This window comes from Streptomyces sp. F001 (assembly GCF_004187715.1).
Lineage (GTDB): Bacteria > Actinomycetota > Actinomycetes > Streptomycetales > Streptomycetaceae > Streptomyces > Streptomyces flavusporus.
This window is the reverse complement of sequence record NZ_QZWF01000003.1, coordinates 168,153-283,495: the sequence shown is the minus strand read 5'-3', so window position 1 is coordinate 283,495 and position 115,343 is coordinate 168,153. Positions and strand designations below refer to the sequence as shown.

Genomic DNA, 115,343 nt, shown 5'->3' with positions numbered 1-115,343 from the left:
ACCCGCATGCCCGCCGGCGTCATGGTGATCCTGGTCGTCTACTGCCTGCGCGACCTGCCGTTGCCGGAGCCGCGCGCCGTCGCCCCACCGGCTGCCCTGGCCGTCACCGTCGGGCTGCACCTGTGGCGCCGCAACGCCCTCCTGAGCATCCTCGGCGGCACGGCCGTACACGTGCTCCTGGCGAACACGGCCTTCGCGCACTGAGCCCGAACGACCAGGGCGGGGCCTACGCGGGCATGACACCGTGAATGCGGGAGAGGGTGAAGACGCGGTCGTCGTCGCGCAGGTGGCACCAGGCATACAGGTAGGGCGCGTCGAGTTCGAGCTCGCTGAGGGTGCGCACGGTGCGGCTGCCCGAGGCGGCGACGTACTCGATGGTCACCTCCCGGCCCTCGTCGATGGCGTGGGCCAGCTGACGGACATCGGCGAGGGACAGCAGGCGCGCGCACCCGGCGACGATTTCCTCGGTGTCGCTGTCGAAGGGGACTCCGTTGCCCGGATCGGGCTGCGGGGTGCTCGGTGGGGCGGCCCGCAGCCTGGTGGCCAGGGCGCCCAGGTCGACGGTCGCCGGGACCTGCGGTGTGCGGGCGCTCGCGTTCCGCCTGCCCGCCGTGCCGCCCGGCAGGCGTGGCGGCGGGACCGGGCCGGCGGCGCGGGGGCTCCGGTTCTGCTCCACCCGTACGGTTCCGTCAGCGGTCTCGGCGACGGGGGCGTAGCCCGCGGCCCGGAGCGCGGCCAGGGTCTTCTCGAGCGGGGTCCGGCTGACCAGCACCGTGGGTGCCAGCTGCCGCAGGCCGAGGCGGGTGAGCTTCCGGTGGGCGGCGAGTTCGGCGAGGAGGGCGGGTTCTTCGCCGTGGATCACGCAGGCCGCGGAGGTCACGCGCATCCGGCCGTGGCTGCGCGCGGTGTCGTGGATCAGGTACGACAGCGGCTGGGGGAGGGCGCCGACGGCAACGGCGGCCAGGTCGGCCGCGAGGGAGTCGGGAGTCCGGCCGGCGTCCAGGGCGCGGCGGACGGTGCTCGGGCTGAAGCGCCACACGGATGCCGTGCCGCCGGCTTCCCTGTCGGCGACGGCATCCAGCAGCGCGGCGAGGTGGGCGGACGGTGTGCCGGTGACGACGGCGGTGAGGTCGGTGCCGAAGCGGGCTGTCCTGGTGGCCGTCGGCAGCAGCCGCTGACAGGCCACGGCGAGTGCTTCGGCGTCGTCGGCCTCGAGGGCGGCACCGATACGGGACAGGGCACCCCGCGCGATGATGCCGAGCAGTTCCGCTTCGCGGACCAGGGTGGCGAAGGGCGTGGTGTCCTCGGGGAGTTGATCGGCGAGCGGGCGGTACCAGGCGACCAGCGGCCCCAGTTCCGCGGCGTTCTTCGCTCCCTGGCCCGCAGGAAGGTGCGTTGCGGCGGTGAGGAGCCCGTGCCGGGCCTGTACACAGCCGGTGCAGGGCGGTGCTCCGGCGAGTGCGGGCAGCGCCTTGCCGTCTTCGTCGCGGGCCCCGGTCGGGGTGAGCGGCAGTGTCCGCCAGGCCTGGAGAAGTACGGTGAGCTGCTCGGCAGGTTCTCGTTCCGCCCAGGCGTCGTAGCCTTCCGTCGCCGCGACCTGGTCGCCGTCCCGGGCCAGCAGCCCGGCGGCGTACGCCGTTTCCAGAACGAGACGTACCACGATGTCGTCGCACTGCGCTGCCCTGCCGGTCCGGGACAGCTCACGTGCCCCGACCCCGCCGGACTTCAGCCGCTTCGGCGGAACGGCGGCGCACGCCGCCAGCACCGAGGCGGCATGCGCGGCGAACGCCGTGGCCGCGGCTGCCGCCTCCCGGTCCACTTCTGCCGAGCCGACGGGCACCGTATGCACAACGGGCGGGACGGGTTCGAACGGGGCGCGCCAGTCGGCTCCCCGCAGTGCGAGCGCCACCTCGGCCGGCATACGGACGGCTCCGTACCGGTGACGGTCCTGGACCAGCAGTCCCCGCTCCAGCGCCCAGCGCACACCCGGCCCCGAGTCGGCCTGCGGGGCCCCGAAGACGGTGAACTCCGGCCGGTCCGGCGCGTAACTCGCCCGCCGCTCAAGCAGGTTCCGGGCGGCCACGGGTGCCTGTGCCACCAGTGCGGCGATCCGTTCCGGGTCGCTGTGGTGATCCACCAGAGCCGCCAGCCGTTGCTGCTTGGTGCCACCGGGCCGTTCGCCCGACGCCACCAGCATGGAGCGCAGTTCCTCGGAGGTCATGTCCGCCAGCAGCCGGGTCAGGGGTGCGTCCAGCCCCAGTGGTGCGTCCCACGCCTGCCGCAGCGGGGCCGCCATGTGCAGCAGGCCCTTGTCGTCCGGCCAGACCAGTGCGTGATCGGCCAGCACGTCCAGCGCCGCGTCCAGCCCGCAGGCGCTCTCCTCGTCCGTGGCTCCCAGCAACCGCGCCAGGCCGGCGCGCGGCACGGACGCCACGGCTGCCAGCGCCTCGGCCGTCTGCAGATGCGGCAGCGCGAGCCGGGGCAGCACCAGCGCCACCGACGCCGGGCGCTGCAGACGGTCCGCCAGTTCGCCGACCGATCGCGGCTCCGGCGGGGACACGGCGTCCGCACGAGCCGCGAGGACCCGCTCCAGCCGTGGAGTGTCAAGACCGCGCAGCCATGCGGCCAGAGTCGATCCGCTGCGCATACTGATGCGAACACCTCACTGTGACAGAACACCATGTGCCTTCCGGGCCGGCGACGGCCCTGGCAGGGCACAAGGATGGCGCATCGAAGGACGGCGCGCGCCACACGGCAGCAGGATTCGACCGGAAGGGCAACCGAAGGACGGCGAGGGATTCTTCCCTTACCACGCCCAGTCGTGGATCAGTTGCACGGACAACCCATCGTTCTTTAATTCTCGGAGAACTCTTCTACAACCTTCCGTCGCATGCGCCTGTCTGGCTAACGCAGGGATGTGCAGGGGCTCATGAGAGGAGCTCAGAACGTGACCGTGCGTTCCTTTGCCCGGCGGATGCGACCGCGAGTCGAGCGGAAGGCCGCCGAGAGGGTGTGGCAGCTGCGTACCATGCGGCGGCGCCGCAGGGCAGCGGTCACGGACCCGGTGCTGCGCCCGGTGGCGGTGCGCGGCCAGCAGCTCTACGGACGGGTCGTGACCCGGTTCAGCGCTGCCGATGCGGCCGCCGCCAACCTCGGCCTGGTCGTCGCCGCGCTGGAGCAGGAGGGCATCCCCTACTTCCTCGTACCGGCCTCCCGTACGCGCCACACGGTCGGCGTGAACGCCGTCGACCGGGAGCGCTTCCTCACCGCCCTCGAGGCGCAGAACGCGGGGAAGGCGGTGTTCATCGGCAGACCGCTGCCCGGCGGAAAGCTCAAGAATCCCGCACTGTTCATGGACGGTGTACTGCCGGCCCCGCTGCGTACGGCCCCCACGCTGCGGATCGGGGAGAACCACCTCGGGCCCTCCGGCCAGCTGCTCGCCGGGCCGGAGCTCGCCTGCGACGTCGAGTTCTGGGAGGACGGGGCACAGCTCCTCGCCTCCGACGACGGGCCCCGACGGCTGGCCAGGGTGCAGCCGCAGGCCTCCGAGGACGTCTTCGCCGAGTCCCTCATCGCGCCGCGGAACAACGGCATCACCGACGTACTGCCGGTATCCGAGCAGAAGCCGGCCGCGGTGCGGGTCGGTGACCGGGAGCTGCCGAGCTTCGTCCCGCTCACCCTGCCGACCGTGAACGACGTGACCTTCCCCGTCGACATCGTCTACACGTGGGTGGACGGCGAGGAGCCTCAGATGCGGGCCAAGCGGGCCCGGTACCAGGAGCACGGCATCGCCGAGATCCTGGACAAGGAGACCAACGCCTCCCGCTACACCAGCCATGACGAGCTGAAGTACTCGCTGCGCTCGCTCGCGATGTACGCCGACTTCGTCCGGCACATCTACCTGGTGACCGACGGCCAGAAGCCGCACTGGCTCGACGACCGGGCCCCGGGGATCACGGTCGTCGACCACCGCGACATCTTCCCGCAGGGCGTCCTGCCGGTGTTCAACTCCCACGCGATCGAGACCCGGCTGCACCACATCCCGGGCCTGTCGGAGCACTACCTGTACTTCAACGACGACGTGTTCGTCGGCCGCCGGGTCACCGCGGAGCACTTCTTCCACGGCAGTGGTCTGATGAAGATCCCGGTGTCCCCGCTCAAGATCGGCGTCGGCAAGCCGCACGCCGAGGAGACGGCCACCAACTCCGCAAGCAAGAACGTCCGTCGGCTGCTGCTGGAGAAGTTCGGGCGGATGACGACGAACAACTTCATGCACACCCCGCTGCCGCAGCAGCGAGGCACGCTGCAGGCGCTCGAGGAGCTGTTCGAGGAGGACGTCCGCCGCACCACGGCGTCCCGCTTCCGCTCGCCGCAGGACATCGCCATGACGGCCCCGCTGCTCTACCAGTACGCGCTGATGACCGGCCGCGGCGTGCCGGGGAAGTACAGCTTCCGGTATGTGAACATCAGCCGCCCGGACGCCGAAGCGCGTCTGCGCGATCTGCGCCGCAACCGCCGCTTCGACTTCTTCTGCCTCAACGACGTCGACGTACCGCCCGAGGAGCGGGAGCAGGTCGGCGTCCGGATGAGTGAGTTCCTGGAGGACTACTTCCCCTTCGCGAGCCCCTTCGAGAAGCGGAAGTAACGGGGGCTGGGGGCATGGACATGGGGGGCATGGACATCCGTCACCGCTTCGGAACGCTTGGGGGCATGCGGGCCGCGCGGGACTTTCCGGTGCGTCTGAGGCGCTGGCTGTCGGCCCGGCTCTGGGCGCTGCGTGCGGCCCGGGCCCGACGGCGCCTGCGGGCCGCCGTCCCCGGACTGCGCCGGGTCACCTTCGGACCGATGCGGCTGTACGGCCGTACGGTCGTCGGCTACACCGCCGCGGACGCCGTCGAAGCCGATCTCGAGCGGGTGTGCAGCCTGCTGGAGGGGCTCGGCGTCCCGTACTTCCTGGTCCCCGCCGACCCCGGGTACGGTGCGTCGCGGCAGGTCATCGGCATCGAGGAGACGTACCGCGGCGCGGTCCTCGCCCGGGCCGCCCAGCGCTTCGCCGGCACCGTCGGGTATGTCGGCGCCGCCGGACCGGACGGCGCCGTGACGAACGCGGCACTGTGGGCCGACGGGAGGCTGCCGCGGGCGCTGAGGCGGGCCGCGGTGCTCCGCACCGGCGTGGTGCGCCTCGGCCCGAAAGGGCAGGTCCTCACCGGCCTCGAAACGGGCTGCGACATCGAGTTCTGGCGGCACGGCCGGGACCTCGCCACCGCTGCCCCGGGCACGGATCCCTCCTGGCTCACCGTGCCCGGCAGCCGGTTGCCGGACGTCTTCGGCCCGGCGCTCGTCGCCCCGCGCCGCAACCCGGTCTCGGAGGTGCTCCCGGTGGCGGCGCAGCAGCCGGCCGCGGTGGTGTGCCGCCGCCGCAGCGTGCCGACGTTCGCCCCGTTCGCCGAACCGGGCATCGACGAGGTGCGCTTCCCCGTCGACGCCGTGTACACCTGGGTCGACGGGGACGACCCGGCGATGGCCGCGAAGCGCCGTGCCCATCAGGACCTCTCCGACAACGTCATCGCCCCGCGCGAGACCGGCGCCTCCCGCTACACCAGCCACGACGAACTGAGGTACGCACTGCGCTCGCTGGAGATGTACGCCGGGTTCGTCCGGCACGTCTACCTGGTGACCGACTCACAGGTCCCCGCCTGGCTGGACCCGGACGCGGAGGGCCTGACCGTGGTCGACCACCGGGACATCCTCCCGGCCGACGCGCTCCCCGTCTTCAACTCGCACGCGATAGAGAGCCGACTGCACCACATCCCTGGCCTGTCGGAGCACTACCTCTACTTCAACGACGACGTCTTCATCAACCGCCCGGTACGCGCCGAGCACTTCTTCCACGGCAACGGCATCGCCCGCATCCCCCTGTCCCCGCTGAAACTCGGCGTCGGCGCCCCGCACCCACTCGAACCGGCCCCGAACTCCGCCGGCAAGAACGCCCGCGAGGTCATCAGACGCTTCCACGGCAGACACATCACGCACAAATCGCTGCACACCCCGCACCCCCAACTGCTGTCGGTCATGCGGGAGATGGAGAGCCTCGGAATCGAGGAACTCGAGCGGACCTCCTACTCGCGCTTCCGCTCCACCACCGACGTAGCCCCGGCGTCCACACTCCACCACCACTGGGCGATCGCAACCGGCCGAGCCGTCCCCGCCGACTACCGCTTCCGCTACGTCCAACTGGGCACACCGGACATGCGCCGGCGCCTGGCCCGCCTCGCCACCGGGGAGGACATCGACTTCTTCTGCCTCAACGACGTGGACACCGCCCCGACGGCCAGGGCGGCTGCCCAGACCGCCATCCGCACCTTCCTGGAGCGCAAGTACCCGTTCCCGAGCCGCTTCGAAGGGGTGCCTCAGACCACCTCGCACCCGATCGCGCCGCTCACGGCGAGCATCCCGCCGCAGCCGACGCGAGAGGAAGCACAGCTCCGCGATTGACGCTGCCCGTGTCGCAGCCCGTCCGCGCAGCGGGGCGTTGCCTGACCGCAGTCGCCGCCGGGGCCTTTCATCTGCCCTGGCGGGCGGCTGCGGAGGATACGAGATTCGAACTCGTGAGGGGTTGCCCCCAACACGCTTTCCAAATGTTCGTCTGGGGGTTCGGTGAGGGCCGTGAACGTTCTGACCTGCGGTGAAGCGGGTGGTGGTGGGCCTTCCGAATGATGATGGACGGGGGTGAATGAGACCAAAACTGAGACCAGAGAGCCCCTGGCCTCCGTTGGTGGGCGGAGCATAGTGGGCTGTGTCTACGGATGCGGGCGTGCGGATCTTGCAAGCAGCGCCAGCCACCTTGGCTGGAAAACGTCGTGGAACGTGCTGGCGCGGTAGAGAGTCTTGGTGATCCAGGGTGCTGAGCGACCTTGGTCGCCCTATCCTGATGGGAGGTCAGACGGGTGGGGGCGATGGCAGCACCTGCCTGCTGGCGGCCGTGCTGCGACGGGCACGACAGTGCGCGTCAGGCTTAAGACGAATCCCTACGACATTCAGGGGCTCCTCCGCAGAACCAGCGGTGATCGGGTCGGCCAGTTGATTCGCCGACTGGTCCTGGAGAACGCTGTCCCGATCCGCATTTGGGAGCCCGATGCGACGCAGCCTGAGACCATTCCACCCTTCGCACTGGCCACGGGAGCACCCGAGGAAGTCTTCGATCGCCTCTACCCACCCTTGACCGACAGTTGGCGTGCTGGGCAAGAGAAGCAACGCCTCCAACTGCGTGACGCCTTTGTTGAACGAGCAACAGAACTGGTGGACGGATCCGGACGGCGCATTGGACTGGCCACGCTCTGGACGGACTTGAACTACCAAGGGCAAGGCAACTTCAGTGGGGTTGTCCCAGTGAACGGCTTCCTGGCTGACCAAACAATGGCCTTCGCCGGATACCTTGCCGGTCAGCCCAGCCGGGCTTCGAGGGACAAGGCGAGTCTGGTGGCAGGTCAGGCTCAGGTTCGCCAGTGGTTGCGCACCCAGGAACAACAGCTTCGCGACATCGGGCACTTCGGCAACTCGGTCCAACTGGAACTGGCCAGCACGCTGCACAGTGCGTTCAACTGCCTCTCGGACGACATCGCTTTTTCCCTTACGGCGCAGGGCCTGCTCCGTCCGGCCGATGTCGCGGCATGGGCCGCGCAGCGGACAGAAGTCTTCCTGGCCTCAGGGCCAAATGTCGCTGCCCGGGCCCGGCCACCGCAGGTCTATCACTACCTGTCGGGACAGAACGTGGAACTCCCCGACAACTGGGTCGTCTTCTTCCTGAGAGCGCCTCTTCCTCCTTTCGCAGGCGTTTTCCCGGATATTCTGAACCGCGATGCTGAGTATGAGTTCGCGCGCAACCACCCCACTCTCACCTGGGAGAAGGTCTGGTGGCGGATGCCCGGCGGCCTTTACGGGCTCTTCTTGCGTGCCCTGTGCGAGGCTTGGCTGTGCACCATTGAAGATCTGCTTGCTCCGCTCGAACAGCGTCACTGGTCCGACTCCCTGGCCTTGGACGACGAGGTAATGGACCCTGTCTGGGGCTATCTATTGCAGCGTCCAGATAACCCCAGCTGAAGGCAGCTGATCTCTCCGTGGCGGCTGCCGTTCCGGACTCGGTACGCCCCTTCACTCCTGGCTGTAGAGCGCAGCCAGGTCGATGAGACGGACATCAGTGTTGGCTTCCGCTGCGGCATGGGCTTTGTCGTTGAATCCTGCTCCGCTGAAGCAGATGAGCCGAGTGTCGGTGGTGTCATAACGTCCGGCCTGGCTGACAAGGCTGCGGATATGCCGGAGGCGGTCGACGTGGGCCATGCCCATGGTGTCGTTCCACTTGGCCTCCCCGATGGCCAGGAGCGGAGGTTTGTCGGCGTCGGCGATGCCGATCACCGCCACGTCGACCTCATGGCCGATGCGGGCCTTGGAGTCGTGGACTACGCCATGCCCGACGCGGGCGGGCAGACCGCCCAGAAGGTCGGGATCGGCGTGATGGAGAGCCCAGTCGCGGCAAACCTGTTCGAAATGAGGCCCCAGGACATTGCTTGCGAAGCGTCGGCGGCTGGCTTGCCAGACCCGTGTCGCACTGCCCGGGCGTTCGAGCTGGTCCCACACCGGGCGCATGATCGCGTGGTAGAAGCCGATCAGCGGTTCGGCGATGCGATACGTGGGCCGGTTGTCGCGGAATGCGTCCGCGTCGCGGTGGAGCAGTCCCGCGTCTTCCAGAACGTTGATGGGGTGCGCGATGTCGGTGGCTTTGCGTTCCAGATAGCTGGCCATGCCGCCTCGGGTGGCGTTGCCGTCGGCGACGGCGGCCAGTACGGACAGGTACAGGGCGGTGTCGCGAAGGTCGGGCTCTTCGGCCAACAGGTAGCGGGCCTCGCGGAAGAGGGGGGTCTCGGGATTGAGGACGGTGCGGACAACCCAGTCGTCGAAGTCGTCCGGCCCCTTGGGAGTGTCGCCGCGCGCGAACTCGCGTCGATAGGCCGGCGTGCCGCCGACGATCGCGTTGACCTTCATGGCCAGGTGGGGGTCGGTGATGTCCCAGAAGTCCGCGGCGAGGCGGTGGTCGAGGGGGCGGACGACCAGCTCCAGGCCCGCCCGTCCACGCAGCGGGGCGTTACCCGACAGCAGCCGACCCATGAAGGACAGCGCCGAGCCGCACAGCAGCAGCCGAGTGCGCGAGCGGGTGCGCTGATCACGCAGGGGCCGCAGAGCCTCCTGGATGATCGAGGGCAGTTCCGGATTGGCCTTGGCCAGGTACGGAAACTCGTCGATCACCACAGGGACGGGGCGTTCGGAGCCGATGGCGAGAAGCGCGTCGACCGCCTCTGACCAGTTGGCGAAGTGGAACGGGCTGGCGGGCCGGACGTGATCGGTCAGCGCGGTGCTGATCCTCCGCAGCGACTCGGCGTCCGTAGCTTCGGTCGCACCGAAATAGAAACCTCCGGCGGCGCGGCACGCGGCGTCCAGCAGGAAGGTCTTGCCTTGGCGGCGACGTCCGGAGACCACGCCGAGAGTCGCGCCCGGCTGTGGGTCGGTGATGAATCGCCTCAGCGCCGACCACTCGTAGTCTCGGTCGAACATCTCGGCCGGCTTGTCCATGCCTCTCCCAGATATAGAAGTACGCCTCCATAAAACATACCCCTGCATATGAGAGAGGCGCGCACATGCGCGGATGACGCTCGGTGATTGCCTCGCCGCATCCGTGAGTGTCCCTTGAATGGGCCAAGGCTCGCGGGAGCAGCGAGCCGCACAGGCGAGAAGAATGCCTTGAATGTCGGAAGTAAATGAGCCCAAAACTGAGACGGAGCACGTCGAAGGGCCCCACCGCGAACGGTGGGGCCCTTCGGCATCGTGCCCGGTGAGGCAGGCGGAGGATACGAGATTCGAACTCGTGAGGGGTTGCCCCCAACACGCTTTCCAAATGTTCGTCCTGGGGTACAGGGGTGTGCGGGAGCGTTCTGACCTGCGGTGCGGCTGTGGCGGGTGGGGCTCCTGAACGGTGCTGTACGGAGGTGAATGCAACCAGAACTGCAACCATCGCCCGTCTATTTGCCGCTCTCCGGGCCGTACCACTGGAGAGCCTGGCCGGTCACCGCCGCGATGCAGGCGAAGTCGTGGTCGCGGTGCAGGAGGGTGAGCCCTTGCAGCTCGGCCGTCGCGGCGACGACGAGGTCCACCGCACCAGCACTGCGGTGCTTTCCCTGTTTGGTGAGAGCTTCCTGGACCTGCCAGGCGCGGTCGTAGGCGCGGTCGTCGACGGGAACCCAACCGAAGATCAGTCGCATGTCCTCGACGCCGCGCGCCCTGTCGGCGGCCGACCGGGCGCTGTAGAAGAACTCGAGCTCGGTGATCGGGCACGTGGCGATGAGCCCGGCGGCTGCCGCCTGGTCCCATCCGTACTGCTCCGCTTCCTCGTGCATGAACCGGGCGAGCGCGCTGGTGTCGATCAGGAACTGGGCCGCGTTCACCGGCGGTAGTTCCCCTTGTTCTCGAACAGCTCCAGCTCGAATGCGCCGTCCCCGGCCGCGGCCCGCAGCCGGGCGAGAGCCAGGGCACGACGCCGACTCTCCAGCACCTCGCGAAGAGCGGTGTTGACCGTCTCCTTCTTGGTGCTCGTCCCGAGCGCTTTGGCCACGTCCGCGACCAGGTCGTCGTCCAGGTCGATAACCGTCCGACTCACGAGTGCCTCCTCGATATCAAGTATGGAGTCAAGTATATCTCGCAAAATGCCCACGGGGTGGCGCACCCGGGCACCCGGCCCTGGCCGCCGAGTCCCGCGCGGGCATCACGCCGTGGATGCGCGAGAGGGTGAAGACGCGCTCGGGGTCCGCAGATGGCACCAGGCTTCGGGACAGGGCGGGTCGAGCACGAGGCGGCTGAGGGTGCGTACGGTCCGGTTGCCAGAGGTGGCGATGTACTCGACCGTGACGGCCGGACCGGCGTCGAGGACGTGTGTCAGCCGACGGGGTAGCCCTGGGCAAGGGCGGATTTGCGGAAGGCGGGGAGCTTGTCGAGGGGGACGGCGAGGTGTCGTTCGCCGAGACGGGTGCAGTGGGTACGGGTGCGGCGGTCGGTGGCGAGGAGGGCCGCGACGGCCGCGTCCGCGCACTCGACGAGGTGCACCGGCCCGGTGTCGCGGACCTGGCCGACGCGGCGGGCGGCGTCGTCCAGCAGGGTGGTGACCGTCTGCGGGAGCGGACCGGCGGTGGCCTCCAGATGGCGGCGGAGTTCGGCGAGATCGCGGCCCGTGTCCGCGGCGGCGAGCAGCGAGGCGGAGGTCAGGGCCCACACGCGGTCGCCAGTGCGTTCGGCGAAGGCGTCGAGGAGGAGGGTCTCGGCGGGGGCGAGTCCGTCGAGGGCCACCACGTCGTGGTTGGGGAGCACCTTCAGACCGCCAGAACTCTTCGGGACGGTGTCGGCCGGTGCGGGGGTGGGGAGGTAGGCGGCGGCCTGCCCGGTGGCGTAGGCGCCGAGCGGGTTGAGGCGGAGGCCGAGGAGGCCGTCGTAGCGGCTGATGCAGTCGGTCCAGTCGGCGCCCCAGTTGTCGCGGTAGTCGTCGCGGGCGCCCACCGGCGGCCGGTAGTCCACATCGATCAGGCCGAGGACGGCGGCGTACTCGAAGAGCACGGCGAGGGTGTAGCAGCCCTGGAGGAGTTCCCAGTTGCGGAACCCGTCGTAGCCGAGGCTGCCGTACTCGGGGTCCTCCAGGTAGAGCTTCCACAGGGCGCGCTCGGTGCGGGCGATCCCGGGATCGTGACCGGCCTTGCGCATGGTGCGGAAGAGTGTGTCGACATCGGTCCACTCACCGGATGTGCAGGCGGCCAGGGGCGCGCCGACCTGGGCCCGGCGCGGCTTGACGGCGGTGAGGACGTTCGCCGCGCGTTGGCCCTTGATCGCCTCGACGCGGGAGAACTCGTCGATCACACCGTGGCTGAGCCAGCGCCGCCACAGCAGGGCGAGCGTGTCGTGTGCCGGTTTGGTCAGCGCCGCCCTGCCGCGTGCGGTCAGCGTGAGTTTTCCGGCGGTGAGTTGGGCGAGCCCGCCGGCCTGGAGCAGCAGCGGCCAGGCGAAGGAGGCGATCGGCTCCTCGGCGTAGAAAGTCGCCGCCGTCGAGTGCGTCCGCGACCGTCTTGACCGTCGCCGCGGACGGGCGGAGTGTCTTCTCACTGCAGCGCAGTCGGCCTGCCGCGCACAGCTGGAGCACCGCCTTCAGGTTGGCCTGTGCCTCGTGCTCGGTCGTGCGTACCCGATGCTCGTCGTGGTCGCCGGTCACAGAGGCCCCGTTCCCAGAAGGTAGTCGTAGTTGCCCGCGCCGCAGGTGTGCTCCAGCGTGCGTACGATCTTCCGGGCGTCGTCGCGTGGGCCGTTGATGTAGAACGGCTTGCCCTGGCGACCGAAGCCGACCTGCGGGGCCGCCGGGCCGGGCCCACCGAGGTGTACGGAGACCTGCGCGAAGTCCGGCGCGGGCTCGAAGCCGAGGGTGCGGGCGTAGGCCACACCACCGTGCACGATGCTCTGCGCCTGCTCCAGGCCGATCCGCAGCGGAGGTCGGTCGAACGCCCGGTAGTAGTCGCGTACGTAGGCGTCCAGTGATCCTCCGCCCATCGCCTGCGGGCCGACGCTGTCCTTGACGCCGAGGCAGTAGACGTCTACGAGGAACCCGCAGACGGTGACCCGGCTGGCACGCTCCTGTCGGGCGATCAGGACCTGGGCGAAACCGGCGGCCTCGGGACCCCGGCGACCTCGGCGTCGGCGCGTGCCCAGTCGGGGGCCTCGGACAGTTCCAGGTCGGTGCTCCAGCCGGCGTTCACCCAGCAGCCCACCACCGGGCGCGCGACCGGCTCGGCCGTGCTCTGCTGTTCGTGGGCCACCTGGCGCACCAGCGCGCTCGCCCGGGCTGGTTTCAGCCCGAGGGCCCGCGCGATCTGCTTCGGTCCGCTGCCCTTCTCCCGCAGCGACCTTACCTGGGACACCAGTTGAGCGTCGTCGTCGTTCACGGGGCCATTGTTCCGCAGCGCCGGGGCGTCAGGTGCGGGGGTGGCTGTTCCCGCAGTCCCCGGGTGGGGAACATGCACGGGCACGCGGGCCCGAACCGGGTGCTTCCCGGCCGCAGTCCACGCCGGGGAAGGCGTTCCCGTACGGGTGAGACGGCCACCCGCGGTCCCGCCACTCCGTAGAGTCGGGGTGAGGCGGCACGGCCGTGGGAACAGGAAGGGCGGAGCGATGGCCAAGAGCGCGAGGGAGCGGCTGGGCGTGCTGCTCGGCAGCTCGAGGGCGGCGGAGTTCAGCGCCCGGCTCGACGCACCGGCGGACGGCGTCCGCCTTGAGGTGGCCGGGGTCGGACCGGTGCGTCTGCCGCTGCGCGCGCCGCAGGTGAGGAAGCTCATCGCGGTGGCACGTCCGGCACTGTTCGGCCGGGGGAAGGACACCCTGAGCGACAGCAGTGTGCGCGACACGTGGCAGATCCCGCCGGACCAGGTCACGCTGGGCGGCCCGGCCTGGCCGGCGCTGCTCGACGGCGCGCTGGAGTACTTCCGGGACGAACTCGGGCTGCCCGCGTCGACCCGGCTCAGGGCCGAGCCGCACGCCCTCCTCGTGTACGGCAAGGGGCAGTTCTTCCTCCCCCACCAGGACTCGGAGAAGGACGACGCCATGGTGGGCACGCTGGTGCTGTCGCTGCCCTCGGCATACACCGGCGGCGAGCTGGTCATCGGGCACGCCGGGCAGAGCCGGACCTACCGTGCGTCGAAGACGGAGCTGAGCCTGGTGGCCTTCTACGCCGACTGCCCGCACGAGGTGACGCCGGTCAGGAGCGGCTACCGGGTGACCCTCACGTTCAACCTGCTGGCCGAGCGAGGGACCCCGGAGCGGGAGTCCGGCCCGCTCGACGACATGGCGCACTGCCTGGAGCAGCATTTCGACACACCGGCCAGGCCGCGCTACGGCCGCCCGTACCCCGATCCGCCCCGTCGTCTCGTCTACCTGCTCGATCACGAGTACACCCAGCGGGGTCTCGGCTGGGACCGGCTCAAGGGCGCCGACGCGGAGCGTGCCGCGCTGTTGCGCGCCGCGGCGGCCCAGGCGGGATGCGAGACGGTACTCGCCCTTGCCGAGGTGAAGGAGACCTGGGACGCCACTCCGCCCGGGTATGACCCCTGGGACGACTACGGCTACGACGAGGAGGACGAAGAGGGCGAGGGCGAGGAAGCAGCCGCGGTCGATGGTGCGGGTGCCGACGAGGACTACGAGCTGGGCGAGCTGATCGACGACGAGATCACCCTCGGCTGGTGGACCGGTCCGGACGGTGTCGGCGGCGAGGAGATCTCGCTGTACGTCCGCGACTACGAGAGCTGTGCCAGTACCCCGAGCGCGGACCTGAAGCCCTATGACTCCCAGTACGAGGGCTACATGGGCAACTACGGCAACACACTGGACCGCTGGTACCGGCGGGCCGCGGTCGTGGTGTGGCCACGAGAGCGGGCTTTCGCGGCACGCGGCGAGGCCGGATCGCGGTGGGCACTCGAGGAACTGCGGGCTCGTATCGCCACGGGTGACAGGGACGGCGCACGCGCCGCGGCCGAGTCCCTCGCACCGTTCTGGAAGGGCAGTGGTGTACAGCCCGGGCAGTTGGGGAGCGCGCTGCGGGTGGCCGAGGGCCTTGAGGCACCCGGGACCGCTGCGATGCTCCTTGAGCCGTTCCGGATCGACGCGCTCACTCCCGAACACGCGGACGACCTGGCCGCGGTGGCGCAGCGGTACGGCGTCCCGTGGCTGGACCAGGTCACCGAGGACTGGTTCGGCGGCGCGCGGAACCGCTTCGAGGAACACCGGTACGACTGGACCGAGCGGCTTCCCCAGCTGTGCGCGGCCCTGTGCTCCGCCCGAAGTCCGGCGGTGGCCCAGCTGCTGTTGACCGGAGCCTGGACCCAGGTGAACGGTGAACTGCGGCTGTGGGCCCAAACCGGGCCGGCCGAGATCCGCCGCGCGCGGTTGGAGCGGCTGAGCCTGCCGCTGCTGCGCATCCTGGAAGCGGTCGATGAGCAGCTGCTCGGCCGGATCATGGCAGCGTTGCGTTCCTGCCCGGACACGGTCCTGGAGTGTCTGCTGCCGATGCTGCGCCACGCGGCGCGGGAACACACGGAGGGCGAGCCCCCGGCGGCGGAGCTCGCGGGGGTGGCACAGGAGTGCGGGGGCCGGCTCGGCGCGCTTGCGCGACGGGCGCCGCGCGCCGAGGACGACTGGTCGGTGGCGTGGACCGGGTGCGGCTGCGAGCTGTGCGCAACCCTGGGTGAGTTCCTCGACTCCAGGTCGCGGCGGACGTTGGAGTGGCCGCTGGCGAAGGACGGGCGGCGGCACGTGCACAGCAGGATCGACACGGCCGAGCTGCCCGTAAGCCATGTGACCAGGAGGCAGGGACGCCCGTACACGCTGGTGCTGACGAAGACCGAGGAGTTGTTCTCGCGCGAGCGGGCGACCCGCCGTCAGGCCGGAGCCGACCTGGCCTGGTTGGCCTCGACATGGAACCCTTCCGGCGAGGTCGGAGTTGACACGAGGCCGTGACGCGGGGCGCGGGGCGCGGGCGCGACGCCGGCGAAGGCCGCAAGGAACTCCACGCCCAGGGTGGCGCCGGTGCCGGGGACGCTCTGGACTGTCAGCGAGTCCGTGTTCGCGAAACTGGCCTTCGACGAGTTCGTCCACTCGGCGATCTGCTCGTTGAGGGCCATCACGTCCCTGACTGGGGCCGGCGACCGCCGCGTCGCCTGCCCTGTCGAGGATCGTCAGTTGATCGTGCGGGTCCTGAGCGTCGGCAATCACCGGGACGTCCACCGCCAACTTCCATAGGACCTCTACAGTGCAAGCTGGCGCCGACCGCCCGCCGGGAGTCGCGGGACGTGCGCCTGCCTGTCGGTCGGTATGCTCTGAATGTCGCCTGTAAACGCAACCAAAACTGCAACCAGCGCAGACCGAAGAGCCGAGCCGCAATTGCGGCTCGGCTCTTCGTTTCGCCTGGTCAGGCGGCTGCGGAGGATACGAGATTCGAACTCGTGAGGGGTTGCCCCCAACACGCTTTCCAAGCGTGCGCCCTAGGCCTCTAGGCGAATCCTCCGCCGGAAACATTACATGACCGAGAGGAGTGCTCGCGAACTCGTTCCCGCACCTCAGCATCAGGTAGGCTTGGCGAAGCCCCTCACGCGGCGCTATCTGACTGAACTCCCCCAGGGCCGGAAGGCAGCAAGGGTAGGTTGGCTCTGGCGGGTGCGTGGGGGCGCTTGCGTTGCCGGGCGGGGGCTCGCGGTTTCCTGGGCGGGGCCTGTTGTCAGTGGGCGCCTATAACCTCGTATGCGTGTCGTCTCTCGCGCTGTACCGCCGCTATCGCCCGGAGTCGTTCGCCGAGGTCATTGGGCAGGAGCATGTCACTGACCCGCTGCAGCAGGCGCTGCGGAACAACCGGGTCAATCACGCGTACCTGTTCAGCGGTCCGCGTGGGTGCGGCAAGACGACGAGCGCACGGATCCTGGCGCGGTGTCTGAACTGTGAGCAAGGTCCTACGCCGACCCCCTGCGGGGAGTGCCAGTCGTGCCGGGATCTCGCGCGGACCGGGCCGGGATCCATCGACGTCATCGAGATCGACGCCGCCTCGCACGGTGGTGTCGATGATGCCCGTGAGCTGCGGGAAAAGGCCTTCTTCGGACCCGCGAGCAGCCGGTACAAGATCTACATCATCGACGAGGCCCACATGGTCACGTCGGCCGGCTTCAACGCGCTGCTCAAGGTCGTCGAGGAGCCGCCGGAGCATCTGAAGTTCATCTTTGCGACCACCGAACCCGAGAAGGTCATCGGCACGATTCGGTCGCGGACCCATCACTATCCGTTCCGGCTCGTGCCCCCCGGCACCCTTCGGGACTACCTCGCCGAGGTGTGTCAGAAGGAGAGCATCCCCGTCGAGGACGGAGTGCTGCCGTTGGTGGTGCGTGCCGGTGCCGGGTCCGTACGTGACTCCATGTCCGTCATGGACCAGCTGCTCGCGGGCGCCGGGGCGGACGGTGTGACGTATGCCATGGCCACCTCGCTGCTGGGCTACACGGACGGGTCACTGCTCGACTCCGTCGTCGAGTCCTTCGCCACCGGGGACGGGGCCGCCGCCTTCGAGGTCGTGGACCGGATCATCGAGGGAGGCAACGATCCGCGGCGGTTCGTCGCCGACCTGCTGGAGCGGCTGCGGGACCTGGTGATCATCGCCGCCGTGCCGGACGCGGTGGACAAGGGGCTCATCGACGCTCCGGCCGACGTGCTGGAGCGGATGCAGGCCCAGGCAGGCACCTTCGGCCCCGCCGAGCTGAGCCGAGCAGCCGACATCGTCAACGAGGGGCTGACCGAGATGCGGGGAGCGACCTCCCCGCGCCTCCAGCTCGAGCTGATCTGCGCGCGCGTGCTGCTGCCGGCCGCGTACGGGGACGAGCGGTCCGTGATGGCCCGTCTTGACCGGCTGGAGCGGGGGGTGAACTTCTCGACGGGTGCCGGGGCGCCCGCCATGGAGTACGTGCCCGGGCCCGAGGCGCACGGGGGAGCGGCTGCGGGTGCGGCGATTCCGCCGGGCGGTGGCGTGGCTGCGGCTCGGGCTGCCGTACGGGGGGCCGGCGGCGGCCCTGGCACGCCGGGTACCTCGGATACGGCGGCCGGTCCCCCGCCCGGTGGTCCCCAGCAGGACGGAGCGCCGGGAGGCCCGGGCGGGCCCGGGGAACGGCGTGTGGCCGCCGCTCAGGGTGCGCCGGGTGGTCAGGACCTTCCCGCCGGGCCCGCTCCTGCCGTGGGCGAGCCTGCCCAGCCTCCGGCTCCCGCACCAGCAGCCTCCGCACCCGGAGCCTGGCCCACCGCGACCGCCGCGGGCAGTGGCCGACGACCCGGAGGCTGGCCCACCGCGGCCCCCGCGGGCGGCGGCGGCCGACCCGCGACGCCGCCCGGCGCCTCCCCGTCCGCGCCCGCCACGCCTGCCGCGCCCGCCGTCCCGCCGGCTGCCTCACCGGCCCCGAGCGGCGGCCTCGACCCGCGCGCGCTCTGGCCCAACATCCTGGAGGCGGTCAAGAACCGCCGCCGCTTCACCTGGATCCTGCTCAGCCAGAACGCCCAGGTCGTCGGCTTCGACGGCACCACCCTCCAGCTCGGTTTCGTCAACGTCGGCGCCCGGGACAACTTCGCGAGCAGCGGCAGCGAGGATGTGCTGCGCCAGGCGCTGGGCGAGCAGTTCAACGTCAACTGGAAGATCGAGGCGATCGTCGACCCGTCGGGCGGTTCAGGCACGCCGCCGACCGGGGGCTTCAACGCCGGTGGTGGCTACGGCGGCGGTGCCACGGGCGGTCACAACGGTGCCGGTGCCGCCGGTGGCTACGGCAGCGGCGCTGCCACCGGTGCGTACGGCAGCGGTACGGCGGCCGCTCCGCAGCGCCCCGCACCCGCACAGGCCGCCACGTCCCCTGCACCGGCCCCGGCGACCCCGGCACCGGCTCCCGCCCCCTCGCCGCCCTCCGCCCCGGAGCCGCCGCCCTCCGCCCCCGTCGCCCCCGAGGACGACATCCCCGAGGACGACGACCCCGATCTCGACGAGTCGGCCCTCTCCGGCCAGGAACTGATCGTGCGGGAACTGGGCGCGACGGTGGTGGAGGAGCTCTCGAACGAGTAGCGCAGGCCCCTCCCAGCAGAACCTCGTTCGAGCACGCCTTCCTTCGAGCCGGCCTTCCTTCGAGCCGACTTTCCTTCGAGCAGGCACAAGGCCTCCTTGGAGGAACCCACAAACCGCCTCCCCCCACCCCTTCGGAAGCCCGCACAAGGACACCCCGCCGCCTGCCGATAGGCTGACCCCGTGAAGGTCCTCGTCATCGGCAGCGGCGCCCGCGAACACGCCCTGTGCCGCTCCCTGTCCCTCGACCCCGCCGTCACCGCGCTGCACTGCGCCCCCGGCAACGCCGGCATCGCCGAGGTCGCCGAGCTGCACCCGGTCGACGCCCTGGACGGCGCGGCCGTATCGGCGCTGGCCGCACAGCTCGACGTCGGGCTGGTGGTCGTAGGCCCGGAGGCCCCGCTTGTCGCGGGGGTCGCCGACGCCGTGCGCGAGGCGGGTATCCCGGTGTTCGGCCCGTCCAGGAAGGCCGCGCAGCTGGAGGGGTCCAAGGCCTTCGCCAAGGACGTGATGGCCGCGGCCGGGGTTCCCACCGCCCGCTCGTATGTCTGCACGACGGAGGCGGAGGTCGACGAGGCACTCGACGCGTTCGGCCCGCCGTACGTGGTCAAGGACGACGGTCTGGCCGCCGGCAAGGGCGTCGTCGTGACCGGTGACCTCGACGCGGCGAAGGCGCACGCGAACGCCTGTGAGCGTGTCGTCATCGAGGAGTTCCTCGACGGCCCGGAGGTCTCCCTCTTCGCGGTCACCGACGGCGAGTCGGTCGTCCCCCTCCAGCCCGCCCAGGACTTCAAGCGCGCGCTGGACAACGACGAGGGCCCGAACACCGGCGGCATGGGCGCGTACTCCCCGCTGCCGTGGGCGGACCCGAAGCTGGTCGACGAGGTCATGGAGACCGTCCTGCAGCCGACGGTCGACGAGATGCGGCGTCGCGGCACCCCGTTCTCCGGCCTCCTCTACGCCGGGCTGGCGATCACTTCCCGCGGTGTCCGAGTGATCGAGTTCAACGCCCGTTTCGGTGACCCCGAGACCCAGGTGGTGCTGGCCCGTCTGCAGACCCCCCTGGCCGGCGTCCTGCTGGCCGCGGCGAACGGCACCCTTGCCGACCTGGAACCCCTGCGCTGGAGCGACGACGCGGCCGTCACGGTCGTCGTCGCCTCGCACAACTACCCCGGCACGCCGCGCACCGGCGACCCGATCACCGGTCTCGACGAGGTGGCCGCGCACGACGCCCCGCACGCCTACGTCCTGCACGCGGGTACCAAGCGCGACGGCGATTCCGTCGTCAGCGCGGGTGGTCGTGTCCTGTCCGTCACCGCGACGGGCGGTGACCTCACGGAAGCGCGGGAGCGGGCCTACCGGGCGGTCTCCCGCATCCGTCTGGACGGCTCCCAGCACCGTACGGACATCGCGGCGAAGGCGGCGGGCGCATAGCCCCACTACCCGTACGATCCACCGCCTGACCAGGCACTTCGCAGGCCCCGGATGCCTCCCGCAGCCGGGGCCTGATCCTTGCCTTCCGTCATCCACCTCTCCCCAGAGCCATTCCATCGAGTGACCGATGTCCTATCCGGCTGACGAGGGACGAGGCCCCAACTAGGGTGCGGCGCAAGCGTTCCGGCACTTGGCCCATCGGCATTGCGATGTCAGTGGTGGGTGCCACAGTGGGGGAGTGAGCAACGCCAGGACAGCCAGGACGGGAGGGGGTGAGATCCGGTCGTGACCGGTATGGGTGTGGAGACGGGGGCGCAGGCCGCGCGCTCCCGGGCGCTGGCCGTGCTGCGGATCCGCAGCCGGGCGCTGGCCGTCGCCGTGCTGCCCGGGGCGGTCGCCGTGGTCCTGCTCGCGGGCGGTTCCACCGGCCATCTCGTCGGCCTCGGCTGGGACGTCGCCCGCTGGGCGGTGAGCGCGCTCGCGCTCCTCGTCCTGCTGGCCGCGGGCGGTTTCGCGCTGCTCGTCGCCCGGGCGCGGCCCGCGGTGAGTCCGACGGTGCCGATCGCCGAGGAGGCGGCCCCCGATCTGTACCGGTTGGTGCGCGACCTCGCCGACCGTCTCGACGTCCCCGCCCCCTCCGCGATAGCGCTCACGCCGGACTGCGACAGCTGGCTGGAGGACCGCACCCATCCGGCCCACGGTCCCCCGCACGCGCTCGGGGGCGCCGACGGGACCTCGGGCACCGAACGGCACGCCGCCCAACGCCGTACGGACGCCGCCCCCGTCCTCGTCATCGGCTCCCCCTTCCTGTGGTGGATGCGCGTCGGGGAGCTGCGCGCGGTCCTGGCCCCGGTCGTCGCCGGTACGGGGCCTTCCGCACACCCCGACATAGCCGCGGCCCGGCGCTTCGTCCGGGGCCTGGACGCGGCGGCGGCCGTCGTCTCGACGCCGGGCCGTGGTCCCGTGGTCCGCACGGTGTGCGCGGGCCTCGGCTGGGTGGCCCGCCTGCTGCTGCGCGGCTGCCAGGAGCACACGGCCCAGATGGAGCGCGGGGTCGCCGCCGCTGCCGCCGAGCGTGCACAGGCTGTGGATTACGGGCTGCGGATCGTCGCGCAGGAACAGGTCGGGCTGGCGTACGCCGGTTGGGACCGTCTGCTCACCCGGGTCGCGCTGCCCGCCTGGCGGATGGGCCGCTGGCCCTCCCGGCTGGACGCGGGCGTTGTCGCGGCCCTCACCGAACTGTCCCGACGCGACCGCCTGGCCGAGGGCTTCGCCTCCCGACTGGGTGAGCGTCCCGCCTGCGACCTGCTCGAAGAGCCCGGCGCGATCGACGAGGCCGCTTCGCTGCTCGCCGCCCGCCTCTTCCACGGCGGACCGGCCGAATCCGGTCCCGCCTGGTCGCCGGTGGACTGGCAGGAGTACCCGGACGAGGTCGTCGACCGCAAGTGGCGCACGGACGCGGCCCGCCTCCACCGCGTCCTGGACACCCTCGGAGTCCGCCGAGTCGCCCGCGGTGCGGACAGCGGCCCAACCCTGGCCCGCGTCCTCGACCACCTCACAAACCCACCCCCCGCACAGGACCCCCCACCGGACCCAACGACACCGGAACCCCTGATGCGGGCCTCGGACCGATCAACCGGGACATCGGGCGTGCCGACGGGCACATCGGATCCGCCGACCGGGACATCGGATGCGCCAACCGGAATATCGGACCTGCCGACGGGGGCCTCGGGCAGGTCGGCCGAGGCGTCGGGTGAGTCGACCGAGGGATCGGTCCCCTCGGCCGGGCAACCGCGTCAGCAGATCGAGGGGCCGGTCTCCCCGACCGGGACATCGGATGCGCCAATCGGTATATCGGACCCGCCGACGGGAACCTCTGCCCGCCCGACCGACGCATCGGACCAGCCAACGGGCATATCAGACCAGCCAATTGGAACGTCGGGCCAGTCGACCGAGAGCTCGGACCGCCCGACCGACGCATCAGACCAACGGACCCGGACACCGGCGGCCCACCAGGCCCACCGCACCCCCTCAGGCGCCGGGCGCCCCCACCAGCAGCCCGCCAACTCCCAACCCTCCACCCGCCACCCACGAGCGCCCCGGAGCCCCTGCTCATAGCCGACCCCCACCCCAACTCCCGCTGCGCCGCCCTGGCCGCCGGGCTCAGTGCGGAGCTGGCGCGGGAGGAGGCCTCTGGTCTCGCCCCCAGGCAGGCCCACCGGCCGCCGCCTCGCATCCCCTCTGGGACGGCGGAACGCTCCCCCTCTTCCCGCTCCAACCCCCACGCACCCCCCGCGAACTGCTCGCCGACCACGTCACCGCGATGGTGTGCTGCGCCGCGATGGACACCGCCGGCGCAATCCCCGGGCTCGACTGGCTCGACGGCCCGTCCCTCCTGGTCAACGGCGAGCGCGCAGCCGATCTGACCCCCAAGGTGCTGAGCCTCATAGAGGACGGCGACCCGGCACCCCTGCGGTCCTGGCTGGCCGAGGTCGGGATACGCCCGGAGAAGCCGGTACGGCTCGTCTGAGCCCCGACATGGAGCTCCCGACGCGGAGCCCCTGCTTCCGTTTTCGGTCAATTCAAAACGAATCGTGACGGACTCGGTGCGGAATGTGATGTGCTGGGTACTGAACGCGCACATGGCAAGAGCGCTCGACATAGGACGAGCACCGCAAGACGAGCACGCAGGGCACGCACCACGCACCGCAGGACCCGCACTACAAGACAAGCACCGCAAGACGAGCACACACCCACAGCCGACACAGCACGACACAACAAAACGGGGCCCGAGGGAGGGAGGCGACCATGGGGTCGGAGCAGATCCGCCGCTGGGAGTCGGGAGCACTGGCACACGCCGTGACGGATCCCTTCGGCCAGGGCCCGGTCCCCTGGCTGCGCGGCAGCGAGACGTACTTCGACGACACCGGCCAGGTCGTCCCCTGGTACGTGACCCGGCCCGGCCGACAGACCCGCCCACCGCAACCGGCACCCCCGCGTCCCCGCCCCTCGCTCCGCGACGGCCCCCGCTCCGCGGACGACGTCCACCGCCAGATCAAGGGCTTCACGTCCACCGGAGCGGTCGCCCCCGGCGAGGCAGTCGACTTCCACATCACCGTCGACCCGCCCCAGGAGTTCGCCGTAGACATCTACCGCATCGGCCACTACGGCGGTGACGGCGCAGCCAAGATCACCACCAGCCCCCGGCTGTCAGGCATCGTGCAGCCCCCGCCGCTCACCGCAGACCGCACGGTCTCCTGCCACCACTGGTGGCTGTCCTGGCGGCTCCAGATCCCGTCGTACTGGAGCGTCGGCGCCTACGTCGCCGTCCTCACCACCGCCGACGGCTACCGCTCCCACGTCCCCTTCACGGTCCGCCACCCCCACCCGGCCGACCTGCTCCTGCTGCTCCCGGACATCACCTGGCAGGCGTACAACCTCTACCCGGAGGACGGCCGCACGGGCGCGAGCCTCTACCACGCCTGGGACGAGCACGGCCGGCTGCTCGGCGAGGCCGACGCAGCGACCACCGTCTCCTTCGACCGGCCGTACGCGGGCGCGGGCCTGCCCCTCCATGTGGGCCACGCCTACGACTTCATCCGCTGGGCCGAGCGCTACGGCTACGACCTCGCGTACGCCGACGCCCGCGATCTGCACGCCGGCCGTGTCGACCCCACCCGCTACCGAGGCCTGGTCTTCCCGGGCCACGACGAGTACTGGTCGACGAGCATGCGCCGCACCGTGGAACTCGCCCGGGAGTACGGCACATCCCTGGTCTTCCTCTCCTCCAACACCATGTACTGGCAGGTGGAGCTCGGCCCGGCACCGTCCGGCACCCCGGACCGTCTCCTCACCTGCCGCAAGCGCAAGGGCCCGGGCAGGCCGGTGCTGTGGCGTGAAGTCGACCGCCCGGAACAGCAGTTGATCGGCATCCAGTACGCGGGCCGCGTCCCCGAGCCGCACCCCCTGATCGTGCGCAACGCCGACCACTGGCTGTGGGAGGCGACCGGCGCGCACGAGGGCGACGAGATCGAGGGCCTGGTCGCGGGGGAGGCCGACCGCTACTTCCCGCGCGCCCCGCTCCCCGACCACGACGAGCGTGTCCTGCTCGCCCACTCCCCCTACACCGACAGCGAGGGTGTGCTCCGCCACCAGGAGACGTCCCTGTACCGCGCCCCCTCCGGGGCCCTCGTCTTCGCGGCCGGGACGTTCGCCTGGTCCCCCGCCCTGGACCGCCCCGGCCACGTGGACGCCCGTGTCCAACGGGCCACGGCCAACCTCCTGGACCGCATCTGCAAACGTGACTGACCTGACCCGCTGTCCACGCTCATCCCGGCATACGGGAGAATCGACCCATTGGACAGAACCACGGGGAGGAACCGTGTCCGGATTCGTAGAAAAGCCCGAGCCGATCCAGGTTCCGGGCCTGGTGCATCTGCACACCGGCAAGGTGCGCGAGCTGTACCAGAACGAGGCGGGCGACCTCGTGATGGTCGCCAGCGACCGTATCTCCGCCTACGACTGGGTGCTGCCGACCGAGATCCCCGACAAGGGCCGCGTCCTCACCCAGCTCTCCCTGTGGTGGTTCGACCAGCTCGCCGACCTGGTCCCGAACCACGTCCTGAGCACCGAGCTGCCGCCGGGCGCCCCCGCCGACTGGGCCGGCCGCACCCTGGTCTGCAAGTCGCTGCAGATGATCCCGGTGGAGTGCGTGGCCCGCGGCTACCTCACCGGCTCCGGCCTCGTGGAGTACCGGGAGTCCCGTACCGTCTGCGGCCTCGCCCTCCCCGAAGGCCTCGTCGACGGCTCCGAACTCCCCGCCCCGATCTTCACGCCCGCCACCAAGGCCGAGGTCGGCGAGCACGACGAGAACGTCTCCTACGAGGAGGTCGCCCGCCAGGTCGGCGCCGACACCGCCGCCCAGCTGCGCCAGGCCACCCTCGCCGTCTACTCCCGCGCCCGCGACATCGCCCGCGACCGCGGGATCATCCTGGCCGACACCAAGTTCGAGTTCGGCTTCGAGAACAAGAACCTGGTCCTCGCCGACGAGGTCCTCACTCCGGACTCCTCCCGCTTCTGGCCGGCTGACCAGTGGCAGCCGGGCCGTGCGCAGCCGTCGTACGACAAGCAGTACGTCCGCGACTGGCTGACCTCCGCCGAGTCGGGCTGGGACCGCACGAGCGAGCAGCCGCCGCCCCCGCTGCCGCAGCAGGTCGTGGACGCGACGCGGGCCAAGTACGTGGAGGCGTACGAGCGACTGACAGGCACCACCTGGAGCTGAGCCACGAAAAAGACCCCGGTCGCGATGACCGGGGTCTTTGTCCAGAGCGGACGACGAGGCTCGAACTCGCGACCTCAACCTTGGCAAGGTTGCGCTCTACCAACTGAGCTACGTCCGCAGTGCGCCGTGGCGCGAGTGCAACTATACCCAACCCCGCTCGCGGGCGAGCCGTACCGCCGTATGACGGTTCTCCGCCCCGAGTTTCGACACGGCCGACGACAGATAGTTCCGTACGGTCCCCTGTGACAGCGCGGCCCGCTGGGCGATCTCCGCGACGGGCGCCCCGTCTGCGGCCAGCTCCAGCACCTCGGCCTCGCGTGCGGTCAGTGGCGAGTCCCCGGCGGAGATCGCGTCGGCGGCCAACTCGGGGTCCACGAACCGGTTTCCTGCATGCACCGTGCGGATGATCTCAGCGAGCCGCTGCGCACTGACCGTCTTCGGGACGAACCCGCGCACACCCGCCGCGAGCGCCCGCTTCAGATGCCCGGGCCGCCCGTGGCTGGTCACGATCAGCACCTGACAGCCGGGCAGTTCGGCCCGCAGGGATGTGGCCACCTTCACACCGTCCGCCCCGGGCATCTGAAGGTCGAGCACGGCCACATCCGGCTCGTGCGCCATCGCCATCGCCAGCGCCTCCGGCCCGCTGGCCGCCTCGGCGACGACCACGAGGTCGTCCTCCAGGGAGAGCAGCGCGGCGAGCGCACCCCGGATCAGATGCTCGTCGTCGGCGAGCAGTAGGCGCACGGTCACGAGGCGACCTCGCAGTCGGCCGTCGTGAACGGCACCTCCGCCACCAGCCGGAACATCCCGCCACCGACCGGCCCTGCCGCCAGCGTCCCGTCGACCGCGGTCAGCCGCTCCCGCAGCCCGGCGAGACCGGAGCCCGCGGCCCCCAGCCCGGCAGGCCCCGAGCTCCCGCCCCCGGCCCGCAGCCCGCCCGCACCGTCGTCCGCCGCACTGCGGCCCTGCGAAGCCCCGCGGTCCGAACCACTGCTGTCCGTACCCCCGTCGCCCGTACTCCCGCCGCCTGTACTCCCGTTGCCGGAACCCCGCTGCCCGCACCCCGCCGGTGACCCCGTCGTTCTCCACCGTGAGCACCACAGTCCCCTCCTTCACCCGCAGCCCCACAACACATCGCCCGGCGTCCCCGTGCCGCAGCACATTCGTCGTGGCCTCCCGCACGACCCATCCGAGCGCCGACTGCACCTCCCCCGGCAGCCCGGTGACCTCCCCGGTCACCTCGCACTCGATGCCGGCGGCCGTCAGCACCCCGTGTGCACCGGCGAGTTCCACCCCGAGGTCGATCTCGCGATATCCCCGTACGACATCCCGTACCTCGCGCTGCGACTGCTGCGCGATCCGCTGCACCTCGATCATCTGCTCCACCGCCTCGGCCCGGCCGCGTCGGGCCAACTGCACGGCCAGTTCGCTCTTCAGCGCGATCACGGCCAGGTTGCGCCCCATCACATCGTGCAGATCCCGACCGAACCGCAGCCGTTCCTCCGCGACGGCGAGCCGCGCCCGGGTCTCGCGGGCGGCGTCGAGTTCGTAGACGGCGTTGAGCAGCCAGACGGAGAAGACAGAGGTGAAGGCGAGGAACCCGCCCCCGAGCAGCACCGCGAACGTCCCGATCAGGGCGTCTCCCCAGGGGGTCCCCAGCGGCAGCGACACCGCTCCGGCGCCCGCGGCGAAGCCGGCCACGACCGCGAACACCCGCCGCCGGCTGCGGATGCCGAGTGAGATGCTGCCGACACCGAAGATCAGGACGATCCCGAAGACCGTGCCGGTGGCGGTGGCGGCCTCGCCCCGGACCGGGAGGTACTTCACGAGCACGAGCGCGGTGACGGAGATCACCGTGCTGAGCGCGCCGAGCGTCCACAGCAGCCGGACCGGCTGCTCGCGCCTGCCGCGCGTCCAGTCCAGAGCCCGCGAGGCGGTCACGGCGCAGACCCCGGCGTGCACGCCCACCATCAGCAGGAGCCAGCTTCCCAGCCCCGGCCCCGCCTGGCCGACGGCCGGAACCCCGATCGTGAGGAGCTCGGCCACCCCGAAGAAGTGGTACGACCACCGGGTGTACGTCTCGATCTTCGCCGGCGTGCTCTTGCCCCGCCACCAGCTCCCCGGCCTGCGCAATGCCCCGCTCCTCCCGTTCGTCAGCGCCTCGGCTCCCAGCGGAACCATCGCCGTACAGCAAACACCGCGAGTACGGTCCAGGCCAGTGCGGTCGCCACGGCGCCCAGCGCCTCGTAGGCGGACAGGTCCCCGGTCCAGCCGCCGCGCACCAGGGTGATGACCGGCGTCAGCGGCAGCAGTTCGCACACCGAGGCCAGCCGGTCGGGGAGCAGTTCCAGCGGGACGGTGATGCCCGAGCCGAGCATGGACACGAACAGCATCGGCAGGCTGGTCACCTGGGCGCTCTCGGCGGTCCTGGTGAACCCGGCCGTGACCGCTGCCAGCGCCCCGCACAGCACGAGCCCCAACAGCACCCCGACGACAGCGAGATGAGGAGCGGGCGGAGCCCCGAGATCCAGCAGGACCGTGCAGCCGGCCGCCAGCAGCACGCACTGGGTGAGCCCGATCCCGGTCGCCGGCAGCGCGGCGCCGACGAGGATCTCCCGGTCGTGCAGCTCCCCTGTGCGCAGCCGTTTCAGCACGAGTTCCTCGCGGCGGACGACATAGGCGCTGGTGAGGGCGGCGTAGACCGCGAAGAGCAGGGCGAAGCCGACGGCGGCGGGCAGGAGCACGGTGCCGACCGTGAGCCCGGCGTCCGCCAGGTCCATCCCGTCGATGGCGGAGCGCACGCTCAGCGGCAGCAGCAGGGGCACGAGGACCGCGGTGACGAGGGTGGCCCGGCTGCGCACCAGCAGGGTCAGTTCGGCCCGCGCCAGCGCACTCATCCGAGCCGTGACGGTCGTGGTCATGCGGTCACCTCCGCCTTCCCCGCCTTGGCGACGGCACCGCGCCCGGCGATCTGCAGGAACGCCTCCTCCAGCGAGGCCGACCGCACATCCAGCCTCCGCAGTTCGACCCCGGTGTCCCGGGCCCACACCAGCAGTGCGGTGGCCGCCCGTTGCACCTCATGCGTCCGCAGCCGTACGGCCCGCCCGTCCACCTCGTGCCCGACGACCCCCAGCTCACCGAGGGGCGGCAGGTCTCCCAGGAAGTAGCCGTGGGGCAGCTCGAAGGAGATCCGGGCCGGCTGTGACGCCGTCACCTCGGCCGGTGTCCCGGTGGCCACGATCTGCCCCTTGTGCATGATCGCCAACCGGTCGGCCAGCCCCTCCGCCTCCTCGAGGTAGTGTGTGGTCAGCAGGACCGTCGTCCCCGTGTCCCGCAGCCTGCGGACCAATTCCCAGGTGTCCCGTCGCCCTTCGGCGTCCAGCCCGGTCGTCGGCTCGTCCAGGAACAGCACCTCGGGATCGCCGAGCAGTGCGAGCGCCAGGTCCAGGCGCCGCCGTTCACCCCCGGACAGCTGCTTCACGCGTACGCCGGACCGCGGGCCGAGCCTCACGAGCTCCAGCGCCTCGTCCACCGGCCGCGCCCCGCTCGTACAACCCGCCCACATCCGCACGGTCTCCGCGACGGTCAGCTCCGACGGAAAACCGCCCTCCTGCAACATGACCCCGGTCCGCGGCCGGACGACGGCCCGCTCGGTGTAGGGATCACTTCCCAGGACCCGCACCCGGCCTCCGGTGGGCGCCGCGAGTCCCTCCAGCAGTTCGACGGTGGAGGTCTTGCCGGCGCCATTGGTGCCCAGCAGCGCGAAGAGCTCGCCACGTTTCACGTGGAACGTGATCCCGCGCACAGCCTCGAACCCGCCCCCGTACACACGCCTCAGGTCGGTGACCTCGATCACGTGCTCGTGTTCCTTCGTGTTCATGACCACAAGCATCCCGGCGGCCGCGGCCCGGCAGGAGTGCACGGTGTCATCACTCGGGATGACAAATGTCAGATGCCGCCATCCGCATCTACGCCAAAGGCCCCGGTCGATGACCGGGGCCTTTGTGACTGGAGCGGACGACGAGGCTCGAACTCGCGACCTCAACCTTGGCAAGGTTGCGCTCTACCAACTGAGCTACGTCCGCATTGCTCCCGATCAGCTTTCACTGACCGGTGCGAGCACCAGCCTACCTGATCCACTTGAGTGGTCGGGACGGCGATGCAGAGCGGGTGACAGGGATCGCACACTGCGCCTTCCCCCTGGAAGGGGGATGTTCTACTACTGAACTACACCCGCATGACTCCGTGGGCTGGGCTTTTCCGCCTCGCCCCTCGGCGTGCTCCAGACTCTAGCTGATCACCAGGGGTGCTGCGCAAGTCGGCTCCTGCGAGGGGCGCGTGAGCGGCCGGGCCCGGAGCCCGTCCAGCTCCACGGTGCGGGCTCACCGGGCCGCGGCGAACGCCTCGTAGACCTTCTTCGGGATCCGGCCCCGCGCGGGTACGTCCATCTTGTTGGCCTGCGCCCAGGCCCGAACGGCCGCCGGGTCGGGGGCGACCTCCGTCTGCCGATAGGCCTTGCCCGACTTCGACCGCTTGCGGCCGGCCTCCACGTACGGCTCGAGCGCCTTACGCAGTTTCTTGGCATTGGTTTCGTTCAGGTCGATCTCGTACGACTTGCCGTCGAGTCCGAAGGCGATCGTTTCCGCCGCTTCCGAGCCGTCGATGTCGTCAAAGAGAGTGACTACGACACGCTGCGCCACGAATATCGGTCCCTTCGTGCGGCAGCTCGGTGATGACGTGCCAAGACGTCATGGAGATGCCGCGGAGATGTCGGCTGTCGGCCAGTTATCGGGGAAGTATCGGCTATTGCCAATTCATTTGTACAGTGCTCGGCAAAGCAATGTGAAGCCCGAGTAAATCTCCCCGCGTGTCCAGGATTCAAGGGGGAGGGCGGCGACTTCGATTGAGGGTGGTGGGGGAGGCGGTGGCGCAATAGCCATCGCGTGCGGATCCTGGATCTTTCCCGGAACTTTTCGTGAACGGGTCGCTCCGATGCCGGATCGTGATGATCAGCCCGTAGCTTCCTACAACTCTACCCGCGTAGAAATTTTGTGCGGGTAGTCTGAAGGAACCTGCTCAGCACCACACACCGGGAGTGCCAGTGGCACGCGTCGTAGTCGACGTCATGCTCAAGCCGGAGATCCTCGACCCCCAGGGCCAGGCGGTGCAGCGCGCACTGCCGCGGCTGGGTTTCGACGGGATCTCGGACGTACGTCAGGGAAAGCGATTCGAACTGGAAGTTGAGGGGCCGGTCGACGAGGCCGCGCTCGCCCGCATCCACGAGCTTGCGGAATCCTTCCTCGCCAACACCGTGATCGAGGACTTCACCGTCAAGGTGGAGGAAGTCGCGGGGGCTGCGAAGTGACCGCACGTATTGGCGTCGTCACTTTTCCGGGCAGCCTCGACGACCGGGACACACAGCGTGCGATCCGGCTCGCGGGCGCCGAGCCTGTTGCTCTCTGGCACAAGGACAAGGACCTGAAGCAGGTCGACGCCGTGGTGCTGCCCGGCGGTTTCTCCTACGGCGACTATCTGCGCGCCGGGGCCATCTCCCGTTTCTCGCCGGTGATGGAGACCGTCATCGAGCAGGCGAAGGCCGGACTTCCGGTTCTCGGCATCTGCAACGGCTTCCAGGTTCTCACCGAGGCCCATCTGCTGCCCGGCGCGATGCTCGGCAACAACCATCTGCACTTCATCTGCCGTGACCAGAAGCTGCGGGTGGAGCACGCGGACACCGCCTGGACCAGCGACTACACGGCCGGCCAGGAGATCCGCATCCCGCTGAAGAACATGGACGGGCGGTACGTCGCCGACTCGTACACGCTCGACCAGCTGGAGGCGGAGGGCCGGGTCGTCTTCCGCTACCTGGACTTCAACCCGAACGGTTCCCTCCGGGACATCGCCGGCATCACCAACGAGGCCGGCAACGTCGTGGGCCTGATGCCGCACCCCGAGCACGCCGTGGAGCCGCTGATCGGCACCGGCCGCACCGACGGCCTCCCCTTCTTCACCTCGATCCTCAAGAAGCTGGTCAACGCATGAGCAGGACGCCTCTGGACACGGTCGAGCACGCGGCCGCGACCCCCGACGTCGCGCTGCCCTGGGCCGAACTCGGCCTGAAGAAGGACGAGTACGAGCGGGTCGTGGAGATCCTCGGCCGCCGCCCGACCGGCGCCGAACTCGCCATGTACTCGGTGATGTGGTCCGAGCACTGCAGCTACAAGTCCTCCAAGGTCCACCTCCGCCAGTTCGGCGAGAAGGCCCCCGAGTCCGACGCCCTCCTCGTCGGCATCGGCGAGAACGCCGGTGTTGTCGACGTCGGCCAGGGCTATGCGGTCACCTTCAAGGTCGAGTCGCACAACCACCCGTCGTACGTGGAGCCCTACCAGGGCGCCGCGACGGGCGTCGGCGGCATCGTCCGCGACATCATCGCGATGGGCGCGCGCCCGGTCGCCGTGGTCGATCCGCTGCGCTTCGGCGCGGCCGACCACCCCGACACCAAGCGCGTCCTCCCGGGCGTCGTCGCCGGTATCGGCGGCTACGGCAACTGCCTGGGCCTGCCCAACATCGGCGGCGAGGTCGTCTTCGACCCCTGCTACCAGGGCAACCCGCTGGTCAACGCCGGCTGCATCGGCGTCATGCGGCACGAGGACATCCACCTCGCGAAGGCGTCCGGCGCGGGCAACAAGGTCATCCTGTACGGCGCCCGGACCGGCGGCGACGGCATCGGCGGCGCGTCGATCCTGGCCTCGGAGACCTTCGACGACGCCAAGCCGTCGAAGCGTCCGGCAGTCCAGGTCGGCGACCCCTTCCAGGAGAAGCTCCTCATCGAGTGCACCCTGGAGGCGTTCCGGGAGAAGCTGGTCGTCGGTATCCAGGACCTGGGCGCGGCCGGCCTGTCCTGCGCGACCAGCGAACTCGCCTCCAACGGCTCCGGCGGCATGACGGTCGTCCTCGACGACGTACCGCTGCGCGACTCCACGCTCTCGCCCGAGGAGATCCTCATGAGCGAGTCGCAGGAACGCATGTGCGCGGTCGTCGAGCCGGGCAAGGTCGACCGCTTCCTGGAGATCTGCGAGAAGTGGGACGTCATCGCCACGGTCATCGGTGAGGTGACCGACGGCGACCGCCTCGAGATCTTCTGGCACGGCGAGAAGATCGTCGACGTGGACCCGCGGACGGTCGCCCACGAGGGCCCGACGTACGAGCGCCCGTACGCCCGCCCCTCCTGGCAGGACGCCCTCCAGGCCGACGACGCGGGCAAGCTCCCGCGCCCGGAGACCTCCCAGGAGCTGAAGGACCAGGTCCTGAAGCTGGTCGCGTCCCCGAACCAGGCCTCCAAGAAGTGGATCACCTCGCAGTACGACCACTTCGTGCAGGGCAACACCGTCCTCGCCCAGCCCGAGGACTCCGGCATGATCCGCATCGACGAGGAGACCGGCCTCGGCGTCGCCATCGCGACCGACGGCAACGGCCGGTACGCCAAGCTGGACCCGTACAAGGGCGCCCAGCTGGCCCTCGCGGAGGCCTACCGGAACGTGGCGACGACCGGCGCGAAGCCGCTGGCCGTCTCGGACTGCCTGAACTTCGGCTCCCCCGAGGACCCGGCGGTGATGTGGCAGTTCGCGGAGGCGGTACGAGGCCTGGCGGACGCCTGTCAGCAGCTGGGCACGCCCGTGACCGGCGGCAATGTCTCGCTCTACAACCAGACGGGCGAGGCGGCCATCCACCCGACCCCGGTCGTCGCGGTCCTCGGCGTGATCGACGACGTCGCTCGTCGCACGCCGGTCGGGTTCCAGGAGGAGGGGCAGCTGCTGTACCTCCTCGGCGACACGCGGGAGGAGTTCGGCGGTTCGGCCTGGTCCCAGGTCGTCCACGACCACCTCGGCGGCCTGCCGCCCGAGGTGGACCTGGAGCGTGAGCGGCTGCTCGCCGAGATCCTGATCTCCGCCTCCCGCGACGGAATGATCGACTCCGCGCACGACCTGTCCGACGGCGGTCTCGTCCAGGCCGTGGTCGAGTCGGCGCTGCTCGGCGGCAAGGGTGCCCGTCTGGTCGTCCCGGACGGTCTGGACGCCTTCACCTTCCTCTTCTCCGAGTCGGCCGGCCGCGCGATCGTCGCCGTCCCGCGCTCGGAGGAGGTCCGCTTCAACGACATGTGCGGCGCACGCGGCCTCCCGGCCACCCGCATCGGTGTCGTCGACGGCGACGCGGTGGACGTCCAGGGCGAGTTCGCGCTCTCCCTGCAGGAGCTCCGCGAGGCCCACGAGGCGACGATTCCGGCGCTGCTGGCGTAACCACGCGCACGACCTCGAAGGCCCTGTCCGGTTGCGGGCGGGGCCTTCTGGTGTCCGCACCCACGTCACCGCTGTCGCCGAGCGGCGTGCCTGCACGGACGTGAAGTTCCCGGCCCCGTCGACCTTCCGAGGGAAGAACTAGGCTCCGACCATGCCCCCGGCCAAGAAGCGCCCCCGCACCTACGACCCCGCCAAGACCCGCGCAGCCGTGCTCGCCCAGTTCGGCAACGTACGGGAGGCCGTCCGCAGCCTCACCCCCGAGCAGCTGGCCCTGTCCACCCGCCTCGGTGACTGGACCGTACGGGAGTTGATCGCGCACACCGGGATGGCCCTCGCCGCGGTGAGCCGACTGGTGCGGGAGCCCGCGCCCGCACGGCAGGACGCGCGGCTGCTCGACTGGCCGTTCGCGATCGCCGACGACGCCCCGGGCATCGCCGACACCGCCCGTCACCTGGCCGAACAGCACCCCGACCTGGACGCCCACCTCGCCGGCCTCGAGCAGCGCTTCACCGCCGACCTCGCCGCGCACCCCGGCACCCGGCTGCTCCCCACCAGTGCGGGCGCCCTCCCGCTGGCCGACTACGTCGTCACCCGCGCCGTGGAACTCGTCGTCCACACCGACGACCTGAACGCAGCCGTCCCCGGCCTCGACATCCCCTACGACCGTCAGGCCCTCGCTGCCGCCACCCGGCTGCTCGCCGACGCGCTCGCCGCGAAGGCACCCGGCGGGGCGACCGAGGTGCGGATTCCGCCCTACGCCGTCGTGCAGTGCGTCGAAGGCCCCCGGCACACCCGCGGCACCCCGCCCAACGTCGTCGAGACCGACCCACTGACCTGGCTCCGGCTCGCCACCGGGCGGATGGAGTGGACCGAGGCCGTCCGCGAGGCGAAGGTCAGCGCGAGCGGGGAGCGGGCGGATCTGGGGGAGTTCCTGCCCTTGATGCGCTGAGTCGCGCACGGGGTGGCGTACGTATGGAACCAATCACCCCACCCGCCCCGTCGAATCGGCATGTACAGGCAGAAGCAGCGCATCACCCTCACGGCCGCCCTCGCCCTCGTCCCCCTCGCCGCGGCCTGCGGCAGTGAACAGGCGGGCAGCACGTCGGCCGCCGCCCAGAAGCCCGTCACCGGCGTGCACTGGACCGTCGACAGCCTCACCGTCGACGGCAAGCAGCACGACGCCCCCACCGACGCACACGTCACCATCGACGACAGCGGCAAGGCCCAGGGCAACTACGGCTGCAACCACTTCAGCGCCCGGGCCGCCTTCGACGGCGACCGCATCCGGCTCAGCGACGCCACGGTGACCGAGATGGCCTGCGAGGAAGCCCCCATGACCTTCGAGGAGAACCTCGCCCGCACCCTCGCCGACGGCCCGCTGAAGACCGAGGTCAGCGGCGACCGCCTCACCCTCACCACCGACGCCGGCGACACCGTCCGCCTGACCGAGGAGCAGGACGCACCGCTGTACGGCACGAAGTGGACGGTGACGGCACTGGGCGAGGGCGAGGTGGCCGAGTCCCTCCCGAAGGGCGCCGAGGGCAAGGCGTACCTCACCTTCGAGGAGAAGCCCGGCAAGGTCAGCGGCCGCCTCGCCTGCAACAAGGTCAACGCTGAAGCCACCGTGCGCGACGGGCGGATCACCCTGGGCACCGCATCCACCACGCGCATGATGTGCGAAGCCTCACTCATGGATACGGAAAAGCGCCTCCTGCGCCTCTTCGACGGCACGGTCAGCTACCGCCTGGAGCACCGCACCCTCACGCTGACCAGCGAAAACGGCGAGTCCGTGACCGCGACGGCCGGGAAGTGACCGGTTACCGCCGAGTATCCCCAATTCGGACCAGTGGTCGATCTCGCCTACACTCGGAGCCGTGCCACGTGGTGACGGTCGACTCAATCACGATCTGCTTCCCGGCGAAAAAGGCCCCCAGGACGCGTGTGGCGTCTTCGGTGTCTGGGCTCCGGGTGAAGAGGTCGCAAAGCTCACGTACTTCGGGCTCTACGCCCTCCAGCATCGGGGCCAGGAATCCGCGGGAATCGCGGTCAGCAACGGCTCCCAGATCCTCGTCTTCAAGGACATGGGACTGGTCTCCCAGGTCTTCGACGAGACCTCCCTCGGTTCCCTCCAGGGTCACATCGCGGTCGGTCATGCCCGCTACTCGACCACCGGCGCCTCGGTGTGGGAGAACGCCCAGCCGACGTTCCGCGCCACCGCGCACGGCTCCATCGCGCTCGGCCACAACGGCAACCTGGTCAACACCGCCCAGCTCGCCGAGATGGTCGCCGACCTGCCCAAGCAGGACGGCCGCACCACCCGGGTCGCGGCGACCAACGACACCGACCTCCTGACGGCCCTGCTCGCCGCCCAGGTCGACGCCGACGGCAAGCCGCTGACCGTCGAGGAGGCGGCCTCCGTCGTCCTGCCGCAGGTCAGGGGCGCCTTCAGCCTTGTCTTCATGGACGAGCACACCCTGTACGCCGCCCGCGACCCGCAGGGCATTCGCCCCCTCGTCCTGGGCCGCCTGGAGCGCGGCTGGGTGGTGGCCTCCGAGACCGCCGCTCTCGACATCGTCGGCGCCAGCTTCGTGCGCGAGGTGGAGCCCGGCGAGTTCATCGCCATCGACGAGCAGGGTCTGCGCACTTCGCGATTCGCGGACGCGAAGCCCAAGGGCTGTGTCTTCGAGTATGTGTACCTGGCCCGCCCGGACACCGACATCGCCGGCCGGAACGTCTACCTCTCCCGCGTCGAGATGGGCCGCCGCCTGGCGAAGGAGGCCCCCGCCGAGGCCGACCTCGTCATAGCGACCCCGGAGTCCGGCACCCCGGCGGCCATCGGTTACGCGGAGGCGAGCGGCATCCCGTTCGGTGCGGGTCTGGTCAAGAACGCGTACGTCGGCCGTACGTTCATCCAGCCCTCGCAGACGATCCGCCAGCTCGGCATCCGTCTGAAGCTGAACCCGCTCAAGGAAGTCATCAAGGGCAAGCGCCTGGTCGTCGTCGACGACTCGATCGTCCGCGGCAACACCCAGCGGGCCCTGGTCCGCATGCTGCGCGAGGCCGGCGCGGCCGAGGTCCACATCCGGATCTCCTCCCCGCCCGTGAAGTGGCCCTGCTTCTTCGGCATCGACTTCGCCACCCGCGCCGAGCTCATCGCCAACGGCATGACCACCGACGAGATCGGCACCTCCCTCGGCGCCGACTCCCTGGCGTACATCTCCATCGACGGCATGATCGAGGCGACCACCATCGCCAAGCCGAACCTGTGCCGCGCCTGCTTCGACGGCGAGTACCCGATGGAGCTCCCGGACCCCGAGCTGCTCGGCAAGCAGCTCCTGGAGACCGAGCTCGCGGCCGGTACGGCCGCCCCGGCTGCCGTCGACGCGATCCGTCGCCCGTAAGCCCCGTAGAAACCAACCCGAAAGATCCCAGGCAATGTCTGAGACTGCTGTGCCCGGTGCTTCCTACGCGGCTGCCGGCGTCGACATCGAGGCGGGCGACCGCGCGGTCGAGCTGATGAAGGAGTGGGTGAAGAAGACGCAGCGCCCCGAGGTCCTCGGCGGCCTCGGCGGCTTCGCCGGCCTCTTCGACGCCTCCGCCCTCAAGCGCTACGAGCGTCCTCTGCTCGCCTCCGCCACGGACGGCGTCGGCACCAAGGTCGACATCGCCCGCCGGCTGGGCGTCTACGACACGATCGGCCACGACCTGGTCGCGATGGTCATGGACGACATCGTGGTGTGCGGCGCCGAGCCGCTGTTCATGACCGACTACATCTGCGTCGGCAAGGTCCACCCCGAGCGGGTGGCCGCCATCGTGAAGGGCATCGCCGAGGGCTGTGTGCTGGCCGGCTGCGCTCTGGTCGGCGGTGAGACGGCCGAGCACCCGGGTCTGCTGGGCGGGGACGACTTCGACGTCGCCGGTGCCGGTACGGGCGTCGTGGAGGCCGACCGGCTGCTCGGCCCGGATCGTATCCGTACGGGTGACGCCGTCATCGCCATGGCGTCCTCCGGTCTTCACTCGAACGGGTACTCACTGGTCCGGCACGTTCTGCTGGACCGTGCGGGCCTGGCCCTGGAATCGGAGATCGCCGAGCTCGGCCGCACCCTCGGTGAGGAGCTGCTGGAGCCGACGAAGATCTACTCCCTGGACTGCCTGGCCCTGACCCGCACCACCGAGGTGCACGCCTTCAGCCACATCACCGGCGGCGGACTCGCGGCCAACCTGGCCCGGGTCATCCCCGACGGGCTGCACGCGATCGTCGACCGCTCCACCTGGACCCCGGCCCCGGTCTTCGACCTGGTCGGCCGGACCGGTGACGTCGAGCGCCTGGAGCTGGAGAAGACCCTGAACATGGGCGTCGGCATGATCGCGATCGTGCCGGAGGAATCCACCGAGGTGGCGCTGGCGACGCTGGCCGACCGCGGGGTGGACGCGTGGGTCGCCGGCGAGATCACGGACCGGGGTGAGCACACGACCGGTGCCGCCCTCGTGGGTGACTACGCGTAAACGGAACCCCTTGGGATCCCCCTGCTCGAGCGCAGTCGAGAGTGGGGGGTTCGAGGAGCGGGTCCGGGGCAGGGCCCTGAGGCGGCAGCACGAAACCCGGTCCGGCGCTCGAAGCCCCGGACCGGGTATGGCACGGCTAAGCCGCTGCAGGCATCACGCGCCGCGACGATGCTGAGAGGACTGGTCGTCCTCGTCGTCCTCGTCGTCGTCCTCATAGAGGTCGGCGTACCGCGAATACAGGTCGTCGTCCTGCTCATCGTCCTCGAAGCGGTCGCCGTTCGGCGACTGGTTCGACGTCGATGCGCCCAGCTCTTCAGCCAGGCGTGAGAGGTCAGTCCCACCGCTGTTGTACTTCAGCTGGCGGGCGACCTTCGTCTGCTTGGCCTTGGCCCGGCCGCGCCCCATGGCTCGACCCCCTCAACGACGGGGCTCGACGGCCCCAGAGTCTGACACGCGTTCATGATCCGGAACGGACTCTCCGCGGAGAGGCCGGTCCGTAGGGCTTCCACGGTACCTGAGCCCGCGCCCATACGGTACGTCGCCCGTAGGAAGGGCGTGTGCACAGAACCTTCGAGGAGCCCCGTCCTCGCTGGTCAGTGGCGATTTTAACCACTTATTGGCGGACGACCCGCCGGTCGAAGTGAGAGTTCTCTCCAAGTGCCCACCGGCAGGTACCGCCCAAACCTGTCAGCCGCCCGCGCCGAACGTCACCATCCCCGCAACGCGGCGCCGTCATGCATCCGCTGTTCCGCGATCCGGTCGGCCGCAGCGGCCGGCGGAATGCCATCCGTCTTCGCACGTGCGAATATGGCCAGCGTGGTGTCGTAGATCTGCGCGGCCTTCGCCTTGCACCGGTCGAAGTCGAAGCCGTGCAGTTCGTCGGCGACCTGGATGACGCCGCCGGCGTTGACCACGTAGTCGGGCGCGTAGAGGATCCCGCGGTCGGCGATGTCCTTCTCCACGCCCGGGTGGGCGAGCTGGTTGTTGGCCGCGCCGCAGACCACCCTGGCGGTCAGCACCGGCACGGAGTCGTCGTTCAGTGCCCCGCCGAGCGCGCAGGGAGCGTAGATGTCGAGCCCGTCGATCCGGATCAGCGCGTCGGTGTCGACAACGGCCAGCACGTTCGGGTGTCGCTCGGTGACCCGCCGTACGGCCTCCTCGCGCACATCCGTGACGAAGACCTCGGCGCCCTCCGCCAGCAGGTGTTCCACCAGGTGGTGGCCGACCTTGCCGACGCCGGCGATCCCGACCCGGCGGCCGCGCAGCGATGGGTCGCCCCACAGATGCTGGGCGGACGCCCGCATGCCCTGGTAGACGCCGAACGCGGTGAGCACGGAGGAGTCGCCCGCGCCGCCGTTCTCCGGCGAGCGCCCGGTCGTCCAGCGGCACTCGCGTGCGACGACGTCCATGTCGGCGACATACGTACCGACGTCACAGGCCGTGACGTACCGACCGCCCAGCGAGGCAACGAACCGGCCGTAGGCGAGCAGCAGCTCCTCGGTCTTGATCCGCTCGGCCTTGCCGCCGCCGTGGTCGAGTCCGGCCATGGCGTTCTTGTACGACATCCCGCGGGCGAGGTTCAGCGCGTCGGCGACGGCCTCCGCCTCGTTCCGGTACGGGTAGAAGCGGGTACCGCCGAGCGCGGGGCCCAGGGCGGTGGAGTGGATCGCGATGACGGCCTTGAGGCCGCTCGCGCGGTCCTGACAGAGCACGACTTGCTCATGACCCCCCTGGTCCGAGTGGAACAGGGTGTGCAGTACATCAGCAGGTGCGCCGGTTACGTCGGTCACGGTGGTGACTCCTGAGTAAGTAGCGGCGGTTGGACGGGGCTCCCGTGGTGGTGGCGGGGGCCTGTGAGCATGAGATTAGAGCCTCGTGGCCCCGCCGACCGAGCAGTGCTCAGGATCACCTCCGGACGGAGTACGTCCGTGCGACGATTTGCATAGTTTTCCCGCGCGTTTGTGGGCGGGTTCCGCAGTTTTCCCCGGCAGCCGGCGGGGGAGGGAGCAGGCGTGCCCAAGGTGTCCTCGGTGATCGTCCCGTATGCGGCGTACCTGCGCGTGTACGAGCCGCTGGCCGCCTTCCCGGAGCCGGAGCGCGGCCAGTGGGCCCGCTACGCCCACCGTCCCGACCGCCCCTCCTACCAGGACGAACTCCGCCGCTCCCTGGCCGACTTGCTGCCCACCCCGCCCGTCGCGGTGCCGGTGCACGAGAGCCGCGACGCCTTCGTGCTGGAGGCCGACGGGGTGGTCCACGTCTGCCCCTGGCGCACCCGGCTGCGCGGCTGGCAGGCCCTGGGCGATCTCGCCGAGGAGCTCCCGCCGCCCCTGTTGGACGCCGTCCTGCCTCCGCTGGTCCGCCACCAGGCCGCCCAGGACTACGAGCGCTGGCTCGCCCTCAACCCGGACGCCCGCCCCTGGATCCGCACCGCGACCTGGCAGGTGCCGCTGACCTGGTTCGTCCTGGTCTCGGACGAGGAGCGGCAGTACGGCAAGGGCGCCGGGGGCACGGAGGACTCCGCGCCGGTGCTGCGCTACCGCACGCCCATGGTGCAGGCCCGGCGCCGGGTGGCCCGCGCCCTGCGCACCCTCAGGAACGCCATGGACGAGGGACCGCTCATCGACGGTCTCGTGGACGTCGGGCGCTGGCTGGAGGAGTTCCATCCGCGCTCCCTGGTGGAGCTGGACTACGGCGGGCTGGTGCACGCCCTGCCGGCCGGCGAGCTGGAGGGCGATCACTCGGCGGCCGACGTGGCCGAGGGGATCGAGGCGCTGCGCAACGGCGACGGGGCCGCGGCGGGCGAGGCGTACGGCCGGCTCGTGGAGCGCTGGCGGTCGGTACGCGACCTGCGTTCGGCGAACTGACGTACTGTGCTGTGACGCACCTTACAGAGCCTCAACAACGGACCTAGAGTGCGATCTGGGCGTTTGTGTCAAGGGTGTGATGCAGGCGACAAGCGTGACGGAGCGCACTTACCCGTCTCTTGCATCCCTTGACCCCCCTCATGCCAAAATAGGACAAGGAGTCCGGGGAGGACTCCCTCTGTCCCATGTGCTCAACTATGGGCTGAATCTCAGCATTGCACGCTTTGGTGGGTCTAGTGACTCTGGATCGCTGCTGTGACTGATCGTCACAGCGGCGTGACTGTCCGCTATGGCATGGTCCATCGGCTTCCGTCGCTGATGAACACCTGGGAGGGCAATTCCATCGGTTTGGCCGACGCGGCTGGACAGATGGTGTAGTTGTAGTGCCGAGGACAAGCCGTTCGTCCTATAACCGACTCGACTCGCGTCCGCCATTTCGGGCAACGCGGGTCAAGGTGCAGAATTTAGAGGAAAGAACCGAGAAGGTTCGGTTCTCCCGAGGAGGCCGCTCATGACCGCTCGCACCCCTGATGCCGAGCCGCTGCTGACCCCGGCTGAGGTCGCCACGATGTTCCGCGTCGACCCGAAGACGGTCACGCGGTGGGCGAAGGCCGGCAAGCTCACTTCCATCCGTACGCTCGGCGGGCACCGCCGCTACCGCGAGGCCGAGGTCCGCGCACTGCTCGCGGGCATCCCGCAGCAGCGCAGCGAGGCCTGAACAACTGAATAACCGGGCAAACCGGCTGGTTCCCCCAACCAGCCGCGGCGTCCGAACCAAGCTCCAACCGACGCGGATCCTGCCCCAACAGGGTCCACGCCCAAGGTCTTCAGGCAACTGACAGGGTGCGTCATCGATCGCGCTGGACTCCGCCGGGTCCAGCGCGATCTTTTTGTGCGCCGGAGGTCGACCCTGTGGGCTGCCTTGTCGGAGTCTGGGGAGGGGTGTCGGAGCTGCTGTGCGGGCACCCTCCCCGGTGGTGCAATTGCACATATTAAATTGAACTGTTGTAGGGGATGGGTAAGTACCGTGGTTTCAGAAACTCATGCGGTGACACCCGTCACATGACAGGGTGCTTGTTGCCTCTGACCTATGTGCGATAGGGGAGTTGGTCATGTGACGGAGGCGCTCGAGGGGCGCTCGTCCTCGGCGCTCTCCTCCGGTACGTCCGTCGCCCGCGGCGCGGAGGCCATGGCGAGCCGCAGGAGCTGGTGGCAGATCGGGCAGTGCCGGGTCAGATGCCGATACGACGACGCGGCCGACAGATGCGCGCGGAGCAACGCCCGCGTCTCGTGCCTGACCGATGCCGCCATACGCCACCTCCGGGGTCGTACGGGAACGCTGCCCTGGTTTCTGAGTACCGAGCGAATGTGACGCCGTCAAGGCGGCGAGGGGCTCCGCCGGCAACGGCGCTGCGGTGACCGCCTCTGGGGGCCTGTGGCCCCCAGGCCCCCGCTTCGGCCCTGAACGGGCCTCGTCCTCACCCCCAGACGGGCTGAGATTTCGCCGACCGGCGCCGGATGCGTGCGCCGGGGCATGAGTGAGGCCCGCAGTCCCTTGCGGGGTGCGGGCCTCGTTCGTTTGCTGCGGTCCTGACGGGATTTGCTGTACCCGATTGCGGCTGCGCCGCGGGCGCGGCCTCCACCTTGGCAGGGTGGTGAGGGGTGGGGCGGCATGAGTGAGGCCCGCGTCCTGAGCGGATGCGGGCCTCATTCGTTTGCTGCGGTCCTGACGGGATTTGAACCCGCGGCCTCCACCTTGACAGGGTGGCGAGCACTCCAAACTGCTCCACAGGACCAGGTTTCGCTGCGCGTTTGTTGCGTTGCGCTGCGAGAAGAGACTGTACAGGAGGGCGGGGTCCTGGTCGAACTCACCCTGGGTGGCTCCTCCGTTACGGGACCGCCGCGTCGATCGCCTTCACGATGCGCTTGTCGGAGACCGGGTACGCCGTGCCGAGGGCGTGCGCGAAGTAGCTGACGCGGAGTTCCTCGATCATCCAGCGGATGTCCAGCACCGAGGACGGGACCGGGCGCCCCTGTGGCATCTGCTCGAGGAGCCAGGCGTACTCGTCCTGCATCTCCTTGACCTTCTCCATGCGCGTGGTGTCCCGCTGGACGTTCGTCGGCATCTGCTGCAGCCGGCGGTCCGCGGCGACCAGGTAGCGCATCAGGTCCGGCAGGCGCCGCAGCCCCGCCTCCGTCACGAAGCCGGGCTTCACAAGGGCGTCCAGCTGCCCCCGTACGTCCTGGAGGTTTGCCAGGAGCGCGGGGCTGCGTACGGCCTTCAGACGGCGCTCACAGGCCTGCCAGGCGGCCAGGACCTGCTGCACCTGCCCGACCGTACGGACCGTCGTGTCGACGATCTCGGCACGCACCCTGTCGTACAGCTTCCGGTACGACTCCTCGTCCCACGCCGGCCCGCCGAAGTCCGCGATCAGCTTGTCGGCCGCGGCCGTCGCACAGTCGTCGAACAGGGCCTGGATCGAGCCGTGCGGGTTGGCGGAGAGGGCGAGCTTCTGGGCGTTCGTCAGCTTCTCGGATGCGAACTTCGCAGGGTTCACCGGGATGTTGCGGAGGATCAGGCGGCGCGTGCCCTTCCACATGGCCTCGGCCTGCTCCGCCTCCGTGTCGAAGAGGCGTACGGAGACCGTGTCGCCGTCGTCGACGAGCGCCGGGTACGCCTTCACGGGCTGGCCGGCCCGGCGGGTCTCGAAGACGCGGGTGAGCGTGCCGATCGTCCAGTCGGTCAGGCCCTTGCGCTCGACGGACTCGCCGCCCTGACGCTCGGCCGTGGCCGCGGCGGCCTGCGAGAGAGCCTTGCGGGCCTTCGGCTTCAGCCGGAGCTTCAGCGCCTCAAGGTCCTTGTCCTCCGCCAGCTTGCGGCGGCGCTCGTCGACGATGCGGAACGTGATGCGCAGATGGTCGGGGACCTTCGACCAGTCGAAGTCGTCCGCCGTGAAGGGGACACCGACCATGCGCTTCAGCTCGCGGGCCATGGTGGTGGTGAGGGGTTCCTGGAGGGGCACCGCCGTGTCCAGGAACCGCTTCGCGAAGTTCGGCGCCGGTACGTAGTTGCGGCGGATCGGCTTCGGCAGGGAGCGGATCAGCTCGGTGACCACTTCCTCCCGCAGGCCCGGGATCTGCCAGTCGAAGCCCTCGTCCGTGACCTGGTTGAGGACCTGCAGCGGAATGTGGACGGTGACGCCGTCGGCGTCCGCGCCCGGCTCGAACTGGTACGTGACCCGGAACTTCAGCGGGCCCTGCCGCCAGGAGTCCGGGTAGTCCGCCTTGGTGACCGCCTCCGCCGACTCCCGGATGAGCATCTCGCGCTCGAAGTCCAGGAAGTCCGGCTGCTCGTGCCGCTTGCGCTTCCACCACGAGTCGAAGTGGGCGCCGGAGACGACGTGCTCGGGGATCCGCTGGTCGTAGAAGTCGAAGAGGGTCTCGTCGTCGACCAGGATGTCCCGGCGGCGGGCGCGGTGCTCCAACTCCTCGACCTCGGTGAGGAGTTTGCGGTTGTCGGCGTAGAACTTGTGGTGCGTGCGCCAGTCGCCCTCGACGAGGGCGTTGCGGATGAACAGCTCGCGGGAGACTTCCGGCTCGATCCGGCCGTAGTTGACCTTGCGCTGGGCGACGATCGGGACGCCGTACAGCGTGACCTTCTCGTACGCCATCACCGCGGCCTGGTCCTTCTCCCAGTGCGGTTCGCTGTACGTCCGCTTGAGGAGGTGCTCGGCGAGGGGCTCGACCCACTCCGGCTCGATCTTGGCGTTGACGCGGGCCCAGAGGCGGGAGGTCTCCACGAGCTCGGCGGACATCACGAACCGCGGCGGCTTCTTGAAGAGCGCCGAGCCCGGGAAGATCGCGAACTTGGCATTACGGGCGCCGAGGTACTCGTTGCGCTCCCTGCGCGCGCCGGAGTCCTTGCTGTCCTTGGACTCCTTCACGTCCTTCATCCCGATGTGGGAGAGAAGGCCGGCGAGCAGGGAGACGTGGATGCGGTCGGTGGGGGCGTCGTCCTCGTTGACGTGGATGCCCATCTGCTTGGCGACCGTGCGCAGCTGGGTGTAGATGTCCTGCCATTCGCGGATGCGCAGGAAGTTGAGGTACTCCTGCTTGCACATCCGGCGGAAGGAGGACGAGCCGCGCTCCTTCTGCTGCTCGCGGATGTACCGCCAGAGGTTGAGGTAGGCGAGGAAGTCGCTGGTCTCGTCCTTGAAGCGGGCATGCTGCTGGTCGGCCTGGGTCTGCTTGTCGGCCGGGCGCTCCCGCGGGTCCTGGATGGACAGCGCGGCGGCTATGACCATGACCTCGCGGACGCAGCCGTTCTTGTCGGCCTCCAGCACCATGCGGGCCAGCCGCGGGTCGACGGGGAGCTGCGCGAGCTTGCGGCCCGTGTCGGTGAGGCGCCCCCGCGCGTCCTTCTGGGCAGGGTCGAGCGCGCCCAGTTCCTGCAGGAGGTGGACGCCGTCGCGGATGTTGCGGTGGTCCGGCGGGTCGATGAACGGGAACTTCTCGATGTCGCCGAGGCCGGCCGCGGTCATCTGGAGGATGACGGACGCGAGGTTCGTACGGAGGATCTCCGCATCCGTGAACTCCGGCCGCGTAAGGAAGTCGTCCTCGCTGTACAGCCGGATGCAGATGCCGTCGGACGTACGGCCGCAGCGGCCCTTGCGCTGGTTGGCGCTCGCCTGGGAGACCGGCTCGATGGGCAGCCGCTGGACCTTGGTGCGGTGGCTGTAGCGGGAGATCCGGGCGAAGCCGGGGTCGATGACGTACTTGATGCCCGGGACGGTGAGGGACGTCTCGGCGACGTTGGTCGCCAGAACGATCCTGCGGCCGGCGTGCGGCTGGAAGACCCGGTGCTGCTCGGCGTGGGACAGGCGGGCGTACAGCGGGAGGATCTCGGTGAAGCGGTACTGCTTCTTGGTGAGGGCGTCCGCGGTGTCCCGGATCTCCCGCTCACCGGAGAGGAAGACCAGGATGTCGCCCTGGCCCTCCCTCTGGAGCTCCTCGACCGCGTCGGTGATCGCGGTGATCTGGTCGCGGTCGGCGTCGTCGCCGTCCTCTTCGAGGAGGGGCCGGTAGCGCACCTCCACGGGATACGTACGGCCGCTGACCTCGACGATCGGCGCGTCGCCGAAGTGCCGGGAGAAGCGCTCGGGGTCGATGGTGGCGGAGGTGATGACGACCTTGAGATCGGGCCGCTTCGGCAGCAACTGCGCGAGATATCCGAGCAGGAAGTCGATGTTGAGGGACCGCTCGTGGGCCTCGTCGATGATGATCGTGTCGTAGGCGCGCAGCTCGCGGTCGGTCTGGATCTCGGCGAGCAGGATGCCGTCCGTCATGAGCTTGACGAAGGTGGCGTCCGGGTTCACTTGGTCGGTGAAGCGGACCTTCCAGCCGACGGTCTCACCGAGCGGAGTGTCCAGCTCCTCGGCCACCCGCTCGGCGACGGTACGGGCGGCGATACGGCGGGGCTGGGTGTGCCCGATCATGCCGCGGACACCACGCCCGAGCTCGAGACAGATCTTCGGGATCTGCGTCGTCTTGCCGGACCCGGTCTCACCGGCGACGATCACGACCTGGTGGTCGCGAATGGCGTCGGCGATCTCGTCCTTCTTCTGGCTGACGGGCAGCTGGGGCGGGTAGGTGACCGCGGGCACGCGCGCCCGCCGGCCGGCCATCCGCTCCTCGGCCCTGGCGACCTCCGCCTCGATCTCGGCGAGGACGGCGGCACGGGCCTCCGGCTTGCGGATCTTGCGCGCACCCTCGAGCCGCCGCCCGAGCCGGTGCGCATCGCGCAACGAGAGCTCGGTGAGGCGGGGGGCGAGGGCGCCGAGGGCGGGAGCGCCGGGGGCAGGCTGCGTAGACATACGGGACCCAGGATCTCATCCCGGGGAAATCCATGGCGAACGCTTTTGCAGGTGCCACAACGTGAAACCCCCGCCGATGATCTCGACGGGGGTCTGCTGCCCTCGGGGCGGTTGTGGCTGGGGCCGGGGTCGAACCGGCGACCTTCCGCTTTTCAGGCCGTGTCACCCGCGTGCGCCGCAGGGTCACGCCATTTTGTGCGGCCATCCAGAGGTGGTGGTTGTGCGCTGCTGTTGGCGTACAGCTGGCTCAGGGTCTGCAGTCGCTGCAGACGTTGGGGGATCGACCAGTCATCCGCCCGGCTCGAACGCAGTGAGTTGACGGCGAGGTCACGCACCAGGCCGGGACGGCGGTCCTCGCTTGCAATCGTCCCAGCACATGTCCCTGCGCGAGCCGCCCCCCACACTCCTCGCCCCCACCATTCGCGAGTTTTGAGGATGCGGCGCTGTCACGAAACGGACTTCTACTCGGTCAAGCGCGCGAAAAGGTCAAATCGACTCCTAGGTTCGCCCCGCCCACCTATCTCCCAGCCACTCGAGGACAGCAGCTTGATGACCATGACCAGCACTCACAGGGCCACGTTCGGTAAGCCGATAAACACGACCGAAGTGTCGGATACGGCGTTCGCACTGCTCGACGAGCAGGGGGCGGTGGTCGCGTGGACGCAGGCCGGCGAACAGCTTGTCGGGTACTGCGCCGGGGACATGGTGGGCCGGTCCGCCGCACTCGTGGTGCCATCCTTCGGTGAAGCGCCGACAATGTCGGTGTTCGTCGAGCAGTGCCGTGCCCGGAACGGCTGGTCGGGCGCTTCGGCGGTGCGCCACCGTGACGGCCGCGTGCTCGACACCAACCTGCGGATCTCCAGGGTGCAGGGGCAGGACGGAGCAGTGCGGTGGCTCGCGTCCATGACCGACATCGGCGTGCCGTCGGGGGATGAGGAGAGCGGATCGGTGTGGGGGTCGCTGCTCGACTGCGCGCCGATCGGCGTCGTCGTTCGTGACCTGGAGTTGCGCTGCACCTGGGTGAACGACGTGATGGAGGGCCACGACGGCATTTCCGCCGACCAGCGGCTCGGAAGTCGAGTCACCGATGCGTGGTCCGGTGTCGAGGCCGAAACGGTCGAGGCGGTGATGCGGCAGGTGCTCCGGGGCGGCAGCACCAAGGTCCACGAGTACCGGACGTGGCTGCCGACGGGTCTGGGCCAGGAGCACCCGTTCGCGGCTTCGTTCTCCCGTCTCCAAGGCGCCGACGGTCAGGCGCTGGGGGTGTGCACCATCAGCGTCGACGTCACCGAGAGCCGACGGGTGCGCGAGCGCCTCGCCGTCCTCAGCGAGGCCGGCACGCGCCTGGGCAGGACCTTGGATGTGATGCAGACCGGCCAGGAACTGGCCGATCTCGCCGTGCCCCTGTTCGCCGACTTCGTCACGGTGGACCTGGAGCAGTCGGTCCTGTGCGGCGAGGGGGCCCCGGTCCGCGTCGGCGCGGTGGGCGAGCGCCTCCCCGTTCTCCGACGCGCCGGTCTGGCTTCGATCCGTCCAGGGGCGCCGGAGGCTTTGTGGGAGCGTGGTGAGGCGGTCCCCATGCCACCTGACATGCCCTACATCGACGTTCTGCGCACCGACAGGCCCTACCTGGAGTCGGTCCTGGACACCGCAGCGGTCACGTGGACCGCCAAGGATGCGGAACGGGCGCAGAAGATCCGTGAGAACGGCATGCACTCCGCGATGGTCGTCCCCATCCGCGTACGGCGCGTCCTGCTGGGCGTGGCGATGTTCGTCCGCACCGAGAACCCGACGCCGTTCCAGGAGGACGATGTGCTCCTGGCCGAGGAGCTCGTCGGCCGCGCCGCGGTGTCGTTGGACAACGCGCGCCAGTACTGCCGCGAGCAGACCGCGGCGCTCGCGCTCCAACGCAGTCTGCTCCCGCGCCGTCTCAGGGGAGGCTTGGCGGTGGAGGCGGTCTCGCGTTACCTGCCCGCCGACATCGACCGCGGCGTCGGGGGCGACTGGTTCGACGTGATCCCGCTGTCCGGCGCCCGGGTGGCCCTTGTGGTCGGCGATGTGGTCGGACACGGCATCAACGCCGCCGCGAAGATGGGCAAGCTCCACGCCGCGGTCCACACGCTTTCCGGCCTGGAGCTGCCCCCCGACGAACTGCTGGCGTACCTCGATGACACGGTCCAGCGAGTGGCTGAAGGAGACAGCGACGATCCGGACCAGAGCGACGCGGCGGTGGGCGCCACCTGTCTGTATGCCGTCTACGACCCGGTCACCCGGAAGTGCACCATGGCAACGGCCGGACACCTCCCGCCCGCGATCATCGACCCGAAGGGCCGGGTCACCTTCCCCGACCTTCCCACCGGAGCCCCCCTCGGCATCGGGCTCGGGGTCCCCTTCGAGGCCGTGGAGCTGGAACTGCCCGAGGGAAGCCTCCTCGCCCTGTACACCGACGGCCTGGTCGAGACCCGCGACCACGACATCGAGGAGGGAATGCACCGCCTGGGCACCGCCCTCGCGCAACCGGGTAGCTCCCTGGAGGAGCTCTGCACCCGCGCGATGGCACCCGTCCAAGGCCAGGCGGCGTGCGACGACGCCAGCCTGCTGCTGGTCCGCACCCGCTCGCTCAGCCCGACCCAGGTCGCCTCCTGGACCCTGCCCAGCGACGACACCACTGCCCGCCGCGCCCGGAACCTGGCAGCCGGTCAGCTCGCCGAATGGGGCCTGCAAGGTCTCGAGGACTCCACGAAGCTGATCGTCAGCGAACTGGTCACCAACGCCGTCCGCCACAGCACCGGCCCGATCGATCTGCGTCTGACCCGGCACCAGGTCCTGACCGTCGAAGTGTCGGACACCGACGTCTGCTTCCCGCGTACGCGTAGCGCACGCGCCATGGATGAGAAAGGCCGCGGCCTCTTCCTGGTCTCCCAGCTGTCCCGCCGATGGGGCACCCGCCCGACACCGGGCGGGAAGGTCGTCTGGGCCGAGAAGGACCTTGACCCCAGCGACTGGGCAGGTTCTAGCCCCCAGTGACTACTTTCCGATAGCACTGCAGCCCGTCCAGCTTGGTCCAGACGGGCTGCTGTCTGAGAGGCGAGAGTCAGGCTCGGGCGGCGCCCAGCGCTGCGATCACGGCCGCAGGATCGCCGTCATAGGGGAGGTGCGGTTCGTCCGACTCTGGTGGTACGAAGCGAGTGCGGTACCGCCGAAGGCCGGGGAGGCCGGTCATCAGGGCGCAGCACGGTGAGCGTGAGGGCATCGGTCTTGTCAGGGTCTGGGAGATGGCAGACATCTCCGCTTCGGCTTCGGGGGTGAGTGGGCTAGTACGGCGCGCGGCAAGCAGAGCACCCATGCGGTCTTCGAGCACGCTCATGAGCGTGTCGTCCATGAGCGTCACTGGAAGACTTCCGATTCCGTCCACCAGGTGCGACCAGGGCCACCGAGGTCGACACCCGCTGAGCACCGCGAAGGTCAAGCACAAGAGCGGGCCACGGCCGGCATGGAGTGGAAGGAGAATGGGCTGATCTTCACGTCCCGGATCGGCACCTCGTTGGAGCCGGACAACCTGCGGCGGAGTTGGCACCCGCTCCGCTCACGGCTGGGCCTGGAGATCAGGTTTCACGACCTGCGGCACTCTGCCGTGTCGCTCCTGCTGGACCTGGGGTGCCGTCCCACGTCGTCCGGCAGATCGTCGGCCACAGCGACATCGGGGTGACCATGAAGGTCTACGCCCATGCCTCGCTGGACGAGCAGCGCAAGGCGCTCCGGAAGCTCGGGGACACCCTGTCCTGAGGACGTTGGCGTACCGGTTGGCGTAACCGACACGAAAACAGCCCCGCCGAATGATCTTCGGCGGGGCTGTTTGCCCTGATGGGGGCGACGGTGGCTGGGGCCGGGGTCGAACCGGCGACCTTCCGCTTTTCAGGCGGACGCTCGTACCAACTGAGCTACCCAGCCACGAGGTTTCACGTGAAACCTCAGCGGTCCTGACGGGATTTGAACCCGCGGCCTCCACCTTGACAGGGTGGCGAGCACTCCAAACTGCTCCACAGGACCAAGCTATGACGTACGACAGTGTCGCACACCGTACTGCGTGCCCCCAACGGGATTCGAACCCGTGCTACCGCCTTGAAAGGGCGGCGTCCTAGGCCGCTAGACGATGAGGGCTATCGGCCCGCCTGGGCGCTTCTCAGCGCGTCGGGGACGTGAGAAGCATATGGGATGGCGGGAGGGATCGCCAAAACGGTTTATGGAGACGGGGTGGGGGGGGAGTGGGGGACGGGGTCGGAGACGGGGTGGCTCCCGGCTGGTTCTCCTCGACCAGGTGGCGGCTGACCTCTGCCGTCGTCAGGCCCAGGCCGCCCAGCCTGATCGCGTCCCAGGCCTGGAGGCGGCGGGTGTCCCGGTCGAAGTAGAGGATCGACGCCTCGATCGGGTCCGGGTGCTCGCCCTCCACCGCGCGCAGGCCGCTGCCGCCCGTCGAGCCTTCGATGCGCAGCCGGGTGCCGTACCGCATGACCTCCATTTCCTGGTGGTGCACATGGCCGGCCAGGACCAGGGGGACCTCGCCGTCGGTCTGGCGGGCGGCCGGCGGCTCGTGGGCGATGGCCACGTCCACGGGGGTGCCGGCGGCCCGCTGGTCGCGCAGCGCCGAGGCCAGGCGGGCGCCGGCCAGTTCCTGGGAGGCGTCGGCTCCGGGTTTGTTGGTGCGGTCGGGCGTGAACTGGGGGTCGCCGATGCCCGCGAAGCGCAGGCCCGCGATGGTCGTCGCCCGGCCGTCGTCCAGGACGTGCACGTTCTTGAGGCTCTCGAGGTGGCGCTGGGTGATCAGGGAGTCGTGGTTGCCGCGGACCCAGACGTACGGGGCGCCCAGATCCTCGATGGGGTCCAGGAAGCCGTTCTCCGCCGCTGTGCCGTGATCCATCGTGTCGCCGGAGTCCACGATCACGTTCACCTCGTACTGCTCCACCAGCGAGGCGATGATCTTCCAGCTGGCCGGGTTCAGATGGATGTCGGAGACGTGCAGGACACGGATGGTGGTGGGGTCCGGCTGGTAGGCGGGGAGCGTGGAGGTGGCGTCGTAGAGCTTCGTCACGTTCGTCACCAGGCGGGCCAACTCCTGCTGGTAGACGTCGAATTCGGTGACGATGCTGCGGGCGTCGCCGACCAGGGAGGGGGCGGAGGAGAGCAGGCCGGAGAACCTCGGTTCCAGGACGGACTTGGGGTTCCAGGTGGCGTACGCGGTCGCCCCGGAGGCGGCGAGCAGGGTGAGGGCGAGGCCGCCGGCCGCCAGGGCCCGGCGCGGGCGGCGGTAGACCGCGAGGCCCAGGGCGGTGGCGCCCGCGACCACGGCCACGCAGGAGCGCACCGCCAGGTCGAGGGCGCCGTGGCCGACGTCCTGGGCGACCTCGTCCTGGAGGCCGGAGAGGCGTTCGGGGTGGTCGACGAGGGCCTGGGAGCGGTCCGGGTCGAGCTGGTCGACGTTCACGTCCAGGCGGACCGGGGCGATGTGGCTGTCCAGGTGGAGGGCGCCCAGCGGGGAGACGTTGATCTTCGTGCCGCCGGCGAGGGACGGGCGCAGGGTCATCGTCGTGTCCATCGGGCCGACCGGGACGCGCACGTTGCCGACGACCAGCAGACCGAGCCAGGCGCCCAGCAGGACGACTGTGATCAGGCCGAGGGCGCGGATCCAGGGGTTGTGGGGCTGGGAGACGAGTTCGACCGCGGGGTGGGGACGGAGGCCGCGCGGCCTCCGTATGCGGGTGATCGTCTTCAGGACTGCGGCTGGGACGCGGGCCATTGGTCCCTATGCCCGTGTGCGGGGGTGGGTATGCGGGGCTGTGCGGGTCGTAACGGGGCGCTCCTGCGGCTCTCGTACGGGGGTGTCGTACCGGACAATGGGCCTGTGCTGGAGATGACGCGCGAGGAGTTCGAGGAACTGGTCGCCGAGGCGCTGGACCGGATTCCGCCGGAGCTGACGCGGCTGATGGACAACGTCGCGGTGTTCGTCGAGGACGAGCCCCCGGTGGACGATCCCGAGTTGCTGGGGCTGTACGAGGGGACTCCGCTGACGGAGCGGGGCGAGTGGTACGCCGGGGTGCTGCCGGACCGGATCACGATCTACCGGGGGCCGACGCTGAGGTTCTGCGTGTCGCGGGAGGACGTCGTCGCGGAGACGGAGATCACAGTGGTGCACGAGATCGCCCATCACTTCGGGATCGACGACGCGCGGTTGCACGCCCTGGGATACGGATGACCGTGCGCGTGTCCTCTTGTGGGCGGCGGGAGTTGGGCATGTTGACTCCTTCACCCTCCCCGGAGGTGGCTGCCCGTGCGCCCCTTGCTCGTACCCGTCCGCCTGGCCGCCACCGTCGTGGCCTTCGCCGCTGCCGCCGGCTGTATGAGCGTGGGTGACGACGACGGAGGGCGGGCCAGGCCGTCGCATTCGGCGGGGCAGGAGGGCGGTGCGGCGCCCGGCGGGGGGCCGGTGGGGCCGGACGGTGGCGCCGGGCACGGAGAGGCCGCGGGCGGGGCCGAAGACGGGCGCGGCAAGGGCGGGAAGGGGCACGGCACGGCGAAGCCCGGGGAGTCGGCCGCACCGTCGGGGTCGGCGGCCGAGCCCGGGACAAGTGCGTCGGCTTCGGTGCCGGACGGGCCGGGGCGGACCGTGGGGCCCGGGGGTCCCGCGCCGACGCCTGCGCCCCCGAGCCCGACGCGGACCAGTCCTGCGCCGGAGCCGCCCCCGCCGTCGCCGGAACCGCCGGCGTCTCCCGAGCCGACGGTTGCCGAGCCGTCGTCGTCGGCGCACGAGGAGCCGAGGCCGCAGCTGGTGCACCGCGAGCCGGCGCCGGAGGCCGGGGCGCCGGTCTAGTGCCGCGTCGGTGGGCCGTTGGGCCGGGTGTACCAGCTCGGTTTGCCATGAGGGGCGGTGGGTGCGTATGGTGGTAGATCGTTTGATCCCATTTGCCCGGCGCCACCGCAGAGCGCGCCGTGTGGCGCGTACTCTCCCTTGCCGTGGCGGACCGCATTGAGGCGGTCGTATTGCGAATCACGGAGTTGACGGGCGCGTGCCGACGAGACTCCGGAAGGTTTCGCATACGCATGTCCATTTCCAGTACTGATCACGTCGTCGTGCCCGAGAACGAGGCCGTCGAGGAAACCCCCGAGCTGACCTTCGCGGACCTCGGCCTCCCCGAGGGTGTCGTGCGCAAGCTCGCGCAGAACGGCGTGACCACCCCCTTCCCGATCCAAGCGGCGACCATCCCGGACGCCCTGGCCGGGAAGGACATCCTCGGCCGTGGCCGCACCGGCTCCGGCAAGACCCTCTCCTTCGGCCTGCCGACCCTGGCCACGCTGGCCGGCGGTCGCACCGAGAAGCGCAAGCCGCGTGCCGTCATCCTCACGCCGACCCGTGAGCTCGCCATGCAGGTCGCCGACGCGCTGCAGCCGTACGGGGATGTCCTCGGGCTGAAGATGAAGGTCGTCTGCGGCGGTACGTCGATGGGCAACCAGATCTACGCCCTGGAGCGCGGCGTCGACATCCTCGTCGCCACCCCTGGTCGCCTCCGCGACATCATCAACCGCGGTGCCTGCTCCCTCGAGGACGTGCAGATCGCGGTGCTCGACGAGGCCGACCAGATGTCCGACCTGGGCTTCCTGCCCGAGGTGACGGAACTGCTCGACCAGGTTCCGGCGGGCGGTCAGCGGATGCTGTTCTCCGCGACGATGGAGAACGAGATCAAGACCCTCGTCGACCGGTACCTCAACGACCCCGTCTCGCACGAGGTCGACGCGGCGCAGGGCGCGGTGACGACCATGTCGCACCACATCCTGGTCGTGAAGCCCAAGGACAAGGCGCCGGTCACGGCGGCCATCGCCTCCCGCAAGGGCCGCACCATCATCTTCGTCCGCACCCAGCTGGGCGCCGACCGGGTCGCCGAGCAGCTGCGTGACGCCGGTGCCAAGGCCGATGCGCTGCACGGCGGTATGACGCAGGGTGCGCGCACGCGGACGCTGGCGGACTTCAAGGACGGCTACGTCAACGTCCTGGTCGCAACGGATGTGGCGGCGCGCGGCATTCACGTCGACGGCATCGACCTCGTCCTGAACGTCGACCCCGCCGGCGACCACAAGGACTACCTGCACCGGGCCGGCCGTACGGCGCGCGCCGGGCGCACCGGCACCGTCGTCTCCCTGGCGCTGCCGCATCAGCGGCGCCAGATCTTCCGGCTGATGGAGGACGCGGGCGTCGACGCCTCGCGGCACATCATCCAGGGCGCGGGTGCCTTCGACCCGGAGGTCGCCGAGATCACCGGCGCCCGTTCGATGACCGAGGTGCAGGCCGAGTCCGCGGGCAACGCGGCGCAGCAGGCCGAGCGTGAGGTCGCCCAGCTCACCAAGCAGCTGGAGCGGGCGCAGCGCCGTGCCGCCGAGCTGCGCGAGGAGGCCGACCGGCTGGTCGCCCGGGTCGCACGTGAGCGGGGCGAGGACCCTGAGGCGGCGGTGGCCGAGGCGCAGGCCGCGGTGGCGGAGGCCGTCGAGGTGTCCGTGCCCGAGCAGCCGGTGGCGCGGGACGTGGACCGGGCCGAGGCTTCGCCGTCGTACGAGCGTCGTGAGCGGCGTGAGGAGCGGGGTGACCGTGGTGGCTTCCGTCGTGATGACCGGGGTGACCGTGGTGGGCGTTCCTTCGAGCGGCGGGACAACGACCGGGGCGGGTTCAACCGGGACCGGGACCGTGGCTTCGAGCGTCGGGACGGCGACCGTGGTGGCTTCCGTCGTGACGACCGGGGTGACCGTGGTGGGCGTTCCTTCGAGCGTCGGGACAACGACCGCGGTGGGCGTTCCTTCGAGCGCCGCGACGGCGACCGTGGTGGCTTCCGTCGTGACGACCGGGATGACCGTGGTGGGCGTTCCTTCGAGCGCCGCGACGACCGGGGCGGTTTCCGTCGTGACGACCGGGATGACCGTGGTGGGCGTTCCTTCGAGCGCCGCGACGACCGGGGCGGCTTCCGTCGCGACGACCGCACCGCCGGTCGCCGTGACGAGCGCGGCGGCCACCGCGGCAGCGACCGCCCGTTCAACCGGGACCGTCAGGGCGACCGCCCCGGCTTCCGCACCGGCGGTCACGAGCGTCCTTACAGCCGCCGCGACGACCACCGCAGTGGCGGTTCCTTCGGGCGCCGCGAGGACAAGCCGCGCTGGAAGCGCAACGGCTGACGCCGGTAGGCAGTGAGCTGTCGGCGCCGTGGCCCCACCCCCTCGCCGGGTGGGGCCACGGCGCTTTTTCGTGCCGAAAAGCTGTGCGATCCCGGTAGGATCAGCCGACTTCTGAGAGGGATGTGACGCCAGGGGCGGGGAGCATCCGAGGCGTGTCGCAGTCACCTCTCGCGCTTCAGGGGAGGGTTCTTTGGCTCGTCATGCCTTCGTACGGCTGCTCGGCGCATCCGCGGTGCTCGCGGCCGGGCTGAGTCCGTTGCTGCCGTCCCCGGCGGTGGCGGAGACTCCGCAGGAAACGGTGGTGCCGGCCGCGTTGCGCAGCACCAACCTGGGGGCGGCACTGCACTACCCCGACACCCAGACGGGCACCGACGGCGTCGGCAGCGAGGGCGTGTACCACCGGGTGGAGGACAACTCCCGCCTGTTGTGGACGCGTTACTCCGACGGCAAGACCGTCGAGGCGCCGCCGGTCACGGGCGCGATCGGCGTGAGCGGCACGGGCAGCGACATCCTCGCGTACCGCTACAGCGGCGGCCGTTTCGACCTGTGGAACCCGGTCGACGGAACGACCCGTACCGCCCAGATGCCCTCGGGGCAGGGACTGCTCGGCGTGTACGGCACCACGGCGGTCGCCGCTGCTTCCGTCACGCACGAGGACGGCACGACCACGCGGGTGCTGCATCTGCTGGACGTCGGCGCGGACGGGACCGTCGTCGACACCGAGGTCAGCGGGGTGCCCGAGGGCATGACGCTGGGGCACCCGCGCGGTGCGGACGCCTCGGGCGTGCTCTTCAACGCGATGCTGGACGGCACCGCCCGCGTGGTGTCCGTTGACCGCTCGACCGGCCGCGTGCAGAGCTGGAGCCAACCGCTGCCGAGCACCACCCACGCCTACGTGAAGCTGTCGCCCGAGTACGTCGCCGTGTACAGCCGGACGCAGGACACCAAGGTGGTGGTGCTGCCCCGGGCCGACCTGTCGGCCGCCCCCGTCGAGGTGGCTCTCGACGGCAGCAGCATCATGAACTACGTCAACGACCTCGCAGTGGTCGGCGACTGGCTGGTCCACGTCCCCAGCGGCAGCCTCCGGGTGACCGCCAAGCCCATCACGGGCGGTGCGGAGGTCACCCTGCTCACCTCAGCCCGTCTCGACGTGTCGGCCGCGACGGACGGCTCCGCCGTGGCCATCGGCCGGACCGCCGACGACGACTGGGGCATCCAGCGCATCCACGCGGACGCCTCCGGCAAGCCAGTCGTCACGCAGCTCAAGGCCCTGCCGAAGCCGCCGGCCCCGATCCAGGGCATCTCCTTGGAACAGGGCCGCCTGGTCGTCACGGACACCAGCGGGAGCACGCAGCGCAACGACTACGTGCGAACCGTGGCCGCCACCGGCACGCCGGAGTTCGGCGAGCGCTCCGAGTTCACGCCCCGGATGGTGTCCGACGTCGTGATCGGTACCTGCCCGGAGAAGGAGATCGCCTGCTCGCGGGTCTTCGGTACGGCCGACGGCCGGATCGCCTGGATGGAGTACGGCTCGGAGAACGACCGGCTCCGGGTCAACGGCCCGACGGAGGCCGGGCTCTGGGAGCAGAGCGTGCCCATCGACGGTCTCATCACCGACGTGTCGGGGCGGTACGTGCTCTATGCGACGCCGGGCGAGCGGTACGTCTACAAGATCGGCGACAACGGGAATCCGGTCACGCGCACGACGGGCGCCGCCGCGCTCTCCGGCGACGTGCTGTGGACGGCGGCGACGACCCCGGGCGCGGTCACGGCGCTGAACCTGTCCACCAAGGCCACCACCGCCGTCACCACCGACGCCGGCTGCAAGCCCGCTGAACTCCAGGCGCTCGGCCGCTACCTGTACTGGACCTGCGACGGCCGTGCCGGTGTATACGACCGTACGGCGAAGAAGTCCGTGCCCGTCCCGATGGGCGAGGCGAAGCTCGGCGACGGGTATGTCGTCACGCACGACAAGCAGGCCGGGAAGCTGACACTCACCACCGTTGCCGGTGGCACGCCCTCGAGCCGGATCATCGGAGACCTGCCCGACACGGGGGTCTCGCAGCGCGACGTGCGCTGGACAGTGGACGAGTCGGGCGCCAACGCCGCCTATGTCGACGACCAGCAGCGCGTGCACCTCGTACCGTCCGGTGTGCCCCAGCAGCCGCTGCGGCTGCTGGGGCCGGCGAAGAACGCCGCTCATGTCGAGGGGCACGAGACGGACGCCGTGCCGGACACGCTGACCACCGTGCTGCTGTCGAAGCCGTCGGCGAGCTGGGAGCTGACGGTGCGGGACACGGCGGGCAAGGTCGTCGACACTCGCGTCGGCGGCGCCGCGCGCGGCGAGCTGAGCATCGGGTGGCACGGCGACGACCCCACGCAGCCCGGTGACGCGTTCCTGCCCAACGGCACCTACGACTGGACGGTCACCGTCACGCCCGCCGACGGCGTCGGCGCGCCGCTGGAGGTGCACGGCACGGTGCGGCTGCGCGACGGCAGCCCGGTGCGACGCGACCACGTGGGCTCGTCGGGGTTCCCGGACGGCATCGGCGACCTGCTCACCCTCAACTCCTCCGGCGGCCTGACCTTCCAGCAGGGCACGGGCAAGGGCACGTTCTCCGGGAAGGTCTCCGGCAGCGGCTGGGCGACGAGCGTGCAGGCGGTGCCGGTCGGTGATCTGAGCGGGGACCGCTGCAACGACGTTCTCGTCAGGTTCAGCAGCGGGACGGTGCGGCTGTACAGGCCGGCCTGCAACGCCGCGCCGACGCCGTCGACGCCGTACACCACGATCTCGACGGGCACCGGCTGGAACCAGTACGACGTGCTCACCTCGCCCGGTGACGTGAACAAGGACGGGCGGCCCGACCTGCTCGCCCGTACCGCCTCCACCGGCGCCGTCTACCTCTACAAGGGCACCAGCACCGGCAAGCTGTCGTCCCGTGTGAAGCTGTACGACAACTGGAAGACGTACAAGAAGGTCGTGGGCGCCGGGGACCTGAACGGCGACGGCATCGGCGACCTCCTCGCCCAGGACAAGACCAACGCGCTGTACCGCTACTACGGCACCGGCCAGGGCACCTTCTCCTCGCGGGTGAAGCTGTCCGCGAGCTGGGGCGTGTCCTACAACGCGGTCGTCGGGGCCGGCGACATCACCGGGGACGGCGCGGCCGACCTCGTCGCGCGCGACAGCGCCGGTGTGCTCTACCGCATCCCCGGCACCGGCAAGGGCTCGTTCGGGACCCGGGTGAAGATCGCGACCGGCTGGCAGGGCTACAAGGGCCTGTTCTGATGCGCCTGTTGTAACAAGCTGTGACGCATGTCACGCCCCTGGCGAGGGAATCGCTGGGGGCATGACAGATGACGCCATACGCAGTGCGCCGCCCTCGGACGAGGAGCGACTGGCCCAACTCGGCTACCAGCAGGTCCTCGCCCGCCGGATGTCGGGCTTCGCCAACTACGCCGTCTCCTTCACGATCATCTCGGTCCTGTCCGGCTGCCTGACCCTGTACCTGTTCGGCATGAACACGGGCGGCCCGGCGGTGATCACCTGGGGCTGGGTCGCCGTCGGCCTGATGACGCTGTTCGTCGGCCTGTCCATGGCCGAGATCTGCTCCGCCTATCCGACCTCCGCGGGCCTGTACTTCTGGGCCCACCGGCTGGCGCCGGCGCGCTCGGCCGCCGCGTGGGCGTGGTTCACGGGCTGGTTCAACGTGCTCGGCCAGGTGGCGGTGACGGCCGGCATCGACTTCGGGGCGGCATCCTTCCTGGGCGCGTACCTGAACCTGGAGTTCGGCTGGGAGGTAACCCCCGGCCGGACGATCCTCCTCTTCGCCGGCATCCTGATCCTGCACGGCCTGCTGAACACCTTCGGCGTGCGGATCGTCGCTCTGCTCAACAGCGTCAGCGTGTGGTGGCACGTGCTGGGCGTCGCGTTGATCGTCGGAGCGCTGACCTTCGTACCGGACGACCACCAGTCGGCGTCCTTCGTCTTCGGCGAGTTCGTCAACCACACGGGCTGGGGCAGCGGGGTGTACGTGGTGCTGCTGGGTCTGCTGATGGCCCAGTACACCTTCACCGGCTACGACGCCTCCGCCCACATGACGGAAGAGACCCACGACGCGTCGACGGCCGGCCCGAAGGGCATCGTCCGCTCCATCTGGACCTCCTGGATCGCCGGCTTCGTGCTGCTGCTCGGCTTCACCTTCGCCATCCAGTCGTACGACGGCGCCCGCACCTCGTCGACCGGTGCGCCGCCCGCGCAGATCCTGCTCGACGCGCTCGGCGCGACCGCAGGCAAGCTGCTCCTGCTGGTGGTGATCGGCGCGCAGCTGTTCTGCGGGATGGCGTCGGTGACGGCCAACAGCCGCATGATCTACGCCTTCTCGCGCGACGGCGCGCTGCCGTTCTCGCACGTGTGGCACACGGTGAGCCCGCGCACGCGGACACCGGTCGCGGCGGTGTGGCTGGCGGCTCTGGGCGCGCTCGTCCTCGGCCTGCCGTACCTGATCAATGTCACGGCGTACGCGGCGGTGACGTCGATCGCGGTCATCGGCCTGTACATCGCATACGTCGTCCCGACACTGCTGCGGCTGCGGAAGGGGCCGGCGTTCGAGCGAGGGCCGTGGCATCTGGGCCGGTGGTCGACGGTGGTCGGAGTCGTGGCGGTCGCCTGGGTCGGCGTGATCACGGTCCTGTTCATGCTGCCGCAGGTCTCCCCGGTCACCTGGGAGACCTTCAACTACGCCCCCGTCGCCGTCCTCGTCGTCCTGGGCTTCGCCGCGACGTGGTGGCTGGCGTCGGCACGGCACTGGTTCCTGAACCCCGCCCATGAACGCACCCTCGCCCGTGAGACGGCGCGTGCAGGTGCGACGGATTCGGTGGATCCGTAACGCCCGGGCCCGCTTCTCCGGCCCCGACGAGGCCGTGTCCCGGATACCCGATCGGCGACGCGGCCTCGTCCGGCTATGCTCGGGTAGGCAACATCGCCTGGGCCGTTAGCTCAATTGGCAGAGCAGTGGACTTTTAATCCATTGGTTGTGGGTTCGAGTCCCACACGGCCTACCCAACGATCAGCCCTTCACCTGCGACGGAAGCCGTGGGTGAGGGGCTGATTCGCGTTATGAGGCCTCTGGAAGATCGTTAGCTCGCCCGATGCTCGCCCGAAGTGCAGACGATCATGAGTCCGGAGCGCCCGGCTGCCCCAGCGGCGGCGCAGGCAGCGGCAACCCCAATCTGTGACTGTGACGCCACTGATCCCTGGTCACGTTGCGTAGTCATGAAATGGGGGATGCAGCTGACTTGCGCTGGTGATACCGGGCCTACTGAGGATCTCGCGTGCGCACCAGATCAGGTCGGAGACGGCAAAGCCGGTCCGCGCGAAGCCGTCCTCGAATGCTTCTGGCAGTGACCATCTCCCGTCGGTCTCGAGCAGCACGTCCGGATGCAGCGACTCGACGGTGCGGAGCAGGTTCCGCAGGACCAATCCGGTATAGCGATCGATGTCCTCGGGCCCTTCGATCTCCACCGCGATGCGGGCTGCCCGGACTTCCGTCATCCGTTCGGTCAGGCGCGTGTATGTCTCCAAGGCGCGGTAAGGGGTGAGTTGCCCTTCGAGCGCGTCACGCCGGAACCGGAAGATGTCCTCCTGGACATCCTGGGCTATCAGGATGAGCTTTGCGTAGGCGTCGCGTCTGCTCTGGCGGTGCCACTGCTCTTGAGTGGCTCGGGCCCCCTTGGCGGCTGTTACACGCGGGGCAACGACCGCACTGCCACCGCCCACGACAGCACCGATGATGCCCGCCCTTGCCCCGATAATGGCGGCCGCTGTCTCACTGTCCACGACGCAGCATTGTGTCCAACGGGAAATGGAGAGGCCCCAGCCGGGTCGGGGGACCTGGCTGGGGCCGCGGGCCCGGTCAGGACGCGAGCGCCCCGCCAGTGTTACTGCGGATCAGGCCTTGGGCGGGATGAGGAATCCCCTCACAGGCCTCGGCTCCTGCGGGGCGCGGGATTCCGGCTGCTGCGCGCGCTTCCACGCCGCGACCAGTTCCGCGTACCGCGGGTCGATCCACTCGGACATGTGCCACCTCCGGCACTCAGGCTACGGGTGGCTGGGGCTTCGGCATGGGCCGGATCGTGCATTCCGGCGCGTGCTGGCACTTCGCCGCCACGGACACGAGCGTCTCGTCGGACGGCGGCCCCCACAGCTCCGAGTCCGGAAACCAGCCCAGTTCGGTGATCTTCTCGCGGGTTCGGTCCAGGATCGGCGGGTCGTAGTTCGTGGGGTCGTAGCCGGGGTAGTGGTGCACGAAACTGCCGAGAGACTCGCAGAGCTCGGCGTACATGGCGGTGTGCAGGATCAGCGCGTGCCAGCCCTCGTCGACGATCCGCGACGGGGCCAGACCGACGCCGGGGTTCTTCGTGCAGGCCGCCACGAACTTCAGGCCCTCCTCGACGATGCGGCCGGCCATCTCCTCGGACATGTTCGGGTTGGCGTCCAGGACGGTACCCCGACAGCTGGTGAACTGCCGGTCGGTGATGAGGAGTCGCGGGATAGCAGGGACCGGACCGGGCTTGGGGCCCGGGTCAGGTCCAGGGTTCGGAGGTACGCTCACTGCTGATCTCCTTCGCTGGTTGCGGATGGGGATGGCCCGCCCCGGCCGGGAGTTCTTGGTCGGATTCACCGGCCGGGGCGGGAGTCTGGGGGGAGCGCGCGCGGCGCTGCGAAATCTGCAGCGGGAGCGATGAGCCCTGACGATGCTGCGACCCCAGCCGGGTCGGGGGTACCAGCTGAGACCGCGGTTTGCGTCCGCCTCTCAGCGGTCGGGGGAACGGCGGGCCTGTCGCCATTCCTCTCCGAGTCGTTCGCCGCGCTCACATGCGGTCTCGTCTGTCTTGCAGACCCGGCAGGAGAGGACGTGGATCGACCAGCGTCGGAAGGCCAGCTGCGCGGGGCTCCAGCTCTCTTTGGGCTTGTCGGTGACGACGACCTTCTGCCTGTGGGGTGAGGCACCTCGGCCCTCCTGCCACTGCCACTGGATGCGGGACCCCATCGTCAGCTCCCCCTCAGGTTCTCGTAGTGGTCGCACAGGGCGTTCACCGACCGGGCGAGCCGCTGAGCGTGGGCGATGCCGGCGGGCAGGGTGCGGCCTGGTTCCAGGTTCAGGCGCATGCGGGCCTCGCCGACGCAGGCCAGCGCGCAAGCCCGCGGGATGTCGTCCTCGGGCAGCCCCGCGGCGGCCGTCTCGACTTCCGGGACGGCGAGCATGATGTGCCCGCGCAGTTGGAGAGTGAGTGTCTCCAGTTCATCGGGCATGGGCGGCTCGGCGTCGTCGGCGAGAAGGCGCCGCGCGCTGCCGCGCATTGTCGCGATGTCGACGGGCAGAGCGGTCGCCTCTGCCGTGCCGGTCGGGCGGGTGGTAGAAGCGGTCACCGTCGGCGCTCCTCAGCAGCGTTGGCCGCGCCCCGGGAGGCCTCCACCTCGCCGGGGTCTTCACGTACCTGCCGACGCTAGGAAGCCCTCTGTCTTGCACGCCATGAAGTTGCACAGAATTGCACGGCAGTTCAGGGCCGAAGGGCATGACTGATAGGCGTTCTTGACCGTGTGACCGGTGGATACGACGATTATGTAAATCGCTGCAACCGACTAGCGCGGGAGGCCAGCCAGCATGAACATTCACTTCGTCGGGATCGATCCCGAGACGGACGAGGACGGATGCCCAACCGTGTGGGTGGACAGGGATACAGCAGACCTGCTGATCCAGAGCTACCAGGCAGACCAGGAGACGACCGCAACATGCGACGCACTGTCTCCCGCACGGGCGCCGATCCCTCCCGGCGAGACAGTCATCAGGATCCCGGCCCGGATGGTCCCGATCATCAGAAAGGCGTGCGATGAGCTCGATCCCGGAGTTCGGTGAACTCCTCGCCGGCGCCGAGAAATCGGCCGTCCACCTCGAGATGCGGGACGTCTACTACAGCAACCCGCGCTTCGAGGGCTGGCAGCAGGGCCAGCGCGTCAACTGGGCCGACCGCGCCTCATGGTGGCGGCCCTTCCATCAGGACATCGCGGACGCCGTCGCCCGCGGCGTGACTGTGCGTCGGGCCCGCGTCGTGTCCGAGCCGGTGACCGACTACATCCGCTGGGAGCACTACCAGACCCGCGCCAACGTCGAGGCGGGCGAGCAGGTGCGGTGGCTGTCGCGGCGCCAGGCGTGGGATCTGCTGCTGCCGGGCAGCGACTTCTGGGTCTTCGACGGGGCTCTGATGCGCGTTCACCACTTCTCCGGTGATGGCGACTGGCTCGACAAAGAACTGTGCGACGACCCGACCCTGGTCGAGCGTCACGCGGCCGCGTTCGAGAAGATCTGGGAGCGAGCCGTTCCGCACGAGATGTACGAGATCAAGTAACCAGCCATGCCTCCTTTCCCCACGTCCAGCGTGCAGCAAGCGCGCGCAGCTCTCGCAGCACGATTGCGGGAGCTGCGCCTGGACGCGGGCATCACCGGCAAGGAACTCGCCCGCCGCTGCGGCTGGTCCGTCGCCAAGTCGTCCCGCATCGAGAACGCCGTCACACCTCCGTCTGACGAGGACATCCGCTCCTGGTGCACCGCGTGCGGCGCCGAGGGCCAGGCGGCGGACCTGATCGCGGCCAACCGGCAGGCCGACTCCATGTACGTCCAGTGGAAGCGGCTCCAGCGCACGGGCATGAAGCAGCTGCAGGAGGCGTCCACGCCCCTGTACGAGCGCACCCGTCTGTTCCGCGTGTACGCCTCCCACGTGATCCCTGGCTACCTGCAGACGCCTGGATACGCGGCCGCCCTCATGGGCACCATCGCGGGCTTCCGCAGCACCCCCGACGACGTGAGCGAAGCCGTCGAGGCCCGCATGCGTCGCTCCCGCGTCGTCCATGAAGGTGACCACCGGTTTGCGACGCTCCTCGAGGAGAACGTCCTGCACCACCGCGTTGGCGACACGGACGTGATGGCTGGCCAGCTGGGCAGTCTCCTCGCCGCGATGGCGCTGCCGTCCATGTCGCTGGGAATCATCCCCGCCGCGGTGGCCCGGGAACAGGTCATGTGGCCGCTGGAGCAGTTCACGGTCTTCGACGAGGCGCGGATCCATGTCGAGCTGCTCGCGGCGAAGGTGACTGTCACGGCCCCCGGTGAACTGGATATCTACCTGCGGGCGTTCGCGCGGTTGACGGAGCTGGCGGTGTACGGGGCGGAGGCGCGCACCCTGATCCTCAAGGCCATCGAGGCGCTCCGCTGACCCCCCATGACGCAATGCCCCTACACAGCCGTCATGACCGTGCAGGGGCGTCGTATGTGCGGGCTCGTCCTGGGCTCCTGGTCATGGCTCGGACTGGCCGCCACCATCGGTGGCTTGGACGCCGACCTCCAGGTCACGGGCCGACCGGCATCGAAAATGCCTTCGCGCAGCCGGCCCGCCGCTGCACCGACGCCGCGACCGACGGACCACCAAGGTCACCACGCCACGTCTCTCGCCGTGAGCGGCTGCTCAGTCCAGAGGATTTTTCCGGTCGGGGTGTAGCGGGTGCCCCAGCGGGCGGCGAGCTGGGAGACGATGAACAGGCCCCGGCCGCCCTCGTCCACCGTGCGGGCATGGCGCAGATGCGGTGCCGCGGCGCCGGTGTCGTGGATTTCGCAGGTCAGGGTGTCGGTGCTGATCAGGCGCAGGAGGACGGGGGGTGTGCCGTAGCGGACGGCGTTGGTGAGCAGTTCGCTGACGATCAGTTCGGTCGCGTATGACGTGGTCTCGTCGACGTGCCAGGCGGCAAGGTGTTCGCGGGTGAAGGTACGGGCCTGCGCCGGGCTCGTCGGGTCGTGGGGCAGTTCGACGGCGGCCGCGTGGTCGGTCGGGAGGGTGCCTGTGCGGGCGAGCAGGAGGACGGCACCGTCGGGGTCGCGGTCCGCGGGGAGGGCGTAGACCGCTGCGTCGCACAGATCCCGAAGCGGGCGGCCGGGATGCACGACGGCCCGGCGTACGGGGTCGGACGGGTCGGCGTCCTCCGGCCCGAAGGCTCCGGTGCGGAAGGCGAGCACGCTGCCCTCGTCGAGCGGGACCGTGGTGGCGGCGAACGGGACGGGCTCGCCCGCGCCCAGGGCGGGACCGTCCGGCAGGTCGGGGAGGAAGGTGTGGTCGTCGGGGCGGATGACCAGGGGGGAGAGGTTTCCGGCGCGAGCGAGCGTGCAGGTGCGCGTGAACGGGTCGTAGACGCCGTACAGGCAGTCGGCCGTGAGGGGCTTGTGGTGCGCGGCGTCGGCGGCCGGGAACTCGGTGCGCTCCGTGGCCAGCCGGGTGACGGTGTCGTCGAGGCGGGCCAGCAGCTCGTCCGGATCGAGGTCGAGGACGGCGAGGGCGTTGATGGCCATGCGCAACTGCCCCATGGTGGCGGCGGTTTCGATGCCGTGGCCCGCCACGCTCCCGACGACGAGTGCGGTGCGCGCACCGGGCAGGGCGATGGCGTCGAACCAGCATCCGCTGTTGCTGCCCGGCACGTGCACATGGGCGGTCTCCAGGGCCGGAGGGCTCGGCACCCGATGGGGCAGCAGGCGGCGCTGCACGGCCGACGCGATGGTGTGATCGCGCTCGTAGCGGCGGGCGTTGTCCAGGCTGAGCGCGGCGTGCGCGGCGAGGTCGGTGGCGACGGTGACGTCCCGCTCGTCGTACGGCTCGGATCCGTGCAGGCGGTACAGGCTGACCAGCCCGAGCACCGCACCCTGCAGCGTCAGCGGAACGGTGAGCAGACTGCGGGCGCCGGTCGTCTCGATCATCAGGGCCTGCGCGGGGTCGGCGGACAGCCACTCGGCGGCGTCGCCCAGGTCGGCCAGCCGGGGCAGGAGGTCGGAAAGGGAGCGTGCCTGCGGTGTGCGGTGGGGCGTGCTGCGCACGTCCCCCTCCGGCCGGGGTGGCGTGGTGTCCGGCCCGCGCGCGGCCGCGCAGCGGAGCGGGACGTCATGCCTCAGCGGGGCGGGACGCGGCTCCTCCCCGCGCAGGACGTCGTCCACGATGTCCACCACGGCGATGTCGGCGAACCCCGGCACCAGGGCCTGAGCGAGCTGTCGGCAGGTGACCGTGACATCGAGGCTCCGCCCGACGGCCGCCCGGACCTCGGCCGGCGCCGCCTCCCGCCGCCGGGTCCGGTCGCGCTCGGTGACGTCCTGCACGGCGACGATCAGGCCTCGGAAGTCGGCGCCGAGATCGTCGAGACCGTCGAGGCGGTGTGCGGACAGGCCGTACGTCCGGCCGGAGGGCGACCCGTCGGCCCGGTGGTACGCATGCTCCAGCAGCAGCGGTGACGAGTCGCCCAGCGCCTTCCGCAGCTCCCGCTCGACCTCACCCGCCTGCTCGTCGTACGCCGCACTGGTCCACCGCACCCGCAGGTCCTCGTCCAGGACGTACCAGGTGGCGGGGGCAGCGGAGCGGGCGATCCCGGGTCTGCGAAGTCCGGCACGCGCTCTCACCACCTCGCCTCCACGATCCGCCACCGGCTGGACCACCGCATCCGGAAGATGCCACCGACGAGGGTGCCTCGGTGAGCACGGGCACGCCCTGGTGAGCAGTAACAAAAAGTGCAGCACTGGAGGAAATACCGGACGGTTGTCATTGTTCGCACCGCTGTCCGAGTAGGTGACGCATGACCGAGGCCGAGACCGCTCGGGGCGCCGACGCCTCGCCGCGCCCGGCCAAGTTGTCCCTTCCCACGCTGACCGCGATGGTCGTCGGCTCGATGGTGGGCGCCGGAGTGTTCTCCCTGCCCAGCCGCTTCGCCGAGGAGACCGGCGTCGCGGGAGCGCTCATCGCCTGGTCGATCGCGGGCGTCGGCATGCTGATGCTCGCCCTGGTCTTCCAGACGCTCGCGGTCCGGCGTCCCGACCTGGACGCGGGGGTGTACGCCTACGCCAAGGCGGGCTTCGGCGAGTACCTGGGTTTCTTCTCCGCCTTCGGGTACTGGGCGAGCGCCTGTGTGGGCAACGTGACGTACTGGGTGCTGATCATGTCGACCGTGGGCGCCGTGGTGCCCGCCCTCGGTGAGGGCGACACGGTCCTGGCGTTGGTGCTCTCGTCCATCGGTCTGTGGGGGTTCTTCCTGCTGATCCGCCGTGGGGTCAAGGAGGCCGCGGCGATCAACCGGATCGTGACGGTGGCCAAGGTCGTCCCCATCCTGGTCTTCATCGTCCTGGCGCTCTTCTACTTCAAGGCGGACGTCTTCGCGGAGAACTTCGCCGGCGCGGACTACGCCGGCTCGCTGTTCAGCCAGGTCCGCGGGACGATGCTGGCCACGGTGTTCGTGTTCCTCGGTGTGGAGGGCGCGAGCGTGTACTCACGGCACGCCAAGCGCCGGGAGGACGTCGGACGGGCGACGATCCTCGGGTTCCTGAGCGTCTTCGCCGTCTTCGCGTCGGTGACCATCGTGTCGTACGGAATCATGCCGATGAGCGAGATCGCCGAGCTGCGCCAGCCGTCCATGGCCGGCGTCCTGGAGCACGCGGTCGGCACGTGGGGCAAGGTCTTCGTGAGCGTCGGGCTGATCGTCTCCGTGCTCGGCGCCTATCTGGCATGGACGTTGATGGCCGCGGAGGTGCTGTTCGTCGCGGCCAAGGACGACGACATGCCGCGGTTCCTGCGCCGCGCCACGCCCGCCGACGTGCCCGTGCCTGCGCTGCTGATGTCCTCGCTGCTGTCCCAAGTGGTGCTGGTCGTCACGCTGTTCTCCGAGGATGCCTTCAACTTCGCGCTCAACCTGACCAGTTCGCTCTCCCTGATTCCCTACCTGCTCGCGGCCGCCTTCGCCGCGAAGATCGCATGGCCGCGCCGGCCGCCCGAGGCCGGCCCGCGGCGCGGCCGCACCGGCGAGCTGGCCGTCGGCGTTCTGGCCACCGTCTACACGGCCTTCCTGCTGTTCGCGGCGGGGCTGAAGTTCGTCCTGGTGTCCTTCATCCTCTACGCCCCGGCCACGGTGCTGTTCGTCATGGCGCGCCGCGAGCAGAACAGACGCCTCTTCTCGCCGCGGGAAGTCGTCATCCTCATCGTCTCGGTGGCCGGAGCAGTGATGGGCCTCGTCGCACTGGCAGCGGGCTGGATCCACCTCTGACCCGGCCCCGGCACATCGGCTTCCAGAAAGGCATCAGCTTCCAGAAAGGCACGACATGACAGCCCAGCACACCCCGTCCCAGCCCGCGTACGGCGTTCACTCGGAGGTCGGCAGACTGCGCAAGGTGCTGGTCTGCGCGCCCGGGCTGGCCCATCGCAGGCTCACCCCGACCAACTCCGACGACCTGCTCTTCGACGACGTCATGTGGGTGGAGAACGCCCAACGCGACCACGCCGATTTCGTCAGCGAGCTCCGCGAACGGGGCGTCGACGTCGTCGAACTGCACGACCTGCTCACCGACACCATGGCGATCCCCGAGGCGAAGGCGTGGCTCCTGGACCGCAAGATCGTCGCGAACGAGGTGGGCATAGGGCTGATCGACGACACCCGGGCCTTCCTGGAGTCGCTCGAGCCGCGCCGGCTGGCCGAGTATCTGATCGGCGGTCTCGCCACGACCGACCTGCCCGACGAGTTCCGCTCCGGGTATGTGGCTCTGGCCCGCGAGTCGGCCGGTGTCCGCGAGTACCTGATGCCGCCGCTGCCCAACACGCTCTACACCCGGGACACCACCTGCTGGCTCTACGGCGGCCTGACCCTCAACCCGCTGTACTGGCCCGCCCGGCACGACGAGACGCTGCTGATGAAGGCGCTCTACACCTTCCACCCCGACTTCGCGGGTTCCACCGTCTGGTGGGGCGACCCCGAACTCGACTGGGGCCAGGCCACGTTCGAGGGCGGCGACATCATGCCGGTCGGCAACGGCGTCGTCCTGATGGGCATGAGCGAGCGCACCTCACGGCAGGCGATCACCCAGGTGGCCAAGGCCCTGTTCGAGGGCGGCGCCGCCGAGCAGGTGATCGTCGCGGGCATGCCCAAACTGCGCTCCGCGATGCACCTCGACACCGTCTTCACCTTCGCCGACCGCGACCTCGTCACCCTCTACCCGCGCATCATGGAGGCGGTGCACACGTTCTCGCTGCGGCCCGGCGACAGGGCCCCCGGCCTCGAGATCACCGACGAGGAGCCCCGTGCGTTCGTCGACGTCGTCGCCGAGGCACTCGGCCTGCCCCGGCTGCGGGTGGTGGAGACCGGCGGAGACGTGTACGCCTCCGAGCGCCAGCAGTGGGACAGCGGCAACAACGCCGTCGCCCTGGAACCGGGTGTGGTGTTCACGTACGACCGCAACACCCAGACCAACGCGCTGCTGCGGCAGGCCGGCGTCGAGGTGATCACCATCGTGGGCGCCGAACTCGGCCGCGGACGGGGCGGCGGACACTGCATGACGTGTCCGATCATCCGTGAGCCGGTCGACTTCTGAGGTGCTGCGGATCAGGGCGTCAGCCCAGCAAGTGCCCGTTCGGAGTCTTCGCCGCCCCCTCGTACTCCGGCAGCACCACCACATCCACGCCCGCCCGGGCCAGCGCCCCGCTCCCGTCGGCCCCGGCGACGAACGTGTCCGGCTCCCGCCAGGCCGTCACCACCCGCCGTACCCCGGCGTCGAGGATCAACCGCGCACACGGCCGCGGCCGTGAGGCCCGGCGCACGCAGGGCTCCAGGCTGCTGTACACCGTCGCACCGGCCAGCCTCGGATCGCCGGGGTCGATCTTCGCCAGCGCGGCTTCCTCCGCGTGCACGACCGGATCCCCGGCCTCCCGCGAGTACCCCCGCGCGAGCTCGGTGCCGTCGTCCGCGACCACCACGGCCCCCACGCTGAACGCGGTTTTCGACGGGGGGCACTGCGCGGCCAGTTCACAGGCGAGCGCCAGCCAGTGCCGGTCGGCAGCCGACGGCAGCCCGCCGACGCCCGGTGCGGTGGGCTCGTAGCGCATGAGAACGACGTCACCGATGGCCCGCGTCTCCACCAGGCGCAGCCGCCCGCCCTGATACGGGCCGGGCCCGAAGAGCCGGGGCGCGTCCGGGTCCCCGACGAACAGCGGGGCGAGGACGAGGTGCAGTTCGTCCGCGAGGCCGTCCCGCAGCAGCTGGGTGTGGACGGTGCCGCCCCCCTCGACCATGAGCCGCCGCACTCCCCGTACGTCGTGCAGATGCTCGAGCAGCGCCCGCCAGTCGAGGTCGGGTCCGAGTGCCACGATGTCCGCGGCGAGGTCCGTCGCCCGGAGCCGCCGGGCGCCCTCTGTGGTCGTGTAGACGACCTTCTCCCCGCCCGTGTGCCAGAACTTGGCGGCCGGGTCCAGGTCCCCAGAGCCGCTCACCGTGACCTTCAGCGGATACTCCGGCTTCCCGGCGGCCACGCGGGCGGCGCGCCGCTCGGGCGAGTTGACCAGCAGCCGGGGGTTGTCGGCGCGGATCGTGCCGGCGCCGACCAGGATGGCGTCGACGGATGCCCGTACCTCGTCGACCCGGTCGAAGTCGGCGGGGCTGGAGAGCAGGAGGCGCTCGGGGCCGGTGTCGTCCAGGTAGCCGTCGAGGGAGACGGCGGCGGACAGCAGGACGTGAGGGAAGGGCATCGGCACACCCATCTGGGAAACGGCCGGGACGGCCGGAGACGGCGGGCTTGGTTCAAGTTTTAAGCAAACCTACACTGGTCGTATGACGACTCGCTGGCTCACCCCCGAGGAGCAGCGCGCCTGGCGCGCGTACATCGCGGCCACCCATCTCGTGGAGGACGCGCTCGACCGGCAGCTCCAGCAGGAGGCCGGCATGCCGCATCTGTACTACTCCATCCTGGCCAACCTCTCCGAGACCGACGAGCGCCGGCTGCGTATGACCGACCTCGCGGAACGGCTGAAGATCACGCGCAGTCGGCTGACGTACGCGGTGACCAGGCTGGAGAAGGACGGTCTGGTGCGGCGGGAGGAGTGCCGGTGGGACAAGCGGGGCACCGTCGCGGCTCTGACGGACGAGGGGATGGCCGCCCTGGAGCGTACGGCGCCGGGTCACGTCGAGACGGTCCGTGCCCTGCTCTTCGATCACCTCACCCCGCAGCAGGTGGGCCAGCTGGAGGAGATCTTCACGGGCGTCACGCGGGCCCTCCAGGGTGACGACTCGCAGAGCGCGTCCACCGATGTCCCCTGGCTGCGCCGTTCGTCATCCTGTTCGTGAGCCGCGTCACACATCGCCGGTCCCGCCGCATCCGCGTTGCTTCAAACTTCAAGCATGGGTAGGGTTCCTGATCGAGAGGCTGCTTCAAATCTGAAGCAGCTTGTACGGAATCGGAGGCCCGCATGTCCGACTTCCCCGCCGCCACGCCGCGCGCCCGCGTCCGGGTACCGCTGCGCTTCCACGACGGCTACAGCGTCGACGCCGAACTGGTCACCTTCCACGGCCTGACCGACGGCCAGGAACACGTGGCCGTCGTCCTCGGCGACCCCGGGCCCGTTCCCCTGGTCCGGCTGCACTCCGAGTGCCTGACCGGCGACGTCTTCGGCTCCGCCCGCTGCGACTGCGGCCCCCAGCTGCGCGAGGCGGTCGAGCGCATCGCGGCCCGCGGCGGCGTCCTGCTCTACCTCCGCCAGGAGGGCCGGGGCATCGGCCTCTACAACAAGCTCGACGCATACGCCCTCCAGGACCAGGGCCTGGACACCTACGAGGCGAACACCGCCCTCGGCCTCCCGGAGGACGCCCGCGACTACACCTCGGCGGCCCAGATGCTCCGGGCCCTGTCCGTCACGGACCTGGACCTGCTGTCCAACAACCCCGACAAGGCCGACCAGCTGCGCACGCTGGGCCTCACGGTCCGCGACCGCATCCCGACGGGCGTCTTCACCACCGCCCACAACGTCCGCTACCTGCGCGCCAAGGTCCTGCAGACGCAGCACACCCTCCCGCTCGCTCAGCTGACCGAGCTGAACGCGGGCTGAGCGGCCTGTCGCCGGGCGGCCGCAAACCCTGGCGCGACCGGCCCCGCGGATGGCGTACACTGGAGTCACAACGACGCGGGGTGGAGCAGCTCGGTAGCTCGCTGGGCTCATAACCCAGAGGTCGCAGGTTCAAATCCTGTCCCCGCTACTGAAGGCCTGAGGCCGGAATCCAGTACATGGATTCCGGCCTCAGGCGTTACCGGACATGACCGAGGGTTACCGGCATGTCATCCGGTCGGCCCATCCGGCTCGCCCCCCGCCCCCGCTCCGGAAAACCTGGACGGACGAGGCGGTGCGTGGACGTGCGTGGCGGGAGACAAGGGTGCGGCCTGCGGAGGCTGAAGGAGAGATGCCGTACACCCGACGGGGCGGGCGGTTGCCTGAGGAGAAGGTCCCCGGCCGCGGGCTCGGCGGCGAAGCCGCGCACCTGGAGGCCGGCCGGAGCGAGACACGGCGGATCTCCTACGCACGCACCTTCGTCCGGGCGCTCCCCCCACTGCTGCTCGTCATCGGCGGCGTCTACGACTACGTCACACCCCGCCCCTACACCGCGGCCCCTCTCTTCACCGCCGCACCTCTGGTCGCCGCCCCGCTGCTGTCCCGGCGGGCCACGATCCTCACCGGCATCGCGTCCGTCACCGTCGTGCTCGGGCTGCACATCCGGTACGGCACGGCGTTGCGTGTCGACGCGCTCACCGAGCTCGTCACCGTGACGACGGTCGCCGTGCTGGCCGTGCTCATCAATGTGCTGGTACGCCGCAGCCACGCCCGGCTCGACTCGGCGTGGAAGATCGCCGAGGCCGCCCAACGCGCGGTGCTGCCCGAACCCCTCGGCCGGATCGGCGGCTTCGACATCGTGGCACGCTACGAGGCGGCCCAGGCGGACGCCTTCATCGGCGGCGACCTGTACGCGGTGCAGGACAGCCCGCACGGCGTACGCCTCGTCGTGGGCGACGTACGGGGCAAGGGGATGGGCGCGGTGGGGGCCGTCGCCGTGGTCATCGGGGCGTTCCGGGAGGCCGCCGAGCAGGAGGCGACGCTTCAGGGGGTCGCCGAGCGGCTGGAGCGGGCGCTGACGCGTGAGGCCGCGCGGCGCGACGGCGTCGAGACCGCCGAGGGATTCGCCACCGCCGTACTGGCCGAGCTGCCGCCCGGCGACAGGGTCGTACGGATCCTCAACCGCGGTCATCCGCCGCCGCTGCTGCTGTGTGCCGACGGCACCGTACGTCCGCTGCCCGCCCGCGAACCCGCGCTGCCGCTCGGCATGGGCGATCTGGGCGCCTGGCCGGCCCGTGTGGAGGAGTCCCGCTTTCCGGACGGGACGATGCTGTTGCTGCACACCGACGGCCTGTCCGAGGCCCGCGACGTGCACGGCAGGTTCTACGACCCCGCGGCGCGGCTGGCGGGCCGCACCTTCCGCGGACCCGGCGAGCTGCTCCGCGCCCTGGCCGAAGAAGTGCGCCGGCACTCCGGGGGCGGGATGACCGACGACATGGCTCTGCTCGCCGTACGACGATCGTCACCAGACGTGATCGGACGAACGCCCTCCGCATAACAACTGACACACAGTCAGAAACTGTGATACCCCTGAGGCGCGGTCAACTCGCCCGATTTTCGCCACTCATAGTCCTGTACGTCCGGCCGGAAATCGTTAAAGATCAAGTGGAACCGCTTGGAATTCATGCCCCGCTTCTATTAACGTCCGATAACGCAGCGCGGTCGTCCCAGCCGTCACAAGAGTCGGCTCCGTGCGCACGCGCCGAATCCTGTAAGGGAACCGGGGAACCACTAACTTGGGGTGAATCGGGTGTAGGTCACCGTGGCAACACGGCTGATTTACGCGCGTAGGAGACCTTCCTGCTCCGAACCCGTCAGCTAACCCGGTAGGCGAGAAGGAAGGAAAGGAGTACGCCTACGTGGCGTCCAACCGGCCCGCCCCAGAAGCCCCCTTCGTGCCGGCCCAGCGCTCCGGCGACACCGTCGTCTACGGCGGGCAGCGCACCGACGAGGGTCCCTGGGAGGAGTGGAACCCCACCGCGGAGTCCCTCCGCCCCGTACGCGGCCGGCATCGCGTCTCCAAGCAGCGCGGCGGTGGACTCGCCCGCAGCTCCACGGTTCTCGGCGTCGGCGTCATAGCCGCGGTCGGCGCGGGCGGCATGGCCAGCGCGCAGACCGGCAAGCCGCCGGTGTCGATCTCGATGCCCGACCTGCCGTCCGTGGGCGGGCTCATCTCCGACGACTCCGCCGACTCCGACACCTCCGGCGAGACCGCCACCGCTCCGCTCAGCAGCCTCGGCGTGACCACCGCGGACACCGCCCAGGGCACCACCGACGCCGGTGAGGCGCTGCGCACCCGCATCATCGCCCAGGCCGAGCAGCAGCAGGACCAGGTCGACACCAAGGCCGCCACCGCTGCCAAGGCCGCCGCCGAGAAGGCCGCCGCCGAAGCCGCCGCCAAGGCCGAGAAGGAGGCCGAGGCCAAGGCTGCCGCCGCGAAGGCGAAGGCCGAGGAGGAGGCCCGCCAGAAGGCCGAGGCCGAGCGCCTCGCCCAGCTGGCCAAGCAGTACGCGCTGCCCACCTCCTCGTACACCATCACCTCGAGCTTCGGTCAGGCCGGTGCCCTGTGGTCCTCCGGCTACCACACTGGCCTCGACTTTGCCGCGCCGACGGGCACGCCGCTCAAGGCCGTGCACAGCGGCACGATCACCGAGGCCGGCTGGAACGGGTCGTACGGCTACAAGACCGTCCTCACCCTCGATGACGGCACCGAGATCTGGTACGCCCACCAGTCCTCCATCAACGTCAGCGTCGGCCAGAAGGTCACCACGGGCGAGGTCATCGGGCGCGTGGGCGCCACGGGCAACGTCACCGGGGCCCACCTGCACCTCGAGGTGCACCCCGACGGCGCGGGCAGCGGCATCGACCCGCTGGCCTGGCTGCAGAGCAAGGGCCTCAACCCCTGACATCCGCTCCTTTCGAACCCCGGCGGTCCTGACGGCAACCCCCCGACGTCAGGGCTGCCGGTTCGCGGTGTGTGCGGAACGGCTGTTGCCGGGACCTCACGGCGCCGATCGCTCGGCGCGCCCCTACGACTGGTACGGGTTGTACGCGGGATGCCGTTGGTACGGGGGATACGGCTGGTATGCGGGATACGGCGCCGCCATCGGCCAGGGCGGCACAGCCGGCACCGGCGGAGCCGTCACCCGCGCCGCATACTCCAGCGCCGGCCGCGCCACCTCCCGTCGGCTCCACAGCGCCCGCAGCAGTTCGCCTTCCCGTACGACGAAGTCCGCGCCGGCCCGGCCCCGGCGCCCGCGATGCCGTAGGAACGCCAGCGACGTCGCGTACGCCTCGTACTGCGCCACCGCCCGCGCGGCCGGCTTCCCCAGGTGGTGCCCGGCGTACTCCCTGGCCAGCCGGCGCGCCCGCATCGAGCCCAGCGCGAACGGTATGGCCGGTGCCAGCCAGCCGGCGGCGACATAGGCCGGGAGTTCCTCGCGCACGGTCCGCAGCTCCCGCTGCCGGGTCCAGATCACCAGCCAGGTCAGCAGCCCGAACGCGGGCACCATGAACCCGCCGTACACCGCGAAGAACCCGAAGTTGCCGAAGGTCGCCGAGCCGTTCCAGAACGCGTGCATGCCCATCGCGAGCAGCAGCCCGGCCAGCGGCATCAGCACGCGCCGCAGATACTGGCGCTGCCCGGCGAGCGCCGCGATGCCGAAGCCGATGCCCGTGAGGACGGTGAAGAGGGGGTGCGCGAACGGGGACATGATGACGCGGACGAAGAAGGTCGCCGCCGTGACGGAGGCGATGCCGCTGCCGCCGGTGAGCTGGTCGGTGCCGAAGGCGGTGCCGAGGTAGAGGATGTTCTCGGTGAACGCGAACCCGGTCGCGGTGACCCCGGCGATGACGACACCGTCGACGATCCCGGTGAAGTCCCGGCGGCGGAAGAGGAAGAGCAGGAGTATGGCGGCCGCCTTCGCGGACTCCTCGACGACCGGCGCTATGACGGTGGCGCCCAGGGTGTCCGCGCTCGCCGGATCGGCGGTCGCCGTCGCTATCCATCTCGTCGCGAAGCTGTTGGCGACGATCGCTATCAGCGCCGCCGCGCAGGCGCCCCAGGCGAAGGAGAAGACGAGGTTGCGCCAGGGGCCGGGCTCGACGCGGTCGAGCCAGCGGAAGGCGGCTATGAGGAGCGGTACCGGGAGGACCGCGAGGCCGAGACCGACCAGGAATCCCTCGGTTCCGGTCTGCTCGCGGACGAGGGCGAGGATGACGAGGCCGGAGATCGCGAGCAGGGTGATCAGTGCGCCGTAACGCACCCATGTGCGCTGCCACCAGTGCGGATGCCGCCGCAGTGCGCCGCCGGTGGGAACGCTGGGGTGCGTCAGGTAGGGGGGACTGGTGGCCACGGCATTGACCCTAACGAGGCAGGGGCGCCGCCCGCGAGGGCGCGAGGGCTCAGGCGCCGGTGGAGGACTGGTCGTGGTCCTGCTGGTGGTGCTCTTCGTGCTGTGCGTGCTCTGCGGGGTGCTGCTCGTGCTGTACGCGGCGGAAGAGCAGGTCGTTCACGACATGACCCTTGTCCAGGCCCTGGCCCTCGAAACGGGTGAGCGGGCGGAAGCCGGGGCGTGGCGCGAAACCGCCGTCGGGCTGGGTGTTCTCGAAGGCGGGGTGCGTCGTGAGGACTTCGAGCATCTGCTCGGCGTACGGCTCCCAGTCGGTCGCGCAGTGCACGATCGCCCCCGGCCTGAGCCGGGTCGCGGCCAGCGTGAGGAAGGCCGGCTGGATCAGGCGCCGCTTGTGGTGCCGCTTCTTGGGCCAGGGGTCGGGGAAGTAGACGCGCAGCCCGTCGAGGGAGTCGGGGGAGAGCATCTCGCGCAGCAGGATGATGGCGTCGCCGTTGCCCACCCGGATGTTGGTGAGGCCGGACTGGTCGGCGAGGTTGAGGAGATTGCCCTGGCCCGGCGTGTGGACGTCCACGGCGAGGATGTTGGTGTCCGGGTCGGCGGCGGCCATCCGGGCGGTGGCCTCGCCCATCCCGAACCCGATCTCGAGCACGACGGGGCCCGCGTTGCCGAACAACTCCGTCAGGTCGATGACCCGCTGCCCGTCGATGTCCAGTCCCCACTTGGGCCACAGCCGCTGCAACGCGTCGGCCTGCCCGGCGGTCACCCGGCTCCGCCGCGGCTGAAAACTCCGAATCCGCCGCTCGAAGTGCGACCCCGCAGGATCCGCCTTGGGCCCATCAGGAAACCGCGGCTCCCCCTTCCCCCGCGTACGCCGAACGGAGACACCGGGGGTGGGGTGAGGGCTTCGGGGGTGTGGAGGGAGTCAGACACAGTGGAGTCGATTTTACGCGGCCCGGCGGCTGCGTCGGCCCGTCGGTCCGCGGGCAGCCGCGCCGCCGTCAGCCGCGGGCATTCGTGCCTCCCCCTCTGGGGGAGGCACCCCGCCGACGCCGGGCTGCGTACCTCACCCCGCCCGGCCTTCACGCCGGTTCCCGCGAAGCCACGCTGGGGTCACCCACCCAACACCCCCAACACCCTCCGAGCCACCGCCCTCCCGATCGGCAGAGACGCCGTAGCCGCAGGAGACGGCGCGTTGAGCACATGCACGGCCCGCTCCCCCTCCCGAATCAGAAAGTCGTCCACCAGCGTCCCGTCCCGCAGCACCGCCTGCGCCCGCACCCCCGAAGCCGCCGGCACGAGATCCCCCTCCGTCACCGCCGGCAACAGCCTCCGCACCGCCTCCGTGAACGCCGCCTTCGACACCGACCGCCGCACCTCCCCACCCCCGTACCGCCAGTGCCGCCGCGCCATCCGCCACGCCCCGGGCCAGCTCAGCGCCAGCCCCACCTCACGCGGCCGGATCACCCCCCACCCGTAGCCCTCGCGGGCGAGCGCCGGCACGGCGTTGGGCCCGACGTGCACACCTCCGTCGATCCCGCGCGTGAGATGCACCCCGAGGAACGGGAACGCCGGATCCGGCACCGGATAGACCAGGCCCCGCACCAGCTCCGGCCGCCCCAGCTCGTAGTACTCGCCCCGGAAGGGAATGATCCGCATCCCCGGGTCGTCCCCGGTCATCCGCGCGATCTCGTCGCAGTACAGCCCGGCGCAGTTCACCAGCACCCTCCCCCGCACGACCGCCCCGTCCGCGGTCCGCACGGCGACCCCCAGCCCCGCCCGCCGGTCGACCCGCAGCACCTGTGCCCCGTACCGGATCTCCGCCCCGGACTCCTCGGCCAGCTGCCTGGCAACGGCGACGAAGTCGCAGACGCCGGTCGTACCGACGTGGATCGCCGCCAGCCCCCGCACCTCGGGCTCGTACTCCGCGATCTGCGCCGCGACCAGCTCCCGTACCGGAATGCCGTTCTCCCGCCCGCGCTGCACGAGCGCGTGCAGCCGGGGCAGCTCCGCCCGCTGCGTGGCGACGATCAGCTTGCCGGTGACGGCGTGCGCGATGCCGTACTCCGCACAGAACTTCACCATCTCGGTGGCGCCCCGCACCGCGTACCGCGCTTTCAGGGAGCCGGGGCGGTAGTAGATCCCGCTGTGGATGACGCCGCTGTTGCGCCCCGTCTGGTGCCGGGCCGGGCCCCGCTCCTTCTCCAGCACCGTCACGCGCGTGCCCGGCGCGGCACGCGTGATCGCATACGCCGTCGACAGGCCGACGATCCCGCCGCCGATCACCAGCACGTCGCAGTCGTAGGCGATCTTCCGCACCTGCTCCACCTCCCGGCTCCGATAGTGCACTGCGCCACTGACAATGCGCTCAAACCCGGGCGGGCCCTCAGCCGGCCCTTCGGCCTCAGGCCGGTGCCATCAGCAGCGGGCGGGCCCGCTCCCGCAGCTCCACCACGCGCGGCTCATCGCCGTACGGCTCCAGACGGTGCAGGAGGTCCTTCACGTACTCGGTGGTCCGTGCGGAGGAGATGCGCCCGGCGACCTCGACCGCCCGCACGCCCTGCTCGCAGGCCGCGTCCAGGTTTCCGGACTCCAGTTCGGCGACGGCCGAGACGACGAGCCGCAGGCCGTGGGAGCGGACGTACTCCTCCGTCGGCTTCGACAGCGCCTGCTCGGTGAAGCGGCGGACCTGGCGGGGTGCCTTCAGGTCCCGGTAGCACTCGGCGGCGTCGGCGGCGAAGCGGTCGTAGGAGTAGAAGCCGAGCCAGGACGGGTCGCTGTCGCCCTCGCGGGACCGCTCCAGCCAGCCCTCGGCGGCCTTCAGGGCCGCTCCGGCCGCCTGGGCGTCACCCGCGCGCGCATGCGCGCGTGCCTCGACGAGCCGGAAGAAGCTCATGGTGCGGGCCGTGGCCAGTCCCCGGTTGCGCTCCAGCGCGGCCTGGGCGAGATCGACGCCCTCGTCGCCGAAGCCGCGGTAGGTGGCCTGGAGCGACATGGACGCCAGGACGTATCCCCCGAGGGGGACGTCGGCCGCCGCGCGGGCCAGGCGCAGGGCCTGGATGTAGTAGCGCTGGGCGGCCTCCTGTTGGCCGGTGTCGAAGGCCATCCACCCGGCGAGGCGGGTGAGTTCGGCGGAGGCACCGAACAGGGCGCGGCCGACCTCGTCGGAGTACGAGCCGAGCAGCAGCGGGGCCGCCTCCACGCGCAGGCACTCCGGCACCATCGACGAACGCCAGTCGCCGCCCCCGTACTTGGAGTCCCAGCGCCTGGCGTCCTCGGCTGCCTCCCGCAGCTTCTGTACGTCGCTGTGGCCGACTTTGAGCGGTGCGCCGGAGCCCTCGGCGGGGTTCGCGTCCCGCGCGACCGAACTGTCGGCCGGGGTTATCAGCCACCGTGAGGCGGGCGTTGCGTATGCGCTCACTGCGAACGATCCGGCGAGCGACTGCCAGATACCGCCGGAGCCCGCCCGGCGGCCGGCGAGGTCGAGGCGGTACAGCTCCGTCGCCGACTTCACCGCCTGCCCGACGTCCCGGGGGAAGGCGAGGCCCACCTCGGGTGCGGGGTCCGCGTCCGCCAGGCCTATCTCGTGCAGCGGCACCGGGCGGCCGAGCTTCTGGCCGATGGCGGCCGCGATGAGGTGCGGCGCGGCACCCTGCGGCACCATGCCCTTCGACACCCAGCGCGCCACGGACGTCTTGTCGTAGCGAAGCGTCAACCCGCGCTGTGCACCGAGGTCGTTGACCCGTCGTGCGAGTCCTGCGTTGCTGATTCCCGCGAGGGCGAGAACGGCGCCGAGCTTTTCGTTCGGCCCGCGTTGCTCCCTGGACATGCGCCACCCCTCGACACAGACGGCTGCCGCGCTGGCATAACCACGCGGCATTCGTAAACCCAGCGTAGTTCGCCGCATCCCAAGCGTTAAGGGGCATTCTTCCGGATGGCGGGATTGTGGTCCGTACGCAAGTACGGTCCCGGTACGCACAGTTGTGACGTGCTCCCGATGTGTGGCCGTGCGCCCGTCCGTGCGCTCTTCTCCGGCCATCTCGGGAGCGGTTCCATGGTTGTGCGTGGGTCGGCCCGCTGTACTGGACCAGTGGGCTGGGGGACACCGCCGCCTCAATCCCCGCGGGCGGCGGACCGGTCCGGGGGGCGAACTCCGCCTCCCGGACCGTGCGCTGACCGAGCAGTGCGCAGAGCCTGTACGGAGCGTGTACGGAACGCTCGTGGTCGACGTGGCGTAGCAGCGAATTGGCCGAAAATCGACCCGGCCGTCTGTGCGTGATACCGCGTCCACCATGGAGTTTGAGGGCGCGTTGGGGGTTCTCGGGGAGCGTATCGGGGGCGCATTCACGTCGCAGTCACCTTGTGCCGGCCGGGGTGTCGAGGGCCCCTGAGCCGACTGCGGGGTTGCACGGGGCGGTGTGTGGGGCGCATTTCGGGGATCACAAGCGGCACCGTCGACGCTCTGGGGCGCGCGCTTCGTGGCAGCATGGGGAACCGGTTCGTACGGTGCACTGGTTGTCCCCAGCCTGTGGAGGCGTCGATGCGGTGGTTGGTGGGATGGAGCAGCACCGCCGCGGGGGCCGCCGATCTCGGCTCCGCGGGAGCCACCGGCTACGACGGCGAGACCCTGCACCCGGTCGGCTCCCAACTCCTGTGGGGCGACCCCGATCCGCTGTGGGCGGTCGGCGACTGGCGCCCCGACGAGGTGCGGGTGGTCACGGCCGACGCCCAGAACCGGATCGCGGTACTCGGCACGTGCGGGGCGTCGGACGAGGAACTGCGGGTCGGGCTGTTCGCCGCGCGCGGAGGGGCACTTCGGCATCTGACGGCCTGGCCGGGCAGCTACACCGCGGTCGTCCAGGCCGGCCGGCGGATCACGGTCTGCGGTGACCTGGCGGGCGCCCGCCCGGTGTTCTACACCCCTTGGGCGGGCGGCACGGCGTACGCGACCGCCGCGCTGCCGCTGGCCGACCTCATCGAGGCCAACCTCGACTTCGGTCACCTCGCCGCCCTGCTGGCCGCCCCCGACGTACCCGCCGCGCTGCAGGACTCCACCCCGTACGACGGCGTGCGGCGCATTCCGCCGGGGCATGCACTGATCCTGCGCGCCGGGGCGCGCGAGATCGCCGGGTACGAGCCGGTGGCCTCCCTCGCCGTCGCGGCGCCGCCGGCCGATCCCGACAGCGCGGTCGGTGCCGTGCGCGACGCGCTCGTCGAGGCCGTACGTGCCCGCCTCGCCGCGCCCCGGCACGTCCCCGGCGCCGACATCGACCCCGGGCCCGTGCCCGGCATGGGGCCGGCCGAGCGGCGTGCCGCACGCGGGATGCCGGTGCCCGGCATCGGCGCGGATCTGTCGGGCGGGCCGGCCTCGGGCACCCTCGCCCTGCTGGCGGCGGGGCTGCCCGGGATGCCGGGAACCGTGCTGGGGCACGGCACGGGCGCGGGCGAGCGGCTGCTCGCCGTCACCTTCAACGACCTGACGGTCGGCGGCCGGGAGGCCGAACTGGAGCGGGCGGGCACCCTGGCCGCCAACCCCCGCCTGCACCACGTGGTGGTGACCGGCGGCGAGGAGACCCTGCCGTACGGCAACCTGGACGGCCCGCTGACGGACGAGCCCGGCCCCAGCCTGGTGACCGCCGTACGGCATCGCACACGGCTCGCCGCGGGCAGCGCCGACCACCTCACCGGCTACGGCGCCCGGCAGGTGCTGGACGCCCATCCGGCGCGCCTGGCCGACCTGTTGGTGGACCGCCAGCGGCGGCACCTGGTGCGGCCGGTGGCCGCACTGGCGAAGGCCGACGGCTCGGTGATGGTCCCCGCGCGCGTGTACGCCGCCGCGCGCCGGCTCGCCCGGACGCCCTACGGCGCGGGTCTGGAGAGGCTCGCCGAGCGGCTGCTCCAGCAGCGGTTCGACGAACCCGGCGGGGCGGTGGGGGCGTCGCTCGCCGCGCTCACCTGGGCCAGACCGGGGCCCGCGGCCCGGTGGCTGACCGGTGAGGCGCTGGCAGAAGTATCGATTCGCTTGCAGGGGGCGACCCATCGCTCCGGAGTAGGACCCGGGCAGCGGCCGGGCGACTTCCGCGCGCGCGGGGCGCTGGCCCGGGCGGCCGCGGACATCCGCGTACTGGAGCAGGCCGCGGAGATCCGCTTCCAGCGCCTGCACACACCCTTCCTCGACAACCAGGTCGTGCGCGCCTGCCGGGCCCTCCCCGAGGCGCTGCGCGTCCAGCCCGGGGCCCGGGCGGCGATCCTGCGTACGGTCCTGAAGGGCGCCGGCGTCGCCGACCTCCCGCCCGGCTGGGGCGCGCCCTCGCATGCGCCCGCGGCGGCGGCCGCACGTGCGGGACTGCGCGTTGCCGTGGACTCCCTGATGGCGCTGTTCGACACGCCCCTGCTGGCGGAGGCCGGGCTGGTCGAGGCCCGGGTCGTCCGCAAGGCCCTGCGCGCGGCGGCACAGGGCGAACCCCTGCCCCTGGACGGGCTCGCCGACCTGGTGTCCCTGGAGCTGTGGCTGCGCCGCCTGCTCGCCCGGCGCGGCACCTGCTGGACGGGAACACCGGCACGCGCGCGTGCGGTACCGGCGGGGATCACACCGCGCCGGGGGGCGCTGGCCTCGGGCGCGTGAGCCGGCGCGCGTGCGGAACGCGCCTCGACGCCCCTTACGAGCAGGTGAACTTCGACGCGGCCCAGTCCGCGAGTGCCAGGTTGTCGAGGGGACTGTGCGGCTCCACCACCAGCCGTACGGTCCTGTGCCCGGTGAGGTCCACATGGACGGGGACGGCGGCGTCGCCGCCCTTGAGCACCCCGGACTGCCACAGCTGGACACCGTCCGCGTGGACGGAGAAGGAGACCTGGCCGAGCTTCAGCATTCCGTCGTCGACACCGACCCACGCGTCGTAGGAGGCGCATTCGCGGTTGAGGTCGACGGTGACGGAGGACCGGCCGTGGACGGTCACCCCGCGCGCGTACGACGTACCGCCGATCGACAGGCCGCCCCGCTGCCACACCCAGGTGCTGCCGCTGAGCCGCAGCTCGGGCTCGGTGCCGTCGCCGGTGAGGTCGTAGGACAGCTCGCTCAGCTGGTAGTCGGTGCCTGGGGCGGCGGGTCGGGGTCGGAGGGGGCGTCGTCGTAGGCGTCGGGGTGGGCGTCGGCTCCAGGGTGGGCGTGGGCGTCTGAGTGGGCGCCGCAGTGGGCGTGGGGGACGGTGCGGGCGTCCGGGCCGGCTCCGCCGCGGGGACGATCGCCGGCGGCCGCGGAGCGGGCTCCTCGGGCGACGGCGTGGGCGTGGGCACGGGCGGCTCGGGCCGGACGATCGGCGCGGACGCGCGCGGCCTTGCCTCCGGCTCCTCGGGCGTGCTGTCGTCGCCGGCAAGGGCGAGCGCGACCACCGCGATCGCCGTGGCGACCATCCCGGCCGCGATACCGGCCTTCACCGGCGCACCCAGCCCCTCCGACGCCGCACCACCGGCGTCGGCTCCGCCGGACGAGCCACCGCCCGACGCGCCCGCTGCACCCGCAGCACCGGCTCCGGCGCCTCCGGCGACGAGCCCGGCCGCCTTGGCGTACCCGGCGGCCCCGAACCAGCCGATGACCGCAACCGGCACGACGGCGGGGATGCCTCCGGCGACCTCCTCGATCTGGCCGGCGGCCAGCCGGCACCTGGCGCACTCCTCCAGGTGCTTGCGCAGCCCTCGCTCGGCGCGGGTGCGCAGCCTGCGGCGGGCATACGTGCCGAACTGGTCGGCGTAGCGCGCGCACTCCTCGTCGCTGGTGAGGGCGGCACTGACGTGGGCCTGGAGGTAGGCCTGTCTGAGGCCCTCGCGGGCGCGGCTGGCGAGGACGCGGGTGCCGTTGGCGTCGAGCCCGAAGAGCGTGGCGACCTCGCTCGGGGACTCGTCCTCGACCTCGGTGTGCCACAGCACGGCCTGCCAGCGCTCCGGCAGCGACCGGAAGGCCCGCATCGCCAGGGACTGCTCGGCCTCGCGCATCGCCCGTACGTCGGCGCCCAGTTCGAGTGTGTCCGGGTCGGATCCGTCCGACCGGGCGGCCTGCGTGGCGAACACCGCGAAGTCGTCGACCAGTTGCTCCCGCTTCGCGGAGTTCGTCCAGTTCGCGGCGACCCGCCTGACGGTGGTGAGCAGGTACGCGCGTACGGCGTGCTCGGGCCCGGAGCCGCCGCGTACCGCCTGGAGCATGCGGGCGAAGACCTCGGCGGTGAGGTCGTCTGCGGTGTGGGCGTCCCGGCAGCACGTGCGCGCGTACCGGCGGACCGCGTCCGCGTGGCGCCGGTACAGCTCCTCGTAGGCCGTGTCGTCGCCCGCGCGCATCCGTGTGATCAGCCCGGCGTCGGACGTCGGTGGCGGCAGGACGCCGTCCTGCCGCCGGTCGCGCTGCGCCGGTACCTGGGGCGGCGTGAGGCCCTCGGCCTCGGTGCCGTCGCCACCGAGCGATTCGTCCCGCCCGTCAACGCCCATCGCGGAAAGCCCCCGCCGCCTGCCCAACCAGCCCCGAACAGGAGCCAGAGTGCCATATTGGCTTTTGTTCAGGCAGTGGAGTACGGACCATCCACTCGTCCGTGGGACCTGTTTCGAGCCGGTACCGGTCGTCAGCCGTTCGGGCAAGGCTCAACGGGCGGTCACGGATGAGGCGTTGGGCCGGGGGTGGCGCACCGCCCCCGACCCGCTGCACCACACGTCACGCCGGTCGCGACCGCAGCCCCTCCAGCAGGATGTCCAGCAGCCGCGCCGAAGCCGCCGCCTGCTGCGCGGCATCCGGCAGCGAGGGCGCCGCCGTGGCGATGACCAGCAGGACGTCCGACACCGACACGTCCGGCCGCAGCTCACCCGCCGCGCGCGCCCGCTCCACGAGCTGGCCCACGACGTCCAGCAGCGCCGCCGCCCCGCTGTCTTCCTCGGCCGCGGACGACCCCTCCGGCACGAGCCGCAGCTCACCGGCGCCGGGCTGGATCCGCTGCTGCGGCACCCGCGCCTCGTCGAGCCCGGCGCGTTCGCCGGCCTCGTCCGCGACGCCGACCCGCAGCACCTGCGGCGGCAGCAGCCGCCCGGCACCCGAGGCCACCGACGTACGCAGGAAACGCGACAGCGCCGACCACGGCTCGTCCTCCTGGCCGAGCGCCGCCCGGGCCTGGTCGGTCAGCCGGGAGGTCTCCTCCTCGGCTATCCGCCGGACCAGGACGTCCTTGCTCGGGAAGCGCCGGTACACCGTGCCGACACCGACCCGGGCGCGCCGCGCCACGTCCTCCATCGGCGCGCCGTAGCCCAGCTCGCCGAAGACCTCGCGCGCCGCCCGCAGTACATGCTCGAGATTGCGCTGTGCGTCCACGCGCAGCGGCGTCGTCCGCGGTCCGTCCCCGCGTCCGTTGCCCGCCGCCGCACCCACCACGCCACCAGGTGCGATGGCAGAAGCGGTAGACCAACGAGAGTCCTGAATGTGCATAAGAATTCCCCCGGTAATGACGTCTCCCCCCGGAGACTCTCCCCGCCATAGGTAAGCCGGAGCGTGTGGAACAAGCCCGGAACCGCGAGCCCGCCCGCCGGACCACGAGCCTGCCCGTCGCGAGCCCGAGAACCCAGGAACCCAGGAATCCGGGAACCTGGCGAGCGCATCCCCCTACACCCCGTCGACATACGAACATAGTTGAGAGGGACTCAATTCAGAAGGGGCAGGTTCCGCACGGAGCGCCCCCCGATCGGAGTACGGGTCGTATACGTCCCGGTTGCACACCGTTACGCCACCCGGTTCACCCCCGCTGACCTGCACGGCTGTCGCCTGCGCCGACATTTCGGCCAACCCTGCGCATGCCCCGCGCGCGGTCACACAATTTGCCGGGGCTGTGGACAAACGCAAGCGCCGGGTGCGTCATGGGATGGTGAGGGAACCTGCGCGCATTCTCGTTGTCGGCGGCGGCTACGTCGGGATGTACACGGCCCTGTGCCTGCAGCGGAAGCTGAAACGGGAACTCGGGCGCGGCGAGGCCGAGATCACGGTCGTCACGCCCGACCCGTACATGACGTACCAGCCGTTCCTCCCCGAGGCGGCCGCCGGTTCCATCTCCCCCCGCCATGTCGTCGTACCGCTCCGCCGCGTCCTGGCCGACTGCCGGGTCGTCATCGGCGAGGTCCGCTCCGTCCGGCACGCCGAACGCGTCGCGACCCTCACCACCCTCGCCACCGAGGAGGGCACCGGCATCGAGCAGCTGTCGTACGACGAACTCGTCCTCGCCCCCGGGTCCGTCTCACGCACCCTGCCCGTCCCCGGCCTCGCCGACCACGGCATCGGCTTCAAGACCGTCGAGGAGGCCATCGGTCTGCGCAACCACGTTCTGGAGCAGATGGACATCGCCTCCTCCACCCGCGATCCCGCCATCCGCGACGCGGCCCTCACCTTCGTCTTCGTGGGCGGCGGATACGCCGGAGTCGAGGCACTCGGCGAGCTGGAGGACATGGCCCGCTACGCCACGCGCTACTACCACAACGTCCAGCCCGAGGACATGAAGTGGATCCTCGTCGAGGCCTCGGACCGCATCCTCCCCGAGGTCGGCGAGGAGATGGGCCGCTACACGGTCACCGAGCTACGCCGCCGCAACATCCAGGTCCTCCTGGGCACCCGCCTCGAATCCTGCGCCGACCGGGTCGCGGTCCTCAGCGACGGACAACGATTCCCCACGCGTACGGTCGTCTGGACGGCCGGCGTGAAACCCCATCCGCTGCTCGCCACCACCGACCTGCCGCTCACCGAGCGCGGCCGACTGCACTGCACCGCCGAACTGTCGATCGAGGGGCACGCGCACGCGTGGGCAGCGGGAGACGCCGCCGCCGTACCCGACGTCACCGCCGGCGCACCCGGCACCACATGCGCCCCCAACGCCCAGCACGCGCTCCGTCAGGCCAAGGTCCTCGGCGACAACATCGTCCATTCCCTGCGCGGTGAACCCCTCCAGACGTACGCCCACAAGTACGCCGGTTCGGTCGCCTCCCTCGGACTGCACAAGGGCGTCGCCCACGTCTACGGGCGCAAGGTGAAGGGCTACCCCGCCTGGTTCATGCACCGCGCCTACCACCTCAGCAGGGTGCCGACCTTCAACCGCAAGGCGCGCGTGCTGGCGGAATGGACCCTCGCGGGCCTCTTCAAACGGGAGATCGTCTCGCTCGGTTCACTCGAACATCCCCGAGCCGAGTTCGAACTCGCGGCCGGTGGAAAGCCTCCTTACGACCCGAAGGGGTCGACCTGACCCTCGCGAGGAACTCCTGCGGCCACCCCGGCGTCTGACGGATGTCGGCCCGGTCGGCCACACTGCCAGACTGATCCCCGCGACAGGGCGAGCCCCTGCCCACCAACCCACGAGGCTTCTCCCAAGTGCTGCACTTCCCAGGGGCCGTGACAAGGTACGGCCACCGACGTACGACCCCCGGGGGACCGGGCCGGATCCGGAGCCGGTCGACGACAACTACACGAGGCAAGGATTCGTGAACTTCACGCGCTGGAGCGCCCGGCTCCCCGGAACGCAGCGCCGCGCCGCAGCGCGGACCGCACACACGGTCACCCCGGACCGGCGCGGGGACGGCTCCGTCCCCGCAGCCCGCACCGAACACCTGACCGACGACCCGGTGCCGGTCCCCGCCGTGGACGAACTCCCGGTACGCGAGGTCCTCGACCGCGTCCCCGGCCTCGTCGCCCTGGTCCACGGCCCCGACCACCGCCTCGCCTACGTCAACGACGCCTATGCCACCGCCTTCGGCGTACGCCCACCCGGCGCACCCGCCCGCGAGGCCCTGCCGGAACTCCACGAACTGGGCCTGCTGCCCCTCCTGGACCAGGTCCTGCGCAGCGGCAAGCCCCGCACGGTCAAGTCCCGCAAGGCCCCCGACGGCCGCTCCTACACCTTCACCTGCACCCCGGTCGCCGAGGGCGACGGCAGCGACCCCGGCGTCCTCGTCTTCGCCACCGACGTCACCGACCACGCCGAGGCCGCCGAACGCCTCCGCGCCAGCGAACGCCGGCAGCGCGAGACCGCCGTCACCCTCCAGCGCTCCCTGCTCCCCCAGGAGCTGGAACAGCCCGACGACCTCCGCATCGCCGCCACGTACCAGCCCGGCGGCACCGAGGCCGCCGTCGGCGGCGACTGGTACGACGTGATCACCCTGGGCGGCGGCCGCACGGCCCTGGTCATCGGCGACGTCATGGGCAGAGGCGTCCGCGCCGCCGCGGTCATGGGCCAGCTCCGTACCGCCGTCCGCGCGTACGCCCGCCTCGACCTGCCCCCGCACGAGGTCCTCCAGCTCCTCGACGGCCTCGCCGCGGAGATCGACGCCAACCAGATCGCCACGTGCGTGTACGCGGTCCATGACCCGAACGAGGGACGGCTGGTGTACGCCTCGGCCGGCCACCTCCCCATCCTCGTCCGCGACGACAGCGGCAACGTCCTGCACGCCGACGAACCCACCGGCCCGCCCCTCGGCACGGGCGGCTGGATGCACACCTCGGGCTCGATCCCCCTGGGCCCCGGCTCCACCGCCGTCCTCTACACGGACGGCCTGGTGGAGCGCCGGGACAAGGACCTGGACGAGGGCATCGCCGCCCTCGAACGCGCCCTGGCGGGCGCGACCGGCACCCCGCAGGTCATCTGCGACCGCCTGGTCCGCTCGGCGGGCGTGACGGCGGACCACGACGACGACGTCGCCGTCCTGGTCCTCCAGCACCCGGCCCGTACGGGCCCGGAGAGCGACCTGTTCCGCAATGCGGCCCTGGAACTGCTCGGCGGAGTGGAAGCGGCCCCACGCGCGCGTGCGTTCGCCTCCGGCGTCCTCACCAGCTGGCGCTTCCCACCCGACCTGCACGACCTCGGCGTCCTCGCGGCGAGCGAGCTGGTCGCCAACTCCCTCCAACACGGCACCCCACCCATGCGCCTCCGCCTGCGCCGCACCGACCGCCGCCTCATCGTCGAGGTCACCGACGGCAACGACCACCTCCCCCGCCGCCGCCGCGCAGAACCGGGCGACGAGTCGGGCCGAGGCATCGCCATCGTCGCAACGATCGCCTCCAACTGGGGCAGCAGACGAACCCCGGGCGGCGGAAAAGCAGTGTGGTGCGAGTTCGCCCTACCGAAGCTCTGAGCACCACTCGACCAGCCGCGGGCATGCGTGCCTCCCCCAGAGGGGGACCCCCAGGGCGGCACGGATGGGCGCGGGCGGCACCCCGTCAGCGCCGGGCTGCGCAACCCACCTCGCCCAGCCCCAACGCCAGCGACCTCCGCCGCACGCGTCCGCAGCTCACGCGTCCGCAGGAACCGCCTCCGAAGCCCCACCCCGCGACACAACCCGACTCCGCCCCAGCCACGGCTGATCCTGCACGTCAGTCAGCTGCCGCCCCAACCGCACCGCCAACACACTGATCCCCAACGAGAACAGCAGAAACGTCACGACATACGGCCCATGCAGCGCAGCCCCCATCGGCCCCCCAACCGCCGGTCCAACCGCCAACGCCAGCTGCTTCACCAGCGCGAACGCCGAGTTGTACTGCCCAGCCATCCCCACCGGCGCGAGATCGGCAACCAGCGGAGCCACCGTCGGCGACAACATCGCCTCACCCAGCCCGAACAGCGCATACGTCGAGATGAACGCCGCCGTAGCCATCTCCTGGCTACCGTGCCCCAGCCCCGCATACCCGGCCGCGACCCACGCAACGGCCCAGATCAGCCCGACCACCGCGATCACCCGCGACCGCCGCCGCCGCTCGACGAACTTCAGCACGGCGAACTGCGCCACCACGATCATCGCGGTGTTGGCAGCCAGCGCCGTCCCCAGGGCAGACGTAGAAATCCCGGCCGCCTCGACCCCGTACGCGCTCAGCCCCGACTCGAACTGCCCGTAGCACGCAAAGAACAGCACGAACCCCAACACACACAGCTGCACCATCGCCCGGTTACCCAGCAACTGCTTCCAGCTGCCCTTCGCCGAGCGCCCCGGCGCATCCCCGATCCGCGGCGAGTGCGGCATCCGCACCGTCGCCATCACCACGACCAGCAGCAGGAACATCACCGCCTCGATCGCGAACAGCAGCGTGAAGGACGAGACCCGGGTCGCGTCGACGAGATGACCACCGATGAGCCCGCCGACACCCAGCCCCAGGTTCTGCAGGAAGAACTGCATCGCGAACGCCCGAGACCGCGTCTCCGCCGACGAACAGTCCACGATCATCGTCGCCAGCGCCGGCTGCATCACGGCCTGCCCGGCTCCGAGTGCCCCCGCCGACAGCAGCACAGCCACCGCATTGCCCGCGAACCCCAGGCTCAGCGCCCCCAGCGCGGCGGTGACCAGGGCGGCGAGCAGCACCGGCAGCGGGCCACGCCGGACGATGGCCCGCCCGGCGAACGGCAGCACGATCAGCGCGGCCACGGCGAAAACGGCGAGTACGAGCCCCGCCGTCATGGCCCCCAGCCCCCGCACCTGCGCCACATAGACGTACAGGTAGGGGACGGTGAAGCCGAGCCCGAACGCGCTGAGTGCGTTGCCCACGTGGATCCGGCGCATCGCTGCGCCCATCGCCCTGGTCACGTTCACCTCTCTCAAGTACTTGCGAGCGTCACTAGTTAGAGATGAAGACTTCACCTCTAAACTTCGAAGCTAAAGACTACATATAGAAGGACTTCAACGCCAAGCAGGCCCGTGCGATACTCCCTCCATGGGCGACACCACCGGCACCGGCGTCACCGAGCCGACACTCGAAGAACAGATCGCCGCCTACCAGCGCGAGTTCCGGGACCTCGACCCCCAGGTCGAGAAGATCGTTTCGGCACTCTCCCGCCTGAACCGCCGTATGAACGTCGCCTACGGCCGCCAGACCGCCGCGCTCGGCATCAGCAACGCCGAGTGGGAGGTCCTCAAGGCCCTCGTCCTCTCCGGCGCCCCCTACCGCATGGGCCCCAGCGACCTCGCCAAGCGCCTCGGTCTCACACCGGCTGCGATGACCCATCGCATCGACCGCATGGTCGCCGAGGGTCTGGTCACCCGAGAGCGGGACGAGACCAACCGCGTACGGGTGATCGTGGAGCTGACCCCCGAGGGCCGAGAGAAGTGGCTCGAGGCCATGCGACTGGCGTCGGTCTTCGAGGAGGACCTCCTGCAGGACCTGTCCCCGGACGAGCGAACAGTCCTCGGCGAGGTCCTGACCAGGCTCCTGCGCAGGGTGGAACACGCCCAGCCGGACGCCGGCGGCCGCCTCAGCGACCTGGACTGAAGCGAGCGTAAAAGATCTTGACAGGGGGCACTTGACAGCCCCCTACCCGATCCGTAAAGTTCTTCGGGTTGCCACGGAGCCGTAACGGTTCTGCGGCAGCACCTTCGGCCGCGAAAGCGGCAAATCAAACCACCAGCACGATCTCCCGACGGGGTTGATTTCGGCGCGCCCGAATTCAATTCGAGTGGGACTCGGCGGCCCGATTGGGAATCGCCGAGAGAATCCGCTAAGGTTTGAGACGTCGGAACGGCCCAACGGCCGGGAAGACAAGCCCCGCTGACTGGGAGTCAGGCCCGAAAGGATCTGATAGAGTCGGAACCGCCGGAAAGGGAAACGCGAAAGCGGGAACCTGGAAAGCACCGAGGAAATCGGATCGGGAAAAGATCTGATAGAGTCGGAAACGCAAGACCGAAGGGAAGCGCCCGGAGGAAAGCCGCGAGAGAGTCTCTCGGGTGAGTACGAAGGAAGCGTCCGTTCCTTGAGAACTCAACAGCGTGCCAAAAATCAACGCCAGATATGTTGATACCCCGTCTCCGGCCGTCAGGCCGGGGCGAGGTTCCTTTGAAATAACACAGCGAGGACGCTGTGAACGGCCGGGCCTATTCCGCCCGGCTGTTCCGCTCTCGTGGTGTTGCACCGGATGACCGGTAAACATTCACGGAGAGTTTGATCCTGGCTCAGGACGAACGCTGGCGGCGTGCTTAACACATGCAAGTCGAACGATGAAGCCCTTCGGGGTGGATTAGTGGCGAACGGGTGAGTAACACGTGGGCAATCTGCCCTTCACTCTGGGACAAGCCCTGGAAACGGGGTCTAATACCGGATACGACCATCTTGGGCATCTTTGATGGTGGAAAGCTCCGGCGGTGAAGGATGGGCCCGCGGCCTATCAGCTTGTTGGTGAGGTAACGGCTCACCAAGGCGACGACGGGTAGCCGGCCTGAGAGGGCGACCGGCCACACTGGGACTGAGACACGGCCCAGACTCCTACGGGAGGCAGCAGTGGGGAATATTGCACAATGGGCGCAAGCCTGATGCAGCGACGCCGCGTGAGGGATGACGGCCTTCGGGTTGTAAACCTCTTTCAGCAGGGAAGAAGCGCAAGTGACGGTACCTGCAGAAGAAGCGCCGGCTAACTACGTGCCAGCAGCCGCGGTAATACGTAGGGCGCAAGCGTTGTCCGGAATTATTGGGCGTAAAGAGCTCGTAGGCGGCTTGTCACGTCGGGTGTGAAAGCCCGGGGCTTAACCCCGGGTCTGCATTCGATACGGGCTGGCTAGAGTGTGGTAGGGGAGATCGGAATTCCTGGTGTAGCGGTGAAATGCGCAGATATCAGGAGGAACACCGGTGGCGAAGGCGGATCTCTGGGCCATTACTGACGCTGAGGAGCGAAAGCGTGGGGAGCGAACAGGATTAGATACCCTGGTAGTCCACGCCGTAAACGGTGGGAACTAGGTGTTGGCGACATTCCACGTCGTCGGTGCCGCAGCTAACGCATTAAGTTCCCCGCCTGGGGAGTACGGCCGCAAGGCTAAAACTCAAAGGAATTGACGGGGGCCCGCACAAGCGGCGGAGCATGTGGCTTAATTCGACGCAACGCGAAGAACCTTACCAAGGCTTGACATACACCGGAAACGTCTGGAGACAGGCGCCCCCTTGTGGTCGGTGTACAGGTGGTGCATGGCTGTCGTCAGCTCGTGTCGTGAGATGTTGGGTTAAGTCCCGCAACGAGCGCAACCCTTGTCCCGTGTTGCCAGCAGGCCCTTGTGGTGCTGGGGACTCACGGGAGACCGCCGGGGTCAACTCGGAGGAAGGTGGGGACGACGTCAAGTCATCATGCCCCTTATGTCTTGGGCTGCACACGTGCTACAATGGCCGGTACAATGAGCTGCGATACCGTGAGGTGGAGCGAATCTCAAAAAGCCGGTCTCAGTTCGGATTGGGGTCTGCAACTCGACCCCATGAAGTCGGAGTCGCTAGTAATCGCAGATCAGCAGTGCTGCGGTGAATACGTTCCCGGGCCTTGTACACACCGCCCGTCACGTCACGAAAGTCGGTAACACCCGAAGCCGGTGGCCCAACCCGTTCGCGGGAGGGAGCTGTCGAAGGTGGGACTGGCGATTGGGACGAAGTCGTAACAAGGTAGCCGTACCGGAAGGTGCGGCTGGATCACCTCCTTTCTAAGGAGCACTTCTAAGCCGGGCTTGCCCGGTTCAGGGGCCGGTACATCGGCGAACGTCCGATGCCGGTTGCTCATGGGTGGAACGTTGATTATTCGGCACGGTCCAGGATGGACCAGGCGCTAGTACTGCCGCAAGGGCGTGGAACGCTGATCTGGTCGGCTGGCCGTGCGGGCACGCTGTTGGGTGTCTGAGGGCGGCCGCTGTCTTCGGATGCCGGCCCCGTGAAGCATCACGTAGTGGTGTGTGACGGGTGGCTGGTCGTTGTTTGAGAACTGCACAGTGGACGCGAGCATCTGTGGCCAAGTTTTTAAGGGCGCACGGTGGATGCCTTGGCACCAGGAACCGATGAAGGACGTGGGAGGCCACGATAGGCCCCGGGGAGTCGTCAACCAGGCTTTGATCCGGGGGTGTCCGAATGGGGAAACCCGGCAGTCGTCATGGGCTGTCACCCATGCCTGAACACATAGGGCATGTGGAGGGAACGCGGGGAAGTGAAACATCTCAGTACCCGCAGGAAGAGAAAACAACCGTGATTCCGGGAGTAGTGGCGAGCGAAACCGGATGAGGCCAAACCTACGACGTGTGAGACCCGGCAGGGGTTGCGTCGTGGGGGTTGTGGGATCTCTCTTCCACGGTCTGCCGGCCGTGGGGCGAGTCAGAAACCGTTGATGTAGGCGAAGGACATGCGAAAGGTCCGGCGTAGAGGGTAAGACCCCCGTAGTCGAAACGTCAGCGGCTCGTCTGAGAGACACCCAAGTAGCACGGGGCCCGAGAAATCCCGTGTGAATCTGGCGGGACCACCCGCTAAGCCTAAATATTCCCTGGTGACCGATAGCGGATAGTACCGTGAGGGAATGGTGAAAAGTACCCGGGAGGGGAGTGAAATAGTACCTGAAACCGTGTGCCTACAAGCCGTGGGAGCGTCGGAATGGAGCTTGCTTCATTCTCGTGACTGCGTGCCTTTTGAAGAATGAGCCTGCGAGTTTGCGGTGTGTTGCGAGGTTAACCCGGGTGGGGAAGCCGTAGCGAAAGCGAGTCCGAACAGGGCGGTAGAGTAGCGCGCTCAAGACCCGAAGCGGAGTGATCTAGCCATGGGCAGGTTGAAGCGGAGGTAAGACTTCGTGGAGGACCGAACCCACCAGGGTTGAAAACCTGGGGGATGACCTGTGGTTAGGGGTGAAAGGCCAATCAAACTCCGTGATAGCTGGTTCTCCCCGAAATGCATTTAGGTGCAGCGTCGTGTGTTTCTTGCCGGAGGTAGAGCACTGGATAGGCGATGGGCCCTACCGGGTTACTGACCTTAGCCAAACTCCGAATGCCGGTAAGTGAGAGCGCGGCAGTGAGACTGTGGGGGATAAGCTCCATGGTCGAGAGGGAAACAGCCCAGAGCATCGACTAAGGCCCCTAAGCGTACGCTAAGTGGGAAAGGATGTGGAGTCGCAGAGACAACCAGGAGGTTGGCTTAGAAGCAGCCACCCTTGAAAGAGTGCGTAATAGCTCACTGGTCAAGTGATTCCGCGCCGACAATGTAGCGGGGCTCAAGCGTACCGCCGAAGTCGTGTCATTGCAGTACATACTCCCAACGGAGACTGTGATGGGTAGGGGAGCGTCGTCTGCCGGGTGAAGCGGCCGCGTAAGCGAGTCGTGGACGGTTGACGAGTGAGAATGCAGGCATGAGTAGCGATACACACGTGAGAAACGTGTGCGCCGATTGACTAAGGGTTCCTGGGTCAAGCTGATCTGCCCAGGGTAAGTCGGGACCTAAGGCGAGGCCGACAGGCGTAGTCGATGGATAACCGGTTGATATTCCGGTACCCGCTGTGGAGCGTCAAACATCGAGCATCGTGATGCTAAGGCCGTGAAACCGCCGTGTGCGTCTTCGGACAAGCACGGAGTGGTGGAGCCGCCGAGAGATGGCGGTTAGTAGGTGAGTGATGGGGTGACGCAGGAAGGTAGTCCATCCCGGGCGGTGGTTGTCCCGGGGTAAGGGTGTAGGCCGTGCGACAGGTAAATCCGTCGCACGTGTGGCTGAGACCTGATGCCGAGCCGATTGTGGTGAAGTGGATGATCCTATGCTGTCGAGAAAAGCCTCTAGCGAGTTTCATGGCGGCCCGTACCCTAAACCGACTCAGGTGGTCAGGTAGAGAATACCGAGGCGTTCGGGTGAACTATGGTTAAGGAACTCGGCAAAATGCCCCGTAACTTCGGGAGAAGGGGGGCCGCGCCCGGTGAAGAGACTTGCTCTCCGAGCTGGGGGTGGCCGCAGAGACCAGCGAGAAGCGACTGTTTACTAAAAACACAGGTCCGTGCGAAGCCGTAAGGCGATGTATACGGACTGACGCCTGCCCGGTGCTGGAACGTTAAGGGGACCGGTTAGCTCACCTTCGGGTGGGCGAAGCTGAGAACTTAAGCGCCAGTAAACGGCGGTGGTAACTATAACCATCCTAAGGTAGCGAAATTCCTTGTCGGGTAAGTTCCGACCTGCACGAATGGCGTAACGACTTCTCGACTGTCTCAACCATAGGCCCGGTGAAATTGCACTACGAGTAAAGATGCTCGTTTCGCGCAGCAGGACGGAAAGACCCCGGGACCTTTACTACAGTTTGATATTGGTGTTCGGTTCGGCTTGTGTAGGATAGCTGGGAGACTGTGAAGTCCACACGCCAGTGTGGGTGGAGTCGTCGTTGAAATACCAGTCTGGTCGTGCTGGATGTCTAACCTGGGTCCGTGATCCGGATCAGGGACAGTGTCTGATGGGTAGTTTAACTGGGGCGGTTGCCTCCCAAAGGGTAACGGAGGCGCCCAAAGGTTCCCTCAGCCTGGTTGGCAATCAGGTGTTGAGTGTAAGTGCACAAGGGAGCTTGACTGTGAGACCGACGGGTCGAGCAGGGACGAAAGTCGGGACTAGTGATCCGGCGGTGGCTTGTGGAAGCGCCGTCGCTCAACGGATAAAAGGTACCCCGGGGATAACAGGCTGATCTTCCCCAAGAGTCCATATCGACGGGATGGTTTGGCACCTCGATGTCGGCTCGTCGCATCCTGGGGCTGGAGTCGGTCCCAAGGGTTGGGCTGTTCGCCCATTAAAGCGGTACGCGAGCTGGGTTTAGAACGTCGTGAGACAGTTCGGTCCCTATCCGCTGTGCGCGCAGGAGTCTTGAGAAGGGCTGTCCCTAGTACGAGAGGACCGGGACGGACGAACCTCTGGTGTGCCAGTTGTTCTGCCAAGGGCATGGCTGGTTGGCTACGTTCGGGAGGGATAACCGCTGAAAGCATCTAAGCGGGAAGCCTGCTTCGAGATGAGGACTCCCACCCACTAGATGGGGTAAGGCTCCCAGTAGACGACTGGGTTGATAGGCCGGATATGGAAGCCCCGCAAGGGGTGGAGTTGACCGGTACTAATAGGCCGAGGGCTTGTCCTCAGTTGCTCGCGTCCACTGTGTTGGTTCTGAAACCACGAACAGCCCCACGCCACCGCGCGTGGTGCGGCGTTCACAGTTTCACAGTGTTTCGGTGGTCATAGCGTGAGGGAAACGCCCGGTTACATTCCGAACCCGGAAGCTAAGCCTCACAGCGCCGATGGTACTGCAGGGGGGACCCTGTGGGAGAGTAGGACACCGCCGAACAGTTATTGAGAAAACCCCCGTGCCGGACGGCACGGGGGTTTTCTGCGTTACGGTGGCGCCCATGAACATCAGCACCGATGAGCGGTACGTCGTCCGGTCCATACGTGCTGACGAGTGGCCGGCGGTGAAAGAGCTGCGGTTGAGGGCGCTGCGGGATCCGGTGGCGCATCTTGCCTTTCTGGAGACGTATGAGGAGGCCGCTGCCCGGCCCGACTCCTTCTGGCAGGAACGGGCGGCGAGGAGTGCCGAGGGAGCGGTCACGGCGCAGCAGATCGTTGCTGAGGGGCCCGGCGGGGAGTTGGTCGGGACGTTGACCGTGCTGGTCGAGGAGCCGGGGACGACGGACTGGGCCGGGTTCCCCATTGAGCGGCGGCAGGGGCATCTCGTGGGCGTGTACATGTGGCCCGAGCACCGTGGGTGCGGGCTGACCGAGCTGCTCTTCGACGAGGCCCTGGAGTGGGCCTGGGGACAAGGGCTGGAGCGGGTGCGGCTCATCGTGCACGAGGAGAACGGGCGGGCGCAGGCCTTCTACCGGAAGGTGGGGTTCGAGCCGAGTGGGGTGACCGTGCCGATGGACGGACAAACGGGGGCCTGTGAACGGGAGTTCGTTCTCGAAAGAGGGTGACGTCAGACCGGCAGCTCGTCGTGCGGCCAGCGGGAGCGGGCCTGTTCGCGGGAGCGGATGAGGGCCAGGGTGGGGAGGCCCTGGTCCGGTCCGGACGTGAGCAGGGACGGGAGTTGGGGGAGCGGGGCCACGGCCGCGATGTCGTCGAGGACGAGGGTCAGTGGTGGGTCGAGGCGACCGGAGGATGACCGTTCGGCCATGCGCCGGCCGCGCTCGACCACGCTGGAGACGAGGGCCGTGAGGAGAGGCATCGCGCCGGGGTTCGTCCTGGGGTCCTCGATGGATTCACCGACCATATAAAGCGTGCCCCCTTCATCGATGAAGGAATCCAAGGTGAGCGCATCAGTTCGGTTTGGGGTGCATGCCTCGCGGACGTTCACCGTGAACAGTGAGGACAGGGCGCGGCTGGTCAACTCGTGAGCCATGTCGCGGCGTTCGGGGTGGGCGGTGAGGGCGGCCTCGAGTTCGCCGGCGGCGCCGGGGGCCGCCTTGGGGTGCGTCCGCAGGGTACGTACGGCTTCCTGGATCTGGGTGCCCTGGGACCAGCGGTGGACGTGGCGGATGGTGCGGTTGTCGAGGGCGGCGGCGTGGAGATAGCTGCGGAGCAGCGTTTCGGCGGTGTCGCTGAGGGCCTGGTCGATCTTGGCGGTGGGGCGGACCGGCGTGAGGAGGGCGGCGGCTCTTGCTGTTGCCGTGGGCTTGTCGCAGCCGTGATGGGGGACCAGTGGAGGCGGGCCGGGGTGGCGGTGGGTGGGGTCGTAGAGGAGGACTGGACCGAGTTTTGATCTCGCGTCCTTGGTGTCCTGCAGAGGGTGGGGTTCGACGTGACGATGAGGGCGGGGCCTTCCGCGTCGCGGATGGCCTGGGCTGCGGTGGCGGCGCGGCTTTCCGCCGGCATCACGAGGATCTTTTCCCACCCGCCGGCCCGTTCACCGCCGAACAGGGGGCGGGACGCTCAGGGTCCGGTGGCGTGGGGCGGAGCAGCGCCGTCGGATCCGGGTCCGGGGCTCTTCTCGGAGTCGGGACCTCTTGGAGCCGGTCCTCGCTGGGTGCCTGCTGTGTCGGGGCCCGGAGCTCGTGCGGTTCGATCGCGGGGGCCGGGGGCGTGGCCTCGGCGTTCTTGGTGTGCTCGTATGCCGTCGGCGCGGACCTCTGTCTCGCCCGTACCGCCTTCCACCGCGCCAGCGTCCCCAACACGAACACCGTCAGCACGAACAGCACCATCAGCTGACCGATGAACAACCCCCAGAACAGCCCGTACCCGGAGAGCTGTGTCCCCGGGGTGTGGGGCCAGGCGCCGGTGATGTCGTGGGGCTCGGCGACGAGGTGGCGCATGGCCAGGGGCGTGCGGGTGAAAGTCACGCCGGACGGCCAGGCGCCGTGGGAGAACCAGCCGGCCAGGCCCGTGGCCGACCAGACCAGCAGGGTCATGCCGAGCAGGAAGCCGAGTATGCCGATCAGCAGGCCGTCGGGGATACCGCCCTGGCCGCCTTGCCGGTGGTCGTCCGGTCTCACGCCGCCCTCCTACGCCACCGTCGACTCGGAGTCGCCGAGGTGCTGTTCCATGAAGGCCGCCGCCCGCTCCTCCGCCTCCAGCTCGGCGGCGCGCAGGGCGTCGTCGGCGAGGTCGCTGGCGGACTCGGTCATCGCCCGGTCGGTGAAGACCAGCGGGCGTTCTGTCTCCGTGACCAGGTGTTTGACGACCTGGACGTTGCCGTTGACGTCCCAGACGGCGATGCCGGGAGTGAGGGTCGGGATGATCTCAACGGCCCACCGCGGCAGACCCAGCACCCGGCCCGTAGCCCTCGCCTCGTCCGCCTTCTGGGCGTAGATGGTCCGGGTCGACGCCATCTTCAGGATCGCCGCGGCCTCCTTCGCCGCCGCCCCGTCCACGACGTCGGACAGGTGGTGCACGACCGCCACGAAGGACAGGCCCAGTCGTCGCCCGAACTTCAGCAGCCGCTGGAACAGCTGTGCCACGAAGGGGCTGTTGATGATGTGCCAGGCCTCCTCGACCAGGAAGATGCGCTTCTTCCGGTCGGGGCGGATCCAGGTGTGCTCCAGCCATACGCCGACGATCGCCATCAGGATCGGCATGGCGATGGAGTTGCGGTCGATGTGGGAGAGGTCGAAGACGATCAGCGGGGCGTCAAGGTCGATCCCGACCGTCGTCGGGCCGTCGAACATGCCGCGCAGGTCACCGTCGACCAGACGGTCCAGGACCAGCGCCACGTCCAGGCCCCACGCCCGTACGTCGTCTATGTCGACGTTCATCGCCTCGGCGGACTCCGGCTCGGGGTGCCGTAGCTGCTCCACGATGTCGGTCAGGACCGGCTGGCGCTCGACGATGGTCTCGTTGACGTAGGCGTGCGCGACCTTGAGTGCAAAGCCGGACCGCTCGTCCAGCCCGTGCCCCATCGCGACCTCGATGATGGTCCGGAGCAGGGCGAGCTGACCCGTCGTCGTGATCGACGGGTCGAGGGGGTTGAGGCGGATGCCGTGGTCGAGGGCGGCCATCGGGTCCAGGCGGATGGGAGTTATCCCCAGCTCCTGGGCGATGAGATTCCACTCGCCGACGCCGTCCTCGCCCTGCGCGTCGAGCACGACGACCTGCCGGTCCCGGAAGCGCAGCTGTCGTAGGACGTACGTCTTCTCCAGCGCCGACTTGCCGTTGCCGGACTCGCCGAGGACCAGCCAGTGCGGGGCGGGGAGCTGTTGGCCGTAGAGCTGGAAGGGGTCGTAGATGTAGCCCTTCCCGGAGTACACCTCGCGGCCGATGATGACGCCGGAGTCGCCGAGGCCGGGGGCGGCGGTGGGGAGGTAGACCGCCTGCGCCTGGCCCGTGGAGGTGCGTACGGGCAGCCGGGTGGTCTCGACCTTGCCGAAGAGGAAGGACGTGAAGGCTTCGGTGATGGCGGAGAGCGGGTCCCGCATCAGGGCATCAACCCCTACCTTCGGATTCCGGTGGCGAACGGGAGCGTGTTCACGAAGGCCCGGTGGTGCTCGCGGTCGCACCACTCCAGCTTCAGATACGACTTGCCGGCCGAGGCCCTTATCGTCCGCTTGTCGCGCGCCAACGCCTCCGGGTTGCGGGAGGAGACGGTGATGTAGCCGACCAGGTTCACCCCTGCCGCACCGCTCGCCAGGTCTTCTCCTCGCTGGTCGAGACGGTTGTGTGCGGCGACGTCGCGCGGGTCGACGGTGCGGTTCATCTTGGCGGCGCGGGAGGCCTCGGCCTCGTCGTTCGTCTTCTCGGTCAGCATGCGTTCGATGGCTACCTCGGTGGGCTCGAGATCCATCGTCACGGCGACCGTTCGGATGACGTCCGGGGTGTGGACGAGGAGGGGCGCCAGGAAGTTGACGCCCACCGGGGTCAACGGCCACTCCTTCACCCAGGCCGTGGCATGGCACCAGGGGGCACGGGTGGTGGACTCGCGGGTCTTCGCCTGGAGATACGTCGGCTCCATGGCGTCCAGCTCGGCCGGCCAGGCATTGCGTTTCGTCATCGCCTGGATGTGGTCGATCGGATGGTCCGGGTCGTACATGGAGTGGATGAGCGAGGCCAGCCGTCCCTGCCCGAGCGGCTGCCGTACGCGGATGTCGGCCTCCTGCAGGCGGGAGCAGATGTCCGTCAGTTCGCGCGCCATGACGACCGCCAGCCCGGCGTCCCGGTCGACCTTGCCGCCGCCGTGGGGGCGGGCGGCACGGGCCATCGCATGGGCCTCGGCGGCGAGTTCACGGGTGTAGTGCATACAGGCGACGAGATACGCGCGGTGCTGCTCGCTGCTCGTCGACACCATCGACTGGAGCTGGTCGTACGACTGCTGCAGCCATGCCGGGGCCCGGTCGTCGCCGCGTACGGCCACGTCCTTGGCGTGGGCGTCGGGGTCGGCGGGGAGGGTGCGGGCGAGCATCTGCAGCCGGGTGACGAAGCCGTCGCCGTTGGCCACGTGCTTGAGGAGGGTGCCGAAGCGGTCGACGAGGGCTTCCTGGTCCTCGGAGTCGCGCAGACCGACGCCGGGGCCCTCGATCTCGATGGCGGCGGTGACCGTCTTGCGGTCCGCGTGCAGCAGTACGGCGATCTCGTCGGGGCCGAAGGGTGCGGCGAGCCAGGTGATGCGGCCGATGCCGGGGGGCGGGCCGATCTCGACCTCCCGCCCGTCGAGACGCGTGCCGGCCTCGATGGCGGCCGAGCGGTAGGCGGCGCCCGAGCGGAGGGTGCGCTTGTAACTGCGGTTGATCTCGAACCACTTGTAGAGCGTACGGTGCTTGTACGGCACGTAGACCACCGCCAGCGCGAGCAGCGGGAAGCCCATCAGCAGCACGATGCGCAGGGAGAGCACCGGGACGAGCAGCCCGCACATCATGCCCAGGAACGCGCCCGCGATGATCAGCGCGATCTCGCCGGTCTCGCGGTTGCGGCCGACGATCGCGTTCGGCCGGGCGCGGCCGATCAGATATGTACGGCGGGGCGTGACCGGATGGGACAGGTGGGACTCGGTCGTCAACGCCCTTCACCTCCCGTGCGGTTGGTACTGCTGTTGCGGGTGTTGCTGGCGTGTGGGGTGTTCACCGCGCTGGGCGAGCGCGGCGCGGGTGCGGCGGAGGGGACAGATCCGCCGCCGCCGTTCGAGGGGCGCGAGCTGTGCGCGGCGACGCCGCCGGAGGCCTGGTTGGCGGGACGGGGGGCCGAGTTGGCGCCGGACTGACCGCCGTTGTTGTCGGCGCGGGTGCTGTGGGTCTTGATGCCCTGGGCGACCAGGGTCGCCGGGGAGCTGATGACGGCGGCGGCCTTTCCTTCGGCGCTCTGCATGATGCGGTTGTTGCGGGAGCCGGCGATCTCGTCGCCGAAGCCGGGGACGAAGCGGTAGATCATCGCGGAGGCGAAGATGGCGAGCAGGATGATCGCGAGGCCGGAGACGACGGCGGAGAAGGCGTCGGGGCCGTCGTCGGCGGAGAGGGCACCTGCGAGGCCGAGAACGATGACGATGACCGGCTTGACGAGGATGACGGCGATCATGATGCCCGCCCAGCGGCGGACGTGGCCCCACAGGTTCTTGTCGACGAGGCCGGCGTAGACGACGGTGCCGAGCAGTGCGCCGACGTACAGCAGCGCGGCCCTGATCACCAGCTCCAGCCACAGCACGCCGGCGGCGAGGATGGAGACCAGGGAGACGACGATCAGCATGATCGGGCCGCCGCCGATGTCCTCGCCCTTCTTCAGGGCGCCGGAGAAGTTGCCGAAGAAGGCGTCCGTCTGGTCGCCGGTGGTTTTCGCCAGGACGTCGGAGACGCCGTCCGTCGCCGAGACGACCGTGTACAGGATCAGCGGGGTGAAGGCGGAGGCCAGGACGGTGAGCCAGAGGAAGCCGATCGCCTCGCCGACGGCCGTGCTGAGGGGGACGCCGCGGACGGCTCGCTTGGCGACGGCCAGCAGCCAGAGGAGGAGGGTGAGGATCGTCGACGCGGCGAAGACGACGGCGTACTGCTGGAGGAACCTGGCGTTCGTGAAGTCGACGTTCGCGGTGTCGTTGACGGCCTCACTGAGCTTGTCGATGGTCCAGGAGGCGGCGTCGGCGCAGCCCTGGGCCAGGGAGGAGAGGGGGTCGAGGGTGGAGGTGGGGTCGAGGGTGGAGGTGGGGTCGAGGGTGGGGGAGCTGCCGCCGGTGCGGCTGTCGCCGCCGTCGCGTTCGCAGTAGTCCTTGGCGGGGCCGACGATCAGGTCGCAGTTGTCGTCGGAAGGGGACGGGGACGGCGTCGGCGCCGCTGCAGCTCGGGTGGCCAGCAGTACGACGGCGGTCTGTACGGCGGTGACAGCGGCGGCGAGCCTGAGCGCGCGGCGCGGCTTACCGGGCATAAGTGAAGCCTCCGTACTCCTCGACGGCCTTGCTCATCTCGTCGGCGCCGGACGCCTGATTGTCGCCGGGAACGGGGGCGGGGCCGTCCTTCTGGGCGAAGCTCTCGACTTTCCAGTCGCCGTCGGCCCAGCGCAGTCGGAGCGTCAGAGTGAACCAGTCACTGGTGACCGGGTTGGTCGACTTCTCCCCCGCTGTGCCATAGACCCCGGTGCACCAGACCTCGACGGTCGCGGCCGTGTCCGAGTAGCTCGTGACCTTGGTGCCCATGGGCGTGGTGCGTGAGACGTAGGTATTGCCCGCTCTCGCGTTGCCGTTCGCGTCCAAGCCGATACTGCTGAGGAACTCCTTGGAGTAGCTCTGGTTGAACTTGGCCTCCAGCTCGGCCTGTTTGTCGGCGACGAAGAGCTGCCGGACGATCTCGGTACGCCGGGCCGGTTTGAGGATGTCAGCCGAAACCAGCGCCACCGAGTAGTTGGCCGCAGCCGACTGTGCCCCCTGCTCGGACTGGGCGAACCCCGAGGGAATCCGCCCTGCTTCGGCCTGGACCGGCTTCTCCCCACTCGCCGCCGTAGGCGCCGCCTCCGGGCCGGAGCCCGCGGTGTCCGTGGATTCGGAATCGTCTCCTCCACGGTTGGCGAATGCGATCGCGGCGATCAGCAGGACCACCACGCCGACCACCGTGACCAGGCTCCGGGAGGATGACCGGCCGCGCCGCGCACCCCCGTAGGGGTCGCCGTCGGGCAGGCGGGTGCGGGTGTGTCCCGTACCGCCGTAACCGCCGGAGGCTTCGTGCTCGTCCCCGAGACTCATGCCGCGTACGCCCCCTCGACGTCGTAGCGGAAACCGTTGTACCGACTGAACGCGTAGATGTACGACGGTAGCCGTGCTGGTTCCCGCGCGGGCGCGGTGTGGTGACTCGACATCAGGGACATCAGGGAAACGCAACCTCAGCCGGTGGGCACGACGGGCGGGTGGGGTGGAGGGGGACCGGACCGGGCGTGCCCGGAAGGGAGGGGCGGGGCCTATACGGCCATGCCGTACACGATGGTGAAGAGCGTGCCGAGTGAGCCGATGATGAACACCCCGGTGAGGCCGGCGATGATGAGGCCCTTGCCCTGTTCCGCGCTGAAGGTGTCGCGCAGGGCCGTCGCGCCGATGCGCTGCTTGGCGGCGCCCCAGATGGCGATGCCGAGACAGATCAGGATGGCCACCGCCATCACGACCTCGATCATCACCTTCGCCTCGTTGCCCAGGCTGCCGAAGGGGCCCCAGTCCGGAGCGATCCCCCCGATGATGGTGTTGATGTCTCCCTCGTCGGCCGCAAAGAGCATGTAAGTCACCGCCCCTGTTGGGTAGTTCCGCAGTCCCCTGCGGTGCGCAGAGGTCAGGCCTCATTCTCGCCGACAATGGCGCTGTCGTATGTCGACTTGACGTCATCGAGTGGCGGGTTTCGTACGAACACCTCGTATCGTCACTCTGTGTATCACGGCAGGTCACGCCGGGCAACGAGGTGGGAACGAAACCCGTCATGTGGTTCCGTCGTTGAGCATCTTCCATGCCCTGGGGCCGTTTTTGACGGTCGGTCGGGTGAGAGGTCGTGTCGATGTTCGCCGGATGAAGGCTATCCTCCGCGCGCGTGGTCGCGTTTCAGGGGCGGGGCTTGAGGCCGTGGAGCAGGTGGTGGACCAGTTCGTCCACAGTGCCGAGGGCGGCTTCGGGGGTGAGCATGCAGGCGGCTGTCATCGAGGCGAGTCCGTGCAGCGCTGCGCCCGTGACGAGGGTGAGGTGCTCGGGATCCCCCTCGACGATCTCGCCGCGCTTTTGGGCGTCGGCCAGTACGCGCTCGAGCGAGCCGATCGTGCGGTCGATGGCGGCGGCCATCCGCTCGGTGGCGTCGGGTTCGTGCTTGCGGGCGTACATCAACTCCAGCAGTGCGGCGTTGTCGACGGAGAACGCCAGGTAGGCGCGGGCGAGGGCGGTGAGCCGGGGCTGGAGCGGCAGGGCGGGGTCGTCGGCCGTGTCCAGGGTCTGGGCGAGCCGGTCGTATCCGGTGAGCGCGAGGGCGTTGAGCAGGGCCTGCTTGTCCTTGAAGTGCCGGCCGGGGGCGGCATGGCTGACGCCGGCCTCGCGCGCGAGTTCCCGCAGGGAGAGCGCGGCGACCCCTTTCTCCCGCAGGGTGCGCTCGGCGCTGGCGAGCAGGGCAGAGCGCAGGTCTCCGTGGTGGTAGGGGCGGCTGGCTGCGGACATGGACATCATCGTAACCTGATGTTGTCGGTGTCACCTTTGTTGTCGTTGACAGCATTGTAGGCGACGCCTACATTCGAGTCATGGCTGAGAAGACAAGCAAGACGAGCACATGGAATGTGACCCACCTCCCCGACCTCACGGGCCGCACAGCCGTCGTCACCGGCGCCAACAGCGGCATCGGGCTGACGGCCGCCGATGCGCTGGCCCGCGCGGGGGCGCATGTGGTGTTCGCCGTACGGGATCCGGAGCGCGGCCGGGGCGCGGCGGCGAGTGTGAACGGCAGCACGGAGGTCCGGCGCCTGGATCTGGCGGACCTGTCCTCCGTACGGGAGTTTGCGGAGGCCTGGCAGGGGCGCCCCCTGAGCCTGCTGATCAACAACGCGGGCGTGATGATGCTCCCGAGGCAGCGGACGCGGGACGGCTTCGAGATGCAGTTCGGCACGAACCATCTGGGCCACTTCGCTCTGACGAACCTGCTCTTCACTCTTGAACTCCAGCGCCGTCTGGCGGAATCGGGCTCGGCTGTCCGTGCCCTTGCCGCCCACCCGGGGTACGCGGCGACCAACCTCCAGAGCCACGTGGGGAATCCGGTGATGCGGGCGTTCATGAAGTTCGGCAACAGGTTCTTCGCCCAGGACGACAAGGCGGGCGCCCTGCCGACGCTGTACGCGGCGGTCCAGGACTTGCCGGGCGCCGGCTACGTCGGACCCGACGGGCTGGGCGAGATGCGGGGCGCACCGACCCTGGTGGGCCGCTCGGCCGCGGCAAGTGACCCGGCGGCGGCTCGGCGGCTGTGGACGGTGTCGGAGGAACTGACGGGCGTGAGCTTCCCGCTGGGGGCGGCCAGCGGGGTGGAGGCCGGGAGGGCGTGACATGGCTGCCTGCTGGTGACGTGACCGTCGGGGCCGCCCGCTTCTTGGTCGGTGTCGTGCTTCCGCGAGGCGAGTAAAGGGTGCTCCGCTCCACTCCGCTCTACTCCGCTGCGCTGCATTCCGCGTCGCCTTCGGCGATGGCCCTGCGGGCCACCCTTGACTCGCCTCGCTCCAGCACGGGTGAGAAGCGAGCGAGCGGCCCGGAAGCGGGCGGCCCCGACGGTCACGTCATACCGGGCGGTGGGTCTCCTTGCCGCTGGGGCGTTCCCTCAGAGGTCGAGGACTGCGCGCAGGGCCTGGTCGATGCGTGCGAGGGCGTCCGGGCCGATGTTTCCGAGGTGGGTGCCGTCGTGGAAGCGCGCTGTCTTGAGCTGAGTGATGTTGAGAGCCACGGCGACGGCTTCCACGGGAGCGTTCAGGTGCACGGACATGATGGTGTCCGGATAGGCGCCAGGTGGATGCAGCACGATGGCCAGGCAGGCGCCGAAGGTTTCGTCGAGCCCATCGAGGCTGACGACGCACACAGTGCGTTCGCCCTGGGTGCCCTTGACCTGCCAGATGTCACCCCGCTTCACCACGCGTCCCCCTCGCCGTCCAGATCCGGGCGGTAACCGGCGGCGGCCAGCTCCCTGGCCGCGTCCAACGTGATCTGTCGGCGGATGAGGCGGTCTATGTACGCGGACACATTGCCTTCAGGCGCGTGGGCACGAACGTAACCGGCGGTTTCGTCGGACAGCGACACGGTGATCTTCGTGGTCATACCTGGATCATACCCGAGTCATACCGAAGTGCTTCTGGCCGAATGTGCCGAGTCCAGCCGACGTGCCCCGGTGTCGGCGCTTGGCTCCTCTCAGGGGCTCCCCTCCTCGATCCCCTCTGCGAAGTGGTCGAACTCGCCCGCCTGTGCGCCGAGTACGAAGGCGTCCCACTTGCGGCGGTTGGTCGTGACGATGACGTCCGGGGCGCTGGTTTCGCGGAGGTAGACCGGGGCGTCGCCGTCGCCGCCCTCGCCGAAGGCGATCTCGATCCAGGGGCCGGGACCGGTTGCTTCCGGCGGGGCGGCGCGGGTCCAGGTGAGGTCGGGTGGGATGTCAGCCATGGCGCGGTTCCGTTTTGAGGGCGGCTATCAGAGCGTCGAAGGCGGCCGACGTGGCGGTGAGTATCGCGTCGGTGGGGTCGCTGCTCTCGGTGAGGAGGATCGTTTCGGGGGTGGCGGTGATGTAGACGCAGGCTTCGCCTTCGCTGCAGTAGGTGGACTTCTGCCAGGGCAGGTTCATAGGTGTTCCCTCACAGGTCTCGCATCACGTCGTGGATGAGGTCTCGGGTCTTCTCCGGGCTCAGTGCCACTGCCTCGATCCGTGCCAGGAGCGTCCGGTACTTGTGCAGCTGGGCCTCGGCGTCGAGAAACGTGGCACCGTGGGACTGGTCGAGCTGTACGGTGTCCAGCTGCGGTACGGAGCCGTGGACGTAGTAGATCGACTGACCGGACCCGGGGTAGGCGCCGACGTCGAAAGTGATGGCGCGCAGGGTGATGTGGTCACGGTCGCTCATGTCGAGCAGGTGTTGCAGCTGCTTTCGGGCAACGGAGGGACCTCCGACCTTCATGCGCAGCGCCGCCTCGTGGAGGATCGCCTCGTACGGAGTGGGGCTGTCCTCGCGGTGGAGAATCGCCTGCCGCTTAATGCGGAAGGAGAGGCGATACTCGATGTCGGGCGGTGAGAGCTCGGTGACCGCCTGGCGGAAGATCTCGAGGGCGTACTCGCGCGTCTGGAGCAGGCCGGAGATGCGGGCCGTCGTGGTGCTGCGCAACGCCCGTGCGTGGTGCTCCAGTTCGGCCAGGTCGAGGAGCGGGCCGGGGACCAGTTCGCGGTACTCCTCCCACCAGCCCCGCTTGCGGTCGGGCGTCATGGCGGTGAGCGCCTCTACGAAGGTCTTGTCCGCGCAGTCGTAATGGCAGGCGATGGTACGCAGGCGCTCGGGGCTCACGCCATGGCGGCCGGCCTCGATGTTGCTGACCTGGTTCTGCTTGATACCGAGGAGCTGCGCCGCCTGTGTCGAGGTCAGGCCCGCCCGCTCGCGCATCTTGCGGAGTTCGGCTCCCAACCGGAGTTGACGCCCAGTGGGGCTGCCTCTCATGGCCAATGTCGCTCTCCTTCGGCGGCAGTGTCACCCACACGCATGAAGTCTGAAGCAGTTCAGGTATCTGGGTCTAATAACTTACAACTCGACGCTACCTTTCTTGTGCGGCGCCCACCGTCCAGAAGTGCCCCGCTCGACGGAGCGGCGAGGTCACTGGGCCCACCTCAACCCCCCTACCTGATCGGACACTTCCATGCCCACCGTATCCCCGCCCTGGACCTACACCCTCCAACTCCCGCACGATCCACGCGCACCGGGCATCGCTCGCGCGACCCTTCGCGCCGTCCTCGCCGCCCACGACCTCACCGACCTCACCCCCACCGCGGAACTCGTCGCCGCCGAACTCCTCGCCAACGCGCACCTGCACACCACCGGTCCCTATGCCCTCCGCCTGCGCTCGGCCGAGCTGGGCCGGCTGCGGGTGGCCGTATGGGACACGGACCCCGAGTCCCGCCCGGCTTCACGGGAACGGCCCGGGTCACCACCCCGACGACGCCGGAACGCGGCCGCGGCTGCATCGTACATGCCTGCGCCGACGCCTGGGGTGTGGAGCCAGACGCGGCGAAGGGCGGAAACTGCTGTGGGAGTGTCAGAGGCTTGCGATAGTCCCGTGCCTGAGCCGCCGCCTCTACACTGACGTGGGCGTACTCCCGGTCGGCGAGGGGCGGTTGACGGTGCGTAAGGCGTGGATCGTGGTGGTCGCCGTCGGGGGCGGGGTCGCGTTGGTGATGCTGCTCGTCGTCGGGGTGTACATCGTCGCCGGGAACCTCGTCAACGGGGTGAACGGGGCGAGCAAGAAGCTGGCCAAGGGAGCCGTGCCCGCGGCGTATCAGCCCCTCGTGCAGAAGTGGGGCAATATGTGCCCCGCCATCAACCCCGCCCTCCTCGCCGCCCAGCTCTACCAGGAGAGCGGGTTCAACCCGAAGGCCCAGAGCCCGGCGCAGGCGCAGGGAATAGCGCAGTTCATTCCGGGCACCTGGGCCACGCACGGGATCGACGGCGACGGGGACGGGGACCGCGACGTCTGGGATCCCAACGACGCGATTCCGTCGGCTGCTTCCTACGACTGCGAGCTCGCCTCGTATGTGAAGGACGTGCCGGGGGACGCGACGAAGAACATGCTCGCCGCCTACAACGCGGGGGCGTACGCGGTCATCAAGTACGGGGGCGTGCCGCCGTACAAGGAGACCCAGAACTACGTGAAGACCATCACGACCCTCGAGCAGAGCTTCGCCGCGCCCGTCGGGCGGGTCGATCCCTCCGAGCAGGCTGCCGGTGCCATCCACTACGCGCAGGAGAAGCTCGGCACGCTGTACCTCTGGGGCGGCAACGGTACGGCGGAGCAGGGCGGACGGTTCGACTGCTCGGGGCTGACCAAGGCCGCGTACGAGAGTGTGGGGATCACGCTGCCGCGCGTCGCCAATGATCAGTACAACGCCGGCCCGCATCCCTCGCGCGAGGAGCTGCTGCCGGGGGATCTGGTGTTCTTCTCGGACGACCTCACCAATTCGCGGGCCATTCGGCACGTGGGGATCTATGTCGGGGGCGGGTACATGATCGATGCCCCGAGGCCGGGGGCTGTCATCCGGTTCGACCCGATCGACACCCCTGACTACTTCGGTGCCACCCGGGTCACCGAAGATGGCGCAAAAGCGCTCCCGGCCACCGCCGGATCCGGGGCGAACCGAACGTAAACCTCCCCCCTGAGCTGCGACGATGAGTCTCTCTTCGATAACGTCTGCGTGATCATTCAGTGGAGTGTGGAACGCAGTGAGGGGAGTCGTGCGTTCCTGTTGACGTAGCCGAGCCACGCGGATCTACACACCACGGGGGTGGCAGAGCGGCGCACGCACCTGTGCCCGCGGAGACGACGACGAAGGGGCCCGCTGCACCATGGCTGGACTCGCGCAATCCGGGTCGAACCCTGACGTCGAGTTGCTCTACGACATCAACGGTCTGGCCAAGGACGCACCGTCCTGGTTCGACCGGATCATGGAGTTCGTGGGTGAGTACGGGCTGTTGCTCGCCGTGGTGCTGCTCGTGGTGTGGTGCTGGTGGTCCGTGCGTAGGCGTGGCGGCGAGGAGGCGGCCTCCTCCGTCGCCGCGCTCGTGTGGGCGCCGCTGGCGGCCGGTATCGCGGTGCTGGTGAACGTGCCGATACGGGGGTTCGTGGAGCGGCCCCGGCCCTTCGTCAGCCATGAGGGGCTGGATGTTCTTGTTTCCGGCAAGACCGACTTCTCGTTCGTGAGCGATCACGCCACCCTCACCATGGCCATGGGTGTCGGTCTCTTCGTCGCCCACCGGAAGTTCGGGCTCGCCGGCATCGGGCTCGCCCTGCTCGAAGGGTTCCTCCGGGTCTACATGGGTGTCCACTACCCGACGGACGTCATCGGCGGATTCGCGCTCGGCACGGCGGTCGCCCTGCTGCTGTCGCCGCCGGCCATGGCCTTGCTCACGCCGGTCATGAAGGCCGTCGAGCGGTCGCCCCGGGCCGGCCGGCTGATCCGCCGCAGATCCTCGGCGCCCGGCCAGGAGACCCTGATCCCGGGCAGCCGCAAGGAGCCGGCCGACTCCGAGGAGCGGGACCTGGCTGCGTGAGGGGCGTGTAGGGGGCATTCGGCTGTCTCACAGTGCCTGGGGGGACGTGAACACCCGGTTCGGGTCGTAGATCCGCTTCAGCTGCGTCAGGCGGGTCGCCGCATCCCCGTAGTACGCCTTCCGCCAGTTCGTCAGGGTCGGGTCCGTGTAGTTCTGGTAGGCCGCGCCCGAGGCGTACGGGCGCATCGACCGATGTGCCGACGTCAGCCAGGACTGGGCCGTCGAGCCGGACGTGCCCGCGCGCCAGGCGGCGATGTACTGGGCCAGCATCCGGGAGCGGCGGTGCACGAAGGCCGTCGCCGTCGGGGAGACGCGGTTGACCGCGCCGCCGAGTGCGGTCAGGGCGATGCTGCCCGAGCCGCCGCGTACCGACGTCAGCTGCGACAGGAGCGTCTGGATGCCGGTGGCCGAGATCGAGCGGTCGAAGAAGTCGGAGCGGGCGGCGTACGTCTCGCGGCCGAGCGCACCCTCGGGGGAGCGCCCTGGTGTCGAGCCCGGCAGATGGCACTGCGCGTCCGTCGCGAAGGACGAGCAGCCGGCGTAGACCTCCATGGACTCCTCGTACGAGCGCCGCTTCAGTGAGACGTTGCTCGCCGGGGAGCCGATCCGGGCGGCCAGGCGGTCGACGGCGTTCTGGAGTTCGCCGTAGGTGCCGAGGGAGAACGCGGCGACGGAGACGGTGGGGGTGCCTCCGGCGGCGTTCGCCAGGTGGAGGGAGGACCAGATCTCGTCGGGCTGGTCCGGGCCCCACTCCTGCCAGGCCTTCACGACCGCGGCAGCCTTGGCCCACGGCCAGCTCAGATACGCCGAGACGGCCTGCGGGGCGGGGTGCGTACGGAAGTGCAGTTCCGTGACGACGCCGAAGTTGCCGTTGCCCGCGCCGCGCAGGGCCCAGAAGAGGTCCTTGTGCTCGTCGGCGTCGGCGGTGAGCTGCTTGCCGTCCGCTGTGACGAGCGTGGCCCGGGTGAGGCTGTCGCAGGTCAGGCCGTACGCCCGGGAGACGACGCCGTGTCCGCCGCCGAGTACCAGGCCGGAGACGCCGACCGTCGGGCAGGAGCCCGCCGGGATCGTCACGCCCTTGGCGGCGAGCGCGCGATAGACGTCGATCAGCTTGGCGCCGGCGCCGACGACTGCCGTGCCGCCGCTCGCGCGGACGCGGTTCAGCTTGGACACGTCGACTATCAGTCGGCCGTTGCCGGAGGACCAGCCCGCGTAGGAGTGGCCGCCGTTGCGGATGGCGACGCGGATGTCGTGGGCGCGGGCGTAGGCGAGGGTCGTGCGGATGTCGTCCGGGTGGGCGACGTAGGCGACCGCGGCGGGCTTCAGGGTGTCGAAGCGGGTGTTGTAGAGCTGGCTGGCCGTCGCCCAGGAGGCGTCTGAGGGGCGGATCAGGGTGCCGTCCAGGTCGCGGGCCAGGGCGGTCCAGGCGGCGGCCGTGGTGGCGGCGGCTGTGGTGGCGGCCGTGGTGGCGGTGGGGCGGGCCGGCGTACGGGAGGTGGGCGGCCGGCCGGCGGTGGCTGAGGCCCTGGCGGGTCCGGTGCCGCTGGTGCATGCTGCCGACGCCACCCCCACGATCGCGGCTGCCCCGCCGCTGATGAACGTCCGCCGCTCCATGGTGCCTCCCGTTTCCGCCGTCTTCGTCCATCGAGACGGGTCCGCCGGCGTCGGGGTTCCAGGAATGCCGGTCTGCGTTGTGGGGTGCCTCCCCCAGAGGGGGATCCCCAGCGCCTACCCTCCCCCACCCTTGGCTTCGCTCACCCTTGGCTTCGCTCGAGCAGGGGACCCCATCGCCCTGGGAGCCCCAGGGCCTGAAGGCACGGGGGGGAGGGGGGGAGGCACGACTGGCCACAGCTATGGCAGATGTCCACGATGTCCTGTTCCGTGGAAACCGTGTACCTTCGTGCGAAGTGCCACTTCCGGTTCATGCTGCTTCGGTAGGTGTCGCCCCCGATGGGCGACCTGCCGGAACCTCGGCGTGTTCTCCCCGTAAGCATTCCGTGATCTAACCACGCCGACCGCAGGGGTTCACCCTCCGTTCACTTACGGCCATAGGTGGCTTCACCTGTTCTGCCTAATTTCGGCCGTGACGATGACGGGCGCACCTCGAGCGTGCGTTCGCATCACCCAGACTTCGCACGCCGCCGATCAGGACGGCGGCTCCTGGAAGGAACTCCCGAAAGTGAAGCTTCAGCGCATGAACCGGCGGGCCCTCACCCTCGGTGCTCTCGCCGTCTCCGGCGCCCTGGCCCTCACGGCGTGCGGCTCCGACGACACCGGCAGCAACGGCGGTGGCGACGCCACCAGCACCGCGAAGGCCGGCTCCATCGACTGTGGCGACGCCAAGGGCCAGCTGCTGGCCGACGGCTCGTCCGCGCAGAAGAACGCGATCGACGCCTGGGTGAAGCAGTTCACCGCCCAGTGCTCCGGCGT

General features: G+C 69.7%; 87 protein-coding genes, 10 tRNA genes, 3 rRNA genes, 1 other RNA gene, 4 pseudogenes and 1 riboswitch (2 of these 106 cut by a window edge). Of the genes and pseudogenes, 52 read left to right on the top strand and 53 right to left on the bottom strand.

Annotated elements, in window-relative coordinates; genetic code table 11:
• Positions 1-204, top strand: partial view of an AzlD domain-containing protein gene (locus tag StrepF001_RS14470; RefSeq protein WP_129798651.1) — the 3' portion only. 63 nt of this gene lie to the left of the window's left edge; only the last 204 of its 267 coding nucleotides appear in the window; its start codon lies beyond the left edge, outside the window; the stop codon is at positions 202-204.
• Positions 205-226: 22 nt separating this feature from the next.
• On the opposite strand, the gene StrepF001_RS14465 is transcribed toward StrepF001_RS14470, so the two are convergent.
• A complete protein-coding gene (locus StrepF001_RS14465) occupies positions 227-2,647 on the bottom strand; it encodes a WYL domain-containing protein (RefSeq protein ID WP_129798650.1) in 2,421 nt (806 codons plus the stop codon).
• A 300-nt stretch (positions 2,648-2,947) separates the two neighbouring features.
• On the opposite strand from StrepF001_RS14465, the gene StrepF001_RS14460 reads away from it, so the two are divergent.
• The 3 genes from StrepF001_RS14460 to StrepF001_RS14450 all read left to right on the top strand — a co-directional run bounded on the left by StrepF001_RS14460 (position 2,948) and on the right by StrepF001_RS14450 (position 8,100).
• The gene (locus tag StrepF001_RS14460; protein WP_129798649.1) at positions 2,948-4,645 is read left to right on the top strand and encodes a stealth family protein; all 1,698 of its coding nucleotides are present in this window, start codon (positions 2,948-2,950) and stop codon (positions 4,643-4,645) included.
• Positions 4,646-4,674: 29 nt separating this feature from the next.
• Positions 4,675-6,495: a stealth family protein gene (locus StrepF001_RS14455; protein WP_129798648.1), complete on the top strand. Its 1,821-nt coding sequence runs from the start codon at positions 4,675-4,677 to the stop codon at positions 6,493-6,495.
• A 507-nt stretch (positions 6,496-7,002) separates the two neighbouring features.
• A complete protein-coding gene (locus tag StrepF001_RS14450) occupies positions 7,003-8,100 on the top strand; it encodes a hypothetical protein (protein ID WP_129798647.1) in 1,098 nt (365 codons plus the stop codon).
• Between the two features lie 51 nt (positions 8,101-8,151).
• Here the strand turns inward: StrepF001_RS14450 and StrepF001_RS14445 are convergent, their stop codons facing one another.
• From StrepF001_RS14445 to StrepF001_RS14420, 6 genes are all read right to left on the bottom strand, one after another.
• Positions 8,152-9,624: an ATP-binding protein gene (locus StrepF001_RS14445; RefSeq protein ID WP_129799102.1), complete on the bottom strand. Its 1,473-nt coding sequence runs from the start codon at positions 9,622-9,624 to the stop codon at positions 8,152-8,154.
• Between the two features lie 446 nt (positions 9,625-10,070).
• Positions 10,071-10,493: a PIN domain nuclease gene (locus StrepF001_RS14440; RefSeq protein WP_129798646.1), complete on the bottom strand. Its 423-nt coding sequence runs from the start codon at positions 10,491-10,493 to the stop codon at positions 10,071-10,073.
• Positions 10,490-10,705, bottom strand: coding sequence for a type II toxin-antitoxin system VapB family antitoxin (locus StrepF001_RS14435; RefSeq protein ID WP_129798645.1), 216 nt, complete (start codon positions 10,703-10,705; stop codon positions 10,490-10,492). The genes StrepF001_RS14440 and StrepF001_RS14435 overlap by 4 nt, the downstream gene beginning before the upstream one ends.
• Positions 10,706-10,980: 275 nt before the next feature.
• Positions 10,981-12,192, bottom strand: coding sequence for a helicase-associated domain-containing protein (locus StrepF001_RS14430; RefSeq protein ID WP_240797504.1), 1,212 nt, complete (start codon positions 12,190-12,192; stop codon positions 10,981-10,983).
• Between the two features lie 102 nt (positions 12,193-12,294).
• Complete coding sequence (locus StrepF001_RS14425) at positions 12,295-12,630, bottom strand: hypothetical protein (RefSeq protein ID WP_129798644.1); 336 nt, start codon at positions 12,628-12,630, stop codon at positions 12,295-12,297.
• Between the two features lie 95 nt (positions 12,631-12,725).
• Positions 12,726-13,022 carry a hypothetical protein gene (locus StrepF001_RS14420; RefSeq protein WP_129798643.1) on the bottom strand — a complete coding sequence of 99 codons (297 nt, stop codon included), beginning with the start codon at positions 13,020-13,022 and terminating at the stop codon, positions 12,726-12,728.
• 226 nt (positions 13,023-13,248) lie between these two features.
• On the opposite strand from StrepF001_RS14420, the gene StrepF001_RS14415 reads away from it, so the two are divergent.
• Together StrepF001_RS14415 and StrepF001_RS46435 are read left to right on the top strand one after the other, a co-directional pair.
• On the top strand, positions 13,249-15,585 hold the full coding sequence (locus StrepF001_RS14415; protein ID WP_129798642.1) for a 2OG-Fe(II) oxygenase: 2,337 nt from the start codon (positions 13,249-13,251) through the stop codon (positions 15,583-15,585).
• A gap of 69 nt (positions 15,586-15,654) precedes the next feature.
• Complete coding sequence (locus StrepF001_RS46435; protein WP_206306855.1) at positions 15,655-15,867, top strand: hypothetical protein; 213 nt, start codon at positions 15,655-15,657, stop codon at positions 15,865-15,867.
• Between the two features lie 180 nt (positions 15,868-16,047).
• Here the strand turns inward: StrepF001_RS46435 and StrepF001_RS14405 are convergent.
• Positions 16,048-16,132, bottom strand: a tRNA-Ser gene (locus tag StrepF001_RS14405).
• Between the two features lie 72 nt (positions 16,133-16,204).
• Here StrepF001_RS14405 and ffs point away from each other — a divergent pair.
• The 7 genes and pseudogenes from ffs (at position 16,205) to StrepF001_RS14375 (ending at position 25,415) form a co-directional block, all read left to right on the top strand.
• An RNA gene (gene ffs / locus StrepF001_RS14400) (signal recognition particle sRNA small type) lies at positions 16,205-16,302 on the top strand.
• Between the two features lie 67 nt (positions 16,303-16,369).
• Positions 16,370-18,703, top strand: a complete 2,334-nt coding sequence (locus tag StrepF001_RS14395) for a DNA polymerase III subunit gamma and tau (RefSeq protein WP_129798641.1) — start codon at positions 16,370-16,372, stop codon at positions 18,701-18,703.
• 180 nt (positions 18,704-18,883) lie between these two features.
• Positions 18,884-20,134 (top strand): phosphoribosylamine--glycine ligase, encoded by a 1,251-nt coding sequence (gene purD, locus StrepF001_RS14390; protein WP_129798640.1) that lies wholly within the window; start codon positions 18,884-18,886, stop codon positions 20,132-20,134.
• A 285-nt stretch (positions 20,135-20,419) separates the two neighbouring features.
• Positions 20,420-22,252, top strand: a complete 1,833-nt coding sequence (locus StrepF001_RS14385) for a hypothetical protein (RefSeq protein ID WP_240797503.1) — start codon at positions 20,420-20,422, stop codon at positions 22,250-22,252.
• Positions 22,253-22,272: 20 nt separating this feature from the next.
• Positions 22,273-22,664, top strand: a pseudogene (locus StrepF001_RS47890) (hypothetical protein); the annotation flags it as partial.
• 278 nt (positions 22,665-22,942) lie between these two features.
• Positions 22,943-24,442, top strand: coding sequence for a N,N-dimethylformamidase beta subunit family domain-containing protein (locus StrepF001_RS14380; protein ID WP_129798639.1), 1,500 nt, complete (start codon positions 22,943-22,945; stop codon positions 24,440-24,442).
• Between the two features lie 73 nt (positions 24,443-24,515).
• Complete coding sequence (locus StrepF001_RS14375) at positions 24,516-25,415, top strand: phosphoribosylaminoimidazolesuccinocarboxamide synthase (protein ID WP_129798638.1); 900 nt, start codon at positions 24,516-24,518, stop codon at positions 25,413-25,415.
• A gap of 45 nt (positions 25,416-25,460) precedes the next feature.
• Here StrepF001_RS14375 and StrepF001_RS14370 read toward each other — a convergent pair.
• The 8 genes and pseudogenes from StrepF001_RS14370 to StrepF001_RS14335 form a co-directional block, all read right to left on the bottom strand.
• Positions 25,461-25,533: transfer RNA gene (locus tag StrepF001_RS14370), tRNA-Gly, on the bottom strand.
• Between the two features lie 23 nt (positions 25,534-25,556).
• Entirely contained in the window at positions 25,557-26,159 is a 603-nt protein-coding gene (locus StrepF001_RS14365) for a response regulator transcription factor (protein WP_129799101.1), read from the bottom strand.
• A 35-nt stretch (positions 26,160-26,194) separates the two neighbouring features.
• Positions 26,195-27,548: pseudogene (locus tag StrepF001_RS14360) on the bottom strand (histidine kinase); the annotation flags it as partial.
• Positions 27,549-27,568: 20 nt separating this feature from the next.
• Positions 27,569-28,336 carry an ABC transporter permease gene (locus StrepF001_RS14355; protein WP_129798637.1) on the bottom strand — a complete coding sequence of 256 codons (768 nt, stop codon included), beginning with the start codon at positions 28,334-28,336 and terminating at the stop codon, positions 27,569-27,571.
• Positions 28,333-29,295 (bottom strand): ABC transporter ATP-binding protein, encoded by a 963-nt coding sequence (locus StrepF001_RS14350; protein ID WP_129798636.1) that lies wholly within the window; start codon positions 29,293-29,295, stop codon positions 28,333-28,335. Before StrepF001_RS14350 ends, StrepF001_RS14355 begins: the two co-directional genes overlap by 4 nt.
• A gap of 129 nt (positions 29,296-29,424) precedes the next feature.
• Positions 29,425-29,500 (bottom strand) — tRNA-Gly (locus StrepF001_RS14345).
• A gap of 80 nt (positions 29,501-29,580) precedes the next feature.
• A tRNA-Gly gene (locus StrepF001_RS14340) sits at positions 29,581-29,652 on the bottom strand.
• A 145-nt stretch (positions 29,653-29,797) separates the two neighbouring features.
• Complete coding sequence (locus StrepF001_RS14335; RefSeq protein WP_129798635.1) at positions 29,798-30,115, bottom strand: Lsr2 family protein; 318 nt, start codon at positions 30,113-30,115, stop codon at positions 29,798-29,800.
• Positions 30,116-30,516: 401 nt separating this feature from the next.
• On the opposite strand from StrepF001_RS14335, the gene purS reads away from it, so the two are divergent.
• The 7 genes from purS to purM all read left to right on the top strand — a co-directional run bounded on the left by purS (position 30,517) and on the right by purM (position 38,218).
• Positions 30,517-30,780, top strand: a complete 264-nt coding sequence (gene purS / locus StrepF001_RS14330) for a phosphoribosylformylglycinamidine synthase subunit PurS (protein WP_129798634.1) — start codon at positions 30,517-30,519, stop codon at positions 30,778-30,780.
• The gene (purQ, locus tag StrepF001_RS14325; RefSeq protein WP_129798633.1) at positions 30,777-31,457 is read left to right on the top strand and encodes a phosphoribosylformylglycinamidine synthase subunit PurQ; all 681 of its coding nucleotides are present in this window, start codon (positions 30,777-30,779) and stop codon (positions 31,455-31,457) included. Before purS ends, purQ begins: the two co-directional genes overlap by 4 nt.
• Positions 31,454-33,712 (top strand): phosphoribosylformylglycinamidine synthase subunit PurL, encoded by a 2,259-nt coding sequence (gene purL, locus StrepF001_RS14320; protein WP_129798632.1) that lies wholly within the window; start codon positions 31,454-31,456, stop codon positions 33,710-33,712. Before purQ ends, purL begins: the two co-directional genes overlap by 4 nt.
• A 151-nt stretch (positions 33,713-33,863) precedes the next feature.
• Positions 33,864-34,661 (top strand): maleylpyruvate isomerase family mycothiol-dependent enzyme, encoded by a 798-nt coding sequence (locus StrepF001_RS14315; protein ID WP_129798631.1) that lies wholly within the window; start codon positions 33,864-33,866, stop codon positions 34,659-34,661.
• Between the two features lie 60 nt (positions 34,662-34,721).
• Complete coding sequence (locus tag StrepF001_RS14310; protein WP_129798630.1) at positions 34,722-35,525, top strand: META domain-containing protein; 804 nt, start codon at positions 34,722-34,724, stop codon at positions 35,523-35,525.
• Positions 35,526-35,586: 61 nt separating this feature from the next.
• Positions 35,587-37,113, top strand: coding sequence for an amidophosphoribosyltransferase (gene purF / locus StrepF001_RS14305; RefSeq protein WP_129798629.1), 1,527 nt, complete (start codon positions 35,587-35,589; stop codon positions 37,111-37,113).
• Between the two features lie 34 nt (positions 37,114-37,147).
• Positions 37,148-38,218: a phosphoribosylformylglycinamidine cyclo-ligase gene (gene purM, locus StrepF001_RS14300; protein ID WP_129798628.1), complete on the top strand. Its 1,071-nt coding sequence runs from the start codon at positions 37,148-37,150 to the stop codon at positions 38,216-38,218.
• Between the two features lie 153 nt (positions 38,219-38,371).
• Here the strand turns inward: purM and StrepF001_RS14295 are convergent, their stop codons facing one another.
• Together StrepF001_RS14295 and StrepF001_RS14290 are read right to left on the bottom strand one after the other, a co-directional pair.
• Positions 38,372-38,623 (bottom strand): DUF3073 domain-containing protein, encoded by a 252-nt coding sequence (locus tag StrepF001_RS14295; RefSeq protein ID WP_129798627.1) that lies wholly within the window; start codon positions 38,621-38,623, stop codon positions 38,372-38,374.
• 302 nt (positions 38,624-38,925) lie between these two features.
• Complete coding sequence (locus tag StrepF001_RS14290) at positions 38,926-40,008, bottom strand: amino acid dehydrogenase (protein WP_129798626.1); 1,083 nt, start codon at positions 40,006-40,008, stop codon at positions 38,926-38,928.
• A 222-nt stretch (positions 40,009-40,230) separates the two neighbouring features.
• Between StrepF001_RS14290 and StrepF001_RS14285 the strand changes: the two genes are divergently transcribed.
• Both StrepF001_RS14285 and bldC read left to right on the top strand, forming a co-directional pair.
• Complete coding sequence (locus StrepF001_RS14285; protein WP_129798625.1) at positions 40,231-41,082, top strand: hypothetical protein; 852 nt, start codon at positions 40,231-40,233, stop codon at positions 41,080-41,082.
• A 511-nt stretch (positions 41,083-41,593) separates the two neighbouring features.
• Positions 41,594-41,800 carry a developmental transcriptional regulator BldC gene (bldC, locus tag StrepF001_RS14280; protein ID WP_003949541.1) on the top strand — a complete coding sequence of 69 codons (207 nt, stop codon included), beginning with the start codon at positions 41,594-41,596 and terminating at the stop codon, positions 41,798-41,800.
• Positions 41,801-42,192: 392 nt separating this feature from the next.
• Here the strand turns inward: bldC and StrepF001_RS14275 are convergent, their stop codons facing one another.
• The 3 genes from StrepF001_RS14275 to hrpA all read right to left on the bottom strand — a co-directional run bounded on the left by StrepF001_RS14275 (position 42,193) and on the right by hrpA (position 46,955).
• Complete coding sequence (locus StrepF001_RS14275; protein WP_129798624.1) at positions 42,193-42,393, bottom strand: DUF6274 family protein; 201 nt, start codon at positions 42,391-42,393, stop codon at positions 42,193-42,195.
• A gap of 410 nt (positions 42,394-42,803) precedes the next feature.
• Positions 42,804-42,878: transfer RNA gene (locus tag StrepF001_RS14270), tRNA-Asp, on the bottom strand.
• A 93-nt stretch (positions 42,879-42,971) separates the two neighbouring features.
• A complete protein-coding gene (gene hrpA, locus StrepF001_RS14265) occupies positions 42,972-46,955 on the bottom strand; it encodes an ATP-dependent RNA helicase HrpA (protein WP_129798623.1) in 3,984 nt (1,327 codons plus the stop codon).
• 555 nt (positions 46,956-47,510) lie between these two features.
• Here hrpA and StrepF001_RS14260 point away from each other — a divergent pair.
• Positions 47,511-49,982, top strand: a complete 2,472-nt coding sequence (locus StrepF001_RS14260) for a SpoIIE family protein phosphatase (RefSeq protein WP_129798622.1) — start codon at positions 47,511-47,513, stop codon at positions 49,980-49,982.
• 630 nt (positions 49,983-50,612) lie between these two features.
• Positions 50,613-50,741 (top strand): hypothetical protein, encoded by a 129-nt coding sequence (locus StrepF001_RS49525; RefSeq protein ID WP_276322823.1) that lies wholly within the window; start codon positions 50,613-50,615, stop codon positions 50,739-50,741.
• 91 nt (positions 50,742-50,832) lie between these two features.
• Here StrepF001_RS49525 and StrepF001_RS14245 read toward each other — a convergent pair.
• The 4 genes from StrepF001_RS14245 to StrepF001_RS14230 all read right to left on the bottom strand — a co-directional run bounded on the left by StrepF001_RS14245 (position 50,833) and on the right by StrepF001_RS14230 (position 52,749).
• Positions 50,833-50,906: transfer RNA gene (locus StrepF001_RS14245), tRNA-Phe, on the bottom strand.
• 24 nt (positions 50,907-50,930) lie between these two features.
• Positions 50,931-51,005, bottom strand: a tRNA-Asp gene (locus StrepF001_RS14240).
• Positions 51,006-51,043: 38 nt separating this feature from the next.
• Positions 51,044-51,116: transfer RNA gene (locus StrepF001_RS14235), tRNA-Glu, on the bottom strand.
• 22 nt (positions 51,117-51,138) lie between these two features.
• On the bottom strand, positions 51,139-52,749 hold the full coding sequence (locus StrepF001_RS14230; RefSeq protein WP_129798620.1) for a metallophosphoesterase: 1,611 nt from the start codon (positions 52,747-52,749) through the stop codon (positions 51,139-51,141).
• A gap of 105 nt (positions 52,750-52,854) precedes the next feature.
• On the opposite strand from StrepF001_RS14230, the gene StrepF001_RS14225 reads away from it, so the two are divergent.
• From StrepF001_RS14225 to StrepF001_RS14200, 6 genes are all read left to right on the top strand, one after another.
• The gene (locus tag StrepF001_RS14225) at positions 52,855-53,205 is read left to right on the top strand and encodes a metallopeptidase family protein (protein ID WP_129798619.1); all 351 of its coding nucleotides are present in this window, start codon (positions 52,855-52,857) and stop codon (positions 53,203-53,205) included.
• A gap of 75 nt (positions 53,206-53,280) precedes the next feature.
• Positions 53,281-53,820: a hypothetical protein gene (locus tag StrepF001_RS46430; RefSeq protein WP_129798618.1), complete on the top strand. Its 540-nt coding sequence runs from the start codon at positions 53,281-53,283 to the stop codon at positions 53,818-53,820.
• Between the two features lie 230 nt (positions 53,821-54,050).
• Positions 54,051-56,165, top strand: a complete 2,115-nt coding sequence (locus StrepF001_RS14215) for a DEAD/DEAH box helicase (RefSeq protein WP_129798617.1) — start codon at positions 54,051-54,053, stop codon at positions 56,163-56,165.
• Between the two features lie 190 nt (positions 56,166-56,355).
• Positions 56,356-59,454, top strand: coding sequence for a VCBS repeat-containing protein (locus StrepF001_RS14210; protein WP_129798616.1), 3,099 nt, complete (start codon positions 56,356-56,358; stop codon positions 59,452-59,454).
• Between the two features lie 61 nt (positions 59,455-59,515).
• The gene (locus StrepF001_RS14205; protein WP_129798615.1) at positions 59,516-61,054 is read left to right on the top strand and encodes an amino acid permease; all 1,539 of its coding nucleotides are present in this window, start codon (positions 59,516-59,518) and stop codon (positions 61,052-61,054) included.
• Between the two features lie 99 nt (positions 61,055-61,153).
• A tRNA-Lys gene (locus tag StrepF001_RS14200) sits at positions 61,154-61,226 on the top strand.
• A 199-nt stretch (positions 61,227-61,425) separates the two neighbouring features.
• Here StrepF001_RS14200 and StrepF001_RS14195 read toward each other — a convergent pair.
• The 5 genes from StrepF001_RS14195 to StrepF001_RS14180 all read right to left on the bottom strand — a co-directional run bounded on the left by StrepF001_RS14195 (position 61,426) and on the right by StrepF001_RS14180 (position 63,597).
• Positions 61,426-62,004, bottom strand: a complete 579-nt coding sequence (locus StrepF001_RS14195; RefSeq protein WP_129798614.1) for a hypothetical protein — start codon at positions 62,002-62,004, stop codon at positions 61,426-61,428.
• A 111-nt stretch (positions 62,005-62,115) separates the two neighbouring features.
• Positions 62,116-62,244: a hypothetical protein gene (locus tag StrepF001_RS49520; RefSeq protein WP_276322822.1), complete on the bottom strand. Its 129-nt coding sequence runs from the start codon at positions 62,242-62,244 to the stop codon at positions 62,116-62,118.
• Between the two features lie 16 nt (positions 62,245-62,260).
• Complete coding sequence (locus StrepF001_RS14190) at positions 62,261-62,779, bottom strand: hypothetical protein (protein ID WP_240797502.1); 519 nt, start codon at positions 62,777-62,779, stop codon at positions 62,261-62,263.
• 201 nt (positions 62,780-62,980) lie between these two features.
• Positions 62,981-63,217 (bottom strand): hypothetical protein, encoded by a 237-nt coding sequence (locus StrepF001_RS14185; RefSeq protein ID WP_129798613.1) that lies wholly within the window; start codon positions 63,215-63,217, stop codon positions 62,981-62,983.
• A gap of 2 nt (positions 63,218-63,219) precedes the next feature.
• Positions 63,220-63,597, bottom strand: a complete 378-nt coding sequence (locus StrepF001_RS14180) for a DUF6415 family natural product biosynthesis protein (protein WP_129798612.1) — start codon at positions 63,595-63,597, stop codon at positions 63,220-63,222.
• A gap of 235 nt (positions 63,598-63,832) precedes the next feature.
• Between StrepF001_RS14180 and StrepF001_RS14175 the strand changes: the two genes are divergently transcribed.
• From StrepF001_RS14175 to StrepF001_RS14165, 3 genes are read left to right on the top strand one after another with little or no spacing between them, the layout of a single operon-like run.
• Positions 63,833-64,084: a hypothetical protein gene (locus StrepF001_RS14175; protein ID WP_129798611.1), complete on the top strand. Its 252-nt coding sequence runs from the start codon at positions 63,833-63,835 to the stop codon at positions 64,082-64,084.
• Positions 64,059-64,574 carry a DUF6879 family protein gene (locus StrepF001_RS14170; protein WP_129798610.1) on the top strand — a complete coding sequence of 172 codons (516 nt, stop codon included), beginning with the start codon at positions 64,059-64,061 and terminating at the stop codon, positions 64,572-64,574. Before StrepF001_RS14175 ends, StrepF001_RS14170 begins: the two co-directional genes overlap by 26 nt.
• A gap of 6 nt (positions 64,575-64,580) precedes the next feature.
• The gene (locus tag StrepF001_RS14165) at positions 64,581-65,435 is read left to right on the top strand and encodes a helix-turn-helix transcriptional regulator (protein ID WP_129798609.1); all 855 of its coding nucleotides are present in this window, start codon (positions 64,581-64,583) and stop codon (positions 65,433-65,435) included.
• 215 nt (positions 65,436-65,650) lie between these two features.
• Here StrepF001_RS14165 and StrepF001_RS14155 read toward each other — a convergent pair whose 3' ends face one another.
• A complete protein-coding gene (locus tag StrepF001_RS14155) occupies positions 65,651-67,654 on the bottom strand; it encodes a SpoIIE family protein phosphatase (RefSeq protein WP_240797501.1) in 2,004 nt (667 codons plus the stop codon).
• Between the two features lie 170 nt (positions 67,655-67,824).
• Between StrepF001_RS14155 and StrepF001_RS14150 the strand changes: the two genes are divergently transcribed.
• The gene (locus StrepF001_RS14150; protein ID WP_129798608.1) at positions 67,825-69,282 is read left to right on the top strand and encodes a basic amino acid/polyamine antiporter; all 1,458 of its coding nucleotides are present in this window, start codon (positions 67,825-67,827) and stop codon (positions 69,280-69,282) included.
• 55 nt (positions 69,283-69,337) lie between these two features.
• Complete coding sequence (locus StrepF001_RS14145; protein WP_129798607.1) at positions 69,338-70,600, top strand: arginine deiminase; 1,263 nt, start codon at positions 69,338-69,340, stop codon at positions 70,598-70,600.
• A gap of 19 nt (positions 70,601-70,619) precedes the next feature.
• Here the strand turns inward: StrepF001_RS14145 and StrepF001_RS14140 are convergent, their stop codons facing one another.
• The gene (locus StrepF001_RS14140; RefSeq protein ID WP_129798606.1) at positions 70,620-71,750 is read right to left on the bottom strand and encodes a dihydrofolate reductase family protein; all 1,131 of its coding nucleotides are present in this window, start codon (positions 71,748-71,750) and stop codon (positions 70,620-70,622) included.
• Positions 71,751-71,832: 82 nt separating this feature from the next.
• Here StrepF001_RS14140 and StrepF001_RS14135 point away from each other — a divergent pair, with 82 nt between their 5' ends.
• The 5 genes from StrepF001_RS14135 (at position 71,833) to StrepF001_RS14115 (ending at position 76,066) form a co-directional block, all read left to right on the top strand.
• Positions 71,833-72,345: a MarR family transcriptional regulator gene (locus tag StrepF001_RS14135; protein WP_129798605.1), complete on the top strand. Its 513-nt coding sequence runs from the start codon at positions 71,833-71,835 to the stop codon at positions 72,343-72,345.
• A 122-nt stretch (positions 72,346-72,467) separates the two neighbouring features.
• Positions 72,468-73,103 (top strand): GTP cyclohydrolase II, encoded by a 636-nt coding sequence (gene ribA / locus StrepF001_RS14130; protein WP_129798604.1) that lies wholly within the window; start codon positions 72,468-72,470, stop codon positions 73,101-73,103.
• 74 nt (positions 73,104-73,177) lie between these two features.
• Positions 73,178-73,251: transfer RNA gene (locus StrepF001_RS14125), tRNA-Met, on the top strand.
• A 201-nt stretch (positions 73,252-73,452) separates the two neighbouring features.
• Positions 73,453-74,658, top strand: a complete 1,206-nt coding sequence (locus StrepF001_RS14120) for a PP2C family protein-serine/threonine phosphatase (RefSeq protein ID WP_129798603.1) — start codon at positions 73,453-73,455, stop codon at positions 74,656-74,658.
• A 192-nt stretch (positions 74,659-74,850) separates the two neighbouring features.
• Positions 74,851-75,008: riboswitch (cyclic di-AMP (ydaO/yuaA leader) on the top strand.
• Positions 75,009-75,019: 11 nt separating this feature from the next.
• Entirely contained in the window at positions 75,020-76,066 is a 1,047-nt protein-coding gene (locus StrepF001_RS14115) for a M23 family metallopeptidase (RefSeq protein ID WP_129798602.1), read from the top strand.
• Between the two features lie 123 nt (positions 76,067-76,189).
• On the opposite strand, the gene StrepF001_RS14110 is transcribed toward StrepF001_RS14115, so the two are convergent.
• The 4 genes and pseudogenes from StrepF001_RS14110 to StrepF001_RS14095 form a co-directional block, all read right to left on the bottom strand.
• Positions 76,190-77,515, bottom strand: coding sequence for a PrsW family intramembrane metalloprotease (locus StrepF001_RS14110; protein WP_129798601.1), 1,326 nt, complete (start codon positions 77,513-77,515; stop codon positions 76,190-76,192).
• 49 nt (positions 77,516-77,564) lie between these two features.
• A pseudogene (gene trmB / locus StrepF001_RS14105) lies at positions 77,565-78,404 on the bottom strand (tRNA (guanosine(46)-N7)-methyltransferase TrmB); the annotation flags it as partial.
• A gap of 221 nt (positions 78,405-78,625) precedes the next feature.
• Positions 78,626-79,840: an L-2-hydroxyglutarate oxidase gene (gene lhgO, locus StrepF001_RS14100; RefSeq protein ID WP_240797500.1), complete on the bottom strand. Its 1,215-nt coding sequence runs from the start codon at positions 79,838-79,840 to the stop codon at positions 78,626-78,628.
• A gap of 76 nt (positions 79,841-79,916) precedes the next feature.
• Positions 79,917-81,341: an MFS transporter gene (locus StrepF001_RS14095; protein ID WP_129798599.1), complete on the bottom strand. Its 1,425-nt coding sequence runs from the start codon at positions 81,339-81,341 to the stop codon at positions 79,917-79,919.
• Positions 81,342-82,052: 711 nt separating this feature from the next.
• Here StrepF001_RS14095 and StrepF001_RS14090 point away from each other — a divergent pair.
• Positions 82,053-84,137, top strand: coding sequence for an asparagine synthase-related protein (locus tag StrepF001_RS14090; protein ID WP_129798598.1), 2,085 nt, complete (start codon positions 82,053-82,055; stop codon positions 84,135-84,137).
• Between the two features lie 34 nt (positions 84,138-84,171).
• On the opposite strand, the pseudogene StrepF001_RS14085 reads toward StrepF001_RS14090, so the two are convergent.
• Together StrepF001_RS14085 and StrepF001_RS14080 are read right to left on the bottom strand one after the other, a co-directional pair.
• A pseudogene (locus tag StrepF001_RS14085) lies at positions 84,172-85,987 on the bottom strand (sigma-70 family RNA polymerase sigma factor).
• 220 nt (positions 85,988-86,207) lie between these two features.
• Positions 86,208-86,969 carry a TetR/AcrR family transcriptional regulator gene (locus tag StrepF001_RS14080; RefSeq protein ID WP_129798597.1) on the bottom strand — a complete coding sequence of 254 codons (762 nt, stop codon included), beginning with the start codon at positions 86,967-86,969 and terminating at the stop codon, positions 86,208-86,210.
• 430 nt (positions 86,970-87,399) lie between these two features.
• Here StrepF001_RS14080 and StrepF001_RS14075 point away from each other — a divergent pair, with 430 nt between their 5' ends.
• Entirely contained in the window at positions 87,400-88,764 is a 1,365-nt protein-coding gene (locus StrepF001_RS14075; RefSeq protein WP_129798596.1) for an NAD(P)/FAD-dependent oxidoreductase, read from the top strand.
• Positions 88,765-88,999: 235 nt separating this feature from the next.
• Entirely contained in the window at positions 89,000-90,646 is a 1,647-nt protein-coding gene (locus tag StrepF001_RS14070) for a SpoIIE family protein phosphatase (RefSeq protein ID WP_129798595.1), read from the top strand.
• Between the two features lie 156 nt (positions 90,647-90,802).
• Here the strand turns inward: StrepF001_RS14070 and StrepF001_RS14065 are convergent, their stop codons facing one another.
• Complete coding sequence (locus StrepF001_RS14065) at positions 90,803-92,086, bottom strand: MFS transporter (protein WP_240797539.1); 1,284 nt, start codon at positions 92,084-92,086, stop codon at positions 90,803-90,805.
• A 127-nt stretch (positions 92,087-92,213) separates the two neighbouring features.
• On the opposite strand from StrepF001_RS14065, the gene StrepF001_RS14060 reads away from it, so the two are divergent.
• The 5 genes from StrepF001_RS14060 (at position 92,214) to StrepF001_RS14035 (ending at position 99,199) form a co-directional block, all read left to right on the top strand.
• A complete protein-coding gene (locus tag StrepF001_RS14060; RefSeq protein WP_129798593.1) occupies positions 92,214-92,768 on the top strand; it encodes a MarR family transcriptional regulator in 555 nt (184 codons plus the stop codon).
• Between the two features lie 654 nt (positions 92,769-93,422).
• Positions 93,423-94,948: ribosomal RNA gene (locus tag StrepF001_RS14050) — 16S ribosomal RNA — on the top strand.
• 300 nt (positions 94,949-95,248) lie between these two features.
• Positions 95,249-98,370: ribosomal RNA gene (locus StrepF001_RS14045) — 23S ribosomal RNA — on the top strand.
• Positions 98,371-98,457: 87 nt separating this feature from the next.
• Positions 98,458-98,574 (top strand): 5S ribosomal RNA (gene rrf, locus StrepF001_RS14040).
• Together the 16S, 23S and 5S rRNA genes form the textbook arrangement of a ribosomal RNA operon.
• A gap of 61 nt (positions 98,575-98,635) precedes the next feature.
• Entirely contained in the window at positions 98,636-99,199 is a 564-nt protein-coding gene (locus tag StrepF001_RS14035; RefSeq protein ID WP_129798592.1) for a GNAT family N-acetyltransferase, read from the top strand.
• 2 nt (positions 99,200-99,201) lie between these two features.
• On the opposite strand, the gene StrepF001_RS47885 is transcribed toward StrepF001_RS14035, so the two are convergent.
• From StrepF001_RS47885 to StrepF001_RS13995, 8 genes are all read right to left on the bottom strand, one after another.
• The gene (locus StrepF001_RS47885) at positions 99,202-100,116 is read right to left on the bottom strand and encodes a type IV secretory system conjugative DNA transfer family protein (RefSeq protein ID WP_240797499.1); all 915 of its coding nucleotides are present in this window, start codon (positions 100,114-100,116) and stop codon (positions 99,202-99,204) included.
• Complete coding sequence (locus StrepF001_RS47880; protein WP_129798591.1) at positions 100,097-100,714, bottom strand: hypothetical protein; 618 nt, start codon at positions 100,712-100,714, stop codon at positions 100,097-100,099. Before StrepF001_RS47880 ends, StrepF001_RS47885 begins: the two co-directional genes overlap by 20 nt.
• 9 nt (positions 100,715-100,723) lie before the next feature.
• Positions 100,724-102,133: an ATP-binding protein gene (locus StrepF001_RS14020; RefSeq protein WP_129798590.1), complete on the bottom strand. Its 1,410-nt coding sequence runs from the start codon at positions 102,131-102,133 to the stop codon at positions 100,724-100,726.
• Between the two features lie 14 nt (positions 102,134-102,147).
• Entirely contained in the window at positions 102,148-103,707 is a 1,560-nt protein-coding gene (locus tag StrepF001_RS14015) for an SCO6880 family protein (RefSeq protein WP_129798589.1), read from the bottom strand.
• Complete coding sequence (locus StrepF001_RS14010; RefSeq protein ID WP_129798588.1) at positions 103,704-105,056, bottom strand: hypothetical protein; 1,353 nt, start codon at positions 105,054-105,056, stop codon at positions 103,704-103,706. Before StrepF001_RS14010 ends, StrepF001_RS14015 begins: the two co-directional genes overlap by 4 nt.
• The gene (locus StrepF001_RS14005) at positions 105,046-105,867 is read right to left on the bottom strand and encodes a hypothetical protein (protein ID WP_129798587.1); all 822 of its coding nucleotides are present in this window, start codon (positions 105,865-105,867) and stop codon (positions 105,046-105,048) included. Before StrepF001_RS14005 ends, StrepF001_RS14010 begins: the two co-directional genes overlap by 11 nt.
• Positions 105,868-106,079: 212 nt before the next feature.
• Positions 106,080-106,388, bottom strand: coding sequence for a hypothetical protein (locus tag StrepF001_RS14000; protein ID WP_006136301.1), 309 nt, complete (start codon positions 106,386-106,388; stop codon positions 106,080-106,082).
• Positions 106,389-106,704: 316 nt separating this feature from the next.
• The gene (locus tag StrepF001_RS13995; protein WP_129799098.1) at positions 106,705-107,310 is read right to left on the bottom strand and encodes a TetR/AcrR family transcriptional regulator; all 606 of its coding nucleotides are present in this window, start codon (positions 107,308-107,310) and stop codon (positions 106,705-106,707) included.
• Between the two features lie 74 nt (positions 107,311-107,384).
• Here StrepF001_RS13995 and StrepF001_RS13990 point away from each other — a divergent pair, with 74 nt between their 5' ends.
• Complete coding sequence (locus StrepF001_RS13990) at positions 107,385-108,176, top strand: SDR family NAD(P)-dependent oxidoreductase (RefSeq protein ID WP_129798586.1); 792 nt, start codon at positions 107,385-107,387, stop codon at positions 108,174-108,176.
• A 269-nt stretch (positions 108,177-108,445) separates the two neighbouring features.
• Here StrepF001_RS13990 and StrepF001_RS13985 read toward each other — a convergent pair whose 3' ends face one another.
• From StrepF001_RS13985 to StrepF001_RS13965, 5 genes are all read right to left on the bottom strand, one after another.
• Positions 108,446-108,754 carry a type II toxin-antitoxin system PemK/MazF family toxin gene (locus tag StrepF001_RS13985; protein ID WP_240797498.1) on the bottom strand — a complete coding sequence of 103 codons (309 nt, stop codon included), beginning with the start codon at positions 108,752-108,754 and terminating at the stop codon, positions 108,446-108,448.
• Positions 108,748-108,936: a toxin-antitoxin system HicB family antitoxin gene (locus StrepF001_RS13980; RefSeq protein ID WP_129798585.1), complete on the bottom strand. Its 189-nt coding sequence runs from the start codon at positions 108,934-108,936 to the stop codon at positions 108,748-108,750. Before StrepF001_RS13980 ends, StrepF001_RS13985 begins: the two co-directional genes overlap by 7 nt.
• A gap of 90 nt (positions 108,937-109,026) precedes the next feature.
• A complete protein-coding gene (locus StrepF001_RS13975) occupies positions 109,027-109,275 on the bottom strand; it encodes a DUF397 domain-containing protein (RefSeq protein ID WP_129798584.1) in 249 nt (82 codons plus the stop codon).
• Entirely contained in the window at positions 109,268-109,453 is a 186-nt protein-coding gene (locus StrepF001_RS13970; RefSeq protein ID WP_129798583.1) for a DUF397 domain-containing protein, read from the bottom strand. Before StrepF001_RS13970 ends, StrepF001_RS13975 begins: the two co-directional genes overlap by 8 nt.
• A 10-nt stretch (positions 109,454-109,463) precedes the next feature.
• Entirely contained in the window at positions 109,464-110,312 is an 849-nt protein-coding gene (locus StrepF001_RS13965) for a helix-turn-helix transcriptional regulator (protein ID WP_129798582.1), read from the bottom strand.
• Positions 110,313-110,983: 671 nt separating this feature from the next.
• On the opposite strand from StrepF001_RS13965, the gene StrepF001_RS13955 reads away from it, so the two are divergent.
• The gene (locus StrepF001_RS13955; RefSeq protein ID WP_206306876.1) at positions 110,984-112,009 is read left to right on the top strand and encodes a bifunctional lytic transglycosylase/C40 family peptidase; all 1,026 of its coding nucleotides are present in this window, start codon (positions 110,984-110,986) and stop codon (positions 112,007-112,009) included.
• 199 nt (positions 112,010-112,208) lie between these two features.
• Positions 112,209-112,913 (top strand): phosphatase PAP2 family protein, encoded by a 705-nt coding sequence (locus StrepF001_RS13950; protein WP_129798581.1) that lies wholly within the window; start codon positions 112,209-112,211, stop codon positions 112,911-112,913.
• Between the two features lie 27 nt (positions 112,914-112,940).
• Here the strand turns inward: StrepF001_RS13950 and StrepF001_RS13945 are convergent, their stop codons facing one another.
• Entirely contained in the window at positions 112,941-114,527 is a 1,587-nt protein-coding gene (locus tag StrepF001_RS13945; protein ID WP_129798580.1) for an FAD-binding oxidoreductase, read from the bottom strand.
• Between the two features lie 565 nt (positions 114,528-115,092).
• Between StrepF001_RS13945 and pstS the strand changes: the two genes are divergently transcribed.
• A protein-coding gene (pstS, locus tag StrepF001_RS13940) for a phosphate ABC transporter substrate-binding protein PstS (RefSeq protein ID WP_129798579.1) crosses the window boundary here: on the top strand, positions 115,093-115,343 show its start. The gene runs 874 nt beyond the window's last position; 251 of the gene's 1,125 nt are visible here — the first part of the coding sequence; its start codon is at positions 115,093-115,095; its stop codon lies off the right edge, out of view.

Coding starts and splice junctions, on each gene's coding strand:
- StrepF001_RS14465 (WP_129798650.1), bottom strand. CDS start 2,647: ATGCGCAGCGGATCGACTCTGGCCGCATGGCTGCGCGGTCTTGACACT.
- StrepF001_RS14455 (WP_129798648.1), top strand. CDS start 4,675: ATGGACATCCGTCACCGCTTCGGAACGCTTGGGGGCATGCGGGCCGCG.
- StrepF001_RS14445 (WP_129799102.1), bottom strand. CDS start 9,624: ATGGACAAGCCGGCCGAGATGTTCGACCGAGACTACGAGTGGTCGGCG.
- StrepF001_RS14425 (WP_129798644.1), bottom strand. CDS start 12,630: ATGGGCGGAGGATCACTGGACGCCTACGTACGCGACTACTACCGGGCG.
- StrepF001_RS14415 (WP_129798642.1), top strand. CDS start 13,249: ATGGCCAAGAGCGCGAGGGAGCGGCTGGGCGTGCTGCTCGGCAGCTCG.
- StrepF001_RS14380 (WP_129798639.1), top strand. CDS start 22,943: ATGGGGTCGGAGCAGATCCGCCGCTGGGAGTCGGGAGCACTGGCACAC.
- StrepF001_RS14355 (WP_129798637.1), bottom strand. CDS start 28,336: ATGACCACGACCGTCACGGCTCGGATGAGTGCGCTGGCGCGGGCCGAA.
- StrepF001_RS14350 (WP_129798636.1), bottom strand. CDS start 29,295: ATGAACACGAAGGAACACGAGCACGTGATCGAGGTCACCGACCTGAGG.
- purL (WP_129798632.1), top strand. CDS start 31,454: ATGAGCAGGACGCCTCTGGACACGGTCGAGCACGCGGCCGCGACCCCC.
- StrepF001_RS14315 (WP_129798631.1), top strand. CDS start 33,864: ATGCCCCCGGCCAAGAAGCGCCCCCGCACCTACGACCCCGCCAAGACC.
- StrepF001_RS14310 (WP_129798630.1), top strand. CDS start 34,722: ATGTACAGGCAGAAGCAGCGCATCACCCTCACGGCCGCCCTCGCCCTC.
- purM (WP_129798628.1), top strand. CDS start 37,148: ATGTCTGAGACTGCTGTGCCCGGTGCTTCCTACGCGGCTGCCGGCGTC.
- StrepF001_RS14295 (WP_129798627.1), bottom strand. CDS start 38,623: ATGGGGCGCGGCCGGGCCAAGGCCAAGCAGACGAAGGTCGCCCGCCAG.
- bldC (WP_003949541.1), top strand. CDS start 41,594: ATGACCGCTCGCACCCCTGATGCCGAGCCGCTGCTGACCCCGGCTGAG.
- StrepF001_RS14275 (WP_129798624.1), bottom strand. CDS start 42,393: ATGGCGGCATCGGTCAGGCACGAGACGCGGGCGTTGCTCCGCGCGCAT.
- hrpA (WP_129798623.1), bottom strand. CDS start 46,955: ATGTCTACGCAGCCTGCCCCCGGCGCTCCCGCCCTCGGCGCCCTCGCC.
- StrepF001_RS14260 (WP_129798622.1), top strand. CDS start 47,511: ATGACCAGCACTCACAGGGCCACGTTCGGTAAGCCGATAAACACGACC.
- StrepF001_RS14230 (WP_129798620.1), bottom strand. CDS start 52,749: ATGGCCCGCGTCCCAGCCGCAGTCCTGAAGACGATCACCCGCATACGG.
- StrepF001_RS14215 (WP_129798617.1), top strand. CDS start 54,051: ATGTCCATTTCCAGTACTGATCACGTCGTCGTGCCCGAGAACGAGGCC.
- StrepF001_RS14205 (WP_129798615.1), top strand. CDS start 59,516: ATGACAGATGACGCCATACGCAGTGCGCCGCCCTCGGACGAGGAGCGA.
- StrepF001_RS49520 (WP_276322822.1), bottom strand. CDS start 62,244: ATGTCCGAGTGGATCGACCCGCGGTACGCGGAACTGGTCGCGGCGTGG.
- StrepF001_RS14185 (WP_129798613.1), bottom strand. CDS start 63,217: ATGGGGTCCCGCATCCAGTGGCAGTGGCAGGAGGGCCGAGGTGCCTCA.
- StrepF001_RS14175 (WP_129798611.1), top strand. CDS start 63,833: ATGAACATTCACTTCGTCGGGATCGATCCCGAGACGGACGAGGACGGA.
- StrepF001_RS14170 (WP_129798610.1), top strand. CDS start 64,059: ATGAGCTCGATCCCGGAGTTCGGTGAACTCCTCGCCGGCGCCGAGAAA.
- StrepF001_RS14165 (WP_129798609.1), top strand. CDS start 64,581: ATGCCTCCTTTCCCCACGTCCAGCGTGCAGCAAGCGCGCGCAGCTCTC.
- StrepF001_RS14150 (WP_129798608.1), top strand. CDS start 67,825: ATGACCGAGGCCGAGACCGCTCGGGGCGCCGACGCCTCGCCGCGCCCG.
- StrepF001_RS14145 (WP_129798607.1), top strand. CDS start 69,338: ATGACAGCCCAGCACACCCCGTCCCAGCCCGCGTACGGCGTTCACTCG.
- StrepF001_RS14140 (WP_129798606.1), bottom strand. CDS start 71,750: ATGCCCTTCCCTCACGTCCTGCTGTCCGCCGCCGTCTCCCTCGACGGC.
- StrepF001_RS14135 (WP_129798605.1), top strand. CDS start 71,833: ATGACGACTCGCTGGCTCACCCCCGAGGAGCAGCGCGCCTGGCGCGCG.
- ribA (WP_129798604.1), top strand. CDS start 72,468: ATGTCCGACTTCCCCGCCGCCACGCCGCGCGCCCGCGTCCGGGTACCG.
- StrepF001_RS14120 (WP_129798603.1), top strand. CDS start 73,453: ATGCCGTACACCCGACGGGGCGGGCGGTTGCCTGAGGAGAAGGTCCCC.
- StrepF001_RS14095 (WP_129798599.1), bottom strand. CDS start 81,341: ATGTCCAGGGAGCAACGCGGGCCGAACGAAAAGCTCGGCGCCGTTCTC.
- StrepF001_RS14090 (WP_129798598.1), top strand. CDS start 82,053: ATGCGGTGGTTGGTGGGATGGAGCAGCACCGCCGCGGGGGCCGCCGAT.
- StrepF001_RS14080 (WP_129798597.1), bottom strand. CDS start 86,969: ATGCACATTCAGGACTCTCGTTGGTCTACCGCTTCTGCCATCGCACCT.
- StrepF001_RS14075 (WP_129798596.1), top strand. CDS start 87,400: ATGGTGAGGGAACCTGCGCGCATTCTCGTTGTCGGCGGCGGCTACGTC.
- StrepF001_RS14060 (WP_129798593.1), top strand. CDS start 92,214: ATGGGCGACACCACCGGCACCGGCGTCACCGAGCCGACACTCGAAGAA.
- StrepF001_RS14035 (WP_129798592.1), top strand. CDS start 98,636: ATGAACATCAGCACCGATGAGCGGTACGTCGTCCGGTCCATACGTGCT.
- StrepF001_RS14020 (WP_129798590.1), bottom strand. CDS start 102,133: ATGCGGGACCCGCTCTCCGCCATCACCGAAGCCTTCACGTCCTTCCTC.
- StrepF001_RS14010 (WP_129798588.1), bottom strand. CDS start 105,056: ATGCCCGGTAAGCCGCGCCGCGCGCTCAGGCTCGCCGCCGCTGTCACC.
- StrepF001_RS14005 (WP_129798587.1), bottom strand. CDS start 105,867: ATGAGTCTCGGGGACGAGCACGAAGCCTCCGGCGGTTACGGCGGTACG.
- StrepF001_RS14000 (WP_006136301.1), bottom strand. CDS start 106,388: ATGCTCTTTGCGGCCGACGAGGGAGACATCAACACCATCATCGGGGGG.
- StrepF001_RS13995 (WP_129799098.1), bottom strand. CDS start 107,310: ATGTCCATGTCCGCAGCCAGCCGCCCCTACCACCACGGAGACCTGCGC.
- StrepF001_RS13990 (WP_129798586.1), top strand. CDS start 107,385: ATGGCTGAGAAGACAAGCAAGACGAGCACATGGAATGTGACCCACCTC.
- StrepF001_RS13980 (WP_129798585.1), bottom strand. CDS start 108,936: ATGACCACGAAGATCACCGTGTCGCTGTCCGACGAAACCGCCGGTTAC.
- StrepF001_RS13975 (WP_129798584.1), bottom strand. CDS start 109,275: ATGGCTGACATCCCACCCGACCTCACCTGGACCCGCGCCGCCCCGCCG.
- StrepF001_RS13970 (WP_129798583.1), bottom strand. CDS start 109,453: ATGAACCTGCCCTGGCAGAAGTCCACCTACTGCAGCGAAGGCGAAGCC.
- StrepF001_RS13965 (WP_129798582.1), bottom strand. CDS start 110,312: ATGAGAGGCAGCCCCACTGGGCGTCAACTCCGGTTGGGAGCCGAACTC.
- StrepF001_RS13950 (WP_129798581.1), top strand. CDS start 112,209: ATGGCTGGACTCGCGCAATCCGGGTCGAACCCTGACGTCGAGTTGCTC.
- StrepF001_RS13945 (WP_129798580.1), bottom strand. CDS start 114,527: ATGGAGCGGCGGACGTTCATCAGCGGCGGGGCAGCCGCGATCGTGGGG.